Origin of the sequence: Paraburkholderia sp. DD10 (assembly GCF_049177125.1) — a bacterium.
GTDB classification, from domain to species: Bacteria; Pseudomonadota; Gammaproteobacteria; order Burkholderiales; family Burkholderiaceae; genus Paraburkholderia; species Paraburkholderia terricola.
On the sequence record NZ_CP185392.1, the window covers coordinates 1,302,809 to 1,418,151 of the forward strand.

97 protein-coding genes, 2 pseudogenes and 2 riboswitches (2 of these 101 running past the window's edge) are annotated in these 115,343 nt (G+C 64.7%); of the genes and pseudogenes, 53 read left to right on the forward strand and 46 right to left on the reverse strand.

The window, feature by feature from the left end; genetic code table 11:
• Positions 1-4 carry the end of an IS66 family insertion sequence element accessory protein TnpB gene (gene tnpB, locus ACOCG7_RS05995; protein ID WP_421376144.1) on the forward strand. Its footprint begins 350 nt before the window's first position, so the window shows 4 of its 354 coding nt (coding positions 351-354); its start codon lies off the left edge, out of view; the stop codon is at positions 2-4.
• Between the two features lie 97 nt (positions 5-101).
• The gene (tnpC, locus tag ACOCG7_RS06000; RefSeq protein ID WP_421376146.1) at positions 102-1,727 is read left to right on the forward strand and encodes an IS66 family transposase; all 1,626 of its coding nucleotides are present in this window, start codon (positions 102-104) and stop codon (positions 1,725-1,727) included.
• 63 nt (positions 1,728-1,790) lie between these two features.
• Here the strand turns inward: tnpC and ACOCG7_RS06005 are convergent, their stop codons facing one another.
• The 5 genes and pseudogenes from ACOCG7_RS06005 to ACOCG7_RS06025 form a co-directional block, all read right to left on the reverse strand.
• Positions 1,791-2,051, reverse strand: coding sequence for a hypothetical protein (locus tag ACOCG7_RS06005; protein WP_310127213.1), 261 nt, complete (start codon positions 2,049-2,051; stop codon positions 1,791-1,793).
• A 668-nt stretch (positions 2,052-2,719) separates the two neighbouring features.
• Positions 2,720-2,864 (reverse strand): annotated as a pseudogene (locus tag ACOCG7_RS06010) (IS6 family transposase); the annotation flags it as partial.
• A gap of 99 nt (positions 2,865-2,963) precedes the next feature.
• A complete protein-coding gene (locus tag ACOCG7_RS06015; RefSeq protein WP_421377191.1) occupies positions 2,964-3,125 on the reverse strand; it encodes a hypothetical protein in 162 nt (53 codons plus the stop codon).
• Between the two features lie 156 nt (positions 3,126-3,281).
• Positions 3,282-3,551 (reverse strand): DUF1488 family protein, encoded by a 270-nt coding sequence (locus ACOCG7_RS06020; RefSeq protein WP_421377193.1) that lies wholly within the window; start codon positions 3,549-3,551, stop codon positions 3,282-3,284.
• 144 nt (positions 3,552-3,695) lie between these two features.
• Positions 3,696-4,871: a tyrosine-type recombinase/integrase gene (locus tag ACOCG7_RS06025; RefSeq protein ID WP_421377195.1), complete on the reverse strand. Its 1,176-nt coding sequence runs from the start codon at positions 4,869-4,871 to the stop codon at positions 3,696-3,698.
• A gap of 171 nt (positions 4,872-5,042) precedes the next feature.
• Here ACOCG7_RS06025 and ACOCG7_RS06030 point away from each other — a divergent pair, with 171 nt between their 5' ends.
• From ACOCG7_RS06030 to ACOCG7_RS06060, 7 genes are all read left to right on the forward strand, one after another.
• Positions 5,043-6,077, forward strand: a complete 1,035-nt coding sequence (locus tag ACOCG7_RS06030; protein WP_421377197.1) for a DNA-binding protein — start codon at positions 5,043-5,045, stop codon at positions 6,075-6,077.
• 33 nt (positions 6,078-6,110) lie between these two features.
• Positions 6,111-6,464, forward strand: coding sequence for a hypothetical protein (locus tag ACOCG7_RS06035; RefSeq protein WP_421377199.1), 354 nt, complete (start codon positions 6,111-6,113; stop codon positions 6,462-6,464).
• 74 nt (positions 6,465-6,538) lie between these two features.
• Entirely contained in the window at positions 6,539-6,985 is a 447-nt protein-coding gene (locus ACOCG7_RS06040) for an SET domain-containing protein (protein WP_421377565.1), read from the forward strand.
• A gap of 230 nt (positions 6,986-7,215) precedes the next feature.
• Positions 7,216-8,376 carry a PDDEXK nuclease domain-containing protein gene (locus ACOCG7_RS06045; RefSeq protein ID WP_421377201.1) on the forward strand — a complete coding sequence of 387 codons (1,161 nt, stop codon included), beginning with the start codon at positions 7,216-7,218 and terminating at the stop codon, positions 8,374-8,376.
• A 478-nt stretch (positions 8,377-8,854) separates the two neighbouring features.
• Positions 8,855-9,535 carry a hypothetical protein gene (locus tag ACOCG7_RS06050; RefSeq protein WP_421377203.1) on the forward strand — a complete coding sequence of 227 codons (681 nt, stop codon included), beginning with the start codon at positions 8,855-8,857 and terminating at the stop codon, positions 9,533-9,535.
• A gap of 16 nt (positions 9,536-9,551) precedes the next feature.
• Complete coding sequence (locus ACOCG7_RS06055; RefSeq protein WP_421377205.1) at positions 9,552-10,769, forward strand: hypothetical protein; 1,218 nt, start codon at positions 9,552-9,554, stop codon at positions 10,767-10,769.
• A gap of 190 nt (positions 10,770-10,959) precedes the next feature.
• Entirely contained in the window at positions 10,960-11,343 is a 384-nt protein-coding gene (locus ACOCG7_RS06060) for a hypothetical protein (protein ID WP_347143860.1), read from the forward strand.
• An 814-nt stretch (positions 11,344-12,157) separates the two neighbouring features.
• On the opposite strand, the gene ACOCG7_RS06065 is transcribed toward ACOCG7_RS06060, so the two are convergent.
• Positions 12,158-12,580 (reverse strand): DUF1330 domain-containing protein, encoded by a 423-nt coding sequence (locus ACOCG7_RS06065; protein ID WP_073432867.1) that lies wholly within the window; start codon positions 12,578-12,580, stop codon positions 12,158-12,160.
• 105 nt (positions 12,581-12,685) lie between these two features.
• On the opposite strand from ACOCG7_RS06065, the gene ACOCG7_RS06070 reads away from it, so the two are divergent.
• The gene (locus ACOCG7_RS06070; RefSeq protein ID WP_347143861.1) at positions 12,686-13,270 is read left to right on the forward strand and encodes a TetR/AcrR family transcriptional regulator; all 585 of its coding nucleotides are present in this window, start codon (positions 12,686-12,688) and stop codon (positions 13,268-13,270) included.
• A gap of 443 nt (positions 13,271-13,713) precedes the next feature.
• Here ACOCG7_RS06070 and ACOCG7_RS06075 read toward each other — a convergent pair whose 3' ends face one another.
• The 3 genes from ACOCG7_RS06075 to ACOCG7_RS06085 all read right to left on the reverse strand — a co-directional run bounded on the left by ACOCG7_RS06075 (position 13,714) and on the right by ACOCG7_RS06085 (position 16,083).
• Positions 13,714-14,586, reverse strand: a complete 873-nt coding sequence (locus ACOCG7_RS06075) for an NAD(P)-dependent oxidoreductase (protein WP_347143865.1) — start codon at positions 14,584-14,586, stop codon at positions 13,714-13,716.
• 127 nt (positions 14,587-14,713) lie between these two features.
• Positions 14,714-15,709, reverse strand: a complete 996-nt coding sequence (locus ACOCG7_RS06080) for an alpha/beta hydrolase (protein ID WP_200799538.1) — start codon at positions 15,707-15,709, stop codon at positions 14,714-14,716.
• A gap of 59 nt (positions 15,710-15,768) precedes the next feature.
• On the reverse strand, positions 15,769-16,083 hold the full coding sequence (locus ACOCG7_RS06085) for an EthD family reductase (protein WP_073432873.1): 315 nt from the start codon (positions 16,081-16,083) through the stop codon (positions 15,769-15,771).
• Positions 16,084-16,257: 174 nt separating this feature from the next.
• Between ACOCG7_RS06085 and ACOCG7_RS06090 the strand changes: the two genes are divergently transcribed.
• Positions 16,258-17,109, forward strand: a complete 852-nt coding sequence (locus tag ACOCG7_RS06090; RefSeq protein WP_073432880.1) for a LysR family transcriptional regulator — start codon at positions 16,258-16,260, stop codon at positions 17,107-17,109.
• Between the two features lie 6 nt (positions 17,110-17,115).
• Here the strand turns inward: ACOCG7_RS06090 and ACOCG7_RS06095 are convergent.
• Positions 17,116-17,475 (reverse strand): annotated as a pseudogene (locus ACOCG7_RS06095) (transposase); the annotation flags it as partial.
• 198 nt (positions 17,476-17,673) lie between these two features.
• On the opposite strand from ACOCG7_RS06095, the gene vgrG reads away from it, so the two are divergent.
• Both vgrG and ACOCG7_RS06105 read left to right on the forward strand, forming a co-directional pair.
• Complete coding sequence (vgrG, locus tag ACOCG7_RS06100; protein WP_421377209.1) at positions 17,674-20,265, forward strand: type VI secretion system tip protein VgrG; 2,592 nt, start codon at positions 17,674-17,676, stop codon at positions 20,263-20,265.
• A 594-nt stretch (positions 20,266-20,859) separates the two neighbouring features.
• On the forward strand, positions 20,860-21,150 hold the full coding sequence (locus ACOCG7_RS06105; RefSeq protein ID WP_421377211.1) for a DUF2345 domain-containing protein: 291 nt from the start codon (positions 20,860-20,862) through the stop codon (positions 21,148-21,150).
• A gap of 411 nt (positions 21,151-21,561) precedes the next feature.
• Here the strand turns inward: ACOCG7_RS06105 and ACOCG7_RS06110 are convergent, their stop codons facing one another.
• Positions 21,562-21,777, reverse strand: coding sequence for a hypothetical protein (locus ACOCG7_RS06110; RefSeq protein ID WP_347143665.1), 216 nt, complete (start codon positions 21,775-21,777; stop codon positions 21,562-21,564).
• Positions 21,778-21,805: 28 nt separating this feature from the next.
• Positions 21,806-22,729 (reverse strand): NAD(P)H-binding protein, encoded by a 924-nt coding sequence (locus ACOCG7_RS06115; RefSeq protein ID WP_347143666.1) that lies wholly within the window; start codon positions 22,727-22,729, stop codon positions 21,806-21,808.
• 207 nt (positions 22,730-22,936) lie between these two features.
• On the opposite strand from ACOCG7_RS06115, the gene ACOCG7_RS06120 reads away from it, so the two are divergent.
• A complete protein-coding gene (locus ACOCG7_RS06120; protein ID WP_347143667.1) occupies positions 22,937-23,863 on the forward strand; it encodes an AraC family transcriptional regulator in 927 nt (308 codons plus the stop codon).
• A gap of 3 nt (positions 23,864-23,866) precedes the next feature.
• Here ACOCG7_RS06120 and ACOCG7_RS06125 read toward each other — a convergent pair whose 3' ends face one another.
• The 3 genes from ACOCG7_RS06125 to ACOCG7_RS06135 all read right to left on the reverse strand — a co-directional run bounded on the left by ACOCG7_RS06125 (position 23,867) and on the right by ACOCG7_RS06135 (position 26,083).
• Positions 23,867-24,688 carry an anti-sigma factor gene (locus ACOCG7_RS06125; protein ID WP_347143668.1) on the reverse strand — a complete coding sequence of 274 codons (822 nt, stop codon included), beginning with the start codon at positions 24,686-24,688 and terminating at the stop codon, positions 23,867-23,869.
• A complete protein-coding gene (locus tag ACOCG7_RS06130) occupies positions 24,685-25,203 on the reverse strand; it encodes a sigma-70 family RNA polymerase sigma factor (protein ID WP_347143669.1) in 519 nt (172 codons plus the stop codon). The genes ACOCG7_RS06125 and ACOCG7_RS06130 overlap by 4 nt, the downstream gene beginning before the upstream one ends.
• 154 nt (positions 25,204-25,357) lie before the next feature.
• Entirely contained in the window at positions 25,358-26,083 is a 726-nt protein-coding gene (locus tag ACOCG7_RS06135) for an anti-sigma factor family protein (protein WP_421377215.1), read from the reverse strand.
• A gap of 305 nt (positions 26,084-26,388) precedes the next feature.
• Between ACOCG7_RS06135 and ACOCG7_RS06140 the strand changes: the two genes are divergently transcribed.
• The 6 genes from ACOCG7_RS06140 (at position 26,389) to ACOCG7_RS06165 (ending at position 36,746) form a co-directional block, all read left to right on the forward strand.
• A complete protein-coding gene (locus ACOCG7_RS06140) occupies positions 26,389-26,655 on the forward strand; it encodes a DUF4148 domain-containing protein (protein ID WP_073432594.1) in 267 nt (88 codons plus the stop codon).
• 172 nt (positions 26,656-26,827) lie between these two features.
• A complete protein-coding gene (locus ACOCG7_RS06145) occupies positions 26,828-30,325 on the forward strand; it encodes an SNF2-related protein (RefSeq protein ID WP_421377218.1) in 3,498 nt (1,165 codons plus the stop codon).
• A 966-nt stretch (positions 30,326-31,291) separates the two neighbouring features.
• Positions 31,292-32,029: a response regulator transcription factor gene (locus ACOCG7_RS06150; protein ID WP_073432596.1), complete on the forward strand. Its 738-nt coding sequence runs from the start codon at positions 31,292-31,294 to the stop codon at positions 32,027-32,029.
• Positions 32,026-33,477: a FecR domain-containing protein gene (locus tag ACOCG7_RS06155; RefSeq protein ID WP_421377220.1), complete on the forward strand. Its 1,452-nt coding sequence runs from the start codon at positions 32,026-32,028 to the stop codon at positions 33,475-33,477. Before ACOCG7_RS06150 ends, ACOCG7_RS06155 begins: the two co-directional genes overlap by 4 nt.
• Positions 33,478-33,538: 61 nt before the next feature.
• Positions 33,539-36,064, forward strand: a complete 2,526-nt coding sequence (locus tag ACOCG7_RS06160) for a CHASE2 domain-containing protein (protein ID WP_421377222.1) — start codon at positions 33,539-33,541, stop codon at positions 36,062-36,064.
• A 61-nt stretch (positions 36,065-36,125) separates the two neighbouring features.
• Positions 36,126-36,746: a DUF4136 domain-containing protein gene (locus ACOCG7_RS06165; protein ID WP_073432605.1), complete on the forward strand. Its 621-nt coding sequence runs from the start codon at positions 36,126-36,128 to the stop codon at positions 36,744-36,746.
• A 61-nt stretch (positions 36,747-36,807) separates the two neighbouring features.
• Here ACOCG7_RS06165 and ACOCG7_RS06170 read toward each other — a convergent pair whose 3' ends face one another.
• From ACOCG7_RS06170 to cobA, 5 genes are all read right to left on the reverse strand, one after another.
• Positions 36,808-37,980: a Fic family protein gene (locus tag ACOCG7_RS06170; protein ID WP_073432599.1), complete on the reverse strand. Its 1,173-nt coding sequence runs from the start codon at positions 37,978-37,980 to the stop codon at positions 36,808-36,810.
• 145 nt (positions 37,981-38,125) lie between these two features.
• Positions 38,126-38,806: a 5,6-dimethylbenzimidazole synthase gene (gene bluB, locus ACOCG7_RS06175; protein WP_421377225.1), complete on the reverse strand. Its 681-nt coding sequence runs from the start codon at positions 38,804-38,806 to the stop codon at positions 38,126-38,128.
• The gene (locus ACOCG7_RS06180; RefSeq protein ID WP_421377227.1) at positions 38,790-40,196 is read right to left on the reverse strand and encodes a cobyrinate a,c-diamide synthase; all 1,407 of its coding nucleotides are present in this window, start codon (positions 40,194-40,196) and stop codon (positions 38,790-38,792) included. Before ACOCG7_RS06180 ends, bluB begins: the two co-directional genes overlap by 17 nt.
• Positions 40,197-40,199: 3 nt before the next feature.
• A complete protein-coding gene (gene cobO, locus ACOCG7_RS06185; RefSeq protein WP_073432601.1) occupies positions 40,200-40,802 on the reverse strand; it encodes a cob(I)yrinic acid a,c-diamide adenosyltransferase in 603 nt (200 codons plus the stop codon).
• Positions 40,799-42,064 (reverse strand): uroporphyrinogen-III C-methyltransferase, encoded by a 1,266-nt coding sequence (gene cobA, locus ACOCG7_RS06190; protein ID WP_421377568.1) that lies wholly within the window; start codon positions 42,062-42,064, stop codon positions 40,799-40,801. The genes cobO and cobA overlap by 4 nt, the downstream gene beginning before the upstream one ends.
• A gap of 220 nt (positions 42,065-42,284) precedes the next feature.
• A riboswitch (cobalamin riboswitch) is annotated at positions 42,285-42,524 on the reverse strand.
• 68 nt (positions 42,525-42,592) lie between these two features.
• Positions 42,593-42,862, forward strand: a riboswitch (cobalamin riboswitch).
• An 89-nt stretch (positions 42,863-42,951) separates the two neighbouring features.
• Between cobA and cobW the strand changes: the two genes are divergently transcribed.
• From cobW to ACOCG7_RS06210, 4 genes are all read left to right on the forward strand, one after another.
• Entirely contained in the window at positions 42,952-44,052 is a 1,101-nt protein-coding gene (gene cobW, locus ACOCG7_RS06195) for a cobalamin biosynthesis protein CobW (RefSeq protein ID WP_277998136.1), read from the forward strand.
• Between the two features lie 6 nt (positions 44,053-44,058).
• Positions 44,059-47,859, forward strand: coding sequence for a cobaltochelatase subunit CobN (gene cobN, locus ACOCG7_RS06200; RefSeq protein WP_421377229.1), 3,801 nt, complete (start codon positions 44,059-44,061; stop codon positions 47,857-47,859).
• Positions 47,860-47,869: 10 nt separating this feature from the next.
• On the forward strand, positions 47,870-48,901 hold the full coding sequence (locus ACOCG7_RS06205) for an ATP-binding protein (protein ID WP_421377231.1): 1,032 nt from the start codon (positions 47,870-47,872) through the stop codon (positions 48,899-48,901).
• Between the two features lie 131 nt (positions 48,902-49,032).
• The gene (locus ACOCG7_RS06210; RefSeq protein WP_421377570.1) at positions 49,033-49,572 is read left to right on the forward strand and encodes a vWA domain-containing protein; all 540 of its coding nucleotides are present in this window, start codon (positions 49,033-49,035) and stop codon (positions 49,570-49,572) included.
• A 41-nt stretch (positions 49,573-49,613) separates the two neighbouring features.
• On the opposite strand, the gene ACOCG7_RS06215 is transcribed toward ACOCG7_RS06210, so the two are convergent.
• From ACOCG7_RS06215 to ACOCG7_RS06225, 3 genes are read right to left on the reverse strand one after another with little or no spacing between them, the layout of a single operon-like run.
• Entirely contained in the window at positions 49,614-50,708 is a 1,095-nt protein-coding gene (locus ACOCG7_RS06215) for a lipocalin-like domain-containing protein (RefSeq protein ID WP_421377233.1), read from the reverse strand.
• A complete protein-coding gene (locus tag ACOCG7_RS06220; protein ID WP_421377235.1) occupies positions 50,708-53,281 on the reverse strand; it encodes an ABC transporter permease in 2,574 nt (857 codons plus the stop codon). The genes ACOCG7_RS06215 and ACOCG7_RS06220 overlap by 1 nt, the downstream gene beginning before the upstream one ends.
• Positions 53,268-53,978: an ABC transporter ATP-binding protein gene (locus tag ACOCG7_RS06225; protein WP_421377237.1), complete on the reverse strand. Its 711-nt coding sequence runs from the start codon at positions 53,976-53,978 to the stop codon at positions 53,268-53,270. The genes ACOCG7_RS06220 and ACOCG7_RS06225 overlap by 14 nt, the downstream gene beginning before the upstream one ends.
• 262 nt (positions 53,979-54,240) lie before the next feature.
• Here ACOCG7_RS06225 and phaP point away from each other — a divergent pair, with 262 nt between their 5' ends.
• Positions 54,241-54,759 (forward strand): TIGR01841 family phasin, encoded by a 519-nt coding sequence (gene phaP, locus ACOCG7_RS06230; RefSeq protein ID WP_421377239.1) that lies wholly within the window; start codon positions 54,241-54,243, stop codon positions 54,757-54,759.
• 425 nt (positions 54,760-55,184) lie between these two features.
• On the forward strand, positions 55,185-56,735 hold the full coding sequence (locus tag ACOCG7_RS06235) for a complex I subunit 4 family protein (RefSeq protein ID WP_421377241.1): 1,551 nt from the start codon (positions 55,185-55,187) through the stop codon (positions 56,733-56,735).
• A gap of 47 nt (positions 56,736-56,782) precedes the next feature.
• Here ACOCG7_RS06235 and ACOCG7_RS06240 read toward each other — a convergent pair whose 3' ends face one another.
• On the reverse strand, positions 56,783-57,058 hold the full coding sequence (locus ACOCG7_RS06240; protein WP_154873584.1) for a hypothetical protein: 276 nt from the start codon (positions 57,056-57,058) through the stop codon (positions 56,783-56,785).
• A gap of 171 nt (positions 57,059-57,229) precedes the next feature.
• Here ACOCG7_RS06240 and cysS point away from each other — a divergent pair, with 171 nt between their 5' ends.
• Together cysS and ACOCG7_RS06250 are read left to right on the forward strand one after the other, a co-directional pair.
• Positions 57,230-58,615: a cysteine--tRNA ligase gene (gene cysS, locus ACOCG7_RS06245; protein WP_073431150.1), complete on the forward strand. Its 1,386-nt coding sequence runs from the start codon at positions 57,230-57,232 to the stop codon at positions 58,613-58,615.
• A gap of 128 nt (positions 58,616-58,743) precedes the next feature.
• Positions 58,744-59,136 carry a carboxymuconolactone decarboxylase family protein gene (locus ACOCG7_RS06250; RefSeq protein ID WP_421377244.1) on the forward strand — a complete coding sequence of 131 codons (393 nt, stop codon included), beginning with the start codon at positions 58,744-58,746 and terminating at the stop codon, positions 59,134-59,136.
• A 35-nt stretch (positions 59,137-59,171) separates the two neighbouring features.
• On the opposite strand, the gene ACOCG7_RS06255 is transcribed toward ACOCG7_RS06250, so the two are convergent.
• The 11 genes from ACOCG7_RS06255 to ACOCG7_RS06305 form a co-directional block, all read right to left on the reverse strand.
• Entirely contained in the window at positions 59,172-59,858 is a 687-nt protein-coding gene (locus ACOCG7_RS06255; protein ID WP_073431148.1) for an HAD family hydrolase, read from the reverse strand.
• A 106-nt stretch (positions 59,859-59,964) separates the two neighbouring features.
• Positions 59,965-61,416, reverse strand: a complete 1,452-nt coding sequence (locus ACOCG7_RS06260) for a cytochrome-c peroxidase (RefSeq protein WP_421377247.1) — start codon at positions 61,414-61,416, stop codon at positions 59,965-59,967.
• A gap of 185 nt (positions 61,417-61,601) precedes the next feature.
• A complete protein-coding gene (locus ACOCG7_RS06265; RefSeq protein WP_421377249.1) occupies positions 61,602-63,380 on the reverse strand; it encodes a phospholipase C in 1,779 nt (592 codons plus the stop codon).
• Positions 63,381-63,572: 192 nt separating this feature from the next.
• On the reverse strand, positions 63,573-64,571 hold the full coding sequence (locus ACOCG7_RS06270) for a UDP-glucuronic acid decarboxylase family protein (RefSeq protein ID WP_421377251.1): 999 nt from the start codon (positions 64,569-64,571) through the stop codon (positions 63,573-63,575).
• A 47-nt stretch (positions 64,572-64,618) separates the two neighbouring features.
• Positions 64,619-65,575, reverse strand: a complete 957-nt coding sequence (locus ACOCG7_RS06275; protein WP_083085624.1) for a glycosyltransferase family 4 protein — start codon at positions 65,573-65,575, stop codon at positions 64,619-64,621.
• Entirely contained in the window at positions 65,565-66,704 is a 1,140-nt protein-coding gene (locus tag ACOCG7_RS06280) for a glycosyltransferase family 9 protein (protein ID WP_421377253.1), read from the reverse strand. The genes ACOCG7_RS06275 and ACOCG7_RS06280 overlap by 11 nt, the downstream gene beginning before the upstream one ends.
• Positions 66,701-67,777 carry a glycosyltransferase family 2 protein gene (locus ACOCG7_RS06285; RefSeq protein WP_421377255.1) on the reverse strand — a complete coding sequence of 359 codons (1,077 nt, stop codon included), beginning with the start codon at positions 67,775-67,777 and terminating at the stop codon, positions 66,701-66,703. The genes ACOCG7_RS06280 and ACOCG7_RS06285 overlap by 4 nt, the downstream gene beginning before the upstream one ends.
• Positions 67,774-69,519: a carbamoyltransferase gene (locus ACOCG7_RS06290; protein WP_421377256.1), complete on the reverse strand. Its 1,746-nt coding sequence runs from the start codon at positions 69,517-69,519 to the stop codon at positions 67,774-67,776. The genes ACOCG7_RS06285 and ACOCG7_RS06290 overlap by 4 nt, the downstream gene beginning before the upstream one ends.
• 24 nt (positions 69,520-69,543) lie before the next feature.
• On the reverse strand, positions 69,544-70,779 hold the full coding sequence (locus ACOCG7_RS06295; RefSeq protein WP_421377572.1) for a glycosyltransferase family 9 protein: 1,236 nt from the start codon (positions 70,777-70,779) through the stop codon (positions 69,544-69,546).
• 38 nt (positions 70,780-70,817) lie between these two features.
• Positions 70,818-71,420, reverse strand: a complete 603-nt coding sequence (locus ACOCG7_RS06300; RefSeq protein ID WP_421377258.1) for a D-glycero-alpha-D-manno-heptose-1,7-bisphosphate 7-phosphatase — start codon at positions 71,418-71,420, stop codon at positions 70,818-70,820.
• An 86-nt stretch (positions 71,421-71,506) separates the two neighbouring features.
• Positions 71,507-72,802: a glycosyltransferase family 4 protein gene (locus tag ACOCG7_RS06305; RefSeq protein WP_421377260.1), complete on the reverse strand. Its 1,296-nt coding sequence runs from the start codon at positions 72,800-72,802 to the stop codon at positions 71,507-71,509.
• Between the two features lie 535 nt (positions 72,803-73,337).
• On the opposite strand from ACOCG7_RS06305, the gene ACOCG7_RS06310 reads away from it, so the two are divergent.
• A complete protein-coding gene (locus tag ACOCG7_RS06310; RefSeq protein WP_421377262.1) occupies positions 73,338-76,019 on the forward strand; it encodes an ATP-binding cassette domain-containing protein in 2,682 nt (893 codons plus the stop codon).
• Positions 76,020-76,061: 42 nt separating this feature from the next.
• Here the strand turns inward: ACOCG7_RS06310 and ACOCG7_RS06315 are convergent, their stop codons facing one another.
• A complete protein-coding gene (locus ACOCG7_RS06315; protein WP_421377264.1) occupies positions 76,062-77,057 on the reverse strand; it encodes a glycosyltransferase family 2 protein in 996 nt (331 codons plus the stop codon).
• Between the two features lie 60 nt (positions 77,058-77,117).
• A complete protein-coding gene (locus tag ACOCG7_RS06320; RefSeq protein ID WP_421377266.1) occupies positions 77,118-77,819 on the reverse strand; it encodes a PIG-L deacetylase family protein in 702 nt (233 codons plus the stop codon).
• 270 nt (positions 77,820-78,089) lie between these two features.
• Between ACOCG7_RS06320 and ACOCG7_RS06325 the strand changes: the two genes are divergently transcribed.
• Entirely contained in the window at positions 78,090-78,410 is a 321-nt protein-coding gene (locus ACOCG7_RS06325) for a hypothetical protein (protein WP_083085645.1), read from the forward strand.
• Between the two features lie 163 nt (positions 78,411-78,573).
• On the opposite strand, the gene ACOCG7_RS06330 is transcribed toward ACOCG7_RS06325, so the two are convergent.
• Positions 78,574-79,485: a LysR family transcriptional regulator gene (locus ACOCG7_RS06330; RefSeq protein ID WP_073431137.1), complete on the reverse strand. Its 912-nt coding sequence runs from the start codon at positions 79,483-79,485 to the stop codon at positions 78,574-78,576.
• Between the two features lie 126 nt (positions 79,486-79,611).
• On the opposite strand from ACOCG7_RS06330, the gene ACOCG7_RS06335 reads away from it, so the two are divergent.
• Both ACOCG7_RS06335 and ACOCG7_RS06340 read left to right on the forward strand, forming a co-directional pair.
• Entirely contained in the window at positions 79,612-80,706 is a 1,095-nt protein-coding gene (locus ACOCG7_RS06335; RefSeq protein WP_310120322.1) for a tartrate dehydrogenase, read from the forward strand.
• 130 nt (positions 80,707-80,836) lie between these two features.
• Positions 80,837-82,132, forward strand: coding sequence for an MFS transporter (locus ACOCG7_RS06340; RefSeq protein ID WP_421377269.1), 1,296 nt, complete (start codon positions 80,837-80,839; stop codon positions 82,130-82,132).
• 48 nt (positions 82,133-82,180) lie between these two features.
• On the opposite strand, the gene ACOCG7_RS06345 is transcribed toward ACOCG7_RS06340, so the two are convergent.
• A complete protein-coding gene (locus ACOCG7_RS06345) occupies positions 82,181-82,507 on the reverse strand; it encodes a hypothetical protein (protein ID WP_421377574.1) in 327 nt (108 codons plus the stop codon).
• Positions 82,508-82,992: 485 nt separating this feature from the next.
• Between ACOCG7_RS06345 and ACOCG7_RS06350 the strand changes: the two genes are divergently transcribed.
• The 4 genes from ACOCG7_RS06350 to ACOCG7_RS06365 all read left to right on the forward strand — a co-directional run bounded on the left by ACOCG7_RS06350 (position 82,993) and on the right by ACOCG7_RS06365 (position 87,112).
• The gene (locus ACOCG7_RS06350; RefSeq protein WP_073431133.1) at positions 82,993-84,174 is read left to right on the forward strand and encodes a quaternary amine ABC transporter ATP-binding protein; all 1,182 of its coding nucleotides are present in this window, start codon (positions 82,993-82,995) and stop codon (positions 84,172-84,174) included.
• On the forward strand, positions 84,167-85,069 hold the full coding sequence (gene choW, locus ACOCG7_RS06355) for a choline ABC transporter permease subunit (RefSeq protein WP_421377271.1): 903 nt from the start codon (positions 84,167-84,169) through the stop codon (positions 85,067-85,069). The genes ACOCG7_RS06350 and choW overlap by 8 nt, the downstream gene beginning before the upstream one ends.
• Before the next feature lie 7 nt (positions 85,070-85,076).
• A complete protein-coding gene (locus ACOCG7_RS06360) occupies positions 85,077-86,078 on the forward strand; it encodes a GlxA family transcriptional regulator (RefSeq protein WP_421377273.1) in 1,002 nt (333 codons plus the stop codon).
• A 98-nt stretch (positions 86,079-86,176) separates the two neighbouring features.
• On the forward strand, positions 86,177-87,112 hold the full coding sequence (locus ACOCG7_RS06365; RefSeq protein ID WP_073431130.1) for a choline ABC transporter substrate-binding protein: 936 nt from the start codon (positions 86,177-86,179) through the stop codon (positions 87,110-87,112).
• 133 nt (positions 87,113-87,245) lie between these two features.
• Here the strand turns inward: ACOCG7_RS06365 and ACOCG7_RS06370 are convergent, their stop codons facing one another.
• Positions 87,246-88,328, reverse strand: a complete 1,083-nt coding sequence (locus ACOCG7_RS06370; protein WP_073431162.1) for a GlxA family transcriptional regulator — start codon at positions 88,326-88,328, stop codon at positions 87,246-87,248.
• A 308-nt stretch (positions 88,329-88,636) separates the two neighbouring features.
• Here ACOCG7_RS06370 and ACOCG7_RS06375 point away from each other — a divergent pair, with 308 nt between their 5' ends.
• The 7 genes from ACOCG7_RS06375 (at position 88,637) to ACOCG7_RS06405 (ending at position 97,195) form a co-directional block, all read left to right on the forward strand.
• Positions 88,637-90,031: an L-serine ammonia-lyase gene (locus ACOCG7_RS06375; protein ID WP_073431129.1), complete on the forward strand. Its 1,395-nt coding sequence runs from the start codon at positions 88,637-88,639 to the stop codon at positions 90,029-90,031.
• 53 nt (positions 90,032-90,084) lie between these two features.
• The gene (locus ACOCG7_RS06380; protein ID WP_114164745.1) at positions 90,085-91,329 is read left to right on the forward strand and encodes a sarcosine oxidase subunit beta family protein; all 1,245 of its coding nucleotides are present in this window, start codon (positions 90,085-90,087) and stop codon (positions 91,327-91,329) included.
• Positions 91,330-91,351: 22 nt separating this feature from the next.
• Positions 91,352-91,666, forward strand: coding sequence for a sarcosine oxidase subunit delta (locus tag ACOCG7_RS06385; RefSeq protein ID WP_073431128.1), 315 nt, complete (start codon positions 91,352-91,354; stop codon positions 91,664-91,666).
• Positions 91,663-94,665: a sarcosine oxidase subunit alpha family protein gene (locus ACOCG7_RS06390; protein ID WP_421377276.1), complete on the forward strand. Its 3,003-nt coding sequence runs from the start codon at positions 91,663-91,665 to the stop codon at positions 94,663-94,665. Before ACOCG7_RS06385 ends, ACOCG7_RS06390 begins: the two co-directional genes overlap by 4 nt.
• A complete protein-coding gene (locus tag ACOCG7_RS06395) occupies positions 94,655-95,311 on the forward strand; it encodes a sarcosine oxidase subunit gamma (protein WP_073431126.1) in 657 nt (218 codons plus the stop codon). Before ACOCG7_RS06390 ends, ACOCG7_RS06395 begins: the two co-directional genes overlap by 11 nt.
• A 57-nt stretch (positions 95,312-95,368) precedes the next feature.
• Entirely contained in the window at positions 95,369-95,632 is a 264-nt protein-coding gene (locus ACOCG7_RS06400) for a hypothetical protein (RefSeq protein ID WP_073431125.1), read from the forward strand.
• Positions 95,633-95,776: 144 nt separating this feature from the next.
• The gene (locus ACOCG7_RS06405) at positions 95,777-97,195 is read left to right on the forward strand and encodes an MFS transporter (RefSeq protein WP_073431124.1); all 1,419 of its coding nucleotides are present in this window, start codon (positions 95,777-95,779) and stop codon (positions 97,193-97,195) included.
• A gap of 74 nt (positions 97,196-97,269) precedes the next feature.
• On the opposite strand, the gene ACOCG7_RS06410 is transcribed toward ACOCG7_RS06405, so the two are convergent.
• The 5 genes from ACOCG7_RS06410 to betI all read right to left on the reverse strand — a co-directional run bounded on the left by ACOCG7_RS06410 (position 97,270) and on the right by betI (position 101,709).
• On the reverse strand, positions 97,270-97,635 hold the full coding sequence (locus ACOCG7_RS06410; RefSeq protein WP_114164618.1) for a type II toxin-antitoxin system VapC family toxin: 366 nt from the start codon (positions 97,633-97,635) through the stop codon (positions 97,270-97,272).
• Positions 97,629-97,847, reverse strand: a complete 219-nt coding sequence (locus tag ACOCG7_RS06415; RefSeq protein WP_073431122.1) for a ribbon-helix-helix protein, CopG family — start codon at positions 97,845-97,847, stop codon at positions 97,629-97,631. The genes ACOCG7_RS06410 and ACOCG7_RS06415 overlap by 7 nt, the downstream gene beginning before the upstream one ends.
• Positions 97,848-97,925: 78 nt before the next feature.
• Complete coding sequence (gene betA / locus ACOCG7_RS06420) at positions 97,926-99,611, reverse strand: choline dehydrogenase (protein WP_421377280.1); 1,686 nt, start codon at positions 99,609-99,611, stop codon at positions 97,926-97,928.
• 12 nt (positions 99,612-99,623) lie between these two features.
• A complete protein-coding gene (gene betB / locus ACOCG7_RS06425; RefSeq protein ID WP_421377282.1) occupies positions 99,624-101,093 on the reverse strand; it encodes a betaine-aldehyde dehydrogenase in 1,470 nt (489 codons plus the stop codon).
• A 28-nt stretch (positions 101,094-101,121) separates the two neighbouring features.
• Complete coding sequence (gene betI / locus ACOCG7_RS06430) at positions 101,122-101,709, reverse strand: transcriptional regulator BetI (protein WP_114164616.1); 588 nt, start codon at positions 101,707-101,709, stop codon at positions 101,122-101,124.
• Between the two features lie 272 nt (positions 101,710-101,981).
• Here betI and fdhA point away from each other — a divergent pair, with 272 nt between their 5' ends.
• On the forward strand, positions 101,982-103,181 hold the full coding sequence (gene fdhA, locus ACOCG7_RS06435) for a formaldehyde dehydrogenase, glutathione-independent (protein WP_073431118.1): 1,200 nt from the start codon (positions 101,982-101,984) through the stop codon (positions 103,179-103,181).
• Positions 103,182-103,568: 387 nt separating this feature from the next.
• Entirely contained in the window at positions 103,569-104,882 is a 1,314-nt protein-coding gene (locus tag ACOCG7_RS06440; protein ID WP_421377284.1) for an MFS transporter, read from the forward strand.
• Positions 104,883-104,905: 23 nt separating this feature from the next.
• Here ACOCG7_RS06440 and ACOCG7_RS06445 read toward each other — a convergent pair whose 3' ends face one another.
• Complete coding sequence (locus ACOCG7_RS06445) at positions 104,906-105,901, reverse strand: GlxA family transcriptional regulator (protein WP_073431116.1); 996 nt, start codon at positions 105,899-105,901, stop codon at positions 104,906-104,908.
• 456 nt (positions 105,902-106,357) lie between these two features.
• Here ACOCG7_RS06445 and ACOCG7_RS06450 point away from each other — a divergent pair, with 456 nt between their 5' ends.
• From ACOCG7_RS06450 to ACOCG7_RS06485, 8 genes are all read left to right on the forward strand, one after another.
• Positions 106,358-107,632 carry a serine hydroxymethyltransferase gene (locus ACOCG7_RS06450; protein ID WP_073431115.1) on the forward strand — a complete coding sequence of 425 codons (1,275 nt, stop codon included), beginning with the start codon at positions 106,358-106,360 and terminating at the stop codon, positions 107,630-107,632.
• An 18-nt stretch (positions 107,633-107,650) separates the two neighbouring features.
• Positions 107,651-108,622: a dipeptidase gene (locus tag ACOCG7_RS06455; RefSeq protein WP_073431114.1), complete on the forward strand. Its 972-nt coding sequence runs from the start codon at positions 107,651-107,653 to the stop codon at positions 108,620-108,622.
• 44 nt (positions 108,623-108,666) lie between these two features.
• Positions 108,667-109,203, forward strand: a complete 537-nt coding sequence (locus ACOCG7_RS06460; RefSeq protein WP_073431113.1) for a DUF5943 domain-containing protein — start codon at positions 108,667-108,669, stop codon at positions 109,201-109,203.
• A 35-nt stretch (positions 109,204-109,238) separates the two neighbouring features.
• Positions 109,239-111,302, forward strand: a complete 2,064-nt coding sequence (locus tag ACOCG7_RS06465; protein WP_073431112.1) for an NADH:flavin oxidoreductase — start codon at positions 109,239-109,241, stop codon at positions 111,300-111,302.
• 2 nt (positions 111,303-111,304) lie between these two features.
• Positions 111,305-113,218 (forward strand): (Fe-S)-binding protein, encoded by a 1,914-nt coding sequence (locus tag ACOCG7_RS06470; protein ID WP_421377287.1) that lies wholly within the window; start codon positions 111,305-111,307, stop codon positions 113,216-113,218.
• A gap of 4 nt (positions 113,219-113,222) precedes the next feature.
• Positions 113,223-114,407 (forward strand): electron transfer flavoprotein subunit alpha/FixB family protein, encoded by a 1,185-nt coding sequence (locus tag ACOCG7_RS06475; protein WP_073431110.1) that lies wholly within the window; start codon positions 113,223-113,225, stop codon positions 114,405-114,407.
• Positions 114,404-115,189 carry a drug:proton antiporter gene (locus tag ACOCG7_RS06480; RefSeq protein WP_073431109.1) on the forward strand — a complete coding sequence of 262 codons (786 nt, stop codon included), beginning with the start codon at positions 114,404-114,406 and terminating at the stop codon, positions 115,187-115,189. Before ACOCG7_RS06475 ends, ACOCG7_RS06480 begins: the two co-directional genes overlap by 4 nt.
• A gap of 73 nt (positions 115,190-115,262) precedes the next feature.
• On the forward strand, positions 115,263-115,343 hold the start of the coding sequence (locus ACOCG7_RS06485; RefSeq protein ID WP_073431108.1) for an aromatic ring-hydroxylating oxygenase subunit alpha. The gene runs 1,233 nt beyond the window's last position; the window shows 81 of its 1,314 coding nt (coding positions 1-81); it begins with the start codon at positions 115,263-115,265; the stop codon falls past the right edge of the window.

Sequence of the window (115,343 nt, forward strand, 5' to 3'; positions counted from 1 at the left end):
CTGAAGCGAGCCTGACCTTGTTGCCGGTAAACAACGGCGGGGGCGACGGTTACAAATTCACGTAAACCCATCGGGCCTCGCGCTTCGCTATGGTGGAGCGCATGACCATCCCCGATCCGTCCCGACTGCCCAAGGCCACCAAGGCCTACATCGACGAGCTCGAAGCGCGTGCAGCGGCTGATGCGCAGCGCATCGCCGAGCGCGACGCGCAGATTGCGGAATTAACCAGGCGCCTGGATACGCTCGAAGAGCAGTACCGTCTTGCGTTGGCCCAGCGTTTCGCCCCGAAGAGCGAGAAGCGCAAGGACCGCGTGTTCAACGACGCCGAACAGATTGCCGCAACGGAGCCGGCTGAGGAAGACGACGATCTTCCCGAACTGCCCGATACGGGACTACCTGATACAGGCGCCCCTGCGCCGGGCAAACGCGGTCGCAGGCCGCTTCCAGCGGATCTGCCGCGCGAGCGCGTTGAATACGATCTGCCGGAAGATCAGAAGGTTTGCTCGTGTTGCGGCAACGCACTGCATCGCATCGGCGAGGACGTGAGCGAGCAACTGCATATCGAAGTGAAGGTCACGGTTCGCCAGAATGCACGTTTCAAATACGCGTGTCGGCATTGCGACACTCATGCCGAACGCACGCCGGTCGTGCTTGCACCCATGCCCGCCCAACCGCTGCCGGGCAGCCATGCCAGCGCGGCGATGATCGCCACCGTCACTGCGGGCAAATTCGTTGACGGCACGCCGCTGTACCGCATGGCCGATGTGCTTGCGCGCTCGAACGCACCGGTCAGCCGTGGCACGCTGGCAAACTGGATCATCCGCCCCAGTGAACTGCACTACAGCCGGCTGTATGAAGCGCTGCACAGAACGCTGCTGTCGCAGGGCTTGATCCACGGTGACGAAACGACGGTTCAGGTGCTCAAGGAGCCCGGCAAATCCGCGCAGAGCAAGAGCTACATGTGGTGCTACCGCAGCGCCGAAGACAGTGCCGAACCGGTCGTGCTGTTTCAATATCAGCCTGGCCGGGGCCAGCAATACCCGAAGGAATTCCTGGGCGACTACCAGGGCATGTTGATGACCGATGGCTATAGCGCCTGGCGCACGCTCAGGAAGGCCACGCACTTCGGATGCATGGCTCACGCGAGGAGAGCATTCACCGACGCCCTCAAGGGGCAGAAGAACAAGCCCAGCCCCCGCGTGGCCAAAGCGCTCGAGTACTTCCAGGCGTTGTATCAGGTCGAGGCGCTCGCCAAAGGCGAACTGCCTGACGGCGAGACGCGCGTCGGCTACACGTGCCGCCTTCGACAGCAGCATAGCGTGCCGTTGCTGAACTCCTTCAAGGCGTGGCTGGACGAACTGGCGCCGAAGGTACTGCCCGAAAGCCTGCTGGGCAAGGCAATCAGCTACTGCCGCAATCAATGGCCGTACCTAAGCCGTTATGCGATGGACGGTCGGGCCCCAATCGATAACAACGTCATCGAACGGGACATCAGGCCATTCTGTACAGGCAGGAAGTCATGGCTCTTCGCCGACACTGTCGCTGGCGCTAAGGCAAGCGCAATGGTGTATAGCCTGCTGCTGACGTGTCGCGCCTGCGGCGTCGAGCCCTATGAATACCTGCTGCACGTTCTGACCGAGTTGCCGCAGCGCGCATCGGATGCCGACGCCACCGACCTGCTGCCATTCAACTTCGCCAAACAGAAAAGCGCGGCGATGCCTCCCTGAGCGTTTCAACGGCAGATCGCTCGCACCCCATCCGAAGTTACCCGGTAACTTCGGGCGGTGACACTATCGTTCGGCGATGAAATACGCATCCCACTGCGGCGAGGAGGGCTCAAGCCGGCGCACGATCGCGTCGTCCGCCCGCGTGATCAATCGTTCCAGCATCTGACGCTTGGTCATCGCATAGCGTCGTGCCAGGCGAGCCAGGGCAAGGTCGGCTTCCGTACTCATCCACATGTCGAGCCGCCGATCCCCGTTGCCGCTCTCGCCCGCTGTGGCTCTCCTTGCCCGATAGGCAGCTTGCCGTTGTGCCGTCGTCAATGCCATCTCACACTCTCCACTCTCGTTACCCGGTAACTGACGCTTGTAATGATGTTACCCGGTAACGGAATGTCCGGCGATGTGTGCTTAATTTACCGCTTACCAATAGTCAATCAGTTGGGTCGAACTGAGTATGTGGAAGTCGCAGGCAGGCACGTTAGTGCGGGTACTTACCTCATTGAGACGCGAACCCATCGAGCTTTACGCGCTGTATCCGACACGCCGCCGCATGTCAGGAAAGTTCCGCGCCTTCATCGATGCCCTTATTGGTCACCTTAATACGGTCACGCTAACGTCCTCGCGCGACTAACAGCTGTCTTCCGCCAGGCGAGCGCCAAGGCATCGATAGCGGCAATTGACCCAACGAACAAAATCATGGACTGAACGTCGCTTAGCTGCGTGCAGTGGACCTTCGAATGTCCGATTCTTTCGCCGGTCGACTGCCCGGAACTGGCCGCGTGCTGCCCGATGCAGTCGGCACACGTCGTGCCGCAACATTCTTTGATCACTCAGCGGCCGTGCGTCGAAGGGCGCATCTCAAGAGAGAAGTGACGACTTTATTTCACATCCGGCAAACCCATACTGGGTATGGCTCCCCGCCCTATCGGGGCGCAGGAAGTGCCCAGTTGACGACTTTATAGCCGCAACGTTGACATCTTTAATGCGTTCTACGGCAACAGATGCCGCTTGAGCGCGAATGTCGCCGGTTCTGCCCGAACCACGGGAGAAACTTGTGTGCGCGTTTCAGATCGCGAAAGCCGCGCATGCGGCGCTCGCGTTCGCGCGTCGGTGCTGGCTGTTCTCTGCGCGGTTGTTCACGCAGATCGAGATATGCAGTCCTTCACCCAGCCCGAATACCAGCAGATGCTTCTGGGGAGCATTGTATGTCGAAGGGTGGCGGCTAAAACACCGGCACCTTCAAAGCAACTCAAACTGCTCCACATCAGGCTGCATGCCGTTGACGAATGTTGGATAACGGCAGCCGCAGATCTCCGGCCGCAAATTCACGCTGCTACTTGACAGGGTCGGCTGGATGCAATAGACGTTGACGATCACCGCGCCCGCGATGATCTCCATCATGACGATATCGCCAGTCAGGTCGTCGGTGCAATGGGATCACTGCATCGTTGCATGACCCGGTTGACGAAGCAAAAGCCTTCGCTTCGGTTGTCGCTGATCTGACGCAGCAGTGGTCGCCGCAGGAAACGATTCGGGGCATATGCCGGCAGCCTGCGGTCAGGGGCGAGCAAAATCCTCGGCCGTCAGTACGAGATGCGCTGCCGGATGGGCGAGCAGCCTGCGCTCGGCGATTGCCCGGATGCGGCCATACCCGTTCCGGAATGTCGTCGCGATCCGGGTCTCACTGGCCCCTGGTTCAAGCCAGAAATGGGTCTCCAGTGCCGCAATTGTGATCACGCATTCGGTCGTGTTGTTCTGGCGCACGAGGCCAAACGCCACGCCACGACGGTTGGCGAGTACCTGCGGTTTAACGTCAGCGGTTTCCATGGGCGGTCAGGAGGCATCGCTATCGCGCGTCGACCGGATTCTCGCATACGATACGGTCGGGTGTCAGTCTGCCCACGGACATCAGGGCTGTGAGGCGTTGATCCGCGCCGCGCGTGAATCGCGGACCGCGTCAGGCGGCGACTGCTACCAGTCGATGCGGTGTTTTTCCTCGGTTTCACGATGACGCTGTTCATCGGGCGTGTGCAGGTAGGGGTTGGTGCTCGTCAGTGAGGCATGTCGCAGATTGTCGCGTACCGTCCGCAGATCGGTGCCGCCGTCGGCCATGTGGGAGCCCGCCGTGTGGCGCAGCCAGTGAGCGGAGGCCTGTTCGAGCAGATCCGCCTGTCCCGCGAAGGCGTCGCCGCGCAGCCGGAGCCGCTCCGCCGCGCCGGCGAAGATGCCCTTGACGATCGTGTGCAGTGCGGCGCGCGTCAGCGGCTTCATGGATTTGCCCAGCGGCAGCACGAGCGGCGTCTGTTCATGCCGGGAGGGCAGGGCGGACAGGCCGCGCTCGCGCCGGTAGCGTCCCAGTTCCACCATCATTTCCGTAGAGGCGGGCACCAGCCCTTCCTTGTCGCCCTTGCCGGTCACTTCGAGCCACCAGCGCTCGTGGCCATCCGCGTCGCGCCGGCAGAAGAAGCCGCCCATCGTGTTGCCGCTGACTTCCGAGATGCGCAGCCCGCCGAGGTAGAACAGCGTAAACAGCCACCTCGCGCGCAGGTAGCGCTCGCGCTCGCGCGGCGAGTCTTTCGGCAGACTGTCGATATGGAGCTTCACTTCGTTCCACAGCTCGCGGTCGAGATAGCGTGTGATGCGGGGCTTTGAGCGGCGGGCGCGCTGACGGGACAGCGACAGCGGGTTGCCCGCCAGATAGCCGGCTTCGACCAGCCACGCGAACAGGGCGTTGATGATCACCATCGCCTGGTACTGGCTGCTCGGCCGGAGTGTCCTGTAGAACGGCCGCCAGCGCGGGTCATCGCGCGGGTGCTTGCGGCCGCCGTCGGCGATCCAGCGCGCGTGCGGCTGCGGGTCCTTGAGGAATTGCCGGAACAGCAGCAGGTCCTCGTGTGTCAGCGACGACAATGGCTTGCCGAGCTGGACGATCGCCCACAGCAGCAGCCGTTCGGCTTCCTTGCGGTAGTTCTCGAACGTGGTCTGCTTGTCGGCGACGCGTGCGAGCCACGCGCGCACCGCATTCAGGTCATCGCGGGCGGCGATCTGCGCGTGTCCGCGCGCGCGATTGGTGCCGTCGCGGCCATCAAGTTCGGCGGGCAGTTCGAGCGCATCCAGAGGGCGCGGTGCGATCACGGCGGTTTTCATGGGCGTCGGGGACCGGTGCGGGCCGGGTTGCGAGTGTCATGCGGCGAGTGTCGCACTCCGTGCGATGAATTTCAACATTATAGGATTAATGTCAAAATTGTGAGAAGATGGCGTTATGAAATTACCGGTTTACGTAGTAATATTGTACAAAATCTGCCGATGAAGATCCTCATGAGTGACGTCCTGTCCTCCGACGCGGCGCTGGCCGCCGACATCGAGCGCCTGAAGATGGCGTTCCCGAAGACCCGCGAGCTGTATCGCGAGGTCTGCGCGCTGCTGTTCTTCCGTCACGGCATCACGCCGACCGCGAACCGTCTGTACCAGCTCGTCAGGCGCGGCAGCATGGGCACGCCGACCGCCGTGCTCGGCGAGTTCTGGGCGGACCTGCGCGAGAAGAGCCGGGTGCGCATCGACCATCCGGACCTGCCCGCCGAGCTCGGTGCGGCCGCCGGCGAACTGGTATCTGCCCTCTGGACGCGGGCCACCGCGTCAGCCGGGGCCACGCTCGATGCGCTGCGTAGCGAAGTCGAACTGCAGCGGGCCGAGGCGCAGCAGTCGGTCGTTGCCGCCCGCGACGAACTGGCTCGCACCGAAAGCGCGCTCGAGCAGCGCACCGCCGCGTTGCTGGCCACGCAGGTCGAGGTGCGGGATCTGGACAGGGCGCAGGCCGAAGGTCATGCGCAGCGGCAGGCGCTGGCAGCTGAACTTGAGCGGATCGGCGCGGCGCTGGCCGCGCGCGACCGCGAACTGGTGGAGGTCAGGGAAGGGTTTTCGCGCGATCTGGAAAAGCAGCGCGAAGCGGCTGAACGTGCGGAAGATCGGCTCCGTGCGTCAGAGAAGCGCGCCCTGCTGGAGATTGACCGCGAGCGAAATGCTGTAACGAAGCTGCAGAAGGAGCTCGGCGACGCCACACGCCGGGCGGACCGGAAGGACGACGACCAGCGTCGTGCATTGGAAGCCATGCAGGCGCAACTGGGCGACGCGCGTCATCAGGCGGGCGTGCTGCAGGGGCGGCTGGATGCTGTTCGGGCGGAGAACCTGCGGCTGCAGGCGGAGATAATGACGCTGCGGGAAGCGGAAACGCGAGCGCGGGAAGCCAGGCAGTCGGGTGTCCCTGCCGCAGTCCGGAAGACATCACGTTCTACCCGTTCGTCCCGCGCCGTGCCGACGGCCAAACCGGCAACGCGTCGCAGGAAAGCGGTATAAACGCAGAGTGACTCCCCCGAGGAAACGGGCTGCATGGCTGATATCTACCTGCTCGCTGGACTGACGCTTCCACAGGGCGTCGCGCATGAGTCCCTGCCCGGGACCGTCACGCGCTTCATGTCGGATTGCTGGCAGGGCATAAGTCGCACGCAGATGATCGCCCGCGCGAAACGACGAGGGCTGCGCCTGACGTTTCGCGCAACCGCACCGTGCCCCTCCGGCGCAACCGGCGTGTTCGAATTGCGCTTCAGCGATGGCGCAGTCGAATGCCTGATGCTGGCACGACTGCAGCGGGTCGGAGCCAGGAGCGGTAAACGCCGGCAAACCAGCCGGACTGACGTATCCCGACCCCCGCCACGCGATCCCAGGCAGACCCGGCTGTTCTGAGGCGACCGTCCCGGTTGCCGCGCCGCGCGCTGCCCGCTATGCTCCAGGCCTTCAACAGATCCGTGAGTGACGAAGTGCGACGCGTGACGGTCAGAAAATCATCGGTTCATGGGCGAGGCGTGTTTGCGCTACAGGCGATTCCTGCCGGCGAGCGGATCCTCGAATACCGCGGGGAGGTGACGTCGTGGCGGCGGGCCTCGGCGCGGTACCGGCGCTCCGGCGTGCCCGGCCACACCTTCATTTTCGGACTGGCTGACGGGCGCGTGATCGACGGCAGCGTCGGCGGCAACAGCGCCCGCTGGCTGAACCACTCCTGCCAGCCGAACTGCGAGGCGATCGAGGACGGGCGGGGGCGGGTCTTCATCGAGGCGCTCAGAGATGTGAGGCCCGGCGATGAGCTTTTTATCGCCTATGGACTGACTATCGATGACGCGATTACTCCCGAACTGATCGCCGACTATGCCTGCCGCTGTGGGACGAAGAGGTGTACGGGTTCGATGCTGGCCCCGGCGGGCGGTTAACATGCGTCGACCCGTCGACCGCAGCCGGGCGCTGGTCGCAATGCCGGTCCCACTTCATATGCATCGGAAGGATCGGCAACGTGGCGCTAAGGGCCCGAGTGGGCGATTTCGAGCCGATGGGTTGCCAACATGGATTTTCATCGATGGACTGAGTGCGGACAGCGCAGCACCATGGTAGCCAATGTCCACCGTGAACTCATTAACGCTGAAACTACCTGCTGACAGGACCAATGACTGATATCGCATTAAGCGGCGCCGATTACAGTGGCATACACGGCGACATCGTGGCGCTTCTGGAACACGGTCGTCGTGCTGCGGCCCGAAGTGTCAACGCACTGATGACGGCGACCTACTGGGAGATTGGTCGTCGTATTGTCGAATTCAGTCAGGGCGGGGAGGGGCGTGCGGCCTACGGTCAGGCCCTTTTAGAGCGGTTGTCGGTCGACCTGACAGCCCGCTTCGGGCGGGGGTTTGGGGTAGACAACCTGGAATTGATGAGGATGTTTTACCAGACCTACCCGCCAGCCGCGATTTCCGAATCACTGATTCGGAAATCTACGCCCGCAGGCCACCCGGGAAATTCCGAATCGGCGATCCGGAATTTCGATCTCGACCAGCTGGCGACCACATTCCAGCTGTCCTGGACGCATTACATCCACCTCATGCGGCGGACCCGGTCAATTGAAGAAAGAACGTTTTACGAAGCCGAAGCGCTTCGTGGCGGGTGGAGCGTGCGACAACTGGATCGGCAGATTAGCAGCCAGTTTCACACCCGTGCGATGCTGTCGAAGAACAGGCCGGCGATGCTACAGAAGGCGGGCAAGGCGCAACCGGGCGACCTTGTGACCGCAGAGGAGGCCATCAAGGATCCTTATGTTCTTGAGTTCCTGGATATCAAGGACGAGTATTCAGAAAGTCAACTGGAGGAGGCATTGGTCCATCGGCTCGAAGACTTTCTTCTTGAGCTGGGTGGCGATTTTACGTTCGTAGGCCGCCAGCGTCGCCTTCGGATTGGTGAAAGCTGGTTCCGGGTCGATCTTCTGTTCTTTCACCGGCGTCTGCGATGCCTGGTTATCGTCGATCTCAAGCTCACCGAGCTCAATCACGCCGACGTGGGTCAGATGCACATGTACTGTAATTACGCGCGCGAGCACTGGACGCTGCCAGGAGAGAACCCACCCGTTGGGCTGATCCTGTGTGCGCGAACGAATGCCGCGGTGGCGCGTTATGCATTGGAAGGGTTGCCAAACAAGGTGCTGGCGGCTGAGTACCATATGGTCCTGCCGGATGAAAAACTCCTCGCCGAAGAACTGGCCAGAACCCGACGTGCATGGGAGGCCCAACATCGGCCGGAAGAGGGCGCTGACGGTTCAGACGGCCAACTGTCGTGACAGGGTCACCATCATGATTGCATCACGCCCGGTTAAGCATCAACAATCATTCAGAGACTGACTGCTTGCTACTATGGCAATCTGTGTGCGGAAATACATCTCTTTAGCGGTTCGGCGAGCTGTACAAGATGGGAGCCAGAGCATGACACGGTGCGTGCGGTCGCCGACGCGAGCGGTCGGCGCGCAATCGTCGAGTCAGTCGATGAGCACCGCAGAAAATTGAGAAGCACGGTCAGATGGATTAATCTCGTCAGCCTGACCAGCCAACTGTTCTGAATCCGACGGATGCAGCTCGACATTTTCAACGACAGCCGCGACGTGATGCTGCGCAATGACGTGCTGTCAATGTTGCAGCAGTACGATGCCGCAGGCGCGCGGCGCGCGCTGCAGACCCTTGCAAACGAGTATCCGGACGATGTCGCCCAGGTGTATTTCGGGTCGATCGTCAATGCGCTCGAGGGTCGATTGACGGTACCGTTTGACCGTCACGAAGCCTGCCCTGCAGGCTCGCCAGTCGCTATCTCACGAAGTCCAGTCCGCAGTCGCGCGCGTGTTCCCGGGTCAGAGCGGGGCGACCTGGCTCGCACCGCTCTGGGCAGAACTGGCCGGGCGCGCCGCTGCGCTGCCTTTCCGTGCGGACCACGCGGATGCGCACGCGGCGCCGCTCTTCCTGCTGGCTGCGCGGTGGGCCGAGGCCTCCGATGCGGTATCGCGCGTCGCGTCCTGGCGACGGATTCCAGCGCCGCTTTGCTGGATGGCGGAGGCACGCTACCGGCTCGATGGCCTGGACGCGGCGTGGCCGTTGCTGGTGGAACTTGCGTGGCTTTCGCCATCCCGGTTCGACCAGCTTTCGAGCCGGCTTGGCGACGCGTGCGTCAATACGTTGCGGCGTGCCTTCGATACGTCGTTCGACGGCGCCGGCGACATTGGCGATCTGGCATGGTTTCCGGCGTGGGTACTTACGGCAAAGGCCGGCCTCGCGCCCCTGTTCAAACAGGCAGAGCCTTCGCGACGGAATGCTCCCGAGCGGGCGACGAAGGTGATGCTCGAACTGCTCAGCCTGGAGCGTCAGGGCCGGCATCACGAACTGCTGGAAACCCGGCGCGAACTGCAGGCGCTGAACGCGGCGCTGTACGCGGCCTACATGAAGACGCGCTGAGCAGGTGCCCCGGAGCATGACACGTACAACCTCTCACAAATGGGTTTTCGCCACGCGGTTCCGGCGTGGCGCCTTCGGCTGGAAATCCGCATTGCCGATCCAGCGTCTGAAGGAGGCCCTGATCGAAATCCGGCAGATCGCTCGCGCAGAACCTGTTCTCGCCGCGAACGGCGCGGTCGCTTTGCTCGAAAAGCTTTCGCCGGCACTCGAGCACGTAGACAGCTCTTCTGGCGCAATGGGTACTGCCGTGAATCGCGCAATCGATGCCCTTGTGCCGGTCATCGCCGGGGTGGACGTACCTGCTCCGGTACGGACGCGCTGGCTGGAACGCCTGTTTGACGCGCTCCAGGACGACCCGATGCCGTATATCGAACAGCTGGGCGATCGCTGGGGTGATCTGTGTACGTCGCCCGCCATCGCGTCGGCATGGGCAGACCGGTTGTTGCCGGTGACAGCGCGTGTGATGGGCGCTGAAGGTCTGGGCGAGCATTTCGTGGGTACCACCGCCTGCCTCGGCGCGCTGAATGCCGCCGGGCGCCATGAGGAACTGCTCGCTCTCGTGAATGGCGCGCGCCTGAACTGGTGGGGGTATCGTCAGTACGGAGTGGACGCACTGATCGCATTAAATCGTTCGGCTGAAGCACTGCGTTACGCGGAAGCGTCGAGGGGACTGAATGCGCCCACTGCCGCAATCGCCCGCAAATGCGAAGCGATCCTTCTGTCGTCGGGCATGATGGACGAGGCATATCGCCGCTACGCGATCGAGGCCAATCAGGCCGCCACGCATCTCGCGACATTCCGTGCCATCGCGAAAAAATATCCGGACAGGAGTCCCGACAGCATCCTCCACGACCTGGTCGCGAGCAGTCCCGGCGCCGAGGAGAAATGGTTCGCCGCCGCGAAGGACGCGGGCCTGTTCGATCTTGCGGCGTCGCTCGCGATGAGCGGTCCCACTGACCCGCGAACCCTGACGCGGGCCACACGGGATTTCGCGCAGCGCAAGCCTGCATTCGCGGTGGCCTGTGGTACGGCGGCGTTGCACTGGATGGCCGCAGGCTTTGGGTACGAAATCACGGGGAGCGATGTGCTGGATGCCTATGGTGCGCTGGCGGATGCGGCCGTTGCCACCGGCATGGAACGCGACGAGCTCAACAGGCGTCTGAGGGCGCAGTTTGCGACCCTTCCGGGTCGCTCGTTCGTCGCCACGGTGCTGGCGCAGCATCTGTCGGCATGACGTCGCGATGCATTTTGGTCACGGAATTGACGGTTCCCGCACGGCCCGCGGCCCGGCGTGTTGTAGTCAACGGGTCGCTCCCGGTAGTGTGGGGCGCGTGTTCGTTATGCCGCCGATGACTGGACTGAAGCGCAACGCCGTTGTGGACGGCAGTTTGGCGATAGGCAGGACTCAGTAGAGGACTTGCATCATGGAAGAGTACAACCCCGGGTGCGCGCCCGCACCTGAATCATGGCTCGAACTCGATGAGCAGGAGCGAATTGCTCTCGTCGAAACGTATCACCGCGTTGCCCGCATCAAGCTTCCCAACGTCGCGGCACACGCCGCGCTACACGCGATCGTCGAAAACCAGATCGCCCTGAACCTTGAGCCCGTGGTCCGGGCGATGGATCGCCTCGGGAACGAAGGACTTACGCGACACGACGCGGTTCACGCGATCGGCTCAGTCGTCGCGGAGCATCTGTTTGATATTTTGAAGACCGATCAGAACGACGATGCTGCGACTTCGCAGGCGCGTTATTACGCGGCGGTGGAGCGGTTGACCGCCGCAAGCTGGCGCAGAGGTGAGCACTGATGCCGATACCATCGAAACTTCAGCCGTGGTTTGAAGCGAGGCAGCGTTTCAGATTGAGCCATGCTCATATCCAGATGGCGCGCGAACTGGGATTGAATCCCCGAAAATTCGGGTCACTGGCTAACGGGCAGCAGGAGCCGTGGAAGCGCCCCCTCTCGGAATTTATCGCACACTGTTATAGCAGGCGCTTTGGTCGTGCTACGCCTGAACACGTGCAATCTCTGGAAGAAGTCGTGAAGCGTGCGGAAGCCCGGCGCAATGAGCGGCGGGAAAGAAAAACGAACAGAGCGGTTCCACCGCCAGAACCGCAACGTAGTGATGACGGATCGAGCGAAAAGTTTCCGCAGCTCTCGCACGCGGCGGTGAATAGGGTTCGAACGGAACGGACGTGACGACCGTCTGGGTGGGCGATGTGGACCGCTTTCGCCAAGGCTGCTTCTCTTTACTTCCAAAACCTACTTTCGCTTCACTGCACGGTTCGAAATGCCGGTTCTACTTTTACTCGAACTGCTGCTACTTTTCCTTCAATGCACGTCGGCGCCGAGGGCGACACTCGATCGCCTACGACACGGCGCCTGTCGCATCGTGCTCGATGGTGACAGTTTCCGGGCGCCCAGACCAATGCCCGAACCCGAGCAGACGCGGCTTGCGAAATCGGCTAAAAAACGCGTCCTTGAGCCCGTTCGAATCCGCGTTTTACTCCACTTCAAACTGGCGCCATTACGGCGATCATCCCCGGCGTCATTACGCCGATCCGTGACAGGCGTCCGGTGGTGGCTGGTCTCAAGGCTGCAATGCGCGAAGACAAGTGGTTCTATCGTGGTAGTTCGGGCTGAGTCGTGACGATGAACTTCCAGTCTGCAAGCGCCGCGCGTCGATGCGGCGCAGCATGCTGTTCATAGGCGGGGCTTTCGAGAATCCGGCGCAATGCCGTGAAGCTCGAATAACGGACGATCACGATGTCATCCCACGCTTCACTGTCGGTACCCACCAGCACCCCACGCACGTTTCCGACCCAGACGACCGCGTATTCCTCGCCGGTAGCGACCTGAGCGAAAGCCGGCGCGTAGCGTTGGAAATACGCTTCCCGGCCCGAGCAGGCGGGAAGCTCTGTTTTACCTCCATAGTCCGCCTCGGCGCGATACCGGACCAGGTTGACCATGCATACAGGCGCTTCGTCTTCAAGCGCCTGACTGGCTGCCTCGAAGGCGGCTCGCGTGTACTCGGTGTGGCTCATCGTTCTTCTCCTGGATAAAGTGGGCTCGGTAATAGGTGACGCGAAGCCCCGCTTACAATAGAATACGTACACCTGTATTTATTTCTCATTGTACGGCAGACCCTCATGGCACGACCATCGTTGCGGGAGAAAATCGTCGAGTCCGGCGTCAGAACACTTCACGAGCGCGGCTTCGCCGGTGCAGGCGTGCGCGAGATCACGGCCGACGCAGGTGTGCCGCAGGGCTGCTTCACCAACCACTTCCGGTCCAAGGAAGCCTTCGGAATAGCCGTCCTCGATCGCTACCACGAGCGCACCCAGGCGATCATGGATGCGACGCTGCGCGATCAGCGGCGTCCGGCGGTTGCGCGGTTACGCGCTTACTTCGATGCGATTACGGAGTGGCTGGAAGCCGCCGGCTGGCGGTATGGCTGCCTGGTCGGAAACCTGAGTCTGGAAATGCCGGAGCACAGCGAACTGCTGCGCGAGCATCTGGTACAGGTCTGCGACTCGCTCACGGCGTCGTTCGCCGACGTTGTCCGCGCTGGCCAGGCCGCAGGCGAGATACGCCCTGATCTCGATGCAGGCGATGTAGCAACCTTTCTGTTAGCGTCGTGGGAGGGTGCCATGATGCGCATGAAGGTCGATCGCAGCCCGCTGCCCATTGAGCAGTTCAAGCGGGTGATTTTCCCTACGCTACTTACTCCCTGAGTAAAGCGCAGCGCCCGTGCGTCGGTATTGACTTCTGCTTTCGCTGCAATCTACGCACGAGGTGCCAATAGCGTAATGAGCATCGAGGGCGCGTTCCGGTTTCCAGTTTTGGTGCAGAATCAACGATGGAAACTGGCCGTGCACGGCCTCATGCAAAGGGCATGCGCATGTCGAAGTTGGGAAAGCTGCGACCGGCAGAACGCGACCCGAATCTGCTTTTGAGTCTTCCCCAAAGCGGTCGCTCAGCACATGCCAATCGCCATTAGGGTGACGGCTCTTCACCGAATTCCTTGAACCAACTTGCGCTCGAGCGGTTTCTGCGGAAACTCTTCATTGGCACGTAGTAGTCCGGGCCGAGTGTTAGCACAGGCACTGTACGGGCGGCCTTTACCGCTGCCACCCTGCAATGGATGCCACTCATAAAAGGGATTTACGTTACCCCGCTAGCTGTGATCTATTGTGAACTTCGCAATTGCGGACCAGTCACGATCACCGAAACCCGCGTTCACGACTTCCCGCATCTGGCCGTGAACGACATCAAGCATCGGCAGTACGCGAGCCGCATCGGTGGCGGCCTCCTTCGCCAGACGAAGATCCTTTAGCCCAAGCGTTGCCTTGAAGCCGGGTTGGTATTCGTTCCGGATGATATTGCCGGAATAGGTCTGATACGGACGGCTGCCGAACAGCGTACCCAGGATCAATTCGAAGAAGCGCTCTCGCGAAAGTCCGTTCGTCTCTGTTAGAACTACGGCTTCCGCCATCGCCTCAATTGCCATCGTGATCATCATGTTGCAGGCGATCTTGGCAGCATAGGCCGTGGGCGGCTCATCGCCCATGTCCCAAACCTGTTTGCTGATGGCTTCCAGCGCTGGTTTAACTTTTTCCAGCGCGCCGGGCGCGCCGGCGGCGAGGACGTTGAGTTCACCTCTGGCGGCGACATCCGGCCGTCCGAGCACTGGAGCCGCCACATAAGCGACACCTGCCGCGCGATGAGTCTCCACCAGTTCCTGCGCGAACGCCACGGAGATTGTCGATGCCACGACATGCACCAGACCCGGCCGTACCTGGGACAGCAGATTCGCGTCGAGCAGGACGTTGCGGATTGCCGAGTCGTCGGACAGCATCGTCAAGGCCATGTCCGCCTGCAACGTTTGCGCAGCCGTCTCTACCATGCGTACACCTTCGACATTCCCACCTGAACGGTTCCAGGCGGTGACGACGTGACCGGCGGAGACCAGATTGCGGGAGATTTCCCGGCCCATCGCCCCTAAACCGATGATTCCAATTTCCATTTGAGTTCCCTGGTAAATAGGCATGGCGACGGGGCGCAAGAGCAGGTCCAATGGCGGTTCACCGCTATCGATGGCACGCAGCATGACTTGAACAGCCCTGGTCGGATCATCCGCCCGCTTGCCGTCATTGATATCGCAATCTTCCTCTCGCTCAGTTGGGTGTTTCTGTGTTCTCGATCAGCCACTTCAACACCGGCGCCAGTGCGTCATCCGAGTTCTTCTCGTAGATGAGCCCGTGGCCGTTTCCGAACACACCGTGGTCGGGAAGATGCAACACTTCCGCCCGGCTGCCAGCCGCCTTCAGTTGCTCAACAGCGGGTCGACTGGCGGCGGCGAAGGCTGAGGCTTCGGCAGTGACGGCGACGATGGGCAAACCGGCGAGCGCAGGCAGCCGGTGTGTGCCTGGAACAGCCGCACACAGCTCTTCAGGCGTGGCGACGGCCGGCTCCCAGTTCAGCGGCATCGCCGCGAGGCCCCACGTAAGTGACCCGATATTGGGAATATCCGCAAACGGGGGGCCCATCGGCTCAACGGCTACGATCGCCTTGACCAGCCCGGGTCGACGATCTGCCGCTAGCCAACCGAGTGGTCCCGACGCTGAATGCGTCAGAAGGATCGCTGTGCCAATCCTGTCCAGCAGCCTGGCGATCCTGTCCGCCTCCATGTCCTCAGAGAACGCGAGGTCTGCGGGAAGCGGGCCATAGCCAGCGATGAACTCGTCCATCGCAGTCTCGTCGTCCCGTGAAAAAGGCCATTGTGTGTGTTGACCTTCATATTTTGTCGGGAAGTAGATATCGCGCCCATGTTCATAGGAGAACCCCGGTCCCATCGGCCCCATCGTCTCGACGTGGTACGGCGATCGTCCTTGTCCAGGACGATCGACCACGAGAACCGCGTAGCCTGCTTCCACCAGCCGTTGTGCCCAGCCTGGACGGCCGTCCGGCGTGTCAAACCACTCGGTTCCCTGATAGCCACCGCCATGCACAAGCACAATCGGCCACGGGCGCGTGACCTGCTCTGGGGCTTCCCACTCAACGAAAAGCGGCCCGCATTGGTAGGTTTCTCCGTCTCGTTCGACACGATCGCCCGAAATCCACATATGTCCGCGACGCACGGTGCGGGGGGCAGCATTTTTCCAGAAGGCCAAGATCTTTCTCCAATTCTTGCAAGTGGGAGGCGCGTAGCGCCGATATGGAAATGACCCGCTCAGGGCGGAGTGATGCGCAAGCGTGTTGGTGCAAGGTCGGTGAAACTCGGAACGTCGGCCATGACCTCCCGGGTTTCCGGAGATCCGAAGGCTGTGGCGATAGCCGCCTCGTCCCGAAAGCGGCATTCACAAATCACAAGGGTGCCGGCATGCGTCAACGGCGGAAAGAAGGCCGCGACGCTCTCAAGGCCGTAGCGCTGCCATGCCTGCATCACGAAAGGCAGGTGACGGTCGACGTAGTAGCTCCGATCAAAGCGGTCGCCTGGCGCACCCTCGTAGGTGACATACACGGTCTGTGATGCAAGTTGCGACATGCCCACTCCCTTTTGCCCGTTTCCCCGAGCTGTCCCGGCCCGGAATCTAAAACGCCAGTCAGGCTAGCCACGAGGGCGTTTCGACACAGGACGGAGCGAAGTTTCGCGCATTCACTATTGTTCGGCAATTCAATATAATGAACACTTTTCGTTCATTTTTGTGGGATGGCGAGTATGGAGTGGAGCGATGTCCGGATCTTCCTTGCAATAGCGCGCACTGGAACGTTGGGTGCGGCTGCACGACTGTTGCACCTTAGCCATCCGACCATTGGACGACGGCTTCGCGCGCTGGAAGAGGCCACGGGACAGGTGCTCTTCCAGCGAACAGCGGAAGGCTTCGTGCTGACGGAGGAAGGCACCGCGATCCTGCCCCTCGCCGAGCAGATGGAGGACAGCGCGCTGACCATGGAGCGCCGGCTGGCTGGTGAACAGCAACAGCTGGAAGGAACGCTCAGGGTGTCATCGGCCGACTGGTTTGGTGCCTATGTGCTGCCGCCAGTGATTGCTGAATACTCGTGCGAGTATCCGCATGTGGAGATCGAGGTCCTTACGGGAACACGCTTGTTCAACCTCGCGCAGCGTGAAGCGGACGTTGCCTTCCGTATTGTTCCATTCGAAGGGCCCGATATTGTGCAAAGACGGTTGACGCACATGCGATATGGCGTCTATGTGGCTCATGCAAGTGCCGATCCGATCGAAGGCGACGGCACGGGGAACCGTCTGATCGCAATGGATACATCGACCGGGACATTTCCTGATATCGACTGGCTAAAAAATCGTTTTCCAAACGCTGGTGTCGTATTGCAGTCGAACAACCGTAACGTCCACGCCCAGATGTGCGGGATCGGTTTGGGCATCGCTGTACTGCCGCGACCTGTCGGGGATCAGCTTGGTACCATTCGCAGGCTCGACCTGAGCGAAGATCCGCCGCATCGCGGGATATGGATGGGCTATCACCGCGATCTCCGGCGGCTACATCGTCTCCGCGCGTTCGTGGATCTCGTAATCAAACACCTCGCCAATTAGAGGGTGTTAGGCACTTTTGTTAAGGGCTGCAAAGTGGATAAGCATAAGCACGGAGAAGACGACGAAGTGCAAACCAGCCAGGGTTTCGGGCAATCGCTCGTAGTCTCTGGCCAGTCGACGGAAGCGGTTGAGCCAGCCGAAGCTGCGCTCGACCACCCAGCGACGCGGCAACAGCACGAAGCCCTTTTTCGCCTCCGACAGCTTGATTACCTGAAGCTCGATTCCTTCATCGAGTGCCGCCTGCGCAGGCTCTTCGCCGGTATATCCCTGATCGGCGAACGCCACCTTGACCGTCTGGCCCGTGGCCTGCTGAACCTGACGCGCCAGTTCACCGACCTGCGCGCGTTCCTGTTCGTTGGCCGGCTGGGCGGCGACAATGACTACGTCCGGTCGTCAGCGATCGGTTAAAAACAACAGACGCCGCCGGTGAGCTGTTCGGACCCTTCACCCGCGCGATGAAGGCGCGTATCGTTTCCTCCCCAAACAGGTATCGTTCGCGACCGATGTATCTGTCGCGCGTAACGGTCGTGAAGCAGTGCTGATCAGGTGAGGAGTCGATAGAAGATGGCAAGCCTGTATGACGATGCGAGAGAGGCGGTCTCCGGCGTAATGGCGGTTCCGGGGCGGCAGCGCCATTTTCTGGATGTGCCGGGCACCGACAGCGCGGCCCGACTGTCGGTCGTCTCGTTCGAGATAACCGAGAGGATGGGCGAGCCCGTCGAAGTACAGATCGAACTGACCCATCCGCAACAGCTGTCGCGCAACGACTACCTGAGCCGCGACGCGGCTTTCTCGATCGTGCCGGACGATGGTGCGCCGAAGAAGTTCTCGGGGTACATCGAGCGTTTCTCGACGATCCAGACGACGAAGGACTTCACGAAGTACCGGGTGGTGCTCAGGTCCCATGTCGGACGGCTTGCCGCGGTCACCAATACCCAGATCTACCAGCACCAGTCGATTCCCGACATCATTGCGCTGGTGATGCGCCGTCATGGGTTCAGGCCGGAGCAGTACTCGTTCCGTCTCAGGAACCCGTACCCGAAACAGCCGTTCCGCTTCCAGTACAAACTCGACGATCTGTCCTACGTCCGGATGCTCATGGAGAAGACAGGCATCTATTTCTATATCGTCGAGACCGAGCACGGCGACCAGGTGGTGTTTGGCGACGACATCGACCACTATCTCTACGATCCGCAGCTGGTGGTGCCGTACCGTGAAGCAGTCGGTCTCGAGGCGGGTGGCGTGGAGACGGTGACGTCGCTCAGGACGCACACGGTCACGGTGCCGCAGTCGTTCGTGGTCGCCGACTACAACCCCGAGGCCGCCTGGGAGCGTTTTCGCGACGAGGCCAATATCGCCCCGCAGGATTCCACGACCTACGGCCAGCCGTATATCTACGGCACGCATCATCTGGATCAGGACGGCGCGAAGTGGGAGGCGCAGCTGCGTCATGAAGCGGCAATCGCGCGGCAGGTAGTGTACGAGGGCGAAAGCAACGTGCTGGCGCTGCAGTGCGCGCGAGTGCTGGAGACGGACGCCGTGCTGCCCGATGCGCCCAAAGGCCAGATGATCATCGAGCTCAGGCATCGTGGCGCGCGTGACAAACCCTACACCAACAGCTACAGGGCGATTCCCGCTGACCGGCGCTTTCGCCTCGAACTGAAACCGGACACCTGGCCCAGAATCGCCGGGACGCTCAGCGCGCGTATCTGCAGCCCGGACAAATACACCTATGGCTATCTGAATGCTGCGGGCTATTACGTCGTCCGCTTCGACGCGGATTTTGCCGAATGGCCGAAGGGCGGTGAAAGCGTGCCGCTGCGCCTCGCGAAGCCCTTCGCGGGCAAGCTGCAGACGGGCATGCACTTCGTCGCGCTGGACAACGACGAAGCCGTGATCTCCTTCCGCGACGGCGATCCCGACAAGCCCGAGATCACCGCCTTCCATCACCACAGCGAGGCGCGCGATCTGGTGACGAACGACCGGCGCTGGCTCTCGCGCAACACGATCCGCACGCAGAAGAACAACAAGCTGCGCATGGAGGACTGGGCAGGCCAGGAAGGGATCAAGCTCAGCACGGAGCACTCGGGCAAGTCACAACTGAATCTCGGCTATCTGGTGAACCAGAAGCTCGAGTACAGGGGTGAAGGCTATGAGCTCAGGACCTCGGGATGGGGGGTGATCCGCGCCGGCAGGGGCGTGATGATCACGACGTACGACCGCCCCGGCGCGGGCGGCAGTCAGCTTGACATGCAGGAAACCATCGCGCAGCTGGAGAGCGCGCTGGAGCTCGCCAAAGCGCTTGAACGCTGCGCAACCAGCGCGAAGGCCAGGCCCGCTGATACCGATGCGCAGCAGCAGATGAAGGACGGTTTCGACCAGCTGAAAAAGCCGGGCCTTATCATGAGCACCCCGGCATCGGCGGCACTCGTGGCCGGCGACGGCATCCAGCTTTCGGCACAGGACAGCGTCAGCGCTGTCGCCGGGAGGAACGTGGACTTCAGTGTGCTCAAACGGTTCACGGCATCGGTGGGCGAAGCGATTTCGCTGTTTGCGCAGAAGTCCGGGATCAGGCTTTTCGCGGCGAAAGGCCCGGTTCAGTTCCAGGCCCAGCGTGGCCCGATGTCACTCGCCGCGGACCGGGACGTCGACATGGCCAGCGTCAACCGCAGGTTGAACCTCTCCGCAGCCAGGGAAGTCATCTTCGAGTGCGGTGGCGCGTTCGCCCAGTTCAAGGACGGCAATATCACGCTTGGCGGTCCGGGTGACCTGTTCTTCAAGGTCATCACGATACAGAAAAAACAGTCTGCGCAGATGCATCTCGCCATGCCACCGTTCGTGGCTCAAGCCGTGCCATTCGTGACGAGCTGCGAGGCGTGGCGCCAAACCCCTATTCTCGCAAGCACGACTTCGCTGGCGTCGAGCAATTCACCGGCGACGGCATTGAGTACTCAAGCGAGCCTGGCGGTGCCTGCCGCTCCCGTCGCGAGGCCGCACGGTTCGACAGATGCAAATCAGGAGGCCCAGCCAGCAACGACGCCAACTGCCCAGGCGAGCCCGTCCAATGCAAACCGCGACTCCGCACATGAACCGCGGAAGCCGCTCGCTGGCAAAGCAAGCACACCGCTCAAGTTTGCCCAGGGCGGATTACTGTGACTGGTACCGACCATCATTCACCGAGGAGTGCACGGACACGACCGAAACCGGATCGTATTACGGCTGGATCGATCAAGACACGCCGTGGCCGCCTCCTGACATGCGCGGAAAGTCGGTACTAAGTGGTAGTCAGTTTGACACGGCATTCGAACTGTCATACGACGATCCGACCAAGACACTGTGTGCGACAGTACGGATCAAGCTCGTGCCCGTCGACCTTCTTCCATGCGATCCGTCCGGCAAGCCATTGCTCGGGACAGATGGGAGGCCACTGTCCGCCCCCTATGACCACAATCTGCATTGGGCGATCGCAGGAAACGGCATCAATAATCCATTGAACGGTTTCGTGATCAAGTACCGCGATGGTACGCGACGGACGCGACAGGCAATGGCGCGCCTCGCGACTTCACGCTTGTCAGTCGCGACTACGGCAAGTCGTGGGACGAAACCAATGATGGCATCACCCAGGGCGTCTATTTCGACCCGGCGACCAATACCCAGTATGGGCTTTACGGCTATACGCTGAAAAAACGCACCTGGTAGGCAGTATCAGAACGCACAGGGCTAATGACATGACCTGCCCGTTCCGGAATCATGGCTTTTCGCGGCGAGGGCCCGGTTCAGTTCCAGGCCCGGCGTGGCCCGATGTCACTCGCCGCGGACCGGGACGTCGACATGGCCAGCGTCAACCGCAGGTTGAACCTCTCCGCAGCCAGGGAAGTCATCTTCGAGTGCGGTGGCGCGTTTGCCCAGTTCAAGGACGGCAACATCACGCTTGGTGGTCCGGGTAACCTGTTCTTCAAGTCATCACGATCCAGAAAAAACAGTCTGCGCAGATGCATCTCGCCATGCCACCGTTCGTGGCTCAAGCCGTGCCATTCGTGACGAGCTGCGAGGCGTGGCGCCAAACCCCTATTGTTGCAAGCACGACTCCGCCGGCGTCGAGCAATTCACCGGCGACGGCATTGAGTACTCAAGCGAGCCTGGCGGTGCCTGCCGCTCCCGTCGCGAGGCCGCACGGTTCGACAGATGCAAATCAGGAGGCCCAGCCAGCAACGACGCCAACTGCCCAGGCGAGCCCGTCCAATGCAAACCGCGACTCCGCACATGAACCGCGGAAGCCGCTCGCTGGCAAAGCAAGCACACCGCTCAAGTTTGCCCAGGGCGGATTACTGTGACTGGTACCGACCATCATTCACCGAGGAATGCACGGACACGACCGAAACCGGATCGTATTTCGGCTGGATCGATCAAGACACGCCGTGGCGTGGAAAGCGGGAACGCCCCCTCGGCGAATCAGAACAAACCGAAATCGTCGTTGCTGTCGGGAATCGCGTTGAGCACGTCCCGCAGTGCCCGCCAGCCTAGCCATCCCACGAAATTTGCCGCCAACGCCAGCCAATAGCGCGCGTTGGCGCTCGACTGTGCCCGCGTTGGCGCGGTTGCAGCGGAACGACCGTCCGCGATCTTTCGCACTTGCGCCGATGCGCGCAGCAAGGGGCACATGTCCATGCTGTCTCTCCTGTGAAGGGCAACGCCGTTACGGTGCAGCCGAAGCCGAAGCCGAAGCAGCGACCCGCGCCACTATTTCCGCCAGCACCTCCGCCAGCACCTCCGCCAGCGCGGTCGCGCCAAAGCGCCGCTCGCTGACTTCCGCTTCCACATCGATACGGCCCGCGTTGTGCGCGTCGTACAGATCCGTGATGAGGCGCGCGTGCTGTTGGCCGAGTCCCGCCGCATGGAGCGTGGCAGCCCATTCGCCACGCGGCACCTCGCGCGCGACCACCGTGCGATGCGCCAATTCGCCGACGACCTGTGCCACATCGAATGCACTCACGCGCTCCCTGGCTTCGATGCTCACCACGTGCGGCGAGGTCTTTGCCGGCTGTTCGTCCAGCAGCAGTTCGGCGGCCAGCAGCCCGACATCCCGCGCCGCCACCGTGGGAAACAGCTTGTCCAACGGATGATGCAGACTCGGCAAGACGCCTTTGGAAAGCGCGATCGGCAACACCCGAGCCCAGTTGTGCATGTGTTCGGCGGCGCGTAGAAACGTCAGTTGCGAGGCAACAGCTTGCAACTGCGTTTCGAGGTAGTGGAACAGCGTCGTGATGCCCGTGCCGCTCGCATGTTCCGCGCCGTAGTCGGAAAGCGCGAGTACGCGTTGCGGCGGATCGGCGCGCAAGGCGTCGGCGGCGACCTCGATCATGCGCCGCATGTCGGATGCGGGATCGGCGCGCGCCCGAGGCACCGGACACAGTATCTGCACCGCATGGGCGCCCTTGATTGCACGCGCGACCGTCGGTGGGTCGAGCAGATCGGCGATCATTATTTCGCAGCCGATTTCCGCCAGCGGCGCGCCTTGCGTTTCGTCGCGGACCACTGCGCGCACCGGTCGTCCGGCCCGGCGCAATGCCGCGGCGCTCGTTCCGCCAACATTGCCTGCTGCTCCGAAAATCACGAACACGTTGCGCTCCTTCGTCAATGGACACGGCCATCATAGGGAGGCGCGAAGCGGAAAACGCGCGGACAAGGATCGCGATGCGCAGATTCGGATGATTGTTTCGCTTGCGACGCCACCCCGGCGGCAGGGTGGAGTAACAAGCGTCAAGCGAAGCGGCGAAAAACGCAGCACAATGCAAGCCACGTTACCCGCCATCCACGAGAGGACGCGATGAATGCCGTGACACCCCTACCGCAACCGCATAGCGGTTCCCGCATTGCTGTACGGTCCAGCAAGACGCTGGGCTGGCAGGGCTTCGGCGCGGAACTCGTCAACGTGTCGGCGGGCTCGCATCGGGTTCCCCCGCTCAAGCATCACCGTGTGGGCGTGCATGTGGGCGCGCCGGTCAGGGCGCGTTGCGTATGCCAGGAGCGCCGCTATTCGCGCATTCAGTCGCATGGCGACGCGGATGTGATCCCGGCCGGACTCGATGGGCAATGGAGCGATGAGTCCGCATGCACGATCTTCAGCGTATGGATCGGCGTGGAGTTCGCACAAAGGACGGTCGAGCAGCTGGAGTTGAAGTCGAGCGAGGCGCGGCTTCGTCCGCGGATGCAGATGCGCGATCCGCGCTTTCAGCATCTCGCGTGGGCCTTACACGCCGAACTGGAGGCGGACGACGCATCCGATCCGCTTTACGCCGAGAGCCTTTGCACCGCGATGGTGGTACGGCTGATCGGCGGCGCGCCGACGCTCGACGACAAGCGGCGCACGCTCGCACCAAAAACCGCCGCGCGCGTGATCGAGTTTATCGAGGCGCATCTCGACCAGCGCCTCACGCTAACCGAGTTGGCCGCGCTCGCCGATCTGAGCGTGCCGCATTTCAAGGTGCTGTTTCGCGAGACGCTCGGTGTGCCGGTGCATCAGTACGTGGTGCGGCGGCGAGTCGAGCGGGCGAGAACGCTATTGCTCGAAGGCCGCCTGAGCGCAAGCCGGATCGCGCTGGATACGGGCTTCGCGCATCAGAGTCACATGGCGCATTGGATGGGCAGGTTGCTGGGCGTCACGCCACGCGAGTTGATCAGATCGAGCCCGCATTCGGGCAGCATGATCGAACTCGATACGCTGAATACCCGCCGCATTGCGACGCCGCGATAAGCGTCAACCCGGCGCGGCACCCGTCAACTGCGAGTACACGTCGTGCGACAGTTGCAGCAGCGCCTGGCGATCGATCCCGCCCGACACCGCATAGCCAAAGTCGCCGTCGACCCAATAGAACACGTTCACCGGCCCGTCCTGATACAGCTTGAACGCGGTCGTGTTCGAGTTCACCTGACGGCGCGAAATGCACAGCGTCACGCGCTCGCCGTTCGGTCCGCGATACATGAACTGCGCGGTGGGGCCGTCGGCGCCCGGCAGCAGACGGCCGCCCGAAAGGTTGAAGCCGCTCTTCGAGAGCATCGGCGGATGAACATTCGTGCCGAGCCGGTTGGACAGCCATTGCACGAAATCCTGTTCGTGATCCGCGGTCATATCGGCCGGACGGTCGACGGCCGGCATATAGACCACGTGCGCCAGCGCCGCCTGCCGCGCGAATACTTCGGAACCGTCCGCGCTGACCGCCCGCGTGTCCGCGCGGCCGACGACCGGCGCCACGACGTCGCGCCCCATGTGCGTGCCCACACCGATACCCACGCCCAGCACCAGCGCCGCGGCCATGCCGGCGAACTGCGGCCAGTTGGCCGCGATGCGCCAGCGGCGCGGCGCGGGTGCCTGCAAGCGATTGGGCACGGGCTCGTTCAGCACGCGGTCATAGCGCTCGTGGAACATGTTGTTCAGCGAGAAATAATCGCTGATGCGCGCGGCCAGCTCGGGGTTCTGTTCGAGCGCGCGCTCCACCTCGGCACGCCGTTCGTCGGACAGCGTGCCGTCCACGTAGGCGTGCAGTTCTTCTTCGCCGATCGGCGTCTGTTGGTCGCTCATCGCACCACCTGTAATCTTGCGCCGGGCTGTGTGCCCGCCATCAATGCCCGAAGCCGCTCGCGCCCGCGCGAAAGCCGCGACATCACCGTGCCGATCGGAATGTTCAGCGCAAGCGCCACGTCGGCATAGCTCATTTCCTCGAGGCCCACCAGCAGCACGACTTCGCGCTGTTCCATCGGCAGGCGCTGCAACGCGTAGTCGAGGTCGCGCATTTCCAGCGAGCGGATCTGATCGGAGGGCACGGCGAATTCACTTTCGTGGATGCTTTCGTCGTCGACCGCCACATGGACGGCGCGCGCCGACGCCTTGCGCGCCTGATTCGCGAAGACGTTGTGCATGATCGTGAACAGCCATGCGCGCAGGTCGGTGCCTTGCTGGAACATGCCGGTGCGGCCGAGCGCGCGTTCGAGCGTGTCCTGCACCAGATCGTCGGCGAGATCGCGATTGTTGATCAGCGCTCGCGCATAGCGCCGCAAGCGCGGCACATGCTCCATCAACTCGTCACGGACATCCATTTTTCATCCCAGTCGTGGGGCCTTTCGTGAGCACGGCAGCGGCGGCCGTCGCTCGGGCCGCCTGGAAGGGCAATTGATGCGGTTGAGAGGGGAACACGCTTGGGCGCATTTTATTCCGTTCGCGTGACATCGGATCGTCAGGTTGCGCCAAAGCTCAGTGCATCGTCATCGCGTCGGCGGCGCGCATCAGGCCGTGGGTGCGGGCTTCGCCGGCCACCACGAAACGCTGCCGCCGCGCCGTCCACGTCAGCAGACGGACCGCGCCGATGCGGCGCGCGCTCCATTGCGGCTGCGCCGGCGCTAGCAGCGCCAGGCTCGACATCACCACCACCGGCCGGTTGTCCCCGTTCAGATAGACGAATTCGCTGGCGCGCTGGAACGGGCTGAGCGACAGGGACCGCCGATCCACCAGCCGCAGTCCGATCGCCGTCAGATCCGGCGCCCAGGCGTCGGTTCGGGTCCGCGACGCGGCGGAAAAACCCGCGGCGTCGGTTTCGGCCAACGCCATGACGGCGGCATTGTCGAGCGCCTCGGCGGACACCTGGGTGGCGGCAAGCCAGCCGCTCGCGGTCACCGCCGCGAGCACGAGCGCCATCAGCGTGTTGAGCAGCCTGCTTCGACGCCGCGCCGCATTCAGGCGTTCGAGCGCGCGGCGCCAGGGCGCGACACGACTCGTCACCGGTTCGTCGGTGGTCTGAAAGGCCTGCTGGATCTGCGCGTTGAGCTTGCCGTAGAAGGCCACCCGGCGCGCTTCCGCCGGGTCCTTGCCGAGATAGTCCCGCAGGAAGGCGGCGCGTTCCGGCGTCAGCGTGCCGTCGGCGTAGGCCTGGATGTCGGCTTCTGAAAGCGGCGGGTCGGATGGGGCGTCGGTCGGGTTCATGGTGTCGGCGGTGGTCGGCGGTTGTCGAGTATCAGCCATGTGGGAGCGAACACACCCGGACGGCGGTTTATTCCATACGTTCGATGCGCGTTGTTCGCAGCGTCCGTCCGGACGCTATCCGGCGGCCGGTTTTGGCAGCCCATGTGCTGGCGTCGCCGCGCCTCGGAACGCGTGCAAACCGCTTCGCCGGCCGCTTTATTCCCGCTTCGAAGTTTGTTTTTTCGGAACCGTTGCCGCAGGAATAAAAGCCGCGAACGCGTGGTTTTCCCTCATGCAAACCCGCACAACACCCCCTGGAGTTCATCATGAAGAAGATCGCTTTCGCCGCATTGTCCGTTGTCGTTCTGGCCGCTTCGTCGAGCGCTTTTGCACAAGGCAAGACCCGCGCCGAGGTGTACCAGGAACTGATCGAAGCGCAGGCGAACGGCCTGAACTACGTGACCGATGCATCGTATCCCGACGTGAGCCCTGTATTCGCGCAGCAGGTCGAGCAGCACAAGCAGGCACTCGCCGCGCAAGCGGCCGCCAACCGCGTCGCGAGCGGCAGCATGCCGACGGACAGCGCCGATTGAGCCGCGCGCGGCGTACTGCCGCCACAGCCAATTCCATCCGACGCGTAAAATGGCCGGTTACCACGGGCATTCGATGCCGGACGCAAACGCGCCGGCAGGCGCCGCCTAGCGCCTGCCGCGCCGAGTCTGTCCGCGCACGATGCCTTCGCCGGCTCGAATAGGATGGACCCTGATGTCGTCAGTTTTCTTTGATCGGGAACGGATTGCGGAATGGCTGGGTGACCATACCGTCGCCAAGGCGCGCCTGGTGGGCGCCGTCACTAACATGCAATGGCGCGGCACGACGCTGAGCGGCGACGTACAGGGCACGCAACCCAGTCCGTACAGAACGCGGGTGCGTTTCCGTAACGGCGGCGGATTGCCTTGGGCGCAGAGCGACTGCACTTGCCCCGTTGGCCGCAACTGCAAGCACGTTGCCGCGCTGCTGCTCGCCGCGCTCGAGTATCAGGACGAGATGGACCACGTCATCTACGTCGATGACGATGCCGACGACCGCGACGCTCAGCGCGGCGGTTACCGCGAGGCCCGATCCACGGCGAAAGCGGAGTCCGCGGCGGGCGTGCGGCCCGAACTGGTGAGCTGGCTCGAACGGTTTCGCGCGCGCGCCGAAGCCGCCGATGCGCTCGCTCAAAAGGGCGGCGCCGCGCGCACCCAGACGCTCGCGTATCTGCTGAACTGGTCGAACTTTCACATGCGCCACGAAGTCGTGCTGTACCGCGCGCGCTGCAATGCCGACGGCACCATCTTCGAAGTCGACGAGCCCTGGAGCAATGTGGAGTCGGCGCTGCTCAAGCAACCGAAGTTTGTCTCCGACGAGGATCTGTCGATCCTGCGCGGTCTGTGGCTCGGCCGCTCGCGCGAGGATTTCGGCCAGTTCATTCTGCGCGGCACGAGCGGTGCGGAAATGCTGCAGAAGCTGATCGCGACGGGGCGTCTGTTCTTCGAGTTCGATCCCGAGCCCGGTCGGGAAGGACCGACGCCGTTGTCGCGCGGCGCCGACCGGCCCGGCCGGATCGAGTGGGAGCCGCTCGCGGACGAGCGTCTGCGGCCGGTGCTGTGCACCGAGCCGCGCGCGAGCATGGTCCTGCCGACCGAGCCGGTCTGGTATGTGGACGGCGCGGCGCATGAAGCCGGCATCGTGCAATCGTCGCTGCCGTTCCAGCAGTTGCCCGACTACCTGGCGATGCCGCCGATCTCGCTCGCCGAAGCGCCGCTGGTCGCCTCGGTGCTGCGCGAGATCGCGCCCGAACTGCCGCTGCCGCCCGCACACGACGCGTCCGCGATTCGCGTGATCGACGTCGATCCGGTGCCGGTGCTCACGCTCAACAGCCACGCGTTGCCGTCGGCGGGCCGAGCCGCGCAGCGCAAGCCCGAAGCCGTCGAGCTCGCCGGCGTGAGTTTCGATTACGACGGCGTCAGCATCAACGTCGACAGCAGCGTCACGCTCGTGCCGATGCCGGGCGGCGACGTCATCCATATCCGCCGCCGCTACGAGGCCGAGAAAAAACGCCTGCTCGAACTGCGCAAGACGGGCTTGCAGAAAGTGCCCACGAGCCGCGTCTACGGCGCGCGGCTGTTGCCCGACACGATGCTCGGCCTGCCCGATGCCGACGCCTGGTCCGCGTTCGTCAACCACGCGGTGCCGGATCTCGTGAGCAAGGGCTGGCGCGTGACGATGGCGCCCGAGTTCCGCTACAACGTCATCGAGATCGACGCGATCGACGGCACCGCGCACCAGGCGGGCGACGGCTGGTTCGATCTGGAGATGGGCATCCGCATCGGCGAGCGCAACGTGCGGCTCGAACCGCTGCTCGCCGATCTGTTCCGGCGTGACCGGCGCTGGCTCGGCGGCGCGCTCGACAGCATCGCCGACGAAGAGCCGATCGAACTCAAGACCGAAGAAAACAAGCGCCTGCGCTTGCGCGCCGATCGTCTGAAGCCGGTGGTGCGCGTGCTGGTCGACCTGTTCGACGCGCTCGGCGGTTCACTCGCCGACGGCGCGCCGCTGCGCGTGCCCTCCGTCGATGCGGGCCGGCTCGAAGCGTTGAACAGCACCGGCCGCTGGCAATTCCGCGGCGACGATTCGATCCGTCTACTGGCGCAGCGTCTGCAAGCCGGTCCGGGCTTGCATGAGGTGCCCGTGCCGCGCGGCTTGCGCGCGGAACTGCGCGCGTATCAGCAGCAGGGGCTGAACTGGATGCAGTTTCTGCGCGCACAGGATCTGGCCGGCGTGCTCGCCGACGACATGGGCCTGGGCAAGACCGTGCAGACGCTCGCGCACATCCTCGCGGAAAAAGAGGCGGGGCGGCTGAACCGCCCCGCGCTGATCGTGGTGCCCACCACGCTCGTGCACAACTGGCGCGAGGAAGCACGCCGCTTCGCGCCCGAGCTGAAGGTGCTGGTGCTGAACGGCCCGCAGCGCAAGGAGCGCTTCGAGCAGATCGGCGAACACGAACTGATCCTGACGACTTACGCGCTGCTGTGGCGCGATCAGAAGGTGCTCGCCGAACACGACTATCACTTGCTGATTCTCGACGAAGCGCAGTACGTGAAGAACGCCACCACCAAGGCCGCGCAGGCGATCCGCGGATTGCGCGCGCGGCATCGGCTGTGCTTGACCGGCACGCCGCTGGAGAATCACTTGGGCGAGTTGTGGTCGCAATTCGATTTTCTGCTGCCGGGTTTTCTCGGCAGCCAGAAAGACTTCACCCGGCGCTGGCGCAATCCGATCGAGAAGAACGGCGACGGCGTGCGCCGCGCGCTGCTGGCGCGCCGTATCCGGCCGTTCATGCTGCGCCGTCGCAAGGACGAGGTCGCGAAGGAGTTGCCGGCCAAGACCACGATTGTCTGCTCGGTCGATCTGGAAGGCGCGCAGCGCGATCTCTACGAAACCGTGCGCACGGCGATGCAGGAGAAGGTGCGCGCGGCGGTCAGCGCGCAAGGTCTCGCGCGCAGCCACATCATCGTGCTCGATGCGTTGCTGAAGCTGCGCCAGGTGTGCTGCGATCCGCGTCTCGTGAAAACGATCAAGATCGCCGACGAGGTCGACGCGCACGACGAGAAGCGACCGACGACCGGCGCGCGCGCGGAAAAGAACGAGAAGGCCGAAAAGGCCGAAAAGGGCGCGCGCGCGATGCGTTCGGCGAAGCTCGATCTGCTGTTGTCGATGCTGCCCGAACTGATCGAGGAAGGGCGCCGCGTGCTGCTCTTCTCGCAGTTCACCGGCATGCTCGCGTTGATCGCACAAGCGCTCGAAGACGCCGCAATTCCCTATGTGATCCTGACCGGCGACACGGCGGATCGCATCACGCCGGTCGAGCGTTTTCAGCAAGGCGAGGTGCCGTTGTTCCTGATCAGCCTGAAGGCGGGCGGCGTGGGGCTGAACCTCACCGCCGCCGACACGGTGATTCACTACGATCCGTGGTGGAACCCGGCCGCCGAGAATCAGGCCACCGACCGCGCGCATCGGCTGGGGCAGGACAAGCCCGTGTTCGTCTACAAGCTGATCGCCGCCGGCAGCATCGAGGAGAAAATCGTGGAACTGCAGGAGCAGAAGGCGGGCCTCGCGGACAGCATTCTCTCCGACGACGCCGCGGGCGCGGCCAAATTCTCCGACGACGACCTCGACGCGCTGTTCGCGCCGATGCCGGAAATCGAGGGCGGAAGATGAGGCGGCGCGGCCTCATGCTCTGTTGCACCGGGCGCGTTAGCGTGCGAAGAACGCGTCGCTACCCGGAGGCGTGGTGGCGCTGTAACAAAACGTCTGCATCTGTAAATGGAGAGCCGCGCACCGCTTCAGGTCATACGATTTTTGCGGCAAGCCGCACGTCGATCGACGCGTGCCCGCCAATGACCTCCACGTAAGAGCTACCGGCCCGCCCGTTACAAATGAAGTTCTTTCATCTTGAACTGGATTTCTGTACCGGCTAATTTCATCTCACTCGTGTGGCTAGACCCCCGCGAGCGTGTGGTGTTTTTAAGCGGCGTCGGGCTCGAGCGAGGCGACGCCGCATTTTTATCTCATCGCGTGAATCCCCAATCCCGATCTTCATTACGCACGCTGCGCCGTGCCGCCCCATCGAGCCGAAACGCGCTTAACAATCCTTAAACGATTTATTTTGAGACTGTTTCTATACTGACTCGCAAATTGTCAAATCGCTGTTTCGCGAGAACGGGAGCGGCAGCGGCGAGACAGGACAAACGCAGACGGGGCGAATCACCGCGCGAGTGAGACCAACAATTCAAAGAGCGGCCGATTAGAGGTCGATAAAAAACCGGCGAAGAACCGGCGAAGCCTGAGAGCGCACGGGGGACGTGCAGGGAGCGGCTCCAATCGCAGAGCCGGCCGGATTGCCGATTAACGGCAACCCGGAAAAGCCGCGACAGTTTTCGATTATCATGACCTGCCCCACGAATAACCGCGCGATAAAGCCATAAGAGCGAGGCGTTCGCGGCGATTTCAGGATAGTCGGGTTGCATAGCCGAACGGGGCGCGGGGCGCAGGACCATTAATCGAAAAATGTGCGGCGGGAGATGAAATCGCAAGCCGGATCGTCGGTGCAAGCGCCGTCATCCCGGTTATCCGCCGGTTTGCCGGCCACCAGTTACGAATGACGATGTCGCGTTGCGGGGTTTTATGAGAATAGCTGTCCTGGATGACGATTCGGCTCAGGCCGATCTGGTTTGTCAAACGCTGGCTACGGCCGGCCATGTCTGCCACGCCTTTGGCGCCGGCCGTGAACTCGTGCGGCAACTGCGGCGACAGACGTTCGATCTGCTGGTGCTGGACTGGAACGTCCCCGACATGTCGGGCGAAGAGGTGCTGCGCTGGGTGCGCGAAAGCCTGTCCGAGCGCTTGCCGGTGCTGTTCATGACGAGTCGCGGCCGCGAGACCGACATCACGTCGATCCTCAACACCGGCGCGGACGATTACGTCGTCAAACCTGTCTCCGGCGCGGTGCTGCTGGCGCGCGTCGGCTCGTTGCTGCGCCGCGCGTATCACCTGAAGCCCGCCGCCGCAAAAGAAATTTTCGGCGACTTCGAATTCGATCTGAGCGCGAAGCACGTGGTGGTGCGCGGCGCGACGGTGGCGGTCACGCAAAAGGAGTTCGAGCTCGCGCTGCTGCTGTTCCAGCACCTGAGCCGGCCGCTGTCGCGCGCGCACATTCTCGACGTGATCTGGAAGCAGGCGACCGACATCCCGTCGCGCACGATGGACACCCACGTATCGATGCTGCGCAGCAAGCTCGGCTTGCGTCCCGAACACGGCTACCGTCTGACGCCGATCTACGGCTACGGCTACCGGCTGGAGCGGCTCGAATCCGGCCCGCAGCCCGCGCCGGGCCACGAACGCCCGCAGGCGGGGGAGGCGTGACGGTTTCGGCCGTCGTGCCTCCGCGCCACCGCGCGGGTTTATCCGTTCGCCGCAGCGCCGCATGGTTCGCGGCGGTAAGCGTGTTGGCGATGACCTGCCTCGCGCAGGTGTCGGCGCATGCCCAATCGCCGCGTGCGCCGCAGCCGCGCATCACGACGCCGGCGCCCGCCTACGTCTCCTACCTGACCCGCGAAGGCGACACGTTATACGACATCGCCGGCCACTATCTGCGGGCGCCGGGCGATTGGGCGGTGTTGAGCCGCCTCAACGACATGCCCGCGCCGCGCCGCATGCCGGCCGGCATCGCCTTGCGCCTGCCGGCGGACCGGCTCAAACAGGATCCCGAATCGGCCCGCGTGATCGCGACGAGCGGCCCGGTCGAGCATGCGTTCGGCAAGAACCCCTATCTGCCGGTCAAGCCCGGAACGACGCTCGGCGAAGGCGACCGCATCCGCACCGGCCCGGACGGTTTCGTCACGTTGGAATTGCCGGACGGCTCGCATGTCACGATCGCGCAGGAAGGCGAGCTGGACATCGGCAGGCTGCGCCGCACCACGTTGACGGGCGCCGCCGACCGCGTTCTCGAACTGCGCCGCGGCGCGGTCGAGAGCCAGGTCACGCGTGCGACGAAAAAAGACGACCGTTTTCAGATCCGCTCGCCGTCGGTGGTGGCGGGCGTGCGCGGCACGCGCTTCAAGGTGGCCTATGACGGCGACGCGCAAACCACCGCCGTCGAGGTGCTGGACGGCGCGGTCGGCGTCGATCCCGGCGCCGCCGCCCACCGCGCCGGACCGCCGCCCGGCGTGCCGCTGCAGGCGTCGGCGCAACTCGTGAAGGCGCGCTTCGGCAGCATCACGCGCGCGGGCGAGGCGATCGGCGAGCCCGTCGAGTTGCTGCCCGCGCCCACGCTCACGCAGCCCGCCAAGGTGCAGGACGGCGAGACCGTCGCGTTCGATCTCGTGCCGGCCGAGCGCGCCGTGGCCTACCGCGTGCAGATCGCGCGCGACGCCGACCAGCTCGACCTGATCCGCGAGTTGCGCGTGAGCGCGCCGCACGCGGACTTCGGCAATCTGGCCGACGGCACCTATTTCGTGCGCATCGCGGCCATCGACGGACACGGTCTCGAAGGCATGCCTCAGGTGTACGGCTTCGAGCGGCGCCGTCTCGGGCTGGCCGCATCGGCGGCGCAGCGCGCCGGCAGCCGCGACTACGAATTCCGCTGGTTCGTCAGCCGCGCCGCGGGCGAGACGCGCTTTCGCTTCGTGCTGGCCGCGAGCGCCGATCTGCGCCATCCGATCGTGGACCGCACCGATCTGAGCGGCGGGCAATTCGTCGTGAGCGATCTGCCGGCCGGCGTCTACTATTGGACGATCATCACCGAGCAGTTCGAGAACGGCCGCTTCTACGAGACGAGCAGCAGCATCCGCTCGTTTACGCTGGCGCGCTGACGCTGGTAGATTCACGGGGCCCGGCGACCCAGCCGGCCCTTTTCATCAACCACGCGACGCTTTGCCAACTACACCTACACGCCTGAGCCTCGATCCGCGCGCCCGTCTCGGACGGCGCGCCGGCCGCCGCTTCCTGTTCGAATGGGTGGGGATCGGCTGTCTCGGCCTCGTCGTGATTCTGCTCGCCTCGCTCGGGCGGCTGACCGCGAGCGTCGACAATCTCGTCTACGACGGCTTTCTGAGCCTGCGCGCACCGCCGTTGTTGCCGAATATCGTGGTGGTCGAGATCGACAACGCCAGTATCGCGCAACTCGGCCGCTGGCCGTGGCCGCGCGGCACCCACGCCAAACTGCTCGAACAGATCGCGAAGGCCGAGCCCGCCGCGGTGATCTACGACGTGCTGTTCACCGAGGCCAATCCCGAGGACGCCGAGCTGGCCCGCGCGATCGCGCTGACTCCGACCTACCTGCCGGTGCTGCTCACGCCGCCCGACAGCGCGGGGCGGCGCGTCGTCGTCGAACCGGTGGCGCCGCTCGCGCACGCGGCGGCCGGGCTCGGCCATATCAACCTCGAAGTGGACAGCGACGGCATCGTGCGCAGCGTCGCGCAGTTCGAGGGCGACGCAACGTCACGCTGGCCGCAATTGATGGTGCCGGTGGCGCAAGCCGTCGAACACGGCGCGATTCAGTTGAACGAGCGGCTGCCGCGCCGGCGGTCGTTCAGCGAGGCGGCGGCGATCCGTTCATCGAACACTGCCGAAGGCGAAGGCCGCTTCCTGATCCCGTTCGGCCCGAACGCGCAGAACTACGCGAAAGTCAGTTTCGCGAGCGTGCTCGCCGGCGAGGTGAACGCGGACCAGTTGCGCGGGCGTATCGTGCTGATCGGCGTGACCGCGTCCGGTTTGTATGACCGGTTCGCGACGCCGGTATCCGGCGAATTGGGTCCGCTGCCCGGCGTCTACATCCACGCGAACGTGCTCGACACGCTGCTGAGCGGCCGTGAGATCGAACCGGTCGGGCGCTGGGCGCTGTTCCTGGCCTCGCTCGCGCCGCTAGCCGCGTTGCTGGCCGGCTTTCTGGTGTTGTCGCCGCGCCGCTCGCTGCTGTTGACCGGCGCGCTCTGCGCGCTCGCCGCCGCGGGCAGCGCCGTGCTGCTGTACGGCTTGCGGCTATGGATGTCGCCGGTGCCGGCGATCGCCGGCGTGGTCGTCGTGTATCCGATCTGGAACTGGCGGCGCCTCGAAATGACGATGGCCTATCTGCGCGAAGAGTTGCAGCGCCTCGCCGACGAACCGCACCTGCTGCCCGAAACGCCCAAGCGCCGCCGCGAGTTCGGCGGCGACGTGCTGGAGCAGCACATGGCGCTGATGGCGCAGGCCGCGCAGCGCGTGCAGGACATGAAGCGCTTCGTGTGGGACAGCCTCGACAGCATGCCCGAGCCGATTCTCGTCAGCGACCTGCACGGCGTCGTGCTGATCGCCAACCATGCCGCGAGAGCGCATTTCGCTCGCCTCGGCGCGCCGCCGCCGGAAGGCCGGCCGATGCAGGCGGTGCTCGGCGGGCTGAGCTTCGTCAAGACCATCGACCGGGGCGCCGCGTCGGGTGCGTCCGATGATGCGTCCGACGCCGACAACAATCTGCTCGCCCATGCTCACTGGCCCGCGCCGCTCGATCCGGCGCGGCATGAATTTGCCGCGCTGATGGCGCAGGGCGTCGAGGTGCGCGACGCGCACGAGCGCGACCATCTGCTGCGCTACGCGAACTGCACCAATGCGCATGGCGAGACGACCGGCTGGATCGCGGGTCTCGTCGACGTGTCGGCCCTGCATGCGGCCGAGCGTCAACGGGAAGACGCGTTGCGGCTGCTGTCGCACGATATGCGCTCGCCGCAGGCGTCGATTCTGGCGCTGGTGGAAATCGAGCGCGCCCGCAGCGAACCGGTGCTCGCGCGCGGCTTGCTGGAGCGCATCGAACGCTACGCGCAGCGCGCGCTGACGCTTGCCGACGACTTCGTGCAACTGGCGCGCGCGGAATCGCAAACCTACCTGCTCGAACCGGTGAGCCTGACCGAGCTGATGATCGACGCCAGCGACGAAGTCTGGCCGCAAGCGCACGCGAAGCGCATCACGCTGCAAACGGACGCGGGCGGCGCGGCCGAGCTCGACGAAGGCCACTGGATCTGCGCCGACCGTTCGCTGATGACGCGCGCGCTCGTCAACATTCTGAACAACGCGATCAAGTACAGTCCGCCGGACACGCGGATTTCCTGCAGCCTCGACAATCTTCCTGGCGTGACGGCGACCCCTGGCGCCGCGCGGCGCGTGTCCTGCACGATCCGCGACGAAGGTTACGGCATTCCCAAGGAGCAGCAGGCCGATCTGTTCGAGCGCTTCCGGCGTTTTCACGAAACCGACCGGCCGGAGGTGGGCGGCGCGGGGCTCGGCATGGCGTTCGTCAAGACCGTCGTGACGCGTCACGGCGGCGAGGTTACGGTGCTCAGCGCGCCGGGCGAGGGCACCGCTGTTACCATCTGCCTGCCCGCGTTCGAGGACACGCAATCCGATGTCTCCGCGAGGCCGGGCGCATGACGCGCGCACACGTTCCTTATCGAGGCTGATGGAGCTTACCGAGGCTTACCGAAGCGAGAAGATGGTGAAAGCGATTTTGATCTGTGCCGCGCTGGCCGCGGCGAGTCTCAGCGGTTGCGCGGGTCCGAGCGCCGAGGTCCATACCGCCAGTTCCGCTGCCGCGCGGCAAGGCGAACGAACCTACGCGATTACGCGCATGCCGTCGCAGGCGGCGAGCGCGGATCAGCCGCGTTTCGAGGCCGCGGTGCGCGACGAACTGGCGAAAAACGGCTTCGTCGAGATGACGGGCGAGCCCGCGCGCTACTTGTTGTCGATTGCGTATGACACGCGGCCGGCGACGATCGGCGTCGGCGTGAACGACATGAAGGATTGCGCGCCAAGCGGCTGCGGCCGGCAGAGCGAGCCGCCCTTCTCGCTGTTCGGCGGGCGCGCGTACCGGCATTCGTTGACGCTGCGCCTGTTCGAGCGCGCGGGCGGACAGGAGGTCTATAAAGTCAGCGCGGTGATGAGCGACCGCGATGCCGATCCGCTGCATGCAATGCCCGCGCTCGCGAAAAGCGCGCTGGCAAAATTTCCGTTCGATGCGCCGCCCGACTGGCATGTGAAGCTACGCACCGATAAGGCGAGCGGCGCGCTGGACGTGGTGTCGGTGAAGCCGGTGCAGGCTCGGTCTCGGCCGTGAGGCGTCGCCGTCATGGCAAGCCTGCCGCCTGAGCGGCCGACGATTTAGCCATGACGGCAAGTCAGCCGTCGCGGGAGGGCGTATCGGCGATGGCCGTGTCCGCTGCCGCCCACCCTGGCATGTTCAGGTAATAGCGGGTCGAGCGGCCGGCGCCCACCCTGGACAGCAGCCCCATGTTCTCGAGTTCGATGAGTTCGCGCGACGCCGTGGCCCGCGAGGTGTTGCCGACGCTCTCGTACTTGCGGGTGTTCATGCCCCCTTCGAAGCCCTTGGGACCGGCATCGAGCAGAACGTTGACGACTTTGCGTTGCCGGGTCGTGAGCACCTTGTCCCGATGGTTCATCCAGAAAACGGCTTTATCGAGCGTGGCGTCCACGACGCCGGATGCTTCCTCGCAGGACACACGCACCTGTTCGACGAACCATAGAACCCATTCGGTCACGTCGAGCTCGCCATGCTGGGCGCGCTCGAGCTGCTCGTAATAGTCGCGGCGCTTGTCGAGCAGGCGCTGCGAGGTACGAATCAAGCGGCTGACCTCACCGCTGTCGCGCGCCAGCACAAGGTCGATGAGGACGCGACCGATGCGGCCATTGCCGTCCTCAAAAGGATGAATCGTCTCGAACCACAGGTGAGCGAGTGCTGCCTTGACCAGATGGTCGTGCTCGGTCGTTGCGTTGAACCAGTCCAGGAACTGCTGCATTTCCGCCGGGACCTGGGCCGAGGCCGGGGCCTCGTAGTGGACCCGTTCGCGTCCAACGCGGCCGCTGACGATCTGCATTGGCTCGGCATGCTCGCGATAGGCCCCGACAAGGATTTTGACCATGCCTGAGTAGCCGGTAGGAAAGAGAGCCGCCTGCCAGGCGCACAAGCGCTCGTGTGTGAGCGCCGCTTGCCTTTGCCGCACCGCGTCATCCATGATGTCGAGCAGGCCTTCGACGCTCCGCGGCGCGTTGGGGCCATCCTGATTCCCGACGCCGAGTCGCCGTGCCACGGACGAACGCACGGCGGTGAGGTCGATGCGTTCGCCTTCGATGGCTGCCGTCGCGACCGCATCCTGGCTCCAGGCCTCGGCGGCGAGTTCAAGGCGCTGTTCGAAGCCGAGACTCGCCAGTTTGCCTTCAACGATGCCCTGAGCCCGGTGCGCGCGGGCCAGTTCGCCGCCGACGCGAATAGCGTCGTAGTGCATGCCGGGCCACGTGGACGCTTGCCAGATGAGAGGGTGGGTGGATGTCATGACGCTCGGTGAATATTGAGGCGATTACGGGCTCTAATCGACTCATATCGTGAGTCGAATACCAGTATAGCCGACCGTGAGGCGATTGCGCGCCTAATCGCCTCAAATCATGAGTCGATTAAGCGCTCGCCCTGCATCCCGCGATTCACTTGCCGTTAACCAGCGTCTTTTTGCCTTCCGTTTCAACTTCCGGCCAGCGGTTTTCAAACACGCAATCGGCGAGCGCCATGCGGCTAGCCCAGCGTTCGGTTTCCAGCATCGGCTGGTTGTAAAACGCCTCGACGTGCCCGAGACACAGAATCGCCACCGGCCGCGCGCCCTCGGGCATATGCAGCAGCGTGCGCACCACGTCGACGTCGAATAGCGACACCCAGCCCATTCCCAAACCTTCCGCGCGTGCGGCGAGCCACATGTTCTGGATCGCGCACGCCACCGACGCGAGATCCATCTCGGGCAACGTGCGGCGCCCGAAGATGTGCCGCTCGCGGCCGTCCATCAACGCCATCACCAGCAGTTCGCCGCAGTCCCGCATGCCTTCCACTTTCAGCTTCATGAACGCCTCGCGCCGTTCGCCGAGGGCGTCGGCGGTGGCGAGCCGTTCGCTTTCGACGGCTGCGTGCAAGGCTTCGCGCAACACCGGATCGGTGATGCGCGCAATCCGCCACGGCTGCATATAACCGACGCTCGGCGCATGATGCGCGGCGTCGAGCAGGCGCTGCAACATGGCGGGGTCGACCGGATCGCGCACGAAGTGGCGCATGTCGCGCCGCTCGTGAATCGCGCGGTAGACCGCCTCGCGCTCGGCGTCGTTAAAAGGCTTCGCCATGGAACAGGGCGGCCGCGAAAGCCGGGTTGGAGGGCCAATAAGCGTGCATGTAGGTCGCGACGATCGAACCGACGCGGAACACGGCCTCGCCGGGTGCGTCACCCTGTGGCCGGGTGGCCGAACGCAGCGGCGTGAGCGGCGTCGTCAGCTTCGAATAGTGGAACGTGTGGCCGGTCATCGGGCCGTGCACGCTGTCGATCTGTTGCATGCCGAGCGCGGTGAAGCGCGTTTGCATCGTTGCGTGGCCGGGCAGCAGGCCGAGCATTTGCGTGCTCACGCCATGCGTATCGGTGAGCTGTTCGAGCAGATACAGCATGCCGCCGCATTCAGCGACGAGCGGCTTGCCCGCCGCCGCATGCGCGCGGATCGTCGCGCCGCTGCGCGTGTTGCTTGCGAGCGCGGCGGCGTGCAGTTCGGGATAGCCGCCGGGAAGATAGAGGGCGTCGGCATGGTCGGGCAACGGATCGTCCGCGAGCGGCGAGAAGTACGCGACCTGTGCGCCGAGTGCTTCCAGCAGCGTGACGTTGGCCGGATAGACGAACGAGAACGCGGCATCGTGCGCGATCGCGATCCGCTTGCCTTCCAGAAGACGCGGCGGCACGTCCGGCGCAGGCTCGCCGAATTCGACCGGCGGCGGCAGTTCCGCCAGCGCGGTGTCGGCGAGCGCATCGGCGGCACGGTTCAGCCGCGCGTCCAGGTCGTCGATTTCCGCCGCCTGATGCAAGCCGAGATGGCGGTCGGGCAACTCGATCTCGTCGTCGCCGCTGACGTGTCCGCACCAGCGAATGTCCGGCGGCAGCGCTTCCTCGAGCATCCGCGCGTGCCGCGCGGAGCCGACGCGATTGGCGAGCACGCCGTAAAACGGCACCTCGGGCCTGAATCGCGCGAGCCCGAAGGCGACCGCGCCGAAGGTCTGCGCCATCGCCTTCGCTGAAATCACCGCGAGCACCGGCACGCCGAACACGGCGGCGAGGTCGGCGCTGCTCGGCGTGCCGTCGAACAGGCCCATCACGCCTTCGATCAGGATCAGGTCGGCTTCGGCCGCAGCCTGCGCGAGCAGCGTGCGGCAAGCGGCTTCACCGACCATCCACAGATCGAGCGTCAGCACGGGCGCGCCGCTCGCGCGCGCGAGAATCATCGGATCGAGAAAATCCGGGCCGGTCTTGAACACGCGCACGCGCCGCCCCAGCCGCCGATGATGACGCGCGAGACCCGCGGTAATCGTGGTCTTGCCTTGACCCGAAGCCGGCGCGCTGATGAATAGCGCGGGACATGCCGTCGAGGTCGTTCCGTTCGGGAACGCCCCTGAAGAACTGCCCTCGGCGGGCGCTCCGGACGAAGTGCCTTTCGGCTGCGCCTCCGAAGCGCTCTTATCGGGGCTCGCGCTCATCGCTCAGAACTCCACGCCGCGCTGCGCTTTCACGCCTTGCTCGCGGTACGGGTGCTTGACGATGCGCATCTCGGTGACGAGGTCGGCGGCCTCGATCAACGCGTCCGGCGCGTGACGGCCGGTCACCACCACGTGCAGCATCGGCGGGCGAGCGTTGATCACGGACAGCACCTCGTCGAGCGGCAGGTATTCGTACTTCAGCACGGTGTTCAGCTCGTCGAGGATCACCATCTGGTAGTCGCCGCTCTCGATCATCCGGCGCGCTTCGTCCCAGCCCTTGCGGGCGGTGGCGATGTCGGCGTCGCGGTTCTGCGTGTTCCAGGTGTAGCCGTCGCCCATCGTGACGAAATCGCAATTGGCGATCGCACCGAGAAAATCGCGCTCCGACGTGTGCAATGCGCCCTTGATGAACTGCACGACGCCGAGGCGCATGCCGTGTCCGAGCACGCGCACGGCCATGCCGAACGCGGCCGTGGTCTTGCCCTTGCCGGTGCCGGTGTTGACGATCAGCAAGCCCTTTTCGACGGTGGCGTTGGCCTGTTTTTTCTCGTGGCCTTCGCGCCGGCGTTCGGTCATGCGTTGATGCGATTCGGGATCGGTTTTCATGGAAGGTCCTGTTTCTCGGTGTCGTGGGTTGTCGGTTCGTGTTCGGTCCGGGCGATGATCGAGGCAATCGCCACGGTCACGCCGGCATGCGCGGTCTTGCGGACGAGGAGTTGGGCGTTGGGTACAGCCGACGCAGCCGACGCAGCCGACGCAGCCGACGCAGCCGACGCAGCCGACGCAGCCGACGCAGCCGACGCAGCCGACGCAGCCGATGCAGCGGACCCGGCCGACACGTTAGCCGCGCCGAGCAGCGCGCACGGCTCGCAAACGCCGTCCACGCCGAGATGCTCGCGTGCAACCGCCGAAGGCTCGGCCACGGGTATCGCCGCGATCTGCTCGCGGCTGAAGAGTGCGATCGGCAACGCGTGGCGTGCGCAGAATTCGAGCAGGCCTGCTTCGTGGGCTTTGCTGTCGATCGAGGCGATCGTGCTGATTTCGTCGAACGTATGCGACCCGAGCGCGGCGCGCACGGCCGTTTCGATCTGCACGGCCGAGGTGTGCAACCGGCAACCGACGCCGACGCTCAGCGTTTTCATGGGCACGCTCCGCGCCAAAGCCAGCGACGCGACGCCGCCGATCACCACGATCGCCGGCGAGCCGAGCCCGGCGCGAGACACCGTATCGGCGAACTCTCCAAGCCGCGCCAGCGCATGCCGTTGCTCGGGCCGCGTGGCCGATTCGATCGCGGCGCACGGCGTATCAGCGTTCATGCCGGCCGCGAGCAACGCCCCGACGATATCGCTCAAGCGCCGCATGCCCATGTAGATCACCAGCGTCATGCGCGTGGCGACGAGCGCGGCCCAATCGGGCTCGCCGCTGCCGGCGCTATGTCCGGTGACGAACACCACGCCTTGCGCATGATCGCGATGCGTGACCGGAATGCCGATCGCCGCGGGCGCCGCGATGCCCGCCGTGATGCCGTTGATCACTTCGGCGTCGATGCCCGCTGCTTGCAGCGCCTGCAATTCCTCGCCGCCGCGCCCGAACACGAACGGATCGCCGCCTTTCAAACGCGCGACGCTGCGCCCGGCCCGCAGATGCGCGAGCATCTGCACGATGATCCCGGCCTGCGGCGTGGACGGATGTCCGCCGCGCTTGCCGACGTAAATCACCAGCGCGTCGGCGCGCGCGAACTGCAATACGTCGGGATTCACCAGATCGTCGACCAGCACCACGTCGGCTTGCGCGAGCGCGCGGGTCGCCTTGAGCGTCATCAGTTCGACGTCGCCGGGGCCCGCGCCGATCAGCCACGCGCGGCTCATCGCGGCATGCATGGCGCGCGCCATGTCGTGACGGACGGGAAGGGCCGAAGCGCCAGGAGGGCGTGCGAGCCGGCGGAAAGGGAAGAACTCATGCGGTGCTACGGATATCAGGCATGACGTAATGCGCCGCTTCACCAAGATACATGCAAGCGGGGACCACGCCGTGCTTCAGCGCCATCACATCCGTCCCTCGCGGATTCCGGCGGCCGGCAGCGTGACGTTCGCTGCCTCCGCGTCTGGCCGGTATCCGGGCTGGCGGCCTCATGCGCTTTGCCTTCCCGTCCGCATTCGTCGGACAGTGGCATCGAAAACGCATGCGCGGCGCTATAAAACCCATCGAGCGCCGCAGGTCGCTTACCGTTGCGGGGACAGCACAGGTTGAGCGCGGCAAGCGCGGCCTGTTTCCCGTTTAACTGCACACGCGAATGCATGTGCGGGCACCAAACGCGCGCTTACGATAGCACATGACGCCCCATCCGATAAGCGCCTCCGTCCTCGCGTTTTCTTGACTGCGCCGGGTCGCGGGCCTACACTCGCACGCACTTTGGTGCTCGTGTGCGCGCTCCTGCGCATGCAGTTAAACGGGAAACAGGGCACCCGCCTTCAAGGACCGGGTCAACCTGTGCTGCCCCCGCAACGGTAAGCGAAATGCGGTACGTCACGTACCGCGGAGCCGGCTTCGATGTCCACGCGCAAGGCCGCGTCGGCATACAACCACTGGGCGAGAAATCACTCGCACGGGAAGGGGAAGCGGCGCTTTCGCCAGCCCGGATACCGGCCAGAGCACGCAGGACGAACGCCGCGGGGATGCGGCATGCGTTCATGACCTCACCCCGCTTGCTGTCTTTCCCTGTTGCAGCAACGCCGTCGATCGAATGGACCTCACGATGCAAACTCAAATGCGCAAGATCCCCGTCACCATCGTCACGGGCTTTCTCGGCAGCGGCAAGACCACGCTGCTTCGGCACATTCTTCGGCATGCGGGCGGCAAGCGCATTGCGGTGATCGTCAACGAGTTCGGCGAGCTCGGCATCGACGGGGAAATCCTCAAGGGCTGCGGAATCGGTTGCGACGAAAACGGCGTCGAAACCGAAGGGCAACTGTATGAACTGGCGAACGGTTGCCTGTGCTGCACCGTGCAGGAAGAATTTTTTCCGGTGATGGAAAAACTCGTCGAGCGCCGCGAGCAGATCGATCACGTGCTGATCGAAACGTCGGGCCTCGCCTTGCCCAAGCCGCTGGTGCAGGCGTTCAACTGGCCGCAGATCAAGAACAGCTTCACGGTGGATGCGGTGGTGACCGTGGTGGACGGCCCCGCCGCCGCGAGCGGCCAGTTCGCCGACAACCCGGCCGCCGTGGATGCGCAACGCAAGGCCGATCCGAATCTCGATCACGAATCGCCGCTGCACGAACTGTTCGAGGATCAGTTGTCCGCGGCCGATCTGGTGATTCTGAACAAAACCGATTTGCTCGACGACGCGCGGCAAAGCGCCGTGGAAGCCCTCATTCGTGAAGAGATTCCACCGCAAGTGAAGATCGTGCGCGCGCAGATGGGCCAACTCGATCTGCACACGTTGCTGGGTCTCGAGGCGGCTTCGGAAGAAACCATCCACTTGCGCCACGATCACCACGGTTCCGCCGACGACGCCGATCACCACCACGACGAATTCGATTCGGTGGTGGTGCAGGCGAGCGCGCCATCGCGCGAAGCGCTGATCGCCGCTTTGCAAGGGCTGGTCGAAACGAACACGATTTACCGCGTCAAGGGTTTCGCGGCTTTGCCGGGCGCGCCGATGCGTCTGGTGATCCAGGGCGTGGGCCGGCGTTTCGATAGTTATTTCGATCGGCGCTGGCAGGCGCATGAAACCGATGCGGGACTGCAAAGCCGCTTCGTGCTGATCGGCGAGGACCTGGATCAGCACGCGCTGCAACGCGCATTCGACGCGGCGCTCGGTGTGGCGTCGAGCGCCGAAGCGCAACAGGCGTAAGCGCTCATGCATCTGCTGCGCACCACGCCGGGTGGTTTTGTCGACGACACGCAAGGCGTGATCCGCATCGATCAGCGGCCCGCCGATATCGTGGTGCTCAGTTCCGCCGACACCACGCTGTCGCTGCTCGCCAGCGTGTTTCCTCGTCTCGGAGACGGCTTCCCGAGCGTGAGGCTCGCGAACGTCACGTATCTGCGGCAGCCGGCCTCGGTCGATTTTTATGTCGAGGACGTGTTGCAGCATGCGCGCGTCGTGGTGGTCGATCATCTTGGCGGCGAAGCCTATTGGCCCTACGGCATCGAGCAGGTGGTCGCGCTCGCCGAGCGCAAGCAGCAGACGCTCGCGATGTTCTCCGGCGATCTCCAGGAAGACCCGAACCTGCTTGCGCGCAGCACCGCGAGCGCCGATCTGTGCCATCAGCTATGGCGTTATCTGCGTGAAGGCGGCCCGCAAAACGCCGAGGCGTTTTTGCGCTGCATCGCGTATCGCGGCTTCGGTTGGGGACGCGAGCCCGCGCCGCCGCGCGCGTTGCCGGCCGCGACGCTCTACCACCCCGAGCGCGACACGCCGACGATCGCCGACTGGCAGGCGCGCTGGCGGCAAGACGCGCCGGTGGCCGCGATTCTGTTCTACAAGGCGCATCTGCAAGCGGCCAATACGGCGGTGTTCGATGCGCTGATCGACGCGCTCGATGCGCAAGGTCTGAATCCGTTGCCGATCGCGATTACGTCGCTGAAAGACGCGATGAGCCGCGAAGTCGTGCAGTCGCTCTGTGCGCAACATAACGTCGCGCTGGTGCTGAATACGACCGCGTTCGCCGCGTCCGCGATCGACGACCCCGAGCCGCTCGCGCTCGCCGGCGACGCGCCGGTGTTGCAGGTGATCCTGAGCGGCGGCAACCGCGACGACTGGCTCAAGGACAATCAAGGTCTGAATTCGCGCGACATCGCCATGCATGTCGCGCTGCCGGAAGTGGACGGCCGCATCATCACGCGCGCGATCAGCTTCAAGGGGCTCGCGTATCGCTGTCCGCACACGGAAGTCGACGTGGTGCGGTATCAACCGGACCTCGAACGCGTGAGTTTTCTGGCGGAACTGAGCCGCCGCTGGTGCCGTCTGCGCACGCTCGATAACGCGGACAAGAAGCTCGCGCTGATCCTCGCCAACTATCCGATGAGCGAGGGGCGCATCGGCAATGGCGTGGGACTCGATACGCCGGCCTCGGTGGTCGGCATTCTGTCGATGCTGCGCGATGAAGGCTACCGTCTCGCGGACTTGCCCGCGCACGGCGATGCGCTGTTGAAGAAGCTCACCGAAGGCGTGACCAACGATCCGGTCGTGCGTGATTTGCGGCCGGCATTGCAAAGCCTCGCGCTCGACGATTACCGCGTGTACTTCGACGCATTGCCCGCCGAGGCACGCAATGCGTTGAACGCGCGCTGGGGTCCGCCCGAGCAGGACCCCACGTTGCGGCGCGGCCGTTTCATGATCGCCGGCTGGCGCTGCGGGCATGTGTTCGTCGGCATTCAGCCGTCGCGCTCGCGCGAGCAGGGCGATTACGCGAGCTATCACGACGCCGAACTCGTGCCGCCGCATGCGTATCTGGCGTTCTACTTCTGGCTGCGTCACCAGTTCGGCATCGACGCGGTCGTGCACGTCGGCAAGCATGGCAACCTCGAATGGCTGCCGGGCAAGAGCGTTGCATTGAGCGACGCGTGCTGGCCCGACCTGATTCTTGGGCCGATGCCGCACCTGTATCCGTTCATCGTCAACGATCCGGGCGAGGGCAGCCAGGCGAAGCGGCGCGCGCAGGCCGTGATCATCGATCACCTGATGCCGCCGCTCACGCGTGCCGAAAGCTACGGGCCGTTGCAGGATCTCGAACGCCAGGTCGACGAATACTATGAAGCGCTGATGGTCGATCCGCGCCGTTCCAGGCTGTTGCGGCGCACGATTCTCGCGACCATCGTCGAACATAAGCTGCATGAGGAACTGAGTCTCGCCGAGCCCGCTGGACAGGATGACGAGGACGCGCTGCTCACGCGCGTCGACGCGTGGCTGTGCGAGCTGAAGGAAGCGCAGATTCGCGACGGCTTGCACACCTTCGGGCAATCGCCCGAAGGAGTGCAGCGGCGCGATACGTTGCTGGCTTTGGGGCGCTTTCCGGTCGGCAACGGGCAAGGCGGCAACGCCGGTTTGATCGACGCGTTGGCGCGCGATCTGTGCATCGATCATCTGTTCGATCCTTTGTCGGTGGATTGGTCGGCGGTGTGGAACGGGCCGCGTCCCGACCTCTTGCAGCACGTGAGCGACGCGCCGTGGCGGCACGGCGGCGATACGCGCGAGCGTCTGGAGTTGCTGGCGGCGCAGATGTTGCGCGCGGTGTGCGGCGATGATGCGCATGCCATGGCGCCGGCGGCCGGAAGCTTGCCGCAAGCCGAACGGGTGATCGAGCGTCTGCGTCACGATGTACTGCCGCGGCTCGACGCATGCGGTCCGCAGGAAATGCGGCATCTGAAGCGCGGCCTCGAAGGGCGCTTCGTGCCGCCGGGGCCGAGCGGTTCGCCGTCGCGTGGCCGGCCCGATGTGCTGCCCACCGGCCGCAACTTCTATTCGGTCGACACGCGCGCGATTCCCACGCAAGCCGCGTGGTCGCTCGGTTTGAAATCCGCACAGCAGTTGATCGAGCGGCATCTGCAGGAACACGGCGACTATCCGCGCGCCATCGGCCTGTCGGTATGGGGCACCGCGACCATGCGCACCGGCGGCGACGATATCGCCCAGGCGCTCGCGTTGCTCGGCGTGCGGCCGAAGTGGGCGCCGGGCAGCCACCGCGTGACCGATTTCGAAATCATGCCGATCGAGGTATTCGACCGGCCACGTATCGACGTCACGTTGCGCGTGTCCGGTTTTTTCCGCGACGCCTTCGCGAACGTGATGCATCTGTTCGACGCGGCCGTGCAGGCGGTGGCCGAACTGGACGAACCCGAACACCTGAATCCGATTCGCGCCCGCGTGCTGCGCGAACGCGACGCGTTGATCGCGCGCGGCATGGACGCCGCCGAGGCGCGCAAGCGCGCCGGCTGGCGTGTGTTCAGCGCGCGGCCCGGCGCGTATGGCGCGGGTCTGCAAGACATGATCGACTCGCGGCAATGGCAAACCGATGCCGATCTCGCGAACGCGTATCAGGCGTGGGGCGGTTACGCCTACACGCAAAAGAACGCGGGTGAGGAAGCGCGCGACACGTTCGGCGCACGCCTCGCCGCAATGGATGTGGTCTTGCAGAACCAGGACAACCGCGAGCACGATCTGCTCGACTCGAACGACTATTACCAGTTCCAGGGCGGCATGGTCGCGGCGGTGCGTCATCTGGCCGGCAATCAGCCGCACGTCTATCACGCCGACCACAGCAACCCGGCCGCGCCGCGCGTGCGCACGCTGCACGAGGAAATCGCGCGCGTGGTGCGCTCGCGCGTAGTCAATCCGAAATGGCTCGATGGCGTGAAGCGTCACGGTTACAAAGGCGCGGCGGAAATCGCCGCGACCGTCGATTATCTGTACGGTTACGATGCGACCGCGCGCGTGGTCGCGGATCATCAATACGCGCTCGTCACCGACGCTTATCTGAACGACGCCGATACGCGCGAGTTCTTGCAGCGCCACAACCCGCATGCACTGCATTCGATCTGCGAGCGCCTGCTCGAAGCCATGCAGCGCGGTTTGTGGCAGGCGCCCGGCGACTATCGCGCGCAAGTCGAACGGCATCTGCTCGCGAGCGAGCAGCAGATCGAAGGAAGGCAAACATGAAGGCAGCGACATGAAGGCAGCAACCCAGCGACCCGCGTTTCCCTTTGCCGCGCTGATCGGCCAGGCGCCGTTGCAGCAGGCGCTGTTGCTGGTCGCGATCGATCCGGGACTGGGCGGCGTGCTGGTGAGCGGACCGCGCGGCACGGCGAAGTCGACCGCGGCGCGCGCGCTTGCCGAGTTGCTGCCGGAAGGGCAACTGGTGAATTTGCCGCTCGGCGCGAGCGAGGATCGTCTGATCGGCACGCTCGATATCGAAACCGTGCTGCGCGATGGTTCGGTGCGCTTTTCGCCGGGCCTGCTCGCCAGGGCGCATCGCGGCGTGCTGTATGTCGATGAAGTCAATCTGCTGCCGGATGCGCTCGTCGATGCCTTGCTCGACGCCGCGGCAAGCGGCGTGAATACCGTCGAACGCGACGGCGTTTCGCACAGTCACGATGCGAGCTTCGTGCTGATCGGCACGATGAATCCCGAGGAAGGCGAGTTGCGTCCGCAGTTGATCGACCGCTTTGGTTTGATGGTCGAGTTGCAGAACTGTTATGAGCCGCGTGTGCGTGAGGAAATCGTGAAAGCGCGGCTGGCGTTCGATCTCGAACCTGGCGGTTTTCGCGCGCGTCATGAGCAAGCGCAGCAGCGCTATGTTCAGCGGATTCGCGCGGCGCGCGAAGCGCTGCCGCAACTCGCGTTCGACGACACGGTGCACGCGCGCGTCGGCGCGCTGTGCATCGACGCGGCCGTGGATGGTTTGCGCGCCGATCTCGTGATGCTGCGCGCGGCGCGGGCGTTGGCGGCGCTGGAACAGGCGGCGGCGATTAGCGCCGAGCATGTCGATCGGGTCGCCGAGGCTGTGCTGGTTCATCGGCGGCATCAGCGTGACACTCAGCAGCGCGATGACGCGCGCGATAGCGGTTCAAAGGGCTCGTCCTCGACTGCACACGATGCGGCCGCAGCCAGTAGCGAAAGCGATTGGGGTTACCTGCCGCCTGAGCGTTCCGCCACCACTCAGGTCAAAGGCGTCATTCCACTCAGCGCAAAAAAACGCTGAGCCATCGGAAGGGCGCCGCCGCTGACTCGCGCAGCGGTTTTCGATGGCGGCAAGGCGCGGGCGTGAATTCGCGCAACCGCTTGCGCGGCACGCCGGGCAAGCGGATCGCGTGGCCGCCGACGCTCGCCGCGATGCGCCAGGATGCGCTGCGCGCCGAGCATCTGCGCTTCGTGCGCGAGGCGCCGCGCGGCGGTGTGCTGCATTGCTTCGTCCTCGATTGCTCCGGGTCCATGCTGGCCGGGCAGCGCCTCGCGCTCGCCAAGGGGCTGCTGATTGCCTTGTTCGACCGCGCGAGCGCCGCGCGCGCCGAGGCGGCGCTGATCTGCTTCGGCGGCAATGGGGCGGACGTGCGTTTCGGTCCTGCCGTGCCGCGCTGGTGGAATGAACGGTGGCTGCGTCCCGTGGGCGGCGGCGGCGGCACGCCGCTCGCGTCCGGCGTTCGCGAGGCGGCACGCTTGCTGGAGCGCAGCGCGCGCCGTCGTCCAGCGCAGCAGCGCTGGCTGTGGATTCTGACCGACGGCCGCAGCAGCGATCAGCCGACTCGCCCGCTCGACGCCGATGAAATAGTCTTCGTCGATTTCGAACGTGAGGCGATACGGCTGGGCCGCTGCGAAGCGCTGGTCGACGCGTGGGACGCGCGGCGTTTTACGCCGGAAGAACTGATCGGTTAGCGCGCGTCGCAGTGCGCGAACATCCCGCTGGTCTTTCGCCTTCAATCCCTGCCGATTCGCAGCGCGTCCGCATAGCCGGTGAGTTCCAGATACGCCCGTCCGACGTCCGCGCCATCGCGGCTCACCCGCACCGCACCTTCCCAATACACCGCACCGGTCGATTGCCTGGAATCGAGTTCCTGGTCGTCCATCAAGGGATCGAGCCGCCATGTCAGCGCGCCGGTCTTGACCGTCATCGAAACCGGATAGGGCGTATTCGTGCGCGGCGAGCGCCACGTGCGTACCGGCGTGAAGTCGACCTGATCGCGGCCGAAGGTCGTCACTTCGCCGGCGCGATTTCTCATTGCCGCATGCGCCCACATCGCGCGCCCATCGCGACCGCGAATTCTGAACGCCATCAACGCCGAGCCGTCCGTCAGATTGGCGCCGAGCCAGTCCCAGCCGAGCGCATTCGCGTCGAGCAGCGTGCTCGACCATTCATGATCGAGCCACGCGGCGCCCGTGACGACCGTGCCGTCCTTCGATCTGCCGCCCGCCGCGGCCGGTCGAACGACAGTGCCGGTTACGCGCAAGTGCGGCTCGCTGTAGTAATAGCTCGCCTGTTCAGGCCGCGGACCCTTGCGCGAATAGCCGCGCTCGCCCTGGAGCAAGGGCGCTTGCGTCGGCGTCAGCGCGAGATGCAGCGAGAAGCCGTCCGCGTCGACCGTGACGTCATAGTGGCCGTCTGCGGCGCGAACGATTTTCCATGCATCGAGTTTGACGTCGGTGTTGTCCGGCTTCGCATAAGCGAGTCCGAAACCCTGGCGGGCAATGCGCTGATCGTGCGCGAGATGCCCCAACGCCGGATCGCTCAACGCGGCATGCGCGATGATCAATTGCGACGGCGCGAACGCGCTCGGATCGGCCGGATCATGACCCGTTGCCGAGCGAAAGAACGTGATCTGAAAACCGAGCGGCTGTTTGTCAGGCGTATCAAGCCAGCCGGTTGCGTACCACCACTCGGTGCGAAAACCGTCATGCGCGCCGCTGTCCTGCGCCAGCGAGATCGAATGGCCCGGCGTTACCGCTGCAAACTCCGGCGTCGCGGCGAACACCGACGAAGCCAGCAAAACGCCCGCGCAAAGTAGCGCCCGCATCACCAATCCTCCTTCACCGCGCGCACCGCATCCACCGACACCGCGCCGCGTCCCGCGATCACCGCCGTCGAGCACGACGAAGCCAGCATCACCAGCGCGACCGTGCCCAGCACGGTCCACGGAACGTGCAGCGACATGCTCCAATGAAACGATTGCGGATTGACGACGAACACCAGAATCAGACTGATCGCGAAGCCGAGCGCGAAACCCAACGCAATGCCGCAAGCGGTGAGCATGCCGCCTTCGAGCGCGAGAATCGCGAGAATCTGCGAGCGCGTCACACCCACGTGCCGCAGCATGCCGAACTCGCGAGCCCGCGCGAGCGTCTGCGCGGAAAACGTCGCGGCCACGCCGAACAGGCCGATCACGATCGCCACCGCCTCCAGCAGATAAGTGACCGCGAAGCTCCGGTCGAAGATGACGAGCGTGCGCGCGCGAATCTCGCCGGGTAGCGACAGATCCAGCGATGCGCCGAAGGGCAGCGCGCGCAATCCCGCGACCACGCGTTCGACGCTCGTTCCCGGCTGCAGGGTCACGGCCACATCGGTCGCGCTCGTGTCGGCGGTCAGGCGGCGATAGTCGGCGAGCCGTATCTGGATCGCGCCCGTCTGCCGCACGTAATCGCGCCACACGCCGGCCACGACGAATACATGGCCGCGCTCGCCAAGCGGCAATTGCACGCGCCGGCCAAGCTGGTACCCATACAGATCGATCATGGCTTCGGATACCCAGATGGGTGTTTCGTCTTCGTGAAGCTCGGACGGACTCAGTATCGCGCCGGTCATTTGCAGGTTCGCGCCGGGATCGGCGGCGTCGATTTCACGCGCGAGCACGGCGATGTCCGGGCGCGCGGGATCGAGCGTGAGATGCGACGTGCGGGCGAACGCCGCCTTGCGGATGCCGGGCACGGCTGCGAGCAGCGTCTGTTCAGCGGGACGCAAGCCGCCGGTATCGCCGTTCGGCGCTGCGCGCACGTACAGATCGGCCGACAGCAGATGACCCAGCCAGTCCTCGACGGAAACACGGAAGCTGGCCACCATGATCGCCATCGCGACGATCAGCGCGAAGCTCGACAACACGCCGCCCATCGCGATCGACGCGTGGCCCGGCGCATTCGCGAGACGCGCCAGCGCGAGCGTGCCCGCCGCGCTCACGCGACGCCGCGCGCCGAACGCACGGCTCGCCGCGCCGAAGAGGAGCGCGGTCACGCGCGGCATCAGCGCGATCCCGCCGAGCAACAACAGCGCGACGGCGAGATAGCCGGCAATCGGCGCATCGAACAGGGGCGGCAACCGCGTGAGAACGGCGGCGGCGAGCAGGCACAGTAGAGCGGGCCACGGCGTGGCGAGCCGCGCCAACGCGCCTTCCTCGGCGCCCGCCTTGAGCGCGGCCGCGGGCTTCGCGCGGGCCGCTTCCAACGCCGGGGCGAGACTGCCGAATACCGACACCGCGATTCCCAGCGTCAGAAACAGCGCGCTGGCGAGCGGTTCGAAGCCGACTTGCGGCTCTACGCCGGGAAAGTAGCCGCCGCCAAGATCGCTGCCGAAAAAGCGCAGCGCGCCGCTCGCCATCGCATAGCCGAGCGCGAGCCCGGAGAGCGAGCCGAGCAGTCCGAGCAACGCGCCTTCCATCAGGATCTGGCGCAGCAACTGGCCGCGTGTCAGTCCGAGTACGCGCAGCATTGCGAATTGCGCGCGCCGCCGCACGACGCTCAGCGCCTGCGTCGAAAACACGAGGAACGCGCCGGTGAAAAGCGCGACCAGCGCGAGCACGTTCATGTTGATTCGATAAGCGCGCGATAGACGATCGGTGCAGCTCTCGGCATCGCGTGTTTCGGCGATCACCCACTGGTTGCCCAGGCGTGCCTGCAGTTCACGCCTGAAGCGCTCGCGATCCACACCGCGTTTGAGCAGCAAGTCGACGCGCGAGAGCTTGCCGGCATTGCCGAACTTCCATTGGGCGGCGGCGATATCCATCACGGCGAGCCGCTGACCCGGACGCGTTCTCACCAGGCCGCCGGCCACGCGCAAATGCACGATGGACGTGCCGCTTCGCAGCGCGATGCGGTCGCCGGTTGTCACCTTCAACCATTGCTGCGCCGCCGTGGAGAGAAACACCGTGTCGCTCGCGAGCGTATCGAACGGCCGGTCCGGCGACGGCACGCCGGTCAGATCGGGCGCGATGCGGCCCGCCTTGAAGACGTCGATGCCGAGCACCGGCAGCGCGGCGCTTTGATTCGGCACGGTGACGTCGAGCGCGAGCACGGGACTCGCCAGCGCGACGCCGGGCTCGGTTGCGAGGCGCGGATAAACGGACTCGTCGAATGAAGCGTGCGCGCCGCGCACCTGAAGATCCGCGACGCCCGAGAGACTGCGGGCCGCCGCGGAGAATTCAATGAAGGCCGCGCTATTGATCAATTGCACCGCGTAACCGAGCGCCACGCCGAGCGCGATGGTGGCGATCGCGACCAGCGCGCGTCCGCGATGACTGCGCCATTCGGCGCCGAGCAGCCAGCGCGCGAGCAGGCGGTGTCCGTGCCTGCGCGGCAGTGAACGTGGCTCAGTGCGCGTCATGGTCGGATCGCGCGGTGTGCCCGGACGATGCGTGCAAACCGCGATCGCTCAGAATCAGTATGCGGTCGGCGATTGCCGCGGCGGCTTGCGAGTGCGTGACCATGATCGTGGCCGCGCCCGTTGCCTTGCTTTGCGCGCGAAACAGGGCGAGCACGTCGTGCGCGGTATCGGGATCGAGATTGCCGGTGGGTTCGTCGGCGAGAATCAGTTTGGGATGGTGCACGAGCGCGCGTGCGATCGCGACGCGCTGCAATTCGCCGCCGGAGAGTTGGCGCGGAAAATCGTCGCCGCGGCCGCTCAAGCCGACCGCCGCGAGCATGTCGAGCGCACTGGCCGTGGACAGATTGTTCAGCAACAGTGGCAGCGCAACGTTTTGCGCGAGCGTGAGATGCGGCAGCACGTGGAATGCCTGGAACACGAAGCCGAGTTTTTGCCGGCGCAGACGCGTAGCCGCATTGTCGTCGAGACGCGCAACGGCGCTTCCGTCGATGATCACCTCGCCGCTATCCGCGCTGTCGAGACCGGCGATCAGATTGAGCAGCGTCGATTTGCCGACGCCCGAGTCGCCCATGATCGCGACGAATTCTCCCTGCTCCAGCGTGAAATCGAGTTGCGCCAGCACGATGCGGCCGGCGCCATAGCTTTTGCTCAGTCCGCGGCACTCGAGCGCGGGAACGGCAGTGTCCTCACCAGGCATGCGGTATCCGGTCAGTCAGGCAGAAGAGGGCGGCGTGGCGGCGGCCGATGAATGTGCGCGCCGCACATGCGTGTTGTTTGTGAACCGGCGCAGTATAAGCGGCTTGCCGGCGTGGCGCAGGGCTCGCTGCGCGCGCTCCGATACGCGCTTCATTATCGTTCGCCGCCGTACCCCGATGGAACAGCGCTTGGTGCGACCCAGCGGCGGTCGACGACTGCTCGCCAGCCTCAGCGCGGCGAAAACGTCCTTTCCGGAGTGCACCATGACCAGCCAGATCTCGCAGCAACTTGTCGACACACAGAGCGCCGGCATCGCCGCTTTTGGCGACTTCGCGCAACGTGCGTTCGAGGGTTTCGAAAAAGTGACGCAGTTGAATGTGCAGGCGATCAAAACGAGTCTCGCGGAGCGTCAGGCGATTGTGTCCGAAGCGCTGTCGCCTGCCTCGCCATTCGACCTGTTCTTTTTGCAGACGCAACTGACCGAAGCCGCCGCGACCAAGGCGAAAGCCTACGTGACGCATCTCGGCGAAATCGTCGCGCAGAATCAGCTTGAATTGATCGCCACGGCGCGGCAGGGCTTCGCGAACTACGCGCGCGAATTCGAGGCGTGGATCACCGCAACCGGTGACGACGCGCAGCAAACGGGTGCGGACGCGGCGTACCCGATGCTTCCCTCGGCAACCGCGATCAGCGAGACGGAGCAACAGACCGACGTCGCGATCCTCGACAGTACCGGCAACGTGGTGTCGGGGCGCGGCTCGCGCCGGCGCTCAACGAATTAGGCGCGAACGTAATAGGGCGATGAGAAGAACCTGCTCCCGTCGCCGAATACTTTCAAAAACATAACATCGCGTAGTCCAGCCGCGGCTTCCTCTTCTCCTCATGCCTCGCTTTGGGGCATGCAGCCCTTCGTCTTCCTCGTTTGACGAGTGACGGAATGTGCGTCTGCACATTCCGTCTTTTCGTTCAAGAGCGTTCCTGGCAATGGCGCATTTCGCCTAGTACTTTTTTCATTGATGCGCTGCAAAATCTTTTATATAAGGGTAATCTCCTACTCCTTGCTGATTTGCCTCAAAGAAACGTCGTTTAGCGCCGCCCGACTTCCTCAGCGAACCAAAGCCTTCAAATTCGTTTCAATGCTTTCTCATTTGAAAGTATTGGAGGGGTGTTTTGCACTCGTTTTCGCACACCAAGTATCCAAGAACACATGCCATTGCCTCCGCTTCTCAGTCTTCTCATCTGGATCCCCATTGTTGCCGGCCTGGTCGTGCTGCGCGCCGGATCGGACAAGGCCCGCGGCCGCACCCGCATGCTCGCTCTCGCCGGTGCGGTGGCGGGCTTCCTGCCGGTCATTCCGCTGGTCGCGAATTTCCGCAACGACGTCACGTCGATGCAGTTCGTCGAGAACGTCCGCTGGTCGCCCACCTTCGATATCGCGTGGCATGTGGGGGTGGACGGGATTTCGTTGTGGCTGGTCGCGCTGACCGCGCTCACGACGATCATCATCGTGGTGGCTTCGTGGGAGTCGATCACCGAGCGCACCGCGCAGTACTTCGGCGCGTTCCTGATGTTGTCCGGTTTCATGCAAGGCGTGTTCACGTCGCTCGACGGCATGTTGTTCTTCATCTCGTTCGAAGCGACGCTGATTCCGCTCTATCTGCTGATCGGCACGTGGGGGCATTCGAACCGCTCGTACGCCGCGGTGAAGTTCTTCTTCGTCTCGTTCCTCGGCTCGCTGATGATGCTGATGTCGATGCTGTATCTGTACAGTCAGACGCACAGCTTCGACCTCGCGCTATGGCGTGAAACGCGCCTCGGCACCATGCCGCAGGTTCTGATCTTCCTGGGCTTCCTTGCCGCCTTCGGTGTGAAGGTGCCGATGTGGCCGCTGCATAGCTGGCTGCCGGACGTTCACCTCGACGGTCCGACCGGCGCCGCCGTGATGATCGGCATGCTGAAGCTGGGCGGTTATGGCCTGCTGCGTTTCGCGTTGCCGATCGCGCCGCAGGCAAGCCACTTCTTCGCGCCGATGATGATCGCGCTGTCGCTCGTCGCGGTGATCTATGCGAGCCTGCTGGCGCTCGTGCAAACCGACATGCGCCGTTTGCTCGCCTATTCGACGGTCGCACACATGGGGCTCGTCACGCTCGGTCTGTTCGTCTTCAACCGCATCGGCCAGGCCGGCGCGATCGTGCAGATGCTGTCATATGGCGTGGTGTCCGGCGCGATGCTGTTGTGTACGGGCATGCTGTACGACCGCACGAAAACCGCGTCGATCGCCGAATACGGCGGCGTCGCCAATACGATGCCGCGCTTCGCCGCATTCGTGATGCTGTTCTCGATGGCCAATATCGGTCTGCCGGGCACCTCGGGTTTCGTCGGCGAGTTCATGGTGCTGATGGGCGCGATCCGCTTCAACTTCTGGATCGGCTCGATCGCGGCTTCCACCCTGATCCTGAGCGCGGCCTACACGTTGTGGATGTACAAGCGCGTGATCTTCGGCGCGATTGCCAATGCGCGCGTCGCCAAACTCCAGGATCTCGGCAAGCGCGAGTTCGCGTTGCTTGGCGCAATGGCGTTGCTCGTGCTCGCCATCGGCCTCGATCCGAAGCCGTTTACCGATGCGATCGATCCTTCGGTCGGCACGCTGCTGGCGCAATCGGAGCGGTCGGTACGTCCTGCGGAGTCGGCGCCGGACGGCGGCGATCATTTGCAGGCAGCGGCTCCTGCTGCTGTGGCGGTCCGCACGCCGGGCTGATGGGGCGGGGGCATTGCGGGTGCGGCATGTGCGGCGCGGATGCTGCGTCAAAAACAGTTCTGCGCGCTTCGATACAAGCCTCTTGAATCACGCTCTTGCATGACGCGGTGGTTCAGATTCTCGTGCAGGTCGTCGTGCATCCGGTTTTCTTCCCGCACATGAAGACCTCTGGTTTGGAAGCGTGCTCGTTCACAGCGCTGACCGCGCTCATGTGATCGGCGCGTCTTGAAGGGGTTTTTGTGTCGACGGGCATATGGCACGCCGTGGGGCTCGACGGCTTTGAGATTGACCCGCCCGCAAACACCAGTTAGCATCGTTTCCATGATCGCTTCTATTCTTTCCCGTCCGCATTCTTTGCGCGCATGCTGTCACAGCCTGCCGAGGGGAGCTTGCGTCTAGCGAGTCGAGCTGAACACGTCCGTATCCCTGAGGCCACCCGTCACACGACCGGTGGCTTTTTTCATTCATGAAGCACTCAGCGCGAAAGAATCAAAATGCCGCTCACCCTGTACGACACGTGGTCGCGCGCCTTGCGCGCTTTCAAGCCGATTCGCGCGAATCACGTTGGCCTCTACTGCTGCGGCCCCACCGTGTACGACCACGCGCATATCGGCAATCTTCGAACGTATGTGTTCGAAGACGTACTGCGGCGCGTGCTGACGCTGAACGGCTACATCGTGCGGCACGTCGTCAACATTACCGACGTCGGCCATCTCGTCTCCGATGCGGACGAAGGCGAAGACAAGATGGAAAAGGGCAGCCGGCGCACCGGCGAATCCGCATGGGCGATTGCCGAACGGTACACGTCGGCGTTCATGGACGACTGGCGCGCGCTCAATTTGCTGGAGCCCGCCGTCTGGTGCCGCGCGACCGATCACATTGCCGAGCAGATCGACTTTATCGACGGGCTCGAGCGCAATGGCTACACGTACACGACGACGGACGGTGTCTACTTCGACACGAGCAGGCAGGACGATTACGGCTATTTGGCGCGTCTCGACGCAGCGGGCCTGCATGCCGGCAAGCGGATTGCGCTTGGGGAAAAGCGGCATGCGACGGACTTCGCGCTGTGGAAATTCAGCCCGCCCGGCGCCACGCGTCAAATGGAATGGGACAGTCCGTGGGGACGCGGTTTTCCAGGCTGGCATATCGAGTGCTCGGCGATGTCGGCGAAATATCTCGGACCGTGGTTCGATATTCATTGCGGCGGTGAAGATCACATTGCCGTGCATCACAGCAATGAAATCGCGCAGACTCAGGCGCGCCACGGCACGCGACTCGCAAATTTCTGGATGCACGGCCATTTCCTCACGCTGGACACCGGCAAGATGTCGAAGTCGGGAGGTGACTTTGTGCGCCTGAGGACGTTGAGCGAGCGCGGCATCGATCCGCTTGCCTACCGTTATTTGTGCCTGAGCGCCCATTATCGGAGCAGTTTACGTTTTAACGATGCCGCGCTGAATGCGGCGCAAGCCGCGTTGGAACGCTTGCGCCGCACTTACGCACAGTGGCCGGAGGGCGGCACGCCGGACGCGAATTGCATGGCCCGCTTCAAGGCCGAGGTCGATCTGGATCTGAACCTGCCGCGCGCACTGGCGGTGTTGTGGGACGTGGTGAGGAGCGAATTGCCTGCCGCGACGCGAAGAGCGACCGTCGATCGCCTGGATGCGGTACTCGGTCTCGGTCTCGCTGACTGGCGAGACGACACCGCCACGATTCCCGCGGAAGTCGCGCTACTGGCGCAAGAGCGCGTAAAGGCCCGCGAGGCCAGGCGTTGGAGCGAAGCCGACCGTCTGCGTGATGCGTTGCGAGCGGCGGGCTGGCATGTGGAAGACAGCTTGAGTGGGCAAGTGCTGCGGCCGCTCGATAAACCGCGATAGTGCGGCGCTGGATCGCGGCGCCGACCGTCCGCGCGCACCGCTCGCAAGATTGTGGGCACAATTGACAAAGGCGCGAGCCGCGCCGCCCATCACCAACCCAGCACCAACCCGCACCAAAAGGAGCACCCATGAGCCAGCTTCAACCCATCGACCATTCCACCGCATCCCCGCAAGTCAAAGCGGTCTACGACGACATCAAGCAGACCCGCCAGGTGGACGACGTCAACAACTTCTGGAAATTCATCGCCAACCATCCGCCGACACTCGCGCGCACGTGGGACAGCCTGAAAGATGTCATGGCGCCCGGCGCGCTCGATCCGCTGATCAAGGAACTGCTTTACGTCGCGGTGAGCGTGACCAACAATTGCGGCTATTGCGTGGCGAGCCACACGGCCGCGGCGCGGCGCGCCGGCATGACCGACGAGATGTTCGGCGAACTGCTGGCGGTGGTCGGCATGGCGAACGAGACCAACCGTCTCGCCGTGGGCTATCGCGTACCGATCGACCCCGCGTTCGAATAGCCGAACGCGGCGTTAGCGTTAAACGCAACGCGCCTTTAACGCGCGCTCCATTCCGCGAGCAGGCGAGGCAACCCGGCCATGTCCCGAAAGATCTGCGCCGCGCCCGCGCCATGCAAGGCGGTGGCGCTGCTGTGGCCCAACTCGCTCGGGCAATAGCCGAACACGGTGGCGCCGGCGGCCACGCCCGCCGTTGCGCCCGTCACCGTATCCTCCACCACCGCGCAACGGCGCGGGTCCACGCCCAATGCGGCGGCGGCCGCCAGATAGACGTCGGGATACGGCTTGCTGCGAGGCGTTTCGTGACCGCTGAAAATCCGCCCTTCGAAGCATTCGAGAATGCCCGCCTTGGCGAGTTGCAATTCCACCTTGATGCGGTCCGCGCCCGACGCCACCGCAATGCGTCCGTTCAGCGCCGAATGAAGCGCGCGCACCGCGGCCGCCGCGCCCGGAATCGCCACCAGTTCCCGATCGAGCGCCGCATTGCGGCGCGCGCGAAACTGCATGAGCCAGTCCGCCGTGATTGCGTAGCCGGTGCGCGCCTCGATCAACGCGGCTTCGTCCTTCACGGCCTTGCCGACAAAAATGCGCATCGTCTCTTCGACGCTCAAATGCCAGCCCAACTCGCCGAGCATGTCGGTGAGCACGCGGTTGGTGATGGGTTCTGAATCGACGAGCACGCCGTCGCAGTCGAAGAGTACGGCGTCGAAGGGAAAATCGGCCATCTGGCGGGAGGGATAAAAGTTCGTGGAGCCGGCAAGGATACCTCACCGGCTCTCACGACGCCGCGCAGCGCAGCGGCAGCGCGAGGCATGCGTGCGCCGTCACGCTTCAGGACTTGCCGTCCTTATACCCGTCGTTCAACGTTTTCATGAACGCGATGATGTCCTGTATGTCCTGATCGTTCATCGCGGGCTGATCGCCGAACTTGCGATCGAACGGCGCGTCGCCGACATCGACGTTGGCGTGATACTGCGCCGGCAGATCGTCGTACTTCCGCACCTTGCCGGCCGCGTCGCGCGGATAGATCTTTTCCGGCGCGGTATTGCGCAGGTTATAGAAGTCCATCACCTGCTTCAGATCGTGATACACGCCGTTATGAAAAAACACCTTGCGTTGCGCCGCATTGCGCAAGGTCGGCGTCAGGAACATCCCGCAGTACTGCGTCTGTTGTGCGAGATCGTGGCGAAACGGCCCGCATACGCCCATGTCGAAGAAGGTCGGGTTCTTGTTGGCCGGAATCGCCGGATTGCGCGGCACGCCCAGCGCTTCATACTGCGTGTCGGTGAAGAGCGGCGGCAAGCCGTCCTTGCTCGGCTGGCTCAAGTGGCAGCCCGCGCAGTTGGCCTTGTCTTTATCGTTGAATAGCTGCAAGCCATGCAGTTCGGCATGCGTGAGACGCGCCTTGCCTTCGAGCCAGTCGTCGTACTTGCTGCTGAACGCATGAAACGACGGGTCCTCGATCTGATACCGACCCACGGCGAACATCGCCTCGGAAATCAACAGGCTCGGGTTGCCGACGATGGCGGGGCCGAACAGTTGCCTGAACTGATCCACGTACCGGGTTTGCAGCAGCTTGCGCGCGACATCCTCCGGCGTGGCATTGGCCATTTCCACTGGATTCGTCAGCGGCCCAAGCGCCTGGTCCTGCAACGTATCGGCGCGGCCGTCCCAGAACAGGCCGCCTTGCGGCACCATCGCCGGAGCGGCGGGCGCGGCGAGCGCGGTCTTTTGCGCGCGCTGCATGCCGGCGGCCTGCGACGCGAGTTGCGTCATGTCCACCGGCGCGTCGGTGTCGCCCTGATCCGGGCCGATGCTGAACGGCGCCTGCCGGTACAGATACGTCAGCGAAGGCGGCGGCCGGTAGCCCGCCTGATTCAGATGCGCGCCGCCGAGTTGCACGGGGAACGCGTTATCCGGCCCATACGAATGCTGCGGCGAGTGGCACGACGCGCACGATTGCGTGCCGGAAGCCGACAGGCTCGTGTCGAAGAAAATCTGTTTGCCGAGCAGCGCGACCGCGCTCAGCGGTGCGTTTTGCGGACGCAGCAAATGAACCGGATGCGGATTCGCGCCGGTGAGCTCCTCGACGATCGCGCCCACCGCGGGCGGCATGCGCTCGGGGTAGATCAGCGCATACGCGCAATAGACGACGAAGGCGAGCGCGATGCCCGCCGCGCTCCATGCAAGCCGCTTGCGCCGCGAGCGGCGGGCGATCGCCGGACCCGGCTCGCCGCCCGCGGGCAGAGGCGATGGCAAGGTGGCGTCTGAAGAATGGTTCATGGCGTTGATGACAAGTAACTCGATTGGTGCGATCAAAACGCGAATCGAGCCAGCACCTTTGCACTGGCTCGACGCCTGCTTACATCTCGCGGTCTTTCACGCTGGGTTTGAAGCCTTGCTTGCGGGCGCGATGCACGAATACGGCTGTGTGGATCGCGCCCCGCACGGCATGAGGCATGAGCGCGCTAAATAGCCGGCGGCGCCGAGAGCTTCGTGCCGAGGTTCGGATCGAGATACAGCGGCGGCGTCTTGCCCGCGCCCGCGAAGTCGAACAGGTTCATGATGCTGCCCGCGCTCGCGTCGAACGAACCGCCGCCGAGGCGTTGGCCGCCCAGCCAGTTGTCCTCGATGAAGCGCACCACGGAGGCCTGCGTGATCGGCGTGTCGTCGACGAAATTGACCTTGGCCCACGGCGACACCACGATAAACGGCGTGCGCGTACCCGGACCGCAACGGCCGTTCACCGCGCCGCCGTTCACGCCTTGCGGCTGCACCGCGCCCGCCGCCGTGCACTGACCCGCGCCGGAGAGGTTGTCGCTGCCGGCCACCGTCTTGCCGCCGGCCGATTGCGCGGTGGTCGAGTCGAACGACGAACTCGTCGGCGCCTTGAAGCGATGGTCGTACCAGCCGTCCGAATCGTCGTAGGCGATGATCACGGCGGTGTTCTTCCAGTCAGGCTGCTGTTCCAGGAAGTTGACCACCTTCGTGACGAAGGCCTGCTCGTCGATCGGATCGGAGTTGCCCGGATGTCCGTCTTCCACGGCGGGCGCTTTCAGGAAGCTCACCGACGGATAGTTGCCCGCCTTCACCGCGGCGAAGAAGTCGTCCGTGTCGTACTGGTGGTGAACCGGCGTGGCGGTGTTGTCGAGCGGATCGGTCGAGCCGATCAGCGCCGTCGACGACGGGCGCGTATGCGCGAGGTTGGCCGTGCTCGCGTAATACTGGAACCACGCATGATGCTGCACGTAGTCGGTCTTGGTCGCGTTCAGCACTTGCGAGAACGTGGAGCGTGCGCAGCCGGTGGTGCCGTTCGCATTGACCGTTTGCAGGTTGAAGCCGCCCATGAAGCCGCCCCACGTGAGGCCCTTCGCGTTGAGCAGGTCGCCGATGTTCCTGTTCTGCGACGACATCGTGCCCGTCACGGTGCTGTGCGCCGCGATCGTGCAGACGTCGCCGGTCGGGTCGAGATCGCCGACCATCGTGAAGCCGCCCGTCGAATCGGGAATCGCGTTGGCGGAAGTGCCGCCCGACACGATCACGCCGTTGTTCTGCCCCGACACGACGGCGAGCGCGCCCGGCGTCGACGGACCGTAGGTATCGGTGTACGCGTTCTGGTTCATCGCGAAGTTCTGCGCGTAGTTCCACAAGGCGGTGACGGTATTGCCGTCGAAGTAGCCGAGCACCTGGCCCTTCGTCGCAAACGCGCCGGTGCTGCCGGCAATCGTCGAGCCCGCCGCCGTGAAGAGCGGGAACGAGTCCATCGCGCCGTTGTTGTAGGCGAGCTGTTCCGCGGCATACGCGTGATTCTGGCTCGCCGTGTTGGCCTGCGAGCGGTCCAGACGGAACGGCAGCAGATCGGCTGCCGGCAGGCCGAGGCCGAGAATCGTCACGAGGCCGACCGTGCGGCCCGCCGTATTCGGCGAGGCGGGCAGCGCGTTCGGGTTCGTCGCGATGAGGTTGTTGCTGCTGAGGTTGTTGACCGCCGGCGTGCCGGCCGCCGCCGTGAATTGCGGCTCGCCGACCGGGTTGGCGGCTTGCGGGTAGGTCGCGAAGTAATGATCGAACGACACGTTCTCGCCGAAGATCACGACCACGTGCTTGATCGGCGTGGCCGTTGCAACGGCGTCCTGTGCCGACACCGTCGCGGCGGGCGCGGACGCGCTCGGGCTCACGGTATCGTTGCCGCACGCGGCGAGCGCGAGCAGCGCCGCAAGCGGAATGGGTAAGAGGGTTCTACGGAACATGTGACGGGCTCCAGATTCGACTTCGCCGTTCAGCGTTTCCATCGACGTGCGTGTGGAAATGAGCTGGGGATATTGTTAGAAAGGGTGCTGATGGTCTTGCCGCAAGAAACTGCGCGCATTGAAACACCCGCTGATTAAGATTTCGGGGCGTGGACATTACGTCACCTCTCGATCGCCATTCGTTTGCATAACTCAGGCTGTCGTTCCGCTGACATGCGGCGGCCGGGCAGCCGCCGCGCCTGCCTCGATTCGCGCGCGGAAATATTGCGCGGTCGCCTTCAACCCTTCGTCGAGTCCGGTTCGCGGCTCCCAGCCGAACAACTCGCGCGCGCGCGAAATATCCGGCCGGCGATGCCACGGATCGTCGGTCGGCAGGGGCCGCAGTTCGAAGCGCGATGAAGAACCGGTCACCTGGACGATGCGCCCGGCGATCTCCAGCATGCTCACTTCATGCGGATTGCCGAGATTGACCGGGCCGCCCGGATCGTCCGCCGTGTTCATCAAGCCGATGAACGCGTCGATCATGTCGTCCACGTAGCAGAACGAGCGGGTTTGCGAGCCGTCGCCGTAGAGGGTGATGGGCTCGCCGTGCAAGGCCTGCATCATGAAGTTCGAGACCACGCGGCCATCGGCGGGATGCATGCGCGGCCCATACGTATTGAAGATGCGCGCGATACGGATCGACAGCCCGTGCTGGCGCCGGTAATCCATGAACAGCGTTTCGGCGCAGCGTTTACCTTCGTCGTAGCACGAACGCGGGCCGATCGGATTCACGTGGCCCCAGTAGTCCTCTTTCTGCGGATGCACGAGCGCGTCGCCGTACACCTCGCTCGTCGACGCCTGGAAGATTTTCGCCTTCACGCGCTTCGCGAGTCCCAGCATGTTGATCGCGCCGTGCACGCTGGTCTTGGTGGTCTGCACCGGATCGTGCTGATAGTGAACCGGCGAGGCCGGGCAGGCGAGGTTGTAGATCTCGTCCACTTCCACATAGAGCGGAAAGGTCACGTCGTGCCGCATCAATTCGAAGTTGGGGCAATCGAGCAGATGCGCGATGTTGTCCTTCGTGCCGGTGTAGAAGTTATCGACGCACAGCACGTCGTGCCCTTGCGTGACGAGCCGTTCGCACAAATGCGAGCCGAGAAAACCGGCGCCGCCGGTGACCAGAATCCGCTTGCGGGTGAGTTCTTTCATGATGTGTTCTCGATAGTGGAGCGCGTCGGTTTCGCGGGCCGGCCGGCTCAGGCGGTGACTTGCAGCAGCGCGTCGTGCCAGTCCTGCGCGAAGCGGTCGATGTGAAAGCGCTCCAGCGCCGTGCGCCGTGCGCCTTCGCCGAGACGCCGCGCTTCGTCGGGATCGCGCAGCAGGTCGTTCATTGCGTCGACGAGCGCATCCACGTCGGTATGCACGAAGCCGTTTTCGCCGTTGCGGATCACGGTCGCGAGTTCGGTGGTGGCGAGGCCGACGATCGGCATGCCGATCGTCATCGCCTCCACGATCGCGAGGCCGAGACTGGTCCAGCGAATCGGATTGAAGAAGAAGCGATAGCGCGCGCTGAACCCGGCGAGATCGAGATTGCCGACTTCGCCGAGCCCGCCCAGCCGCTCGGCGTCCATGCCGACCAGATCGAGCGGCACGCGCGTGCGCACCTCGCTGAACACGTCCGCGCCGAGCCGGCGTCCGCGCTGCGCCAGATGGTTCACCACCACGATGCCGCGCCCCAGTTCGCCGGTGTAGCGCACGCGCTCGGGCACCACCACGCCATGCTCGATGACGCGGGTCGGCGTCACGCCGCAATCCCACATCAGGCGGTTGAAATGCGTGACGTGCACCAGCAGCGTGTCGGGATCGTCGACCCAATGCCATTGCTGAAACGGATTGTCCTGCGGCGGATCGTGCTCGACATACACGCGCGGCAAGCGCCGTTGCGCTTCGCTCAGCACATGCTCGCGGTCGTGTTCCCAATGCGTCTTGTGCTGATACAGGATGACGTCGAATTCCTGGTTGCGCACGTCCTCCGCGTCGACCTCGTGAACGTTGTCGCCCCACGGCAGCACGCCGACCTTCCCCGCATAACCGGGCGGATGGCCGGGCCGCGTGACGAGATAAAAATCGTGCGGCGCCTGGGTGAGGTAGTACAGATAGTTGCCGTGCACGTGCCAGGTCAGCACCCGCAGGCGGCGGCAGTCACGCAGCATGATGCGGCTCCTGAAAACCGAGGTTGCCGGATGACGCGTGCAGCGCGTACGGCTGCGCCGGGCGCGCGTCGCCAACTCGCGCAAGCTGCGCGCGCGCCGTCTCCACCACGCGTTCGACGCCGATGTTCAACGCGCACGGATGGCCATACGGACAGTCGCGGAACATGCACGGCCGGCACGCCGGATAGTCGGCCAGCACGCGATGCCGTTCGTGGTCGAGCGGCGCCCAGCGCCGCGTGTCGCTGCCCGAGGCGATCACGACCGAGGCGGTGTCCATCGCCGCCGCGATATGCGACATGCCGGTGTCGTTGCACACCACCAGCCGCGCGTGGTCGACCAGCGCGGCGAGTCCGCCCAGCGAGGTCGCGCCGCCCAGGTGCAGCGCGGGCGCGGTCATCGCGCCGAGCGCCGCGCCGGTGACCGGCGCTTCCGCCGCGGTGCCGGTGATCGCGATCTGCCAGCCATCGGCGGCGAGGTGGTCCGCGACCTGCGCGAAGCGCTCGGCGGGCCAGCGGCGCGACGGCAACTGCGCGCCCGGATGAATCAGCACCAGCCGATGCGCTTCGATGCCATGCCCGGCGACGAGCGACGCGTATTCGGCCGCGTCCTGCTCGGTTAGCGGAAACGACAGACGCGGCGCGATGACCGGCGCGCCGAGCGCGCTCATCAACGCGAGATAGCGCTCGGACTCGGGCAGGTGCTCGGGCCAGGCAATGAAGCCGCCGTGCCGGTGCGGCTCGTCCGCCTGCACGAAGCCCGCATAGGCGCGGGCGCCGAATTCGAACAGCAGATCGTTCGCCACGCCGCCGCTGCCGTGCAGTTGAATGGCGAGATCGAAGTAGCGGGCGCGCATCGCTTCGTAAAACGCGGGCAGGCCCGCATCCGTTTCCGGCTGCTCGGGAAAACCTGTCGCGCCGGGAAACACCACGAGTTCATTGACCAGATCGGTATAGCGATCGACGAACGCCTGCGCCCACGGCAGGCCGATCAGCGTGATATGCGCGTGCGGCGCGGCGAGCCGCAACGCGCGCAGCGCGGGCACCGCGCACAGCATGTCGCCGAGTTGCAGCGCGCGAAAAATGGCGATGCGGCGCGGCGCGAGCGCCGCGAGAAACGTGGGTGGAGTCATAGAAAGAACACCTTGAAACGGACAGCGCCGTAGAGCCGCCAGAAGATCGAGAGAAACGGAATCGGGATCGAGGTCCACGCCATTTCGGCGACGTGACGCCAGCCGAGATCGCGCCCGCGCAAACGGCGCACGCAGAAGTAGCCGGTCAACGCGATCCATACGATGAGGCCGGTGGAGGCGGCGGCAGCGTCGCCCGCCAGGCCGCCGATCAGCGCGAGCAACGCCGCGCCGAGAATCGCGTAGTAGAGCAGCGGCGGCGTCGCACGAATCCGCGTCCTGAAGAGTGCAGGGTGCTTCTTGAACAGCAGCGCGTCGAACTGGCTCTTCTTCTGCTGCGCGAGGCTCACGCCCCAACGCGCGGGCCGCACGGGGTGCACGACCACCGCATCGTCGGCGCGCACGATCTTGCCGCCCGCATGCAGCAGCCTGAATTGCAGATCGGAATCCTCGCGCCACGCCGACGTGAAGCGTTCGTCGAAGCCGCCCGTCATCGTAAGGAAGCTGCGCACGACGAACGCGTTCGCGGTGGCGAACTCGGCGCGCTCCAGGCCGCTCGCGTCGGCTTCGTAATCGGTCGGCAAGGCGGGCAGCGGCACGACGATGCGGCCCGCGGCGGCGGCCGCGCCGTGCGCGAGCGCCGCGACGCCGTTGGCGAGCCATTGCCGGTTGGGCAGCGTGTCGTCGTCGGTGAAGGCGATCATCGGCGAACGGGCCACGCGCCAGCCGGCATTGCGCGCGCCCGCCGGTCCCTGGGTGCGCGTGACCGGCACATAGCGCAGCACGGGGCCGCGTGCCGCCTGGGCGTCGCGAAACCGTTCGACGCAGGCGCGCGTGGCGTCGTCGGGACCGTCGTCGCACACGATGATCTCGTAGCGCTCCGGCGCGAAGTCCTGGGCGATGAGCGCGTGCAGGCAGGCGGCGAGCATCGCCGGGCGCCGGTAGGTCGGCACGACCACCGAGACGTCCAGATGCGCAAGCAGCGCGCCGGGATAGCCGGCCGCGATCGGCTCCGCCGCGTGCTCCGGCATGTCGATCGAACCCAGCTCGATCGGTCCGCCCGCGGATGAACTCATGCGCCGGCTCCCGCTTTGCGCACGAGGAACGGGCCGATCACCAACGCGTCGAGCGGCGAGGTCCAGAACGATTCGACCGCGTCGCGCGGCGAATTCACCATCGGCTCGCCGCGCGTGTTGAACGACGTGTTCACCAGAATCGGCACGCCGGTGCGCTGCCTGAATGCGTCCAGCAGATCGTAATAGAGCGGATGCTGCGCGCGGTTCACGGTCTGCACGCGCGCCGTGCCGTCCACGTGACGCACGGCCGGAATGCGCGCGGCCTTGTCGGCGCGCACGTCGAAAATGAACAGCATGAAGGGCGCGACCTGGCCGTCGACGAACCACTCGCTCGCGTGCTCTTCCATCACGACCGGCGCGACCGGGCGGAAGTCCTCGCGGTCCTTGATCTCGTTGAGCTTCGCCTGCATGCGCGGATCGATCGGCGAGGCGAGAATCGAGCGCGCGCCGAGCGCGCGCGGCCCGAATTCCGTGCGCCCCTGATACCAGCCGATCACCTGGCCTTCGGCAAGCAGCTCGGCGGTTTCCCCGGCGATGTCGATGAGCTGGCGATAGGGGACTTTGGACCAGCGCAGGAATTGCTCGATTTCCTCGTCGCTGTACTCGGGGCCGAGATAGGCGTGATCCATTTGCCAGCGGCGCGTGCGGTCGCCGAGCTTGCCGCGTTCCTGATAGTCGATCCACAGCGCCGCGCCGAGCGCGGTGCCCGCGTCGCCCGCGGCGGGTTGCACCCACACCGTGTCGAACGGGCCCGCGTCGCGCAGTTTCGAATTCATCACGCAGTTCAGCGCGACGCCGCCCGCCATCGTCAGCTTGCTCAAGCCGGTCTGTTCATGCAGCCAGTTGCCGAGTTGCAGCACCGTTTCTTCCAGCACGCGTTGCAGCGAATTGGCGATGTCGAAGTGACGCTGTTCGAGCGGGCCGCCACGTTCGCGCGGCGGGCCGAACCGTTCGACGAGGCGCGGCGCGTCCACCGTGTAGCTGCCGTCGCTGCGATAGCGGACGATCTCGCGGAACACGTCGACGTAGGCCGGCTTGCCGTATGACGCGAGCGCCATCACCTTGTACTCGTCGGATGAATGCAGGAAGCCGAGCCAATCCGTCACCGCCTCATAAAGCAAGCCGAGCGAATGCGGCAATTCCACCTGCTTGAGCCGCGTATAGTCGCCGCCGACGAATTGCCCCATGCTGGTCGTCACGCCTTCGCCGCGTCCGTCCATCGTGAGCACGGCGGTGTCGTCGAACGGCGCGGCGAGAAACGCGCTCGCCTCGTGCGCGAGGTGATGCTCGACGAAGTGCCACGTAAAGCCCTTGTCGCGGTCCACGCCCTGAAAACGCTTGCGCAGATGATGCGGCGCGCCGTCGAGCAATTGCCCCTTCGCATTGGCGATGTAGCTGAGAAAGAGCGGGTCCCACGGCGACGCGGACGGGTCCGTCAAGCGCGTGTTGGCCGGATCGAACGGCAGTTCGATGGTGGCGCCGGGGCGCCTGGGCATGCCGCCGAACAAGGCGGGATCGTATGAATAGGCGACGTGATCGACCTCGGCCAGCGTGATGCCGGCGGCTTTCAGGCAGTAGTCGATCGCGTCGAAGGGCAGTTGCCACGTCGAGAACGGCACGGGACGCTTGGCATGCTTGACGTGCGTGAAGCGCTCGTCTTCGGCGGCGGCGAGCACGACGCCGTCGCGCATCAGGGCCGCGGCGCTGTCATGGTAGACGGCATTGATTCCGAGTGTGTACATGAGCGTTCGCCATGAAGTGGGGTTTCAGGGGGCCACCGGTATGCCGGTGAATGGAGGCGGCGAGTCGGCGCGCGGGGCGTCGTCGGGCTCGTGCGCGGCCTGGGTGGCCGTTTCAGCCGCGCCGTCGACCGGTTGCCGATGCGCCTGCGCATGCAAATCCAGTGCCGCTCGCACGACCTCGCCGGGCGCCACGCCGAGCAGACACGCGTGATGCTGCTGCGGACACACGCTGCGATAGCACCAGCGGCATTCGACGTCGCGAAACAGCACGCGATTCGGCGTTTGCCACGGCGTGTGCTGCGGATTGGTCAGCGCGTACAGATCGACCACCGGCGTCGCGAGCGCGGACGCGAGATGCACCGGACCGCTGTTATTGGAAATCAGCACGCTCGCGCGTTCGATCAACGCGGCGAGTTCGCCCAGCTTCAACGCGCCGCTCAAGTCGTGCAGTTGCTTGCGCACGCGCGGACCGGCCGCCTCGATCACGGCTTCGACCAGCGGCCGCTCGCTGGAACCGCCGGTAATCAGCACGGGTGCGCGGGTTTCGCGCACGAGGCGCGCGGCCACCTTGCCGAAGCGTTCGGGCGGATAGCGCCGCGACGCGGCGGTCGCGCCGGGGTGCAGCACGATATAAGCGGCGTCGCCATCGACCCCGCGCGCCGCCAGTTGCGCTCGCAACGTCGCGCGGTCGTTCGCGTGGACGCTGAAGCGCATGCGCGTGTCCGCCGAGTGCGCACCGACCTGGCGCACCAGATCGAGCTGCCGTTCGACTTCATGGCGCGTGCGCTGCTGCGGCTCGGGTTCGCGCAACCAGTCGGTGAGCAGCGAGTAGGGGTTTTCGCGGCAATGCGCGAGACGGCGCGGAATGCCGGCGAGATAGCACAGCATCGCGGCGGGCAGCGGACTCTGGCTATACACCGTGAAGATCACGGCCGCGTCGAAGCCGCCGCGCCGCAAGCGCTCCTGCATCTGTTGATCGTCGGCGAGCGTGCGGGCGTTCGTATGCGGATTCGCGACCCAGGGCGCGTCGTATTCGATGACGTCGTCCACATCGTCGAGGAACGGCGCGAGCGCGACCCCGCTCTTCGAGCCGAGCAGCGTGAGATGACGGCCGGGCGCGCTCTCGCGCAACGCATGCAGCGCCGGCGTGGTCATCAGCACGTCGCCGAGATTGTCGAGCCGCACGCACAGAATGCGCTTGACGTCGTCGCCCCAGCGCGTGACCGCTGACGTGTCCGGCACGCGGGCATGCGCCAGCATCGGCTGAACTAAAAGAAGCGGGGCGTTCGGCGCGTTCATTACACGGCTTCCTCGCCGGCCGGCGCGGCATGCGCCGCCGCGCCGCTGTCGCGCACGACGATTCCCGCCGCCTCGTACAGATCGACGGCGCGCGCGGTGGGCACGCGGCGCGGTCCTTCGAGCCATTCGGTTTCGTGACCGTTATCGAGCAGAATCGTGCGGCAGCCCGCGCGGTTGCCCGCTTCGACGTCGTCGAGAATGTCGCCGATGAACCAGCTTCGCGCGAGATCGAGCCGGTGCTCGCGCGCCGCGCGCAGCAGCATGCCGGGCGCGGGCTTGCGGCAATCGCAGAGCGTCGCGTACGGCGCCACGCTGCCGCGCGGATGATGCGGGCACCAATAGGCGCCGGCCAGCGTGGCGCCGCATTCGGCGAACATGCGGCGCAGTTGCGCTTCGACCTCGTTCAACGCGGCACGCTCGAACTTGCCGAGCGCGACGCCCGACTGATTGCTGACCACGATCAGTTGGAACGGATGACCGGCCAGCAGCGCCAGCGCCTCGCGCGCGCCGGGCGCGAAACGCATCGACTGCGGGTCGATGTTGTACGGCACGTCGTCGAGCAACGTGCCGTCCTTGTCCAGGAAAACGGCGGTATCCAGCATGATGTGTCGCCTGCCCATAACGGATGCGAGTGGCCAGGCGCCGCAGTGCGCGGCGCGGCCTGGCGGATCGAAACGGCAACTGCCGGCTAGCGGAACGACGCGCCGGCCGCGGCGCGCAGCGGCACCTCCTCGCGCTCCTCGCGCGTGCGGGCGGGCGCGAGCCGCGCCGCGCGCCGATAGATTTGCGCAAGCGACTCGCCCACGCCGTGCCACGTGAATTCCGCGCGCGCCCGCGCGAGGCCCGCTTCGCCCATGTGGCGCGCGAGCGCCGGATCGCGCCGCAATTGCTCCAGACGCGCGGCGAGCGCCGCCGGATCGCGCGGCGGCACGAGGAAACCGGTCACGCCGTCGGCCACCGAATAGCGGATGCCGCCGACATCCGCGCCGATCACCGGCGTGCCGCAGGCCATCGCCTCGACCGGCGTGATGCCGAACGGCTCGTACCAGGGCGTCGTCACGAACACGTCGGCGGCGCTATAGAAGTAGCGCAGTTGCGCGCGCCCGCGCCGACCGATGAAGGTGGTTTGCCCGGCCACGCCGCATTGCCCGGCGATGCCGCGCAGCCGCGCGATCTCGGGTGTGGCGAGCTCGTTGGGCGCGTCCGAGTTGCCGCCCACCACGTACAGTTGCGCGTGCGCGCCGAAGCTTTGCTTGAGCATGCCGACGCCGCGCACCACGTTGTCGATGCCTTTGCGCTGCACGAGCCGCCCCAGTTGCAGCACCGTAAATTCATCTTGCCGCCAGCCGAGCGTCTTGCGGGCCGTGGCGCGGTCGACCGGCTGGAACTCGTCGGCGTCGAAGCCGCACGGCACGATTTCGATGCGGGCGGGATCGGCCCGGTAGTGCTCGATCAGGTCGGCTTCGTCTTGCGGGCATTCGGCCACCACCACGTCGGATCGCGCGACGAGGTCGTCCTCGATGGTGAAGCGTTCGTCGGGAAAGCCGTCGTCCGCGCCTTGATGAAGGCGGCGCACGCGGCCGAGCGCGTGAAACGTCGTGACGAGCGGGATGCCGAGCGCGGCTTTTACCTTCAGCGCGGCGAGGCCCGACATGAAGAAGTTCGCATGCATCACGTCGTACGGTTGGCGCTCGCGCCGGAAGAACTCGATCAGAAACGCGGCGAATTCGCCCATGAAGGGCAGCAGTTGTTCCTTCGGCAACTGCTTCGGCGGCCCGGCCGGAACGTGAATCACGCGAATGCCGTCCATGTCGGAGACGAGCGGCAGCAACGCGCGGTCGCGCCGCGTGAACACGTCCACTTGATGGCCCATCCCGCTCAGTTGGCGCGCGACGTTCGCGACGTAAATGTTTTGTCCTCCGCTATCGACGCCACCGGCGACCGCGAGAGGGGAGGCGTGTTCACTGATGAGGGCGACTTTCATTGACGTTCCTTCGCATGATGGGCGTTTTCAAAGCGTTGGCGTGAGCGCCGTCGCGAGTGCGGGTGGGCGGGGCGCAGAGGCTACGCATGTACTTCGGCCTGAGCATCCGATGTGCCCGTTCGTTTCCACGCCGGGCCGCAACGCTTGCCGGCGCATGCACTGCACCTATGACACTGTAGCGTTCCCTGTTTGCATCGGGACCAACGCTGTGGCGTTCCCTGTTTCTACAAGCGGTATGTAATTTCGCGTGCGTTGCGTGCGTCGCGTCATGCAAGGAGGAAAATTTTGGCGTGAATCTCGAACCTCGCGATGAACCGAATTACGCTATACGTAGGCCGTTTTTCGCTGTTCGGCGGGCGCGGCGCTTGCTGCGCGCTTGCTTGCTGCTTGACTGCCGCTCGTTACTCGCCAGGCTCGCACGCAAGGTTTTGCACAAGCGTCGAACGCGCCGCGCAAATGTTCCGGGCTCGCGCATCGCGGATGAGCCGCGCACAATATCTCTGACTGCCGCCGATCAATCCTCACCAGGGACACCATGCCGAATTCCGCCACGCTGCCCCGCTCCGATCTGACGCGCCGGATCGTCGCCGACCTCGCGCGCGCGGTTTGGCGCTACCGCAACCAGACCGTCGCGGCCGTCGTGCTGATGGTGACGGCGAAACTCGCCATCGTGCTGATGCCGCTCGCGCTCAAGCGGGTGGTCGACGACCTCGGGCATCCGGCGGCGCAGGCGCTGTTTCCGGTGTTCCTCGTGCTGGCCTATGCGCTGCTGCGTTTTCTCGGCGACGCGCTCAACGAAGCCCGCGACGTGGTGTTCAGCATCGTCACGCAGCGCACGGTCGCGGCGTTCACCGAGCACACCTTCGCGCATCTGCACCGCATGAGCGCGCGTTTTCATACGAAGCGCGAAACCGGCGCGATCGTCCGCGACGTGCAGAAAGGCGCGGACGGCATCGGTTTTCTGCTCGGCGTCGCGCTGTTTACGATCGTGCCGACCGCCTTCGAGATCAGCGCGATCGTGGCGATCATGGTGAGCAGCTATGCGCGCGAATTCACGCTGGTGATCTTCGCGACCTTCGTGTGTTATGCGGCCTATACGTTCGTGTTCACGCGGCGGCGGGTGGCTTACCAGCGCGCGGTGAACGTGCTCGAGGCGCAGTCGGACGGAAGGCTGGTGGACAGCCTGCTCAACTACGACACGGTCAAGTATTTCGCCACCGAGGACACCGAGACCCGGCGGCTGAACGCCGTGCTGGAAAAGTGGGTGCATGCGCGAACCGCCAATCAGCGCGCGCTGACCGCGCTGCACGTGGGACAAAGCGCGGTGATCGCGCTCGGCATCGCGGCGATCATGCTGCTCGCCGCGCAGCATGTGATGGTGCGGCAAATGAGCGTGGGCGACCTGATTCTGGTGAACGCCTACATCATTCAGATCTGCATGCCGCTCAACACGCTCGGCTTCGTGTTTCGCGAGACCAACGACGCGATGGTCAACGTCGAGCGCATGTTCGCGATTCTCGGCACGCAGGGGCGCGTGGGCGAGGACATCGATGAAGCCGCGGCGCAACCGCTCAAGGTGAGCGCCGGGCAAATCTCGTTCGAGCACGTGGATTTCGGCTACGACCCGGCGCGGCAAATTCTGCACGACGTGGATTTTCACGCGTATCCGGGCAAGACCCTGGCGGTGGTGGGCGGCAGCGGCTCGGGCAAGTCGACCCTCGTCAAGCTGCTGTTCCGTCTGTATCAGCCGAACCACGGCGCGATCCGCATCGACGGTCAGGACATCGGCCAGGTCACGCAGAAGAGCTTGCGCGAGGCGATCGGCATCGTGCCGCAGGACACAGTGCTGTTCAACGAGACCATCGCCTACAACATCGCCTATGGACGCCCTGGGGCGACCCGCGCCGACGTGGTGCGCGCCGCGCGCGCGGCGCAACTGAACGAGTTCATCGAACGTCTGCCGGATCACTACGACACGCGCGTCGGCGAGCGTGGCGTGCGGCTCTCGGGCGGCGAGCGGCAACGCATCGCGATCGCGCGGGCCATTCTGAAGGACCCGCGCATCATCGTGTTCGACGAGGCGACCTCGGCGCTCGATACGCGTTCGGAGCGCGCGATCCAGACCGAGTTGACGCGGCTCGCGCAAGGCCGCACGTCGATCGTGATCGCGCACCGCCTCTCCACCGTGGCGGACGCCGACTGGATTCTGGTGATGGAGCATGGGCGCGTGGTGGAGCAGGGCACGCATCGCGAACTGCTGGCGCGCGAGGGCGTGTATTCGAAGATGTGGTCGCTGCAATGGCAGCAAGGCGAACTGGAGCACGCGCAACGCAAGCTCACCGCGCGATCGGTGAGTCTCGCCGCGTTGACGGCCGGCGTGATCGACGCATTGCACGACGAGCTTGCGGCTCATCGGGTCACGCTGTATCCGGTGCTCACCGACACCGATTTGCGCGTGACCGGCGACCCGAGCGTGTTGCAGCCGCTGATCGCCGAACTGTGCCGCGACGAAATCGTCCAGGCCAAGCCGGGGCAGCGCATCGAACTGCGGGTGGAGCGCCACGACAACTACGCATGGGTGAGCGTGCTCGGCATGGGCGACAAACCCGCGGAGTTGTCGCAGGCCGCCGCGCGGCACATGGAAGAAACCCTGGCCGCGGCGGGCGGCGGCTTCACGTTGACGCCGCTGGGCGGGCGGCTCGCCTATGTCGCCATGTTGCCGCTGCGTCCGGTGGCCGATTCCGACGCGCCCGCGCCCGCTACCCAAGGGCCCGATGTTGTCGACCGCGCCATGCCGCTCGACGGTCTCTTCGTGATGGCGATCGACGATCAGGAAGACGCGCGCGACGCGCTCGAAGCGGTGCTGAGCGCGAGCGGCGCGCGCGTCAGGCTGGCGGCATCCGGCGACGAGGCGCTGGCGTGGCTCGCGAACACGCCGACGCAGCAATGGCCGCATGCGCTGGTGTGCGATATCGTGCTCGCCGATGAAGACGGCTACGACGTGCTGCGCCGCTTGCGGCGTCTGGAAGCCGAGCGGGAATTGCCGCTGGAGGAACGCTTGCCGGCGATTGCGCTGACAGGCTACGCGCAGACCGAGGACCGCATTCGCGCGAAAACGGCGGGCTTCCAGGCGCATCTGACGAAGCCCGTCGCGGCGGACCAGTTGATCGCCGATATCCGGCATTTGGCGATGGCGTCGGCGCGCGCGGCTGTATGAAGCGTGAGCTTGCCGGCCGCGCTTCGGATACACGGCTCGCCATTAGCCGCCGCGCTTCGCGCCAACCCCCGCGCCCGGGCCGGTAGTTACGCCCGCACCCACGCCCACGCCCGTACCCACCCCCACCCCCACCCCCGTGCCGGTATTCGACGCCAGCGCCGCGCGCTCGCCCAGCCGTACCCGCTCCCGCAGACCCAGCACATGGGGCGGCACGACTTCACGGCGCGGCAACGCCCACGCGAGCCCGCGCAGCAGCGCCACGCCGTCGCGCAGCAGCGTGCCTTCCCGAGCCCACACGCCGAAAGCGCGCAGCGTCTCGCGGCACGCCTCCTGCCACGGCAGACGCAGCCACGCGATCCACGCCGCGTTGCGCGCCAGCGTGCGCCGCCGCAAGCCGCTATTGCGAGCCGGCGACGGATGATGATGCACGGTCAACTGATCGCAATAGACGATCGCATGACCGGAGGCGAGCACATCCAGCGCGACGAGTTCTTCCTCGCCGCCGATGAAAAGACGCGGCTCGTAGCCGCCTATCTCGCGAAACAGCGCGGTGCGAAATACACAGGCGCCCGCCATGTAGCCGATCAATGCCGGGCCCGGCAGGCCGTCGCCGCCGAGCGGGCTTGCGCGCATCACCGCGCAGATCGGGTCGGGGGCTCGCGCTTCGCCCACCACCACGCGCGCGCTCAGCACGCCGACGTTCGGCCACGCGTCGAGCAATTGCACCGCGCGTTCGAGCGAGCCCGGCTCCCACCAGGTGTCGTCGTCGCAGAAGGCGACATAGTCGGTGCCGACGCACTCGGCCGCGCGATTGCGGCCGGCCGCGCCGAGATTCGCGCCGCATTCGATCACGCGGACGGTTGGAAACAACGTTCTGACGAGTGAAACCGTGTGGTCGCCGGACGCGTTGTCCGCGACGAAAATGTTGGGACGTTCGGGGAGGGCTAGCAGTCGTTCGAGGGTGGCGATCAGTTCGTCCGCGCGATTGTGCGTGAGGACGACCACGGAGATGCGCGAGGCAAGCGGCTTCTGTTCCATGCGGTTCGATGTTCTTCTGATGGTCGATGCGTGCTGTCGAGCAAACGATGTGCCCATGCGCTATGCGTTTTTGCGGCGGACCTGCCAGTAGCGCTCCTGCGCAAAAAGGCTGGCGCGTGCGTTCGGACCGAAAGCGCGCAACTGGCTGCGGTACGCGCCGATTGCTTCACGCTTCAGTTCCATGTGCTCGCGTTCGGCTCGCCTATCGGCGGGCGCTTGCAGTTCCTCGGCGGGGGTGACCGTGTAGCCGAGCGAGGATAGTTCGGCGACGCGTGCCTGAACCGCGCCTTCGATGCACCGGTAGGGGATGTCTTCATAGACATAAAAGGCGAGACCCGGCGTGTCGATCAGCAATGCGAGGCAGGCTCGTGCCGTAAGCATGTGATCGGCGTGAAACAGGCCGAGCGGTGCCATGAGCATGTCCGCTTCCGACTCGGTCAGCGTCTGTCGCAGCGCGCTCACGAGCGCATCGTGAGAAGGCGACGCCAGATACTGCGCGTCGCAAAAGGGCAGGCGCAGCGGTGTGGCTTGCAGTATCGCGAGTGCGCGCGTGTCTTCCTCAGTGCGCGCTTTTATTGCCTCGAAGGCGTCGGCGAAACCGGCTCGGCGGTCCCAGTCCGTCGTCATGTTTTTCTCGGGCGGCGCGGCGAAGACGGTGCAGACCCGCGCCCCCGGCCGCGCGGCGAGCAGTTCGCCGCAACTGAGAACGGCGTCGTCGAAGTGCGGCGAGATGACCAGCGGGTGTCGATGCGATTCGCTCATGGCTAAACGTGCGGGATCGTCGAAAGATCATGGATGTATTGCCGGGCAGCAATATGCGGACCTCGCTTCTTCCGGGGGAATCGGAGATCGGCAATCGGCGATCGCCGCCATGCTGTATGGATACCCAGTGTGCCCAGGCCTCACTCGCGCGCGTTTGCCTGTAAGCTTTAATCGACGAGTCCGTGCTGCCTATCGCGCGACTCGTCGTCATGAACGACATCGCAGACAGGCTTCAACGTCATTGCCAACTTTCCAGAGGGGATATCAGTCATGAAGTCATTCGCCGTCAAACAGATCATGCTCGGGCTCGCGGTCACCGCCCTGGTGGCCGGCGGCATGCCGCTCGCGGTCGCGCAGGATGCCGCGAGCGCGCCCGCGGCCGAGGCCGCCCAGCCCGGCGTGGCGAGCAGCGCGAAGCCGACCAAGGCCGAGCGTAAAGCGGCGCGCAAGCAGGCGCGCGCGAAGAAGAATGCCGAGTTGAAGAAGCTCGAGGACGCGGGCTATCAGCCGTCCAGGAACGACCCGAACTATCCGAACGATCTGCAGAAAGCGCAGAAGAAGGCGGGCATCGGAACGGGCGCGAGCCAGTAACCGTGCGACAGCCGCGTAGTGCCGACCGGGCTCGCGCGGCTGTTTTCAATTAACGAAGCAGACTGTCTGGACAACACGGACAGCGTCCCGTGAATTTCCGCCAATGAGCGATCGCGGCGTTAGCTCGTTGCGCTGCCGCTCGACGCATGTGAGCCGCGCGGATTCACCGTCCGCCGAGCGTCTCGACCAGCATGTCGACGAACGCCTTCACTCGCGCCGTCATCTGCAACTGCTGCGGATACACCGCATAAATGTCCGCGCCCGGCGTTCGATAGTCGGGCAGCACGTGAACGAGCCGGCCATCGGCGAGATACTCCGCGATGTCCCACTCGGCGCGCATCAGAATGCCGTGGCCATCCAGCGCCCACTTCACCGCGATCTCGCCGTCATTGGTGGTGAGGTTGCCGCGCACCCTCACGGTCTCAGTCTTTTGCGTCGCGCCGCGTCCGCTCGTCAGACGCCATAGCCCGTAGCCGTCGTCGCCCTGACGAATGCCGATGCAGTTGTGTTGCGATAACTCAGCGGGGCCGCGCGGCGCGCGCCGCTTCGCGAGATAGGCGGGCGACGCGCACAGCAGGCGCCGGTTCGGCGCGACCCGGCGGGCGATCACGCGCGCATCCGGCGGTTCGCCGAAGCGCACGCACACGTCGAAGGCGTCGTCGCTGAGCGGCGGCGGGTCGACGGAAAGCTGCAACTGCACGTCCACTTCGGGAAAGCGCCGCACGAACCGCGAGATCAGCGGGGCCACGTGGCTGCGGCCGAAACCGAGCGTCGCATTCACGCGCAACAGACCTTTCGGCGCGGCTTGCGAGCCGCCGAGCAACTGCGCGAGGTCGTCCATTTCGCTCAGGATGCGCCGCGCGCGCGTCAGATAAAGCTCGCCTTCGGGCGTGAGGCTCATGCGCCGGGTCGTGCGGTTGACGAGCGAAACGCCCGCGCGCGATTCCATCTGCGCGAGATGCTTGCTCACGGCCGCCGTGCTCAGGCCGAGTTCACGCGCGGCGGCGGTCAGGCTGCCGCTTGCGGCCAGCGTGGAGAAGAAGGCGAGGTCGTCGGGTTGTATCGATGAGGTCATTGGATCAGCGCAAACTGCGGACGTATCGTTAACTTCAGGTTAAGGATGCTTTGAGTCTAGCAACGTTTCCGCGAGCCGTGCGCGTCTTACGATGCGAGCCATACCTTCAACATCAAGGAGACGCCAGTGAAGACCTACCGCATCGCAACCATCCCCGGCGACGGCATCGGCAAGGAAGTCGTGCCCGCCGGTCAACGGGTTCTCGAAGCCATCGCCGCGCGCCACGACGCCTTCCGCTTCGAATTCGAGAACTTCGAGTGGGGCGGCGACTACTACCGCGAGCATGGCGTGATGATGCCGGCCGACGGACTGGACGCGATCCGCGACAAGGACGCGATTCTGTTCGGCTCGGCGGGCGACCCGCATATTCCCGATCACGTGACCTTGTGGGGCTTGCGCCTGAAGATCTGCCAGGGCTTCGATCAGTATGCGAACGTGCGGCCCACGCGCATCCTGCCCGGCATCGACGCGCCGTTGAAACGCTGCGCGCCGAAGGATCTCGACTGGGTGATCGTGCGCGAGAACTCGGAAGGCGAGTATTCCGGCGTAGGCGGGCGCGCGCATCAGGGGCATCCGCTCGAAGTCGCCACCGACGTTTCGATGATGACGCGCGCCGGTGTCGAACGCATTCTGCGTTTCGCGTTCCGGCTCGCGCAGTCGCGCCCGCGCAAGCTGCTGACGGTGATCACGAAGAGCAATGCGCAGCGTCACGCCATGGTGATGTGGGACGAGATCGCGTTGCAGGTCTCGAAGGAGTTTCCCGACGTGCGCTGGGACAAGGAACTCGTCGACGCCGCGACCGCGCGCATGGTCAACCGGCCGGCGACGCTCGATACGATCGTCGCCACCAATCTTCACGCGGACATTCTCAGCGACCTGGCTGCGGCGCTGGCCGGCAGCCTCGGCATCGCGCCGACGGCGAATCTCGATCCCGAGCGCCGCTATCCGTCGATGTTCGAGCCGATTCACGGCTCCGCGTTCGACATCATGGGCAAGGGTCTCGCCAATCCGGTCGGCACCTTCTGGTCGGTGGTGATGATGCTCGATCATCTCGGCGAGACGCACGCCGCGCGCCAGTTGATGGACGCGATCGAACGCATCACGGCGAACCCCGCGCTGCATACCGGCGACCTCGGCGGCAGCGCCACCACCGCGCAGGTGACCGATGCGGTCTGCGACCTCCTCGCGGCGACTCTCGCGGCGGAATCGGCCGCGATCTGAGTTATTCGCCGATCTGAGTTATTCGTTATTCGCGCTCGCTCGGCCTTCGAGCGAGCGACGCATTCATCACATAAGAACATAACGCCCGGACGCGCGCGTCACGGGCGAATTCGACACAGCGGAGACAGGCATGTCCAATGAATTGCAAGCCCGTGTGGTGCGCAAGCTGACGTGGCGCATTTTGCCCTTCGTCATCCTGCTTTACTTCGTGAGCTTTCTCGATCGCGTGAATGTGGGTTTCGCGGCGCTCACGATGAACAAGGATCTCGGCCTCTCGCCGACGATGTTCGGGCTCGGCGGCGGCATCTTCTTTCTCGGCTACTTTCTGTGCGAGGTGCCGTCGAATCTCATCCTGAACAAAGTCGGCGCGCGCGTCTGGATCGCGCGCGTGATGGTGACGTGGGGGCTCGTGTCGGCGGCTTCGGCGTTCGTCGTCGGGCCGAATTCGTTCTACGTGTTGCGCTTTTTGCTGGGCGTGGCCGAAGCCGGTTTCTTTCCGGGCATCATCCTCTATCTCAGCCAGTGGTTTCCCGCGCGCCAGCGCGCGGTGGCCGCCGCCGCGTTCATGGCGGCCGCGCCGTTGTCGACCGCGATCGGCTCGCCCATTTCCGGCGCGATCATGCAGATGCCCGCGTTGTTCGGCTTGAAGGACTGGCAATGGCTCTTCATCATCGAGGCGATTCCGGCGGTGGTGCTCGGCTTCGTGGTGCTCAAGGCGCTCACGGATTCACCCGAAAAAGCGACGTGGCTCGCCGCCGACGAGAAAACCTGGCTCGTCACGACCTTGCGCGAGGAGCGCATGGGACGCGAGTCGCAGGCAGGACATGCGTCGGGCGCGCTCGCGGCATTGCGCGACCCGCGCGTGTGGGTCATGGCGATGATCTACTTCGGCACGTCCGCGGGGCTCTACACGCTCGGCTTATGGGCGCCGCTGATCATTCGCCAGTTCGGTTTCAGCGCGCTCGGCACCGGCGCGTTGAACGCGATTCCGAGCGTGCTCGCGGTGATCGGCATGGTGATGTGGGCGCGTCATTCGGACCGCAGCGGCGAGCGCACCTGGCACGTCGTGATTCCCTGCGTGGTGGCGGGCGCGGGGCTCGCGTGGGCCGGCGTCGCGGATAGCGTCGTGGCGGTGGTGGCGGCGCTGATCGCGGTGAACGTGGGCATCAGCGCGGCCAAGGCGCCGCTGTGGGCGATGCCGAGCACCTTTCTGTCGGGCGCGGGCGCGGCGGCCGGCATCGCCATGATCAACTCGATCGGCAATCTCGGCGGCTTCGTCGGCCCGTTCGCGATCGGCTGGCTGAAAAGCGTGACCGGAGGATACGCCGCCGGGCTTTACGTGGTGGCGGCGAGTCTCGCGGTGTCGGCTTTCCTCGCCCTGGCTATCGGACGACGCGGCTATCGGACGGCGGCCGCGCCGCAATGATCGGCGCGGCTGTCATGCGAAACAGGTGACAGCCCGCCTCAGCCTGTCTTAATCGTCACCCCAGCCGTGGCGCTCGCGCCATTCGCGCTCGTGTTCCTCGTGGCGGCGCCAACGCCGCTCACGCCGCTCCTGATGCTCGCGCCATTCGCGCGCACGCCAGTCGTCATCATAGCCGTAGCCATAGCCGACGACCGGCGCGGGCGCATACACCACCGGCGGCGGCTCGACATACGCCGGCTGCGCGGGGACGAAAACCGGCCCCGGAATGCCGATGCCGATGCCGACATCCACATGTGCGGACGCCATCGGCGACGCCAGCGCGAAAGCCACCCCTACCGCCGTGCCGACCATCACTGAAAATAAATTCTTGCGCATTGTTTGTTTTCGCCGCATGGATGAAGCGATGACAGTGGAGATGGAACGCAGTGTAGGCAGTGCCGCGATTTGCAGGTGCAAGGGGGATGCGAGATCGGTAACACCGCGTAACGGCGTGCGGGCTTAAGGTTCTCGTAATGATTTCCGTGCATGGCGACCGGCCCGCTTGCCGGTTTACCCTGGCATGCGGTTTCGCGGGAGCGCCGCCGACGCCCGGCAAACGCACCCGGTCAAACCCTCGAAGCGCGGTTTTTTTTCATCCCGGCGGCCTACACTTGCTCTCGCGCGACATGCCGGGCCGAGCCCGTCGATAGCCGTCAAACCCTTGCCCCGCAAGGCTTACGCCTTTGGTCGGCGGGGCGCGCGCGGCGGGGGTGTCGTATTTCCTCATGTGGTTGTCGCAAATAGTCGGCTAGCCGTACTTTTTTCTGGCAACTATGTATGCACAGCGCGGACGGACGTCCGCCACGCAAGGAGAACATTCAATGAATTCCCCGAAGGTCGTGGTCGAAGGGCTGTGCAAGGTGTTCGGCACCAACCCGAAGCAGGCGATCGGCATGCTGGCAGGCGGTGCGACGAAAGAGGAAGTGTTCGCGCGCACCGGTCAGATCGTCGGTGTCCACAATGTGTCGTTCGAAGTCAAGGAAGGCGAGATCTTCGTGCTGATGGGCCTGTCGGGCTCCGGCAAATCGACGCTGATTCGCCTGATCAATCGGCTGGTGGAGCCCACTGCCGGCAAGGTGCTGATCGACGGTCGCGACGTGGCCAGCGTGCCGCGCTCGGAATTGACGGCGCTGCGCCGCAAGGACATGAGCATGGTGTTTCAGTCCTTCGCGCTGATGCCGCAGCGCACCGTGCTGTCCAACGCGGCGTTCGGCCTGGAAGTGGCGGGCATCGGCCGCAAGGAACGCGAGAAGCGCGCGATGACGGTGCTCGAACAGGTCGGCCTCGCGCCGTTCGCCGCGAAGCTGCCGGCGCAGCTCTCGGGCGGCATGCAGCAGCGCGTGGGTCTCGCGCGGGCGCTGGCGGTCAACCCCTCGCTGATGATCATGGACGAGGCGTTCTCCGCGCTCGATCCGCTCAAGCGCAAGGAAATGCAGAACGTGCTGCTCGATCTGCAGCGCGAGCAGCAGCGCACCATTCTGTTCGTCTCGCACGATCTGGAAGAGGCCATGCGCATCGGCACGCGCATCGCGATCATGGAAGGCGGCAAGGTGGTGCAGGTCGGCACGCCGCAGCAAATCATCACGAACCCCGCCGACGATTACGTGCGGGCGTTCTTCGAAGGCATCGACACGAGCCGCTATCTGACCGCCGGCGATCTGATGCAAACCGACGCCGTGCCGCTAATGCATTCGCACGCGACGCAGATCGACGCGTCGAGCGTGGCCGCGACGCTCAACGGCAGCGGCGACTACGCGTTCGTGCTCGACGGCGAGCGCAAGATTCGCGGCTTCGTGTGCCGCGATGCGATGGGCAGCGCGTCGCCGCAGCTCAACCCCATCGAGTGCATCCGCCGCACCACGCCGCTCGACGACGTCGTCGAACGGGTGGTGGCGAGCCGCGCGCCGCTGCCGGTCGTCGAAGCCGACGGCTCCTACTGCGGTTCCGTCAACAAGACGAACGTGCTGAACGTTCTCACGCGCCATCGGAGTTCCCATGTCTGAAGTCATTCCACTCGGCGCCTGGGTCGACCACGGCGTTCACTATCTGCTCGACCACGACGCAAAAACCTTCGACGCGATCGGCAAGGCGATCGAGAGCTTCGCCGCGTTGATCGAGCACGGCTTGCAAGCCGTCCCCATGTGGGCGCTGATGGCGTTCTTCGTCGGCATCGGTTTGTGGCGGGTGGGCTGGCGCTTCGCACTCTTCACGCTGCTCGCGATGCTGCTGATCTACGCCACCGGCTTCTGGGATCAGATGGTGATCACGCTCGGGCTTACGCTGTCGTCGACCTTGATCAGCCTGTTGCTCGGCGTGCCGCTCGGCATCTGGACCGCGAAGAGCCGCTACGTCGAGATGACGGTGCGCCCGGTGCTCGATCTGATGCAGACCATGCCCGCGTTCGTCTACCTGATTCCGGCCGCGATGCTGTTCGGTCTGGGCCGCGTGCCGGGCATTCTCTCGACGGTGATCTTCGCGATGCCGCCGGCGGTGCGTCTCACGTCGCTCGGCATCAAGCACGTGAACCGCGAAATCGTGGAAGCGGGGCAGGCTTTCGGCTGCACGCCCTGGCAATTGCTCTACAAGGTGCAGTTTCCGAACGCGCTGCCCTCGATCATGACCGGCGTGAACCAGACCATCATGATGGCGCTCTCGATGGTGATCATCGCGTCGATGGTGGGCGCGGGCGGTCTCGGCAACGACGTGCTGGCGAGTATTCAGCGGCTCGACATCGGACTCGGCTTCGAAAGCGGCCTCTCGGTGGTGATGCTGGCGATCATTCTCGACCGCATCACGGAAAGCTTCGGCCGTTCGCCGGGCATGACGCGCGCGCCGCTGCTCTCCGGCTTGCGCAGCCTGATGAAGGTGCGCCGCGCGCCCGCGGCGCAGCACGGCTGAGCCGCCGATGAAGCGCGACGCGATTGCCGCCCCTGTAGAGACGCCGGCCGACTCGCCGTTGTCGAAACTCGCGCACTTCGGCTTCCTGACGCTGCCGAATTTTTCGATGATCGCGTTCACGAGCGCGGTCGAAGTGCTGCGCATGGCCAACTACGTGGGCCGCGCGCAGCGCTACACGTGGTCGGTGATCACGCCGGACGGCGAACCGGCGCGGGCCAGCAACGGCATCACGGTGAAGCCCACCACCACGCTGGCCGAGGCCGGCATGCCGGACGTGCTGATCGTCTGCGCCGGCTGGCACGTGCGCGATTACGTGGACGAGACGGTGATCGCGCTGCTGCGCGACGTGGCCGCGCAGGGCATTCCGCTCGGCGGCATCTGCACCGGGCCGTATGCGCTGCTCGCGGCGGGGCTGCTCGACGGTTATCGCTGCACCGTGCATTGGGAGGACATGTCGCCGTTGCACAAGAGCTACCCGCACGTGCGTTTCGCCGACGAACTGTTCGTGATCGACCGTGACCGGATGACCTGCACCGGCGGCACCGCGCCGCTCGATCTGCTGCTGAACCTGGTCGGCATGCGCCTCGGGCATTCGATCGCCGCGCAGGTGTCCGAGCAGTTCATCGTCGAGCGGATTCGCGGCTCGACCGATTATCAGCACATTCCGGTCGACGCGCGGGTCGGTTTCTCGCGCGCGGAACTGATCGAAGTGGTGCGGCTCATGGAAGCGAATATCGAGGAGCCGCTCTCGCTCGACGAACTCGCGCGGCTCGTGCATCTGTCGCAACGGCATTTGCAGCGCATGTTCAAGATGTTCCTGAGCGCGTCGCCCACGCACTATTACCTGACGCTGCGTTTGCGGCGCGCGCGTGAACTGCTGCGCAACACGGATGCGTCGATCGCGCGCGTGACCGCCGTGTGCGGGTTCCATTCGCCGTGTCATTTCAGCAAGGCGTATCGCGCGCAGTTCGGTCATGCGCCGAGCGTCGAGCGGCGTTTGTCCGCCTGAGCGCCTGAGCGCCTGAGCGCCCGAACTTCTGAGGCAGGCAACGCAATACCACCCACGCAAGCAAACCAGTCGAGTATCAACCACCCTGAGGGAACGCCATGAAACATGTATGGGCCGCGTCGCTGTGCGCGCTGTCGATGTCGTCTGTCTTTGCCGCGGACCCCGCTAGTTGCCGCGCCGTGCGATTCGCCGACGTCGGCTGGACCGATATCGCGGCGACCACCGGCCTCGCCTCGACGGTGCTCGAAGGGCTCGGCTACAAGCCGACCAAGACGATCGCCTCGGTGCCGATCACGTTCGCCGGCGTGAAGAGCAAGCAGATCGACGTGTTCCTTGGCTACTGGTCGCCGACCATGGACCCGATGATCGATCCGTTCAAGAAGGCCGGCCAGCTCAGCGTCCTGCCCACGCCGAACCTGACCGGCGCGAAATACACGCTGGCCGTGCCGGACTACGCGTATCAGGCGGGCATCAAGACCTTCGCCGACATCGCGAAGAACTACGACAAGCTCGACGGCAAGATCTACGGCATCGAGCCGGGCAACGACGGCAATGCGCTGATCAAGAAGATGATCGACAGCAATCAGTACGGGCTCGGCAAGTTCAAGCTGGTGGAGTCGAGCGAGGCGGGCATGCTGGTCGAGGTGAACCGCTCGATTCGCGACAAGAAGCCGATCGTATTTCTCGGCTGGGAACCGCATCCGATGAACGTGCAGATGAAGATCGATTATCTGTCCGGCGGCGACGACGTGTTCGGCCCGAACTACGGCGAAGCGAAGGTATTGACGGTCACGCCGAGCGATTACGCGACGCGCTGCCCGAACGTCGCGAAGCTGGTGGCGAACCTGCACTTCACGACCGATATCGAGAACCACGTGATGCTGCCGATCATGAACAAGACCGATCCGAACAAGGCCGCACGCGAGTGGCTGAAGGCGAATCCGTCCGTGCTCGATCAATGGCTCGCGGGGGTGAAGACGTTCGACGGCAAGGACGGCCTGCCGGCGGTGAAGGCGTTCGTGGCGGGGAAGTGATGCCGGGCTAGCCGCGGCATGCGCGGCTGTCGCTTCTTGTGTGACGGCCGCGCATGCCCGGTTCCTGACAGGTTCAAGCAGGTTCAAGCAGGTTCAAGCAGGTTCAAGCAGGTTCAAGCAGGTTCAAGCCGGCTCAGATCGCCTGAGCCCGCCCCGGAAAAGTTTCGTCATACCCCGAGCCGTCTTCCACTTGCGCGGCGGTGCCGCGCTGCTCGCGGTACATCATCGGCGGCAAGCCGAATTGCTTGCGGAATTCGCGGCCCAGATGCGATGCATCGGAAAAGCCGCAACTCGATGCAATGTCCGCCACGGTCTTATCCGAACTCGTCAGCAGCCACGCGGCGGTGCGCAAGCGCACCTGCTTCGCGTAGGCTTGCGGCGCCTTGCCGGTCTGCGCCTTGAAGAGCCGTTCCAACTGACGCGGCGAAAGATCGAGCTTGCCCGCCAGTTCATCGAGCGACAGCGAACGCCCCACGTGCTGCTCCATCAGCAGAATCGCGCGCTTCACCTTGGGATGCGCGGCGGGCGCGAGTCCGGGCGGGTGCGGCTGCGGCGCGTTGCCTTTCTGCATGTCGTCCACCAGCAGAATGCGCAGCGCCTTCTGCACGGTGGCGGTTTCGAAGTGACGCAGCAAGATCGCCGCGGCCACGTCGATCGATGCGCGCCCGCCCGAGCAGGTAATGCGACGGCGGTCGATCACGAAGAGGCGGTCGGCCACCAGCGCTTCTTCGTTCACCGACGGAAAGCGCTCGATGAAATCCCAGTAGTGAAACCAGCTCACGCAAATGCGATGGCCTTCCAGCACGCCCGCGCGCATCAGCGAAAACACGCCGGTGCACATGCCGACGAGCGTCGCGTCGGTGGCGGCGGCGCGGCGGATGAACGCGAGCGTCGCCTCGTTGGCGGCGGGACCGGAATGCAACAGGCCGCCGACCACGACCACGTAATCGAACCGCTCGGCGTTGTCGAAGGTTTCCCACGGCGTGATCTGGATGCCGCAACTCGCGCGCACCGGAGCGAGGGTTTCCCCTATCACGCTCCACGAACAGCGTACGGGCTTGCTGAAGTCGCCTTCATCCGCGGACAGGCGCAGCAGGTCGACGAACCCCGAGAACGCCGTCAGCGTGAAATTCGGCAGCAGGATGATGCCGAAGCGGATGCGCTGTTTCGAGGTGCCGTCGATCGATTGAAGGGGAAGCGGTTCAGCGGAATTCATGCATGCAGCCGGCAAGAGAAAAGGTTGAATCAAGCATAGCACCGGGGAAACAAGGCGCTTCATCGGGCCGCTTCATTTGCGCCACCGAAGCGGTGCCCCAGCATCGCCAGCGACGGGCGCGACGCCTGTCGCAAATGCGTCAGAAGTCATCGCAAATGCGCCGCGGCGCTTTGCGGGCGGCCCGCTTGACGCCACTATCCCACTGTGATGCCGTTTTTATTCTATCGGTCCAAATTGACGTGCGGTGCAATAGGGGCTACTTCAGGCCGAACCCGGCCACCCATGCATCGCAACGCACAAGGCACGCCATGAACGTCAGCGTTTTCGATCTGTTCAAGATCGGTATCGGTCCTTCAAGCTCGCACACGGTCGGGCCGATGATCGCTGCCTGCCGCTTCGCCTCGCATATCGAGGACGCCAACCTGCTCGGCTTCGTGCGCCGCGTGAAGGTCGAACTGTTCGGCTCGCTCGGAGCGACCGGCAAGGGGCACGGCACGGACAAGGCGGTGCTGCTCGGGCTCGAAGGCAATCTGCCCGATCTGATCGACCCGGACCAGATCGAGCCGCGCTTGCAGGCGATCCGCGAAACGAAGCAACTGACGCTGCTCGGCAAGCATCCCATCAAGTTCGACGAGCGCGAGCATCTCGGCTTCTTTCGCAAGCTGATGCCCGGCGCGCCGGGTTCGAGCATCGTGCATCCGAACGGCATGCGGTTTCAGGCATTCGACGAAAACGGCCAGTTGCTGGTGGAGAAGGAGTATTACTCGATCGGCGGCGGCTTCGTGGTGAATCGCGAGGGCGATCGCGTGAACGGCTTGCGCGCCGGCGCTCAGGTGCCGCATCCGTTTCGCACCGGCGACGATCTGATGCGCGTATGCCGCGAAACCGGCTTGTCGATCGCCGAGGTGACGCTGCGCAACGAATGCGCGTCGCGTCCCGAACAGGAAGTGCGCGACGGCCTGCTCGCGATCTGGCGCGTGATGGCGGCGTGCGTCGAGCGCGGCTGCAAGGTGCGCGGCGAGTTGCCCGGCCCGATGCACGTGAAGCGCCGCGCCGCCGATCTGAGCGCGCAATTGCGCTCGCGTTCCGAGGAGTCGCTGCGCGATCCGCTCTCGATGCTCGACTGGGTCAACCTCTACGCGATGGCCGTCAACGAGGAAAACGCCGCAGGCGGGCGCGTGGTCACCGCGCCGACCAACGGCGCGGCCGGCGTGATTCCCGCCGTGCTGCATTACTACGTGAAGTTCATGCACGCGTCGAACGACGAAGGCATCGTCACGTTTTTGCTGACGGCCGCCGCGATCGGCATCATCTACAAGGAAACCGCGTCGATCTCCGGCGCGGAAGTGGGCTGCCAGGGCGAGGTGGGCGTCGCCTGCTCGATGGCCGCGGCGGCGCTCGCCGCCGTCATGGGCGGCACGCCGACGCAAGTCGAGAACGCCGCCGAAATCGGCATGGAACACAACCTCGGCATGACCTGCGATCCGGTCGGCGGGCTCGTGCAGATTCCCTGCATCGAACGCAATGCAATGGGCGCGATCAAGGCGCTGAACGCCGCGCGCATGGCGATGAAGGGCGACGGCCAGCACTACGTGTCGCTCGACAACGTGATCAAGACGATGCGCGAAACCGGCGCTGACATGAAGACGAAATACAAGGAGACGTCGCGCGGCGGTCTCGCCGTGAACGTCATCGAGTGTTGAACCCGCTACGACGTATCGAGCATTAGTACCGACAGCACCAACAAGGATCAATGATGAGCCGCTATTCGATATTCAGCCTGTTGCGCAACGGAATGTCGTATCACGAGAACTGGGAGCGACAGTGGAAGAGCCCGGAGCCCAGGCGTGAGTACGACGTCGTGATCGTCGGCGGCGGCGGGCACGGTCTCGCCACCGCCTATTACCTCGCGAAGGAGCATGGCGTGCGCAATATCGCCGTGCTGGAGAAGGGCTGGATCGGCGGCGGCAATACGGCGCGCAATACGACCATCGTGCGCTCGAATTATCTGTGGGACGAGTCGGCCGCGCTCTACGAGAAAGCAATGAAGCTGTGGGAAGGGCTTTCGCAGGACCTCAACTACAACGTGATGTTCAGCCAGCGCGGCGTGATGAATCTCGCCCACACGTTGCAGGACGTGCGCGACACCGAGCGCCGCGTGAATGCGAACCGGCTGAACGGCGTGGACGCCGAATTCCTCACCCCGGCGCAGATCAAGGAACTCGAACCGACCATCAACCTGAACAGCCGCTACCCGGTGCTCGGCGCGTCGATCCAGCGCCGCGGCGGCGTGGCCCGGCATGACGCGGTGGCGTGGGGTTTCGCGCGCGGCGCGGACCAGGCCGGCGTGGATATCGTGCAGAACTGCCAGGTCACGGGCATTCGCCGCGACGGCAGCCAGGTGACCGGCGTGGACACCACGAAGGGTTTCATCAAGGCGAAGAAGGTGGCGATCGTCGCGGCGGGCAATACGTCCACGCTCGCGGACATGGCCGGCGTGCGTTTGCCTTTGGAGAGCCATCCGTTGCAGGCGCTCGTGTCCGAGCCGATCAAGCCGGTGGTCAATACCGTGGTGATGTCGAACGCGGTGCACGCGTATATCAGCCAGTCCGACAAGGGCGATCTGGTGATCGGCGCGGGCGTCGATCAGTACACGGGCTTCGGTCAGCGCGGCAGTTTCCAGATCATCGAAGGCACGCTCGAGGCGATCGTCGAAATGTTCCCGGTGTTCTCGCGCGTGCGGATGAACCGCCAGTGGGGCGGCATCGTGGACGTGTCGCCGGATGCGTGCCCGATCATCAGCAAGACCGACGTGAAGGGGCTTTATTTCAATTGCGGCTGGGGAACGGGCGGCTTCAAGGCGACGCCGGGCTCCGGTTGGGCTTACGCGTACACCATCGCGAAGGACGAGCCGCATCCGCTGAACGCGCCGTTCTCGCTGGAGCGTTTCTATACCGGCCACCTGATCGATGAGCACGGCGCAGCCGCCGTGGCCCACTAATCGCACACGAGGAGAAAGGAACATGCTGCTGATCGAATGCCCGTGGTGCGGGCCACGCGCCGAAACCGAATTTTCCTGCGGCGGCGAGGCGGACATCGCCCGCCCGCTCGACACCGACAAACTCACCGATAAGGAATGGGGCGACTACCTGTTCATGCGCAAGAATCCGCGCGGCGTGCATCACGAGCAATGGCTGCACGCGCAAGGCTGCCGCCGCTGGTTCAAGGCGCAGCGCGACACCGTGAGCTACGAGATTCAAGGCTACGAGACGTTCGAGCGTCCGCTGCTCACGATGGGCGGCAACGAGGGTCAAGCAAACGAGGGTAAGGCATCATGAGCCAGAAAGACCGACTGCCGAGCGGCGGGCGCATCAACCGCGCGATCGTGTTGAGCTTCACGTTCAACGGCCGCAAGTATCAGGGCTATCAGGGCGACACGCTGGCTTCGGCCTTGCTCGCGAACGGCGTGCATTTCGTCGCGCGTAGCTGGAAATATCACCGGCCGCGCGGCATCGTCACGGCGGGCGTGGAAGAGCCGAATGCGATCGTGCAACTCGAAACCGGCGCCTACACCGTGCCGAATGCGCGCGCCACCGAGGTGGAGTTGTATCAGGGGCTCGTCGCCACCAGCGTGAACGCGAAGCCGAGCATCGAGAAAGACCGCATGGCGGTCAATCAGAAGATCGCGCGCTTCATTCCGGCGGGCTTCTACTACAAGACCTTCATGTGGCCGCGCAAGTTCTGGCCGAAGTACGAAGAAGTGATTCGCGACGCGGCCGGTCTCGGCAAGGCGCCCGAGCACACCGACGCCGACCGCTACGACAAGTGCTTTGCGCATTGCGACGTGCTGGTGGTCGGCGGCGGCCCGACCGGCCTCGCGGCCGCGCACGCGGCGGCGCTGTCCGGCGCGCGCGTGACCCTGGTCGACGATCAGCCGGAACTCGGCGGCTCGCTGCTGTCGTGCCGCACGGATATCGACGGCAAGCCCGCGTTGCAATGGGTGCATAAGATCGAGGACGAACTGCGGCAAATGCCCGACGTGAAAATCCTCTGCCGCAGCACCGCATTCGGCTATCAGGACCACAATCTGGTCACGGTCACGCAGCGGCTCACCGAGCATCTGCCGGTGTCGCAACGCAAGGGCACGCGCGAACTGATGTGGAAGATCCGCGCGAAACGCGTGATTCTCGCGACCGGCGCGCATGAACGGCCGATCGTATTCGGCAACAACGATCTGCCGGGCGTGATGCTGGCTTCGGCGGTGTCCACGTATCTGCATCGCTATGCGGTGCTGCCGGGGCGCAACGCGGTGGTGTTCACCAACAACGACGACGGCTATCAATGCGCGCTCGACCTGAAGACGGCCGGCGCGCAGGTGACGGTGGTCGATCCGCGCGCGGGCGAATCGAAGGGCACGCTGCCGGCGCTCGCGCGGCGCTATGGCGTGAAGGTGATGAACGGCGTGGCGATCACGGCGGCGCACGGCAAGCTGCGCGTCGACTCGGTGGAGGTCGCGTCGTATTCGAACGGCCAGGTCGGCGCGAAGCAGGGCGAACTCGCTTGCGATCTGCTGGCGATGTCCGGCGGCTGGAGCCCGGTGCTGCATCTGTTCGCGCAGTCGGGCGGCAAGGCGCACTGGCATGACGAAAAAGCCTGCTTCGTGCCGGGCAAGGCGATGCAGCCGGAAACGAGCGTCGGCGCTTGCGCGGGCGACTTCACGCTGGGTCAAGGCATCCGTGTCGCGATGGATGCGGGCGTCGAGGCGGCGCGCGCCGCCGGTCATATCGTCGCGCGGCCGAATCCGGTGCAAGTCGCCGACATCGCGGAAGCGAAGATGCAGCCGCTGTGGCTCGTCGGCGGACGCGAACTCGCCACGCGTGGGCCGAAGCAGTTCGTCGATTTCCAGAACGACGTGTCGGCGGCCGATATTTTCCTCGCGGCGCGCGAGGGTTTCGAATCGGTCGAGCACGTGAAGCGCTACACGGCGATGGGCTTCGGCACCGATCAGGGCAAGCTCGGCAACATCAACGGCATGGCGATTCTCGCGCAGGCGCTCGGCAAGACGATTCCCGAGACCGGCACGACGACGTTCCGGCCCAACTACACGCCGGTCACGTTCGGCACGTTCGCGGGCCGCGAGTTGGGCGAGTTTCTCGATCCGGTGCGCAAGACCGCGGTGCACGAATGGCATGTGCAAAACGGCGCGGCGTTCGAGGACGTCGGCAACTGGAAGCGTCCCTGGTACTACCCGAAAGCCGGCGAGGACATGCACGCGGCGGTGGCGCGCGAGTCGCTCGCGGTGCGCACGAGCGTCGGTATTCTCGACGCCTCGACGCTCGGCAAGATCGACATTCAGGGCCCCGATTCGGCGAAGCTGCTGAACTGGGTCTATACGAATCCGTGGAGCAAGCTGGAAGTCGGCAAGTGCCGCTACGGCCTGATGCTCGACGAGAACGGCATGATCTTCGACGACGGCGTGACGGTGCGCCTCGCCGATCAGCATTACATGATGACCACCACGACGGGCGGCGCCGCGCGTGTGCTCACGTGGCTCGAACGCTGGCTGCAAACCGAATGGCCCGACATGCGCGTGCGGCTCGCGTCGGTCACGGACCACTGGGCCACTTTCGCGGTGGTCGGTCCGAACAGCCGCAAGGTCTTGCAGAAGGTGTGCCGCGACATCGACTTAGCGAACGCCGCGTTCCCGTTCATGAGCTATCGCGAAGGCACGATCGCGGGCGCGGCGTCGCGCGTGATGCGGATCAGCTTCTCCGGCGAACTCGCTTATGAGGTGAACGTGCCGGCCAACGTCGGGCGCGCGGTGTGGGAAGCGCTGATGGCCGCGGGCGCGGAGTTCGACATCACGCCCTACGGCACGGAAACCATGCACGTGCTGCGCGCGGAGAAGGGCTATATCATCGTCGGCCAGGATACGGACGGCTCGATGACGCCCTACGATCTCGGCATGGGCGGGCTCGTCGCGAAGTCGAAGGACTTTCTCGGCAAGCGTTCGCTCACGCGCTCCGATACGGCGAAGACGGGGCGCAAGCAACTGGTGGGATTGCTCGCGGACGATCCGTCGTTCGTGATTCCCGAGGGCTCGCAGATCGTCGCCGGCCCATTCCAGGGCGACACCGCGCCGATGCTCGGCCACGTCACGTCGAGCTATTACAGCCCGATCCTGAAGCGCTCGATCGCGATGGCGGTCGTGAAGGGCGGTCTCGACAAGATCGGCGAAACCGTCACCATCCCGCTTTCCAGCGGCAGGCAGATTGCGGCCAAGGTCACCAGTTCGGTGTTCTACGACAGCGAAGGAGCACGTCAACATGTGGAATGAAACAGGAGGGACGGCGTCGGTGGTGGATCGCGCCGTCGGCAAGCAAACCGGCGTGTGGCAGGAGTCGCCGCTGGTCGGCACGGATGCGCTGCTGAAGAAGCATCAGGCCACGGCGTCCGCCGCGTTCCGGCTGAGCGAGCGGCCGTTTCTGGAACTGGTGAACGTGCGCGGCGATACGCGCGACGCGGCGTTTGTGCGTGCCGTGGAAAGCGTGCTCGGCTGCCGGCCGCCGGAGAAGGCGAACACGATGGCGCGCGGCAACGGCTACGACCTGTTGTGGCTCGGGCCGGACGAATGGCTGGCATGCTCGGCGACGGCGCACGACGCGTCGCGCACCGCGCCGCTGCAAGCGAAGCTCGGCGCCGCGTTTGCCGGCGTGTTTGCTTCGGCGGTGGATATCGGCAGCGGCTATACGGTGCTCGAAATCAGCGGCACGCGTGTGCGCGAGGTGCTCGCGCGCGGGTGCCCGCTCGACCTGCATCCCAAGCTGTTCGGTGAAGGACAGTGCGCGCAAAGCCATTATTTCAAGGCATCGATGACGCTGCTGCCCACCGGGCCGGATAGTTTCGATCTCGTCGTGCGCCGCAGCTTCGCGGACTACTTCGTCAAGATCATGCTCGACGCCGCCGAGCCGCTGATGTCGTGAGACGCGGCGAGCGGTGCTTGCCCGCACCGCTCGCGGCTTGCCTCGCGATCGACCGACATGACGTCGACACGTCTAGCCACCGCGCGCCTCACCGAGCGCGCGTTTCAACAGGGCGATGCGCACGCCGCGCTCGCGCTGCTCGAACAGAGCATCGAGTTGCGGCACCGGCGCATCGCGCTGATCCGCTATCTGCTCGCGCAGCAACTCGGCGCGCCGCTGCAGGCGCGGCATCACGACTACGTCGAGAAAATCGCCGCGCGCCTGAGCGCGGATGCGCTCGCGCGCATTGCCGGCGCGGCGCGGGCGCGGCTGCGGGCGTAACGCTTTCGCTCCGCGGTCGAGGAACGACGCCCCCGTTCCATTCCGATGACGCATTTCTTCTATGTGGCCGATTTATGTCGGCGTCTACTGAAAACACCGATCGGAACAGCCACGCGGCAGCCGCCGCATCAATGAGGGGATGACATGTCCACCGCTTTTCAGCCTCGCGCGAGCGCAGCCGCGCGACTCGAACGCCTGCCGTTTTCCGGTTATCACCGGACCATCTTCATCATCATCGCGATCGCGTTCTTCTTCGATTCCGTCGATCTCGGCACGATGACCTTCGTGCTCGGCTCGATCAAGACGGAGTTTCATCTGTCGACCGCGACGACGGGGTTGGTTGCGAGCGCGAGCTTCTTCGGCATGGTGGGCGGCGCGGCGATTGCCGGATTGCTCGCGGATCGTTTCGGACGACGGCCCGTGTTTCAGTGGAGCATGGTGTTGTGGGGGCTGGCGTCATACCTCTGCTCGACCGCGCAGAGCGTCGAGGCGCTGATCTTTTATCGCGTGCTGCTCGGCTTCGGCATGGGCATGGAGTTTCCGATTGCGCAAACGCTGCTGTCGGAGTTCGTGCCGGCTGCGTCGCGCGGACGTTTGATCGCGCTGATGGACGGCTTCTGGCCGCTCGGCTTCATCACGGCGGGCGTGGTGTCGTATTTCGTGTTGCCGACGCTAGGGTGGCGCACCGAGTTCGCGCTGCTCGCGATTCCGGCGGTATTCGTGCTGGTCGTGCGCCGCGTCGTGCCGGAATCGCCGCGCTGGCTCGAACATCGCGGACGCATCGCCGAGGCGGACAAAGTACTCGCGCAGATCGAAGTGAAAGTGATGAAGGCGGCGGGGCTGAGCCAGTTGCGCGCGCCCGTGATGCTCGCGGAGCCGGCAGTGGCGAAGGGGACGGGCGCATTCCGCGAGATCTGGAGCATCGCCTACCGGCGCCGCACGATCATGGTGTGGACGCTGTGGTTCTTCGCGTTGCTCGGATTCTACGGGCTGACCTCGTGGCTCGGCGCGTTGATGCAGCAGGCCGGTTTCGCGGTGACGAAGTCGGTGTTGTACACGGTGCTGATTTCGCTCGGCGGGATTCCGGGCTTTATTTGCGCGGCGTGGCTGGTCGAGCGGTGGGGACGCAAGCCGACCTGTATTGCTTCGCTCGCGGGCAGCGCGGTGATGGCGTATGTCTATGGACAGACCGCGTTGCATGCACAAACGCCGGCGCTGCTGATCTGCGCCGGGCTCGCGATGCAGTTCTTTCTGTTCGCGATGTGGGCGGTGCTTTACACCTATACGCCGGAGCTTTACGGCACGGGCGCGCGCGCTACCGGTTCGGGGTTTGCGTCCGCGATTGGGCGGGTGGGTTCGTTGATCGGGCCGTATGTGGTCGGCGTCGTGCTGCCGGTGTTCGGGCAAGGCGGCGTGTTTTCGCTCGGTGCGATGTGTTTTGTGATCGCGGCCGCGGCGGTGTGGGTACTGGGGATCGAGACGCGTGGGTTGGCGTTGGAGACGCTCGTGTCCGAAGCGGTGGAGACGGACGGGCAGGGGGTGTTGAGTCCGGTGCGGGAGTGAGGGTTGCAGGAGGCGGGTGTTAAAAAGGCCGCGACGTTGTCGCGGCCTTGGGGCTTTCTGGAATCGCCGGGTGGTTAGATTTTGTAAGGCACTCGAACGCCGGGTTCGTTCGCAGGAAAGTCCTTGACATTGCGCGATACCAGCAGCAAGGAATTCACCTGCGCCGACGCCCAAACAATCGCGTCGGGCAGACGGATGCGCTTCTGTTTGCGAATCTCAACCGCACGGTTTGCAATTGTGCTGTCCAGCGCAATCACGTCGAACGAGCCAAGCCATCCGCGAATCGAGGCTTCGTCTTCCGGGGTTGCCCCAACAAGAACTTCCATCCATGTGATGATGCTGATCGCTCGATACTCATAGCGCGCAAGCTCTTTCTTCGCTCCGCCGACGCCGCCGAGATAGTCGATCAGGATGTTTGTGTCGAAAAGAGCTTTTACCATTCCGAGCGCAATTCTCGCTGGTACTCAAGGCCATCGACTTTTCTGTTTTTCCACAGTCCGAAAACGTCATTTCCCAGCACGCGCTTATGCTGGGCGATATACGCCTCGATTGCGTCGCGAATAACCGCGGCGCGAGGGCGTTGCTCCGACTCTACGAGCAATGCCAGTTCTTCAACCTGCGAATCGGGCAGATCAATCAGAATCCGGCTCATTAATGCCTCCCTTTCGATATATACATATCATATATCAACCAGCGAGATTTTGCAGAGTCCTGCGTCGCCGGGTTCCCGTCAAACCGCCACCCCCTCCCGTTTCCGCGCCACCACCCCATTCGCCACGAAATACGGCGTCTCCACTCGCGCCAACGCTTCGCGGCCGCGAATCCGGTCCGCGATTTTCTCCGCGAGCATGATGGTCGGCGCGTTCAGATTGCCGGTGGTGATTTGCGGCATGATCGATGCATCGACCACGCGCAGCGCTTCCATGCCATGCACGCGCCCCTCGCTGTCGACCACGGCCATGTCGTCGTAACCCATCTTGCACGAACATGACGGATGAAACGCGGTTTCCGCACGCATCCGCACGAAGGCGTCGAGCTGTTCGTCGGTCGTCAAATCGGCGCCCGGATTCAGTTCGCGGCCGCGATAACGGTCGAGCGCCGGTTGCCGCATGATCTCGCGCGTGATGCGAATGCCGTCGCGGAACTCGCGCCAGTCGAGCGGATCGGCCATGTAGTTGAACAGGATGCCGGGATGCGCGGCCGGATCGCGTGACGTGAGCTTCACACGGCCACGGCTCGGCGAGCGCATCGAACCGACGTGCGCCTGGAAGCCGTGCATCCTGATCGCATTCGAACCGTTGTAGTTGATCGCCACCGGCAGAAAGTGATACTGCATGTTCGGCCACAAGTCGTCGTCGCGAGTGCGGATGAAGCCGCCCGCCTCGAACTGGTTGCTCGCGCCGATGCCCGTGCCGTTGAGCATCCATTCGAGTCCGATCGCCGGCTGATTCCACCATTGCAGCGCGGGATACAGCGACACCGGTTCCTTGCATTCGTACTGGATATACATCTCCAGATGGTCCTGCAGGTTTTCACCGACACCCGGCAGATCATGCACGAGCGGAACATCGAGTTCGCGCAGCCATGTAGAGCGGCCCACGCCCGAGCGCTGCAGTAATTGCGGCGACGCAATCGCGCCGCTGCACACCAGCACTTCGCGGCGCGCATGCGCATTCACCGCGTTCCCGTGATGCAGATACGCGACGCCGACCGCGCGCTTGCCCGAGAACAACACGCGATCGGTCATGGCATGCGTGACGATCGTCAGATTCGGCCGCGCCTTCGCGCGATCCAGATAGCCGCGCGCCGTGCTCGCACGCCGGCCATTCGCGGTGACGGTGCGATCCATCGGCCCGAAGCCTTCCTGCTGATAGCCGTTCAGATCGTCGGTGCGCGGAAAGCCCGCTTGCACGCCGGCCTCGACCATCGCGGCGAACAAAGGGTTATTGCCCGGCTTGCTCGTGGTCACATGCACGGGACCGTCGCCGCCGTGATACGCGTTCGCGCCGACATCGCGCGTTTCGGCCTTGCGGAAGTAGGGCAGGCAATCCAGATAAGTCCAGTTTTCCAGACCGGGACGCGTCGCCCAGCCGTCGTAATCGAGCGCATTGCCGCGTATGTAGCACATGCCGTTGATCAGCGACGACCCGCCGAGCCCCTTGCCGCGGCCGCATTCCATGCGACGGTTGTTCATGTGCGGCTCGGGGTCGGTCTCATACGCCCAGTTGTAGCGCCGCCCTTGCAGCGGATACGCGAGCGCGGCGGGCATCTGCGTGCGAAAGTCGAAACGGTAATCGGGGCCGCCTGCTTCGAGCAGCAGCACGGTCGCGTCCGCGTCCTCGGTCAGGCGCGAGGCGAGCACGTTGCCCGCCGAACCCGCGCCGACGATGATGTAGTCGTATTCGTTCGAAGCCATCTCCGCCACTCCTCAGAACACGGGTTGATACGGGCCGAGTTCGACCTGCACGGACTTGATGCGCGTGTAGTGCTCGAGCGTGGTGATGCCGTTCTCGCGGCCGACGCCCGATTGCTTGTAGCCGCCCACCGGCATTTCCGCGGGCGACTCGCCCCATGTGTTGATCCAGCAGATGCCGGCTTCCAGTTGATGAATCACGCGATGCGCGCGGGACAGGTTCTCCGTCACCACGCCGGCGGCGAGACCGTAAGCGGTCTTGTTCGCACGCGCGATTGCTTCGTCCTCTTCGTCGAACGCGAGGATGCTCATCACCGGGCCGAAGATTTCCTCGCGCACGATGCGCATGTCGTCATGGCACGCGGTAAACACTGTGGGCTCGACGTATTGGCCGTTGCCGAAATGCCCTTCGGAAATGCGCTTGCCGCCCGCCATCAATCGCGCGCCTTCCTGTACGCCGCTCTCGATGTAGCCGAGCACTTTCTGCAATTGGGCGGCGCTCACGAGTGGGCCGAAGTTGGTGTCAGCGTGGGTGGGCGCGCCCACGCGAATGCGTTTCACGCGTTCCAGCACGAGCGCTTCGAACTGTTCGAGCACGCCGCGTTGCACGAAAACCCGCGTGCCGTTGGTGCAGACCTGGCCGGAGCTGAAGAAGTTGGCGCTCATCGCGATGTCGGCGGCGCGTTCGAGATTGGCGTCGTCGAACACGAGCAGCGGCGACTTGCCGCCGAGTTCCATCGTCACTTCCTTCAGCGACGATGCGCCTGCCAGCGACATCACCTTCTTGCCGGTTTCGACGCCGCCCGTGAACGAAATCTTCTCGATGTCGGGATGCGCGGCTAGCATCGCGCCCACGCGTCCGTCGCCTTGCACGACGTTGAATACGCCCGCCGGCACGCCGGCTTCGGTGTAAATCTCAGCGAGCTTCAGCGCCGATAGCGGCGTGATTTCGCTCGGCTTGAAGATCATCGCATTGCCGGCCGCCAGCGCGGGCGCCGACTTCCAGCACGCGATCTGGATCGGGTAATTCCATGCGCCGATGCCCGCGCATACACCGAGCGGTTCGCGCCGCGTATAAACGAACGACGACGGGCGCAACGGAATCTGCTGTCCTTCGATCGCGCTGGCAAGGCCGGCGTAATACTCGATCACGTCCGCGCCGGTCACGATATCGACCGCCAGCGTCTCGGCAATCGGCTTGCCGGTGTCGCGCGTTTCGAGCGCGGCGAGCTCGTCATTGCGCTCGCGCAGAAGCTCGACCGCGCGGCGCAGAATGCGCGAGCGCTGCATCGCCGTGAGCGCGGCCCATTCACGCTGACCGTCGCGCGCGGATCGCACCGCGCGATCGACGTCGGCAGCCGTTGCCTGCTGCACCGTGGCGAGCGTTTCGCCGGTGGCGGGGTCGAACGTGTCGAAGGTTTCTCCGCCGGTTGCGTCGACGTGGGCGCCGCCGATATAAAGACGTTGCGTTGCGAATACCGCCATGACTTGCTCCTTTAAAAATGTCGCCGGCCTAGCTGCGTGCCTGCAAAACCAGATCGATGTATTCGTTCGCGAGGCGCAGCGCCGCCTTCGTATCGAACGGTTCGCCCGACAACGCGCCGCGCAGCCATAAGCCGTCGATCAACGCCGCCAGGCCGCTTGCCGCGCGCCGCGCCGCCGCACGCGGCAGCGCCTGCGAAAAATCCGCGTACAGGTTCGAATTCAGGCGCCGTGTGTTCACGTATTGCAGCCGCCGCAACTGCGGCTTGTGCATGCTTTCGGACCAGAAAGCGAGCCACGTTTTCATGACCGGACCGCTGGTCTGCTCGGCGTCGAAATTCGCGCCCACCACCGCGCGTAGTTTGGAGCGCGGATCGGCTTTCGCCGCGCGGCGCCGGCGCGATGTGGCTTGCCACAGATCGCGCAGCACATGGCGCATGGTGGCTTCGAGCAAGCCGTCCTTGTCGCCGAAATAGTGGCTGACGATGCCGGTGGAAGTACTCGCGCGCTGCGCGACCGAGGCGAGCGTCGCGCCGGCGAGACCGGTCTGGTCGATGGTGAGCAAGGTCGCGTCGATCAGTTGAGCGCGGCGGACTTCGCGCATTCCAAGTTTGGGCATGGTGCTGTTGGGGCGGGCTTCAGATGGCCAAGGGCGGCTAAACCCGGTCGCCGGCCGTGGATTCGATGGGCCATGTTAGGTTTTTTATATTGAACGGTCAATCAATAAAAACCGGGTTGCATCAGCGTGGACGGCGGTTGCGCCGCGCGTGTCGGTTCCGGCCAAACCCATGTCGCGTTCAGTACATGTCCGTGGCGCAGCGGGCGCTACGCTCGTTGAACGGCGTGTTGCAGACGGTCTCGCACGCCGCTCACAAGACATGGAGACAGACAATGAGCAGCAATCGCGGCGTCGTGTATCTGGGGCAGGGCAAGGTGGAAGTGCAGTCGATCGACTATCCGAAGATGGTCGATCCACGTGGCCGGGCGATCGGCCACGGCGTGATCCTCAAGGTGGTAAGCACGAATATTTGCGGCTCCGACCAGCATATGGTGCGCGGCCGGACGACCGCCGAGGTCGGCCTCGTGCTCGGTCACGAGATTACCGGCGAGGTGATCGAAATCGGCCGCGACGTCGAGACGCTGAGCATCGGCGATCTCGTTTCCGTGCCGTTCAACGTTGCCTGCGGACGCTGCCCGACCTGCAAGGCGCAGCACACCGGCGTGTGCCTGAACGTGAATCCGTCGCGCGCGGGCGGCGCGTATGGCTACGTCGACATGGGCGGCTGGATCGGCGGCCAGGCCGAATACGTGATGGTGCCGTACGCCGACTTCAATCTGCTGAAATTCCCCGACCGCGCGCAGGCGATGTCGAAAATCCGCGACCTCACGTGCCTTTCCGACATTCTGCCGACCGGCTATCACGGCGCGGTGATGGCGGGCGTGAAGCCCGGCGCCACCGTTTATATCGCGGGCGCGGGGCCGGTGGGCATGGCGGCGGCCGCGTCGGCGCGCCTGCTGGGCGCGGCCTGCACGATCGTCGGCGACATGAACGAGGCGCGCCTCGCGCATGCGCGCAAGATGGGCTTCGAGACGATCGACCTGTCCAAAGACGCCACGCTCGGCGAACAGATCGAACAGATTCTCGGCAAGCCGGAGGTGGACTGCGCGGTGGACTGTGTCGGCTTCGAGGCGCACGGCCACGGCAGCAGCGGCTCGCATGAGGAAGCGCCGGCCACGGTGCTCAATTCGCTGATGGAAATCACGCGGGCCGCGGGCGCGATCGGCATTCCGGGCCTGTACGTCACGGACGATCCGGGCGCCGCCGACGCCGCCGCGCGCAAGGGCAGTCTGAGCATCCGCTTCGGTCTCGGCTGGGCCAAGTCGCATTCGTTCCATACCGGGCAAACGCCGGTGATGAAGTACAACCACAATCTGATGCAGGCGATCTTGTGGGACCGCTTGCCGATCGCGGATATCGTCAACGTGACGGTGGTGTCGCTCGATCAGGCGCCCGATGGTTACCGGCAGTTCGACGGCGGCGCGCCGCGCAAGTTTGTGATCGACCCGCATGGGTTGTTGAAAGCGGCGTAAAGCAGCATCAGGCAACATAAAGCGGGCTGGCGGGATCGCATCGTTCGCGGTCCCGCTCGTCCAATTGCCGTGCGCAATCGCAGGCAATCGCAGACGGTATGAAGGCCGGCGCGTCCGTGCATGCAATGCCGGGAAATTGACGCGCGCGGATGCTTTCGCTGCGTCGCACTCATCCGTCGCTCTCTCCGAGCGCCAAGCACGCCACCTCTCACCAGCCCGAACTGTGCCCACGCGCCAGAATGTCGGGCGATCAACCGCTCACCTCTGCTATCCTTTCGCCGCGTGTCGCGCCGGATGGTCGCTCGCGCGCGACCTGTTCGGTTCAAAGCGCGCTATTCGTCAGCCACAGCGCAACGAAAAAATCCCGCTTCTGCCACGAGAGCATTGATGAGCAACACACGTTGGACCGTGATTTTTCTCTGCTTTCTGGCCAATCTGGTGAACTACGTCGACCGCGCGAATCTTGCGATCGCCGCGCCGCAGATTCAGCGCGCGCTAGGCCTAGGCCCGACTGAAATGGGCCTTGTATTGAGCGGGTTCTTCTGGACCTACGCGCTCATGCAGATGCCGTTCGGCTGGTTCGTCGACCGCGTCGGCGCGCGCATCGCACTGCCTCTCGCCGTGGGCTGGTGGTCGCTGTTCACCATGCTGACGGCAGTGCCGACCGGCATCGCGGGAATGTTCGGCTGCCGGTTGATGCTGGGCGCCGGTGAAGCCGGCGCGTATCCGTCTTGCGTGAAGCTTGTGTCGCAATGGTTCGAGCCCCGGCAACGCGCTTTCGCCACCGCCATTTACGACAGCGGCTCCCGGGTCGGCTCCGCGCTTTCGATTCCGGTCGTCGCGTTGATCATCGGTTCTTTCGGCTGGAAGGCCGCCTTTGTCATCACGGGCGCGTTGGGCTTCGTGTGGGTCGTCGGATGGTTGCTGATTTATCGCGATCCTTCACGCGCACATCGCGCCGGCGCGGTCGATTCGTCTGTGCAATCGGGAGCCGCCAAGCGTAGGAAAATCACCTGGCGTTCGCTCTTCACCCATCGCACGCTGTGGGGAATGATGCTCGGCTTCTTCTGCCTGAACTTCGTGATTTACTTTTTTATCACGTGGTTTCCGAGCTATCTGGTCCAGACGCACCGTTTCTCGCTGAAGTCGCTCGGCACGCTCGGCATGATTCCCGCGCTCGTCGCGATCCCTTGCGGTTGGCTGGGCGGCTTCGTGTCCGATTCACTGGTCCGGCGCGGCTGGAGTCTGACGGCCGCGCGCAAATCCTGCATGGTCGGTGGAATGCTGCTCTCGTCGGTCATTACGCTGTCCGCCTTTACGACGAACATCTATCTGGTGCTCGCGTTTTTCAGCATCGCCTATGGCAGTCTCGCGTTCGCCGCGGCCAGTGTGCTGTCGCTGCCCAACGATGTCGCGCCGACGCCGGATCACGTTGCATCGATCGGCGGAATCCAGAACTTCGCGTCGAATCTCGCGGGCATCGTCATTACGACATTCACCGGTTTCATGGTCGCGTTGACGAATGGTTCGTTCAAGGTGCCACTGTGTGTGGCAGGCGGCTCCTGCCTGCTGGGTGCGCTCAGTTATCTCGTGATCGTCGGCAGAATCGAGCCGCTTACCGTTGGCGATACCGCCGATACCGCCGATACCGCTGATGCCGCTGATCCCGTCGCGACGCCCGGCGTCGGCTCGGAAATGTGAACCCGACCTGAACGCTCGAAGAATCAGGCCGCCATCACAGGCACTACCGCAAGCGAAGGCGCCTGCTTGCGACGCTCGCGCGTCGGCGCGGTGCCGAACGCGTCGCGATAGCTCTTCGAGAAGTGGCAAGCCGACTGGAAGCCGCAAGCCATCGTGATATGCATGATCGACATGTCGGTTTGCAGCAGCAGTTCGCGGGCGCGCCGCAAACGCAGCGTCAGATAGTAATGCGTCGGCGTCATCCCGAGATGCTCGCGAAAGAGCCGCTGCAGTTGCCGCTGCGACATGCCGGCGAGGCGCGCGAGTTCCTCGCGCGAAAGCGGCTCTTCGATGTTGTTCTCCATCAGCGAGATCACTTCGAAGAGCGACTTGTTGGCCGAACCTAGCCGCGCGACCAGCGGCATTTTCTGTTGCGCGCTGGTGTCGCGCACATGTTCGACGATGAACTGCTCGGCGATCTGCGTGACGCGCGCCGTACCCACGCGCGGCGCGATCAGGTTCAGCATCATGTCGAGCGGCGCCACGCCGCCCGTGCAGGTGACCCGATCGCGGTCGATCACGAACAGTTCTTTCAGAAAGCGCGTGTCGGGAAACTCCTCCTTGAGCGCCGACATGTTCTCCCAGTGAATCGCGCAGGCATAACCGGCCAGCAAGCCGGCGCGCGCGAGCGCATAAGTGCCGGTGCACAGGCTGCCGAGCACGCTGCCCGTGCGGGCAAAGCGGCGCAACGCGGAAAGATGGGCGGGCGTGGTGGCGCGCTGCACGTCGATGCCGCCGATCACGAACACGATATCGGGCTGGCCGACGCATTCCACCGGCCCCGTATCGACCGAGAGGCCGTTGCTCGCCGTGACCGGTCCGCCTTCGGGACTCACGATCGACCAGCGATAAAGCGTCTGTCCGCTCAGGTAGTTCGCCATGCGCAGGACTTCGATCGCGTTGGTGAAAGCGATCATCGTGAAGTTCGGAACCGGCATGAATGCGAAATGCGACAACGATGCCGTGCGGTCGGTGGCCATGGGAGGAATGATTCCTTCGAATCTATAGTGTCGCGTCGCCGTGGGGAGCGGCGACTCCTGCAATTTTGCGTATTTGTGCAACTACCATGCCATCAGGCTAAACCCTCAGTTGCCGCCGGTTAAGGTTGGACAGCCCGACAAGGGGCACCACAACGGAGCCGCGAGCCTGTTTTTCGCACCTGAACCGCGCGCGGCGATCGGTTGCAGTGCAGCACGAAGGCCGGCCCTGCGTCTGATGATTGGGCGGCGAAGATCGGCGGAGAAAGCGCGTCAGCGCCGACTTGTGAAAAAAGGACGGGCATGGCGGAAAAGGCAAAGAACACGTCTGAATTCATAAATTGGCGCGCGGGGCGAACGTCAAGAATAGACGCAATGCAGACCGGCGGCGGCAGGGCTCAAACGATCCACTGAGCGGCGCTTTCCGGCCTTTCCGTCAACGACTTCACGGACCCTTCCATGTCGAACCCGAATCCCTTCTTCGAAGAATCGCTGGCCACGCGCGATGCCGCGGTGCGCGGCGCTGTTTTGAAAGAGCTTGAGCGCCAGCAGTCGCAAGTCGAGTTGATCGCGTCGGAAAACATCGTGTCGCGCGCGGTGCTCGAAGCGCAAGGCTCGGTGCTGACCAACAAGTATGCGGAAGGCTATCCGGGCAAGCGTTACTACGGCGGTTGCGAATACGTGGACGTGATCGAGACGCTTGCGCTCGATCGCATCAAGCAACTCTTCAACGCGAAATTCGCCAACGTGCAGCCGCATTCCGGCGCGCAGGCCAACGGCGCGGTGATGCTCGCGCTGGTGAAGCCGGGCGACACGGTGCTCGGCATGTCGCTCGACGCGGGCGGCCACCTCACGCACGGCGCGAAGCCGGCAATGTCGGGCAAGTGGTTCAACGCGGTGCAGTATGGCGTCAATCGCGACACGATGCTGATCGATTACGAGCAGATCGAGGAACTCGCACAGCAGCATAAACCGGCTCTGTTGATCGCCGGCTTCTCGGCTTATCCGCGCGCGCTCGATTTCGCACGGCTGCGCGCGATTGCCGATGGCGTGGGCGCGAAGCTGATGGTGGACATGGCGCACATTGCCGGCGTGATCGCGGCGGGGCGTCACCAGAATCCGGTCGACCATGCGCACGTGGTCACCTCGACCACGCACAAGACGTTGCGCGGCCCGCGCGGCGGCTTTGTCCTGACGAATGACGAAGACATCGCCAAAAAGATCAACTCCGCGGTGTTCCCCGGCTTGCAAGGCGGCCCGCTGATGCACGTGATCGCAGGCAAGGCGGTGGCGTTCGGCGAGGCGCTGCAACCCGGCTTCAAGACTTATATCGACAGCGTGCTCGCCAACGCGCAGGCGCTCGGCGAAGTGTTGAAGGCAGGCGGCGTCGATCTGGTGACGGGCGGCACCGACAACCATCTGCTGCTGGTCGATCTGCGCCCGAAGGGTCTCAAGGGCAACCAGGTCGAGCAGGCGCTGGAGCGCGCCGGCATTACCTGCAACAAGAACGGCATTCCGTTCGATACAGAGAAGCCGACGGTCACTTCCGGCATTCGCCTCGGCACGCCGGCGGGCACGACGCGCGGCTTCGGCGTGAGCGAATTCCGCGAAATCGGGCGGCTGATCGTCGAGGTGCTCGACGCGCTGCGCGACCACCCCGAAGGCGACGCCGCCACCGAACAACGCGTGCGCCGCGAGATTTTCGCGCTGTGCGAACGCTTCCCCATCTACTGAGAACGCCTGGAGCACACGATGAGCACTCTGCACGACAACAGCATCATCATCGACGGTCTGAACATTTCGAAGTTCGAGCGCTCGGTGTTCGAGGACATGCGCAAGGGCGGCGTCACCGCGGTGAACTGCACGGTCTCGGTTTGGGAAAGCTTCCAGAAGACGGTCGACAACATCGCCGAGATGAAGCAGCAGATCCGCGAATACGGAGAGATTCTGACGCTGGTGCGTACCACCGACGACATCTTCCGCGCGAAGAAAGAGAACAAGACGGGCATCATTTTCGGCTTCCAGAACGCGCACGCTTTCGAGGACAACCTCGGCTATATCGAAGCCTTCAAGGATCTCGGCGTGAACGTGGTGCAGCTTTGCTACAACACGCAAAACCTGGTGGGCACCGGCTGCTATGAACGCGACGGCGGTCTGTCCGGCTATGGCCGCGAAGTGATTCAGGAGATGAACCGCGTCGGCATCATGGTCGATCTTTCGCACGTGGGCGGCAAGACGTCCTCGGAAGCGATCGCGGCTTCGAACAAGCCGGTGTGCTACTCGCATTGCTGCCCGTCGGGATTGAAAGAACATCCGCGCAACAAGAGCGACGAGCAACTGAAAGAGATTGCCGATGCGGGCGGCTTCGTCGGCGTGACGATGTTCGCGCCGTTCCTGAAGCGCGGCGCGGATGCGACCGTCGAAGACTATATCGAGGCAATCGAGTACGTGGTGAATCTGATCGGCGAAGATCAGGTCGGCATCGGCACGGACTTCACGCAAGGCTACAGCACCGAGTTCTTCGACTGGATCACGCACGACAAGGGCCGCTATCGCCAACTGACCAACTTCGGCAAGGTCGTGAATCCGGAGGGCATTCGCACGATCGGCGAGTTCCCGAATCTCACGGCCGCGATGGAGCGCGCCGGTTGGAGCGAGACGCGCATCAGGAAGATCATGGGTGAAAACTGGGTGCGGGTGTTCGGTGAAGTCTGGACAGTCTGAGCGCCACTCAACGAACCTCACGCTATAAAAAACGGAGTCTCCACATGCAACCCCAACTGCCTATCGACGTCGACCCGAATACCGGCGTCTGGACCACCGACGCGCTGCCGATGCTGTACGTGCCGCGTCATTTCTTCACGAACAATCACACCGCCGTCGAAGAAGCGCTGGGCCGCGACACGTATGCCGAGATTCTCTACAAGGCCGGCTACAAGTCCGCCTATTTCTGGTGCGACAAGGAAGCGAAACAGCACGGCATTTCCGGCATGGCGGTGTTCGAGCATTACCTGAACCGTCTGTCGCAACGCGGCTGGGGCATCTTCAGGATCACCGAATCCGATCCGTCGAGCTCGCGTGCGCGCATCGAATTGCATCATTCGTCGTTCGTGCTCGCGCAGCCGGGCAAGGAAGGCAAGCTTTGCTACATGTTCGCCGGCTGGTTCGCGGGCGCGATGGATTGGGTCAACGACACCGCGCCGGATGCCGCGCGCAAGGGCCCGCCTTCGTATTCGCGGGAAGCGCAATGCGCGGCTGAAGGCCACGATCATTGCGTATTCGAAGTGTCGCCGCTCGCTTCGTAACACGCCTGAGCCTATCCATTCCGAGGTCGATCGCGATGCGTTACCCGAACCTTTTCAAGCCTCTCACGCTGAACCAGTTGACCTTGCGCAACCGCATCGTCAGCACCGCGCACGCGGAGGTCTATGCGGAACCGGGCGGCTTGCCCGGCGACCGTTATATCCGTTACTACGAGGAGAAGGCGAAGGGCGGTGTCGGCCTCGCCGTCTGCGGCGGTTCGAGCCCGGTGTCGATCGACAGCCCGCAAGGCTGGTGGAAGTCGGTGAATCTGTCCACCGACAAGATCATCGATCCGCTCGCGCGGCTCGCCGAGGCGATGCATCGGCATGGCGCGAAGATCATGATTCAGGCCACGCACATGGGCCGCCGTTCGGCGTTTCATGGCGAGCATTGGCCGCATCTGATGTCGCCTTCCGGCGTGCGCGAGCCGGTGCACCGCGGCAACGCGAAGATCATCGAAGTGGAGGAGATTCGCCGCATCATCAGCGATTTCGCGGCGGCCGCGAAGCGCGTGAAAGATGCCGGCATGGACGGCGTCGAAATCTCGGCGGCGCACCAGCACCTGATCGACCAGTTCTGGAGCCCGCGCACGAATTTCCGCACCGACGAATGGGGCGGCTCGCTCGAAAACCGTCTACGTTTCGGCACTGAAGTATTGAAGGCGGTGCGCGAAGCGGTGGGCGCGGATTTCTGCATCGGTTTGCGCATGTGCGGCGACGAGTTTCATGAAGACGGGCTCGATCATGAGCAGTTGAAGGAAATCGCCCAGGCCATGAGCGAAACGGGCCTGATCGACTACCTCGGCGTGATCGGCTCGGGCGCGGACACGCACAATACGCTCGCGAACTGCATGCCGCCGATGGCGCTGCCGCCCGAACCGTTCGTGCATCTCGCGGCCGGCATCAAGTCGGTGGTGAAGGTGCCGGTCATGCACGCGCAAAGCATTCGCGACGCGGGGCAGGCGGAACGTCTGCTGGCGGGCGGCATGGTCGATCTGGTCGGCATGACGCGCGCGCAGATCGCCGATCCGCACATGGTCATCAAGATCCGCGATGGCCGCGAGGACGAAATCAAGCAGTGCGTCGGCGCGAATTATTGCATCGACCGTCAGTACAACGGGCTCGACGTGCTGTGCGTGCAGAACGCCGCGACCTCGCGCGAGGAAACCATGCCGCACGTGATCGCGAAGACGCGCGGGCCGAAGCGCAAGGTCGTCGTGGTCGGCGCGGGTCCGGCGGGACTGGAAGCGGCGCGCGTCGCGAAGTCGCGCGGTCATGACGTGGTGCTGTTCGAGAAGAACGACTACGTGGGCGGCCAGATCATGCTGGCCGCGAAAGCGCCGCAGCGCGAACAGATGGCGGGCATCGTGCGCTGGTTCGATATGGAAACGAAGCGCCTCGGCGTCGATCGCCGGCTCGGCGTTGCCGCCGACGAGAAAACCATCATGGCCGAGCAGCCGGACATCGTCGTGCTGGCGACGGGCGGCTCGTCGTTCACGTCGCAAGTGGCGGCATGGGGCGTCGAGGAAGGTCTTGCCGTAAGTTCGTGGGACGTGCTGTCGGGCAAGGTCGAACCGGGCAAGAACGTGCTCGTGTATGACGGCGTGAGCACGCACGCCGGCGCGGGCGTCGCCGATTTCATGTCGAGCCGCGGCTCGAACGTCGAGATCGTGACGCCGGACGTGAAGGTGGCCGACGACGTGGGCGGCACCACGTTCCCGATTTTCTATCGCCGGCTCTATGCGCAGGGCGTGATTCATACGCCGAATTACTGGCTCGACAAGGTCTACGAGGAAGACGGCAAGAAGATCGCCGTGATCCGCAACGAGTACACGGAAGAGCAGGAGGAGCGCGCGGTCGATCAGGTGGTGATCGAGAACGGCAGCACGCCCAATGACCAGCTTTACTGGACGCTCAAGCCCGAGTCGGTCAATCGCGGCCAGGTGGACGTGCACAAGCTGTTCGCCTCGGAGCCGCAACCGTCCTTGAGCGAAGAACTCGGCAACGGCCGCTTCCTGCTGTTCCGCGTCGGCGACTGCATTTCCATGCACAACATTCACGGCGCGATCTACGACGCGCTGCGTCTTTGCAAGGATTTCTGACGATGAGCCCCGTGTTTGTCATCACCGTCCTGCTGTGGCTGTCGGTGGCCGGCCTCGCGTTCGCGCTCGCCAAACGCGCCGCTTACTGGCGCGAAGGCCGCGCCACGGCGGCGGGCGCCTACGGCTGGGCGAATCTGCTGTCGATTCCCAAGCGCTACTTCGTCGATCTGCACCATGTGGTCGCGCGCGATCCGTACATCGCCAGGACGCACGTCGCCACCGCGGGCGGCGCGATCCTCGCGATGGCGCTGGTGTTCGTCAACTACGGGCTGGCGATTTACTCCGTGTGGCTCGACCGGCTGATTCTCCTCGCCGCGCTCGTGATGCTGGTGGGCGCGGTATTCGTCTGGCGTCGCCGGCATGGCGCGAAGGCGGTGCCGGCGCGGCTTTCGCGCGGGCCCTGGGATCATCTGCCGCTGCTGCTCGGTTCGTTCGCGCTCGGCCTCGTGCTGTTCGTCGCGCTGCCGGCTTCGGCGATGTCGGGTGCGCTCGCGATCATCGTTGCGTTGCTGATCGCGGCGGGCGCGTTCACGATGACGTTCGGCGCGGCGCGCGGCGGCCCGATGAAGCATGCGCTCGCCGGTCTGCTGCACCTCGCGTTTCATCCGCGCCAGGAGCGTTTCGCCGAGCGCAACGATAGCGACGTGGTGCCGCCGACCGCGCTAAAGGCGCCGCTGCTCGACGCAAAGGAATACGGCGTTGGCAAGCCGGTCGAGTTTCGCTGGAACCAGTTGCTGAGTTTCGACGCGTGCGTGCAATGCGGCAAATGCGAGGCGGCGTGTCCCGCGTTCGCCGCCGGCCAGCCGCTCAATCCGAAGAAGCTGATTCAGGACCTGGTGACGGGCATGGTGGGCGGCACGGACGCCAACTATGCGGGCAGTCCCACGCCCGGCATTCCGCTCGGCAAGCATGCCGGCGCGCCCGGCAAGCCGCTGATTTCCAGCCTGATCGAAGCGGATACGCTGTGGTCGTGCACGACTTGCCGCGCCTGCGTGCAGGAGTGCCCGATGCTGATCGAGCACGTCGACGCGATCGTGGACATGCGGCGCAATCAGACCCTGGTCGAAGGCAACGTGCCGGGCAAGGGGCCGATCACGCTCGCCAATCTGCGCGAGACGGGCAGCGCGAACGGTTACGACATCGGCGCGCGCTACGACTGGGCGGTCGATTTGCAAGTGCAGGTCGCGCAACCGGGGCGTCACGTAGAGGTCTTGCTGATCGCCGGCGAAGGCGCGTTCGACATGCGTTATCAGCGCACGCTGCGCGCGCTGGTCAAGGTGTTGAATCGCGCGGGCATCGACTACGCGGTGCTCGGCGGCGTGGAAACCGATACCGGCGACACGGCCCGGCGTCTCGGCGACGAAGCCACCTTCCAGCAACTCGCGCGGCAGTTGATCGGCACGCTTTCGCAGTACTCGTTCCGCAAGATCGTCACCGCCGACCCGCACGTGCTGCACAGCCTGCGCAACGAATATCGCGCGCTGGGCGGCTTCTACGAAGTGCAGCATCACACGGCGCTGATCGACGAACTGGTCGCGAGCGGCAAACTGTCGCCGCGCGCGGTGGCCGCGTTGGCGGAGCGCAAGATCACCTATCACGATCCATGCTACCTGGGCCGCTATAACGGCGAGACCGAAGCGCCGCGCCGCTTGCTGAAGAGCATCGGCATCAAGGTGGTCGAGATGGAGCGCAACGGCATGCGCGGGCGTTGCTGCGGCGGCGGCGGCGGTGCGCCGTTGACCGACATTCCCGGCAAGCGCCGCATTCCCGACATTCGCATCGACGACGCCCGCACGGTCGGCGCGGAAATCGTCGCGGTGGGTTGCCCGAATTGCACGGCGATGCTCGAAGGCGTGGTGGGACCGCGGCCTGAAGTGCTCGACGTTGCCGAACTGGTTGCAGCGGCGCTGGAGTAACGCGATGAACACTCTCAAACGAATCGATCCGCGCCGGCCGTTCATCATCACGGCGGATGGCCTCAGGCGCATCACGCTCGGTGCGACCGGCGTGGCCGGGTCGGCGGACTTCGCGGCGGCTGGCTCGGCGGGCCATCATCGCGAGCAGGCCAAGCCGCGCCGCACGAGCGCGACGCCGCAGCGCGTGTTGCTGGTTGCCGCCCATGCGGACCGCGGCGCATTGGACGACCACGCGCGTCAAACGCTGGCCGCCGCCGCATTGATCGCTGACACAACCACCGAAGTGGTGCTGCTGGTATTCGGCGAGTTCACCGGCGAGGCCGCCGCGCTCGGCATGCTCGGCGTGGATAAGCTGATCGAATTGCCGATGTTCGACCGCCGCAAGTTTGCGCCGATCGACGAATTGAACGCGTTGGCCGCATGCGTCGCGGCGTATGCGCCGGTCCATATTTTCCTGCCCGACAACGCGACCGGCGACGGCGACCTCGGCCGCCGCTATGCGGCTGCCGCCAATGCGAGCGTCGCAACGCATGTGGTGGAGATCGATGCCACGCACGTCGCGGCTTATGTGCGGGCGAATACCGCTTTCGCCGCGCGCTCGCTGCCCGAAGTGGTGCTGCTCGCGCCGAACGCCGTCGATCCGAAATTGCCGTTTGTCGGCGCGGGCGAGCGGGTTGTGTGGCGCGTCGACGGCGAGCCGGTTTCGTCCAAAGGCGCCGTGCGCGACCTCGGCATCGAGGAAATCGACGCCGCGCAACTGGCGCTCGAAGAAGCGGATTTCATCGTCTCGGCGGGCAACGGCGTGAGCGACGTCCCCGCGTTCGAGCGTCTCGCGTCCACCTTGGGCGCGGCGATCGGCGCAAGCCGCGTGGCCGTGGACGACGGCAAGTTCACGCGCGACAAGCAGATCGGCGCGACGGGCAAGACGGTCGAGGCGAGCGTCTATATCGCGTTCGGCATTTCGGGCGCGGTGCAGCATCTGCAAGGCATCAAGGATTGCCGTCACGTGATCGCGGTGAATCTCGACGCCAGCGCGCCGATCGCCAAGCGCGCGAATCTCACCGTGATCGCCGACGCCCAGGAAACCATCGCCGCGCTGAACGAAGCCGCATCCGCGGCGCGCACGGCGCGCGGAACCGGCGCGGCCTTATTGAACTCGACGGCACCGGCCGAGGGAGCGCTCGCATGAAGATCGCCGTACTAGTTTCCGTGGGCCGTCATCCGGTGAGCGGCGCCGCGCGCTACAGCCGCAACGACGCCGCCGCGCTGACAATGGCGCTCTCGCTCGCGAAAGCGCACAACGCGACGCTCGACGTGCTGCACGCGGGCGATCCGTCGAATCCGGCGCTCAACGAATATCTCGCGCTCGGCGCGCGCTCGGTCGAAGTGCTCGAATTGCCGGCGACGCCTGAATTTCAGGCCGACGCCGCCGCGCCGCTTGCCGCGCGTCTGCGAGGTTACGACCTGGTGCTGACCGGCACGCGTGCCGAAGGCGCATTCGACAGCGGCATGCTGCCGTATCGCGTCGCTCATGCGCTGGAGATGCCGCTCATCGGCGCGGCGGTCGATCTGACCTTGCGCGACGGTTGCGCCGAAGTCCGGCAATTCATGCCGAAGGGTTTGCGCCGGCGCGTCGAGGTGCAACTGCCTGCCTTGCTCGCGGTGCATCCGATGGCCAACGCCGTGCCGAAGTATGCGTATGCACGGCTGCGTGAAGGCACGATCCGCCCGGTCGCCACGCGTAGTGAGAGCAAGTCCCGCGACCCCGACTCCGTCGCCTGGACAGTTCGCCCGGCCAGCGCCAAACCGGTGCGCCTCGCCGCCGCCGAAAAGCGCTCCGGCCACGCCCGCATGCTCTCGGCAACGACGACCGAAAGCCGTGGCGGCAGCGTCGTAATTGAAGGGAGTTCCGTCGAAAAAGCACAAGTGATACTCGCGTATTTGCGCGAGCATCAACTCGTGGATTACTGATTTCCCATTCAGGCCAGCGCGCGACCAGGAGGGCCTGGCGCGGCACCAGACGTGATACGCAACGGAGCACACAATGAAAGTTTCCGCAGACGTTCGCGCAATGATCGAACGCCGCAAGAAGAATCACACGCTGGAAGCGCCGTTCTATACGAGC

Coding starts and splice junctions, on each gene's coding strand:
- tnpC (WP_421376146.1), top strand. CDS start 102: ATGACCATCCCCGATCCGTCCCGACTGCCCAAGGCCACCAAGGCCTAC.
- ACOCG7_RS06005 (WP_310127213.1), bottom strand. CDS start 2,051: ATGGCATTGACGACGGCACAACGGCAAGCTGCCTATCGGGCAAGGAGA.
- ACOCG7_RS06015 (WP_421377191.1), bottom strand. CDS start 3,125: ATGATGGAGATCATCGCGGGCGCGGTGATCGTCAACGTCTATTGCATC.
- ACOCG7_RS06020 (WP_421377193.1), bottom strand. CDS start 3,551: ATGGAAACCGCTGACGTTAAACCGCAGGTACTCGCCAACCGTCGTGGC.
- ACOCG7_RS06025 (WP_421377195.1), bottom strand. CDS start 4,871: ATGAAAACCGCCGTGATCGCACCGCGCCCTCTGGATGCGCTCGAACTG.
- ACOCG7_RS06030 (WP_421377197.1), top strand. CDS start 5,043: ATGAGTGACGTCCTGTCCTCCGACGCGGCGCTGGCCGCCGACATCGAG.
- ACOCG7_RS06035 (WP_421377199.1), top strand. CDS start 6,111: ATGGCTGATATCTACCTGCTCGCTGGACTGACGCTTCCACAGGGCGTC.
- ACOCG7_RS06045 (WP_421377201.1), top strand. CDS start 7,216: ATGACTGATATCGCATTAAGCGGCGCCGATTACAGTGGCATACACGGC.
- ACOCG7_RS06055 (WP_421377205.1), top strand. CDS start 9,552: ATGACACGTACAACCTCTCACAAATGGGTTTTCGCCACGCGGTTCCGG.
- ACOCG7_RS06060 (WP_347143860.1), top strand. CDS start 10,960: ATGGAAGAGTACAACCCCGGGTGCGCGCCCGCACCTGAATCATGGCTC.
- ACOCG7_RS06065 (WP_073432867.1), bottom strand. CDS start 12,580: ATGAGCCACACCGAGTACACGCGAGCCGCCTTCGAGGCAGCCAGTCAG.
- ACOCG7_RS06070 (WP_347143861.1), top strand. CDS start 12,686: ATGGCACGACCATCGTTGCGGGAGAAAATCGTCGAGTCCGGCGTCAGA.
- ACOCG7_RS06075 (WP_347143865.1), bottom strand. CDS start 14,586: ATGCCTATTTACCAGGGAACTCAAATGGAAATTGGAATCATCGGTTTA.
- ACOCG7_RS06085 (WP_073432873.1), bottom strand. CDS start 16,083: ATGTCGCAACTTGCATCACAGACCGTGTATGTCACCTACGAGGGTGCG.
- ACOCG7_RS06090 (WP_073432880.1), top strand. CDS start 16,258: ATGGAGTGGAGCGATGTCCGGATCTTCCTTGCAATAGCGCGCACTGGA.
- vgrG (WP_421377209.1), top strand. CDS start 17,674: ATGGCAAGCCTGTATGACGATGCGAGAGAGGCGGTCTCCGGCGTAATG.
- ACOCG7_RS06105 (WP_421377211.1), top strand. CDS start 20,860: ATGGCTTTTCGCGGCGAGGGCCCGGTTCAGTTCCAGGCCCGGCGTGGC.
- ACOCG7_RS06110 (WP_347143665.1), bottom strand. CDS start 21,777: ATGGACATGTGCCCCTTGCTGCGCGCATCGGCGCAAGTGCGAAAGATC.
- ACOCG7_RS06120 (WP_347143667.1), top strand. CDS start 22,937: ATGAATGCCGTGACACCCCTACCGCAACCGCATAGCGGTTCCCGCATT.
- ACOCG7_RS06125 (WP_347143668.1), bottom strand. CDS start 24,688: ATGAGCGACCAACAGACGCCGATCGGCGAAGAAGAACTGCACGCCTAC.
- ACOCG7_RS06130 (WP_347143669.1), bottom strand. CDS start 25,203: ATGGATGTCCGTGACGAGTTGATGGAGCATGTGCCGCGCTTGCGGCGC.
- ACOCG7_RS06135 (WP_421377215.1), bottom strand. CDS start 26,083: ATGAACCCGACCGACGCCCCATCCGACCCGCCGCTTTCAGAAGCCGAC.
- ACOCG7_RS06140 (WP_073432594.1), top strand. CDS start 26,389: ATGAAGAAGATCGCTTTCGCCGCATTGTCCGTTGTCGTTCTGGCCGCT.
- ACOCG7_RS06145 (WP_421377218.1), top strand. CDS start 26,828: ATGTCGTCAGTTTTCTTTGATCGGGAACGGATTGCGGAATGGCTGGGT.
- ACOCG7_RS06150 (WP_073432596.1), top strand. CDS start 31,292: ATGAGAATAGCTGTCCTGGATGACGATTCGGCTCAGGCCGATCTGGTT.
- ACOCG7_RS06165 (WP_073432605.1), top strand. CDS start 36,126: ATGGTGAAAGCGATTTTGATCTGTGCCGCGCTGGCCGCGGCGAGTCTC.
- ACOCG7_RS06170 (WP_073432599.1), bottom strand. CDS start 37,980: ATGACATCCACCCACCCTCTCATCTGGCAAGCGTCCACGTGGCCCGGC.
- bluB (WP_421377225.1), bottom strand. CDS start 38,806: ATGGCGAAGCCTTTTAACGACGCCGAGCGCGAGGCGGTCTACCGCGCG.
- ACOCG7_RS06180 (WP_421377227.1), bottom strand. CDS start 40,196: ATGAGCGCGAGCCCCGATAAGAGCGCTTCGGAGGCGCAGCCGAAAGGC.
- cobO (WP_073432601.1), bottom strand. CDS start 40,802: ATGAAAACCGATCCCGAATCGCATCAACGCATGACCGAACGCCGGCGC.
- cobA (WP_421377568.1), bottom strand. CDS start 42,064: ATGAGCCGCGCGTGGCTGATCGGCGCGGGCCCCGGCGACGTCGAACTG.
- cobW (WP_277998136.1), top strand. CDS start 42,952: ATGCAAACTCAAATGCGCAAGATCCCCGTCACCATCGTCACGGGCTTT.
- cobN (WP_421377229.1), top strand. CDS start 44,059: ATGCATCTGCTGCGCACCACGCCGGGTGGTTTTGTCGACGACACGCAA.
- ACOCG7_RS06205 (WP_421377231.1), top strand. CDS start 47,870: ATGAAGGCAGCAACCCAGCGACCCGCGTTTCCCTTTGCCGCGCTGATC.
- ACOCG7_RS06210 (WP_421377570.1), top strand. CDS start 49,033: ATGCGCCAGGATGCGCTGCGCGCCGAGCATCTGCGCTTCGTGCGCGAG.
- ACOCG7_RS06215 (WP_421377233.1), bottom strand. CDS start 50,708: ATGCGGGCGCTACTTTGCGCGGGCGTTTTGCTGGCTTCGTCGGTGTTC.
- ACOCG7_RS06220 (WP_421377235.1), bottom strand. CDS start 53,281: ATGACGCGCACTGAGCCACGTTCACTGCCGCGCAGGCACGGACACCGC.
- ACOCG7_RS06225 (WP_421377237.1), bottom strand. CDS start 53,978: ATGCCTGGTGAGGACACTGCCGTTCCCGCGCTCGAGTGCCGCGGACTG.
- phaP (WP_421377239.1), top strand. CDS start 54,241: ATGACCAGCCAGATCTCGCAGCAACTTGTCGACACACAGAGCGCCGGC.
- ACOCG7_RS06235 (WP_421377241.1), top strand. CDS start 55,185: ATGCCATTGCCTCCGCTTCTCAGTCTTCTCATCTGGATCCCCATTGTT.
- ACOCG7_RS06240 (WP_154873584.1), bottom strand. CDS start 57,058: ATGGAAACGATGCTAACTGGTGTTTGCGGGCGGGTCAATCTCAAAGCC.
- cysS (WP_073431150.1), top strand. CDS start 57,230: ATGCCGCTCACCCTGTACGACACGTGGTCGCGCGCCTTGCGCGCTTTC.
- ACOCG7_RS06250 (WP_421377244.1), top strand. CDS start 58,744: ATGAGCCAGCTTCAACCCATCGACCATTCCACCGCATCCCCGCAAGTC.
- ACOCG7_RS06255 (WP_073431148.1), bottom strand. CDS start 59,858: ATGGCCGATTTTCCCTTCGACGCCGTACTCTTCGACTGCGACGGCGTG.
- ACOCG7_RS06260 (WP_421377247.1), bottom strand. CDS start 61,416: ATGAACCATTCTTCAGACGCCACCTTGCCATCGCCTCTGCCCGCGGGC.
- ACOCG7_RS06265 (WP_421377249.1), bottom strand. CDS start 63,380: ATGTTCCGTAGAACCCTCTTACCCATTCCGCTTGCGGCGCTGCTCGCG.
- ACOCG7_RS06270 (WP_421377251.1), bottom strand. CDS start 64,571: ATGAAAGAACTCACCCGCAAGCGGATTCTGGTCACCGGCGGCGCCGGT.
- ACOCG7_RS06275 (WP_083085624.1), bottom strand. CDS start 65,575: ATGCTGCGTGACTGCCGCCGCCTGCGGGTGCTGACCTGGCACGTGCAC.
- ACOCG7_RS06280 (WP_421377253.1), bottom strand. CDS start 66,704: ATGACTCCACCCACGTTTCTCGCGGCGCTCGCGCCGCGCCGCATCGCC.
- ACOCG7_RS06285 (WP_421377255.1), bottom strand. CDS start 67,777: ATGAGTTCATCCGCGGGCGGACCGATCGAGCTGGGTTCGATCGACATG.
- ACOCG7_RS06290 (WP_421377256.1), bottom strand. CDS start 69,519: ATGTACACACTCGGAATCAATGCCGTCTACCATGACAGCGCCGCGGCC.
- ACOCG7_RS06295 (WP_421377572.1), bottom strand. CDS start 70,779: ATGCTGGCGCATGCCCGCGTGCCGGACACGTCAGCGGTCACGCGCTGG.
- ACOCG7_RS06300 (WP_421377258.1), bottom strand. CDS start 71,420: ATGCTGGATACCGCCGTTTTCCTGGACAAGGACGGCACGTTGCTCGAC.
- ACOCG7_RS06305 (WP_421377260.1), bottom strand. CDS start 72,802: ATGAAAGTCGCCCTCATCAGTGAACACGCCTCCCCTCTCGCGGTCGCC.
- ACOCG7_RS06310 (WP_421377262.1), top strand. CDS start 73,338: ATGCCGAATTCCGCCACGCTGCCCCGCTCCGATCTGACGCGCCGGATC.
- ACOCG7_RS06315 (WP_421377264.1), bottom strand. CDS start 77,057: ATGGAACAGAAGCCGCTTGCCTCGCGCATCTCCGTGGTCGTCCTCACG.
- ACOCG7_RS06320 (WP_421377266.1), bottom strand. CDS start 77,819: ATGAGCGAATCGCATCGACACCCGCTGGTCATCTCGCCGCACTTCGAC.
- ACOCG7_RS06325 (WP_083085645.1), top strand. CDS start 78,090: ATGAAGTCATTCGCCGTCAAACAGATCATGCTCGGGCTCGCGGTCACC.
- ACOCG7_RS06330 (WP_073431137.1), bottom strand. CDS start 79,485: ATGACCTCATCGATACAACCCGACGACCTCGCCTTCTTCTCCACGCTG.
- ACOCG7_RS06340 (WP_421377269.1), top strand. CDS start 80,837: ATGTCCAATGAATTGCAAGCCCGTGTGGTGCGCAAGCTGACGTGGCGC.
- ACOCG7_RS06345 (WP_421377574.1), bottom strand. CDS start 82,507: ATGCGCAAGAATTTATTTTCAGTGATGGTCGGCACGGCGGTAGGGGTG.
- ACOCG7_RS06350 (WP_073431133.1), top strand. CDS start 82,993: ATGAATTCCCCGAAGGTCGTGGTCGAAGGGCTGTGCAAGGTGTTCGGC.
- choW (WP_421377271.1), top strand. CDS start 84,167: ATGTCTGAAGTCATTCCACTCGGCGCCTGGGTCGACCACGGCGTTCAC.
- ACOCG7_RS06360 (WP_421377273.1), top strand. CDS start 85,077: ATGAAGCGCGACGCGATTGCCGCCCCTGTAGAGACGCCGGCCGACTCG.
- ACOCG7_RS06365 (WP_073431130.1), top strand. CDS start 86,177: ATGAAACATGTATGGGCCGCGTCGCTGTGCGCGCTGTCGATGTCGTCT.
- ACOCG7_RS06370 (WP_073431162.1), bottom strand. CDS start 88,328: ATGAATTCCGCTGAACCGCTTCCCCTTCAATCGATCGACGGCACCTCG.
- ACOCG7_RS06375 (WP_073431129.1), top strand. CDS start 88,637: ATGAACGTCAGCGTTTTCGATCTGTTCAAGATCGGTATCGGTCCTTCA.
- ACOCG7_RS06380 (WP_114164745.1), top strand. CDS start 90,085: ATGAGCCGCTATTCGATATTCAGCCTGTTGCGCAACGGAATGTCGTAT.
- ACOCG7_RS06385 (WP_073431128.1), top strand. CDS start 91,352: ATGCTGCTGATCGAATGCCCGTGGTGCGGGCCACGCGCCGAAACCGAA.
- ACOCG7_RS06390 (WP_421377276.1), top strand. CDS start 91,663: ATGAGCCAGAAAGACCGACTGCCGAGCGGCGGGCGCATCAACCGCGCG.
- ACOCG7_RS06395 (WP_073431126.1), top strand. CDS start 94,655: ATGTGGAATGAAACAGGAGGGACGGCGTCGGTGGTGGATCGCGCCGTC.
- ACOCG7_RS06400 (WP_073431125.1), top strand. CDS start 95,369: ATGACGTCGACACGTCTAGCCACCGCGCGCCTCACCGAGCGCGCGTTT.
- ACOCG7_RS06405 (WP_073431124.1), top strand. CDS start 95,777: ATGTCCACCGCTTTTCAGCCTCGCGCGAGCGCAGCCGCGCGACTCGAA.
- ACOCG7_RS06410 (WP_114164618.1), bottom strand. CDS start 97,635: ATGGTAAAAGCTCTTTTCGACACAAACATCCTGATCGACTATCTCGGC.
- ACOCG7_RS06415 (WP_073431122.1), bottom strand. CDS start 97,847: ATGAGCCGGATTCTGATTGATCTGCCCGATTCGCAGGTTGAAGAACTG.
- betA (WP_421377280.1), bottom strand. CDS start 99,611: ATGGCTTCGAACGAATACGACTACATCATCGTCGGCGCGGGTTCGGCG.
- betB (WP_421377282.1), bottom strand. CDS start 101,093: ATGGCGGTATTCGCAACGCAACGTCTTTATATCGGCGGCGCCCACGTC.
- betI (WP_114164616.1), bottom strand. CDS start 101,709: ATGCCCAAACTTGGAATGCGCGAAGTCCGCCGCGCTCAACTGATCGAC.
- fdhA (WP_073431118.1), top strand. CDS start 101,982: ATGAGCAGCAATCGCGGCGTCGTGTATCTGGGGCAGGGCAAGGTGGAA.
- ACOCG7_RS06440 (WP_421377284.1), top strand. CDS start 103,569: ATGAGCAACACACGTTGGACCGTGATTTTTCTCTGCTTTCTGGCCAAT.
- ACOCG7_RS06445 (WP_073431116.1), bottom strand. CDS start 105,901: ATGGCCACCGACCGCACGGCATCGTTGTCGCATTTCGCATTCATGCCG.
- ACOCG7_RS06450 (WP_073431115.1), top strand. CDS start 106,358: ATGTCGAACCCGAATCCCTTCTTCGAAGAATCGCTGGCCACGCGCGAT.
- ACOCG7_RS06455 (WP_073431114.1), top strand. CDS start 107,651: ATGAGCACTCTGCACGACAACAGCATCATCATCGACGGTCTGAACATT.
- ACOCG7_RS06460 (WP_073431113.1), top strand. CDS start 108,667: ATGCAACCCCAACTGCCTATCGACGTCGACCCGAATACCGGCGTCTGG.
- ACOCG7_RS06465 (WP_073431112.1), top strand. CDS start 109,239: ATGCGTTACCCGAACCTTTTCAAGCCTCTCACGCTGAACCAGTTGACC.
- ACOCG7_RS06470 (WP_421377287.1), top strand. CDS start 111,305: ATGAGCCCCGTGTTTGTCATCACCGTCCTGCTGTGGCTGTCGGTGGCC.
- ACOCG7_RS06475 (WP_073431110.1), top strand. CDS start 113,223: ATGAACACTCTCAAACGAATCGATCCGCGCCGGCCGTTCATCATCACG.
- ACOCG7_RS06480 (WP_073431109.1), top strand. CDS start 114,404: ATGAAGATCGCCGTACTAGTTTCCGTGGGCCGTCATCCGGTGAGCGGC.